Source organism: Haloarcula limicola, from assembly GCF_010119205.1.
Classification (GTDB): Archaea; Halobacteriota; Halobacteria; order Halobacteriales; family Haloarculaceae; genus Haloarcula; species Haloarcula limicola.
Window position 1 is genome coordinate 221,344 of the sequence record NZ_WRXM01000001.1, and the last position, 109,570, is coordinate 330,913.

116 protein-coding genes and 2 tRNA genes (2 of these 118 running past the window's edge) are annotated in these 109,570 nt (G+C 67.3%); 57 read left to right on the top strand and 61 right to left on the bottom strand.

Annotation, left to right across the window (positions count from 1 at the left end; translation table 11 throughout):
- A protein-coding gene (gene purF / locus GO488_RS01195; protein ID WP_162315982.1) for an amidophosphoribosyltransferase crosses the window boundary here: on the top strand, window positions 1-684 show its 3' portion. The gene continues 759 nt to the left of window position 1, outside the view; the window shows 684 of its 1,443 coding nt (coding positions 760-1,443); the start codon falls outside the window, past its left edge; its stop codon occupies window positions 682-684.
- Window positions 685-956: 272 nt separating this feature from the next.
- Here purF and GO488_RS01200 read toward each other — a convergent pair whose 3' ends face one another.
- Window positions 957-1,514: a DUF420 domain-containing protein gene (locus GO488_RS01200; RefSeq protein WP_162315983.1), complete on the bottom strand. Its 558-nt coding sequence runs from the start codon at window positions 1,512-1,514 to the stop codon at window positions 957-959.
- Between the two features lie 195 nt (window positions 1,515-1,709).
- Here GO488_RS01200 and GO488_RS01205 point away from each other — a divergent pair, with 195 nt between their 5' ends.
- Complete coding sequence (locus GO488_RS01205; RefSeq protein WP_162315984.1) at window positions 1,710-2,630, top strand: LTA synthase family protein; 921 nt, start codon at window positions 1,710-1,712, stop codon at window positions 2,628-2,630.
- Here the strand turns inward: GO488_RS01205 and coxB are convergent.
- Window positions 2,618-3,448, bottom strand: a complete 831-nt coding sequence (gene coxB / locus GO488_RS01210; protein ID WP_162315985.1) for a cytochrome c oxidase subunit II — start codon at window positions 3,446-3,448, stop codon at window positions 2,618-2,620. The genes GO488_RS01205 and coxB overlap by 13 nt on opposite strands.
- A 186-nt stretch (window positions 3,449-3,634) precedes the next feature.
- Between coxB and GO488_RS01215 the strand changes: the two genes are divergently transcribed.
- Window positions 3,635-5,911 (top strand): DUF6789 family protein, encoded by a 2,277-nt coding sequence (locus tag GO488_RS01215; RefSeq protein WP_162315986.1) that lies wholly within the window; start codon window positions 3,635-3,637, stop codon window positions 5,909-5,911.
- A 1-nt stretch (window position 5,912) separates the two neighbouring features.
- Window positions 5,913-6,428 (top strand): DUF7979 domain-containing protein, encoded by a 516-nt coding sequence (locus GO488_RS01220; RefSeq protein WP_162315987.1) that lies wholly within the window; start codon window positions 5,913-5,915, stop codon window positions 6,426-6,428.
- Between the two features lie 6 nt (window positions 6,429-6,434).
- On the opposite strand, the gene GO488_RS01225 is transcribed toward GO488_RS01220, so the two are convergent.
- From GO488_RS01225 to GO488_RS01235, 3 genes are all read right to left on the bottom strand, one after another.
- Window positions 6,435-7,253, bottom strand: a complete 819-nt coding sequence (locus GO488_RS01225) for a cytochrome c oxidase subunit 3 (RefSeq protein ID WP_162315988.1) — start codon at window positions 7,251-7,253, stop codon at window positions 6,435-6,437.
- A gap of 295 nt (window positions 7,254-7,548) precedes the next feature.
- Window positions 7,549-9,822, bottom strand: coding sequence for a CDC48 family AAA ATPase (locus tag GO488_RS01230; protein ID WP_162315989.1), 2,274 nt, complete (start codon window positions 9,820-9,822; stop codon window positions 7,549-7,551).
- Window positions 9,822-10,070, bottom strand: coding sequence for a DUF7127 family protein (locus GO488_RS01235; RefSeq protein WP_162315990.1), 249 nt, complete (start codon window positions 10,068-10,070; stop codon window positions 9,822-9,824). The genes GO488_RS01230 and GO488_RS01235 overlap by 1 nt, the downstream gene beginning before the upstream one ends.
- A 148-nt stretch (window positions 10,071-10,218) precedes the next feature.
- Here GO488_RS01235 and GO488_RS01240 point away from each other — a divergent pair, with 148 nt between their 5' ends.
- Window positions 10,219-11,010, top strand: coding sequence for an alpha/beta fold hydrolase (locus tag GO488_RS01240; protein WP_162315991.1), 792 nt, complete (start codon window positions 10,219-10,221; stop codon window positions 11,008-11,010).
- Between the two features lie 25 nt (window positions 11,011-11,035).
- Here the strand turns inward: GO488_RS01240 and GO488_RS01245 are convergent, their stop codons facing one another.
- The gene (locus GO488_RS01245) at window positions 11,036-11,713 is read right to left on the bottom strand and encodes a protein sorting system archaetidylserine synthase (RefSeq protein WP_162315992.1); all 678 of its coding nucleotides are present in this window, start codon (window positions 11,711-11,713) and stop codon (window positions 11,036-11,038) included.
- Between the two features lie 46 nt (window positions 11,714-11,759).
- Entirely contained in the window at window positions 11,760-12,425 is a 666-nt protein-coding gene (locus GO488_RS01250) for a metal-dependent hydrolase (RefSeq protein ID WP_162315993.1), read from the bottom strand.
- A 158-nt stretch (window positions 12,426-12,583) separates the two neighbouring features.
- On the opposite strand from GO488_RS01250, the gene GO488_RS01255 reads away from it, so the two are divergent.
- Entirely contained in the window at window positions 12,584-13,126 is a 543-nt protein-coding gene (locus tag GO488_RS01255; protein ID WP_162315994.1) for a DUF7504 family protein, read from the top strand.
- Window positions 13,127-13,193: 67 nt separating this feature from the next.
- Here GO488_RS01255 and GO488_RS01260 read toward each other — a convergent pair whose 3' ends face one another.
- Entirely contained in the window at window positions 13,194-13,616 is a 423-nt protein-coding gene (locus GO488_RS01260) for an SRPBCC domain-containing protein (RefSeq protein ID WP_162315995.1), read from the bottom strand.
- Window positions 13,617-13,756: 140 nt separating this feature from the next.
- Between GO488_RS01260 and GO488_RS01265 the strand changes: the two genes are divergently transcribed.
- Window positions 13,757-14,062 (top strand): PRC-barrel domain-containing protein, encoded by a 306-nt coding sequence (locus GO488_RS01265; RefSeq protein ID WP_162315996.1) that lies wholly within the window; start codon window positions 13,757-13,759, stop codon window positions 14,060-14,062.
- Here the strand turns inward: GO488_RS01265 and GO488_RS01270 are convergent.
- On the bottom strand, window positions 14,059-15,519 hold the full coding sequence (locus tag GO488_RS01270; RefSeq protein WP_162315997.1) for a DHH family phosphoesterase: 1,461 nt from the start codon (window positions 15,517-15,519) through the stop codon (window positions 14,059-14,061). The two genes, GO488_RS01265 and GO488_RS01270, sit on opposite strands and share 4 nt — an antisense overlap.
- A gap of 155 nt (window positions 15,520-15,674) precedes the next feature.
- Between GO488_RS01270 and GO488_RS01275 the strand changes: the two genes are divergently transcribed.
- Window positions 15,675-15,748, top strand: a tRNA-Lys gene (locus tag GO488_RS01275).
- A gap of 780 nt (window positions 15,749-16,528) precedes the next feature.
- A complete protein-coding gene (locus tag GO488_RS01280) occupies window positions 16,529-16,765 on the top strand; it encodes a hypothetical protein (RefSeq protein ID WP_162315998.1) in 237 nt (78 codons plus the stop codon).
- A 6-nt stretch (window positions 16,766-16,771) separates the two neighbouring features.
- On the opposite strand, the gene GO488_RS01285 is transcribed toward GO488_RS01280, so the two are convergent.
- On the bottom strand, window positions 16,772-17,209 hold the full coding sequence (locus GO488_RS01285; protein ID WP_162315999.1) for a GNAT family N-acetyltransferase: 438 nt from the start codon (window positions 17,207-17,209) through the stop codon (window positions 16,772-16,774).
- 95 nt (window positions 17,210-17,304) lie between these two features.
- Here GO488_RS01285 and GO488_RS01290 point away from each other — a divergent pair, with 95 nt between their 5' ends.
- Window positions 17,305-17,529, top strand: a complete 225-nt coding sequence (locus GO488_RS01290) for a hypothetical protein (RefSeq protein ID WP_162316000.1) — start codon at window positions 17,305-17,307, stop codon at window positions 17,527-17,529.
- Between the two features lie 54 nt (window positions 17,530-17,583).
- Here GO488_RS01290 and guaB read toward each other — a convergent pair whose 3' ends face one another.
- The gene (guaB, locus tag GO488_RS01295) at window positions 17,584-19,068 is read right to left on the bottom strand and encodes an IMP dehydrogenase (RefSeq protein ID WP_162316001.1); all 1,485 of its coding nucleotides are present in this window, start codon (window positions 19,066-19,068) and stop codon (window positions 17,584-17,586) included.
- A 372-nt stretch (window positions 19,069-19,440) separates the two neighbouring features.
- Here guaB and GO488_RS01300 point away from each other — a divergent pair, with 372 nt between their 5' ends.
- The 3 genes from GO488_RS01300 (at window position 19,441) to GO488_RS01310 (ending at window position 20,830) form a co-directional block, all read left to right on the top strand.
- Window positions 19,441-20,328, top strand: coding sequence for a DUF5794 domain-containing protein (locus GO488_RS01300; RefSeq protein ID WP_162316002.1), 888 nt, complete (start codon window positions 19,441-19,443; stop codon window positions 20,326-20,328).
- Between the two features lie 39 nt (window positions 20,329-20,367).
- Window positions 20,368-20,595 carry a DUF5795 family protein gene (locus GO488_RS01305; RefSeq protein ID WP_162316003.1) on the top strand — a complete coding sequence of 76 codons (228 nt, stop codon included), beginning with the start codon at window positions 20,368-20,370 and terminating at the stop codon, window positions 20,593-20,595.
- 54 nt (window positions 20,596-20,649) lie between these two features.
- Window positions 20,650-20,830, top strand: a tRNA-Trp gene (locus GO488_RS01310).
- Between the two features lie 204 nt (window positions 20,831-21,034).
- Here GO488_RS01310 and GO488_RS01315 read toward each other — a convergent pair.
- The 3 genes from GO488_RS01315 to GO488_RS01325 all read right to left on the bottom strand — a co-directional run bounded on the left by GO488_RS01315 (window position 21,035) and on the right by GO488_RS01325 (window position 23,545).
- Window positions 21,035-22,339, bottom strand: coding sequence for a hypothetical protein (locus tag GO488_RS01315; protein ID WP_162316004.1), 1,305 nt, complete (start codon window positions 22,337-22,339; stop codon window positions 21,035-21,037).
- Window positions 22,340-22,565: 226 nt separating this feature from the next.
- On the bottom strand, window positions 22,566-22,988 hold the full coding sequence (locus GO488_RS01320) for an ester cyclase (protein WP_162316005.1): 423 nt from the start codon (window positions 22,986-22,988) through the stop codon (window positions 22,566-22,568).
- Window positions 22,989-23,191: 203 nt separating this feature from the next.
- Window positions 23,192-23,545 carry a hypothetical protein gene (locus tag GO488_RS01325; RefSeq protein ID WP_162316006.1) on the bottom strand — a complete coding sequence of 118 codons (354 nt, stop codon included), beginning with the start codon at window positions 23,543-23,545 and terminating at the stop codon, window positions 23,192-23,194.
- 277 nt (window positions 23,546-23,822) lie between these two features.
- Between GO488_RS01325 and GO488_RS01330 the strand changes: the two genes are divergently transcribed.
- Both GO488_RS01330 and GO488_RS01335 read left to right on the top strand, forming a co-directional pair.
- Window positions 23,823-27,920, top strand: a complete 4,098-nt coding sequence (locus tag GO488_RS01330) for a COG1361 S-layer family protein (RefSeq protein ID WP_162316007.1) — start codon at window positions 23,823-23,825, stop codon at window positions 27,918-27,920.
- 3 nt (window positions 27,921-27,923) lie between these two features.
- Window positions 27,924-30,422, top strand: coding sequence for an efflux RND transporter permease subunit (locus GO488_RS01335; protein WP_162316008.1), 2,499 nt, complete (start codon window positions 27,924-27,926; stop codon window positions 30,420-30,422).
- A gap of 7 nt (window positions 30,423-30,429) precedes the next feature.
- Here the strand turns inward: GO488_RS01335 and GO488_RS01340 are convergent, their stop codons facing one another.
- The 3 genes from GO488_RS01340 to GO488_RS01350 are packed head-to-tail and all read right to left on the bottom strand — an operon-like array spanning window position 30,430 to window position 32,675.
- Window positions 30,430-30,789: a HalOD1 output domain-containing protein gene (locus GO488_RS01340; protein ID WP_162316009.1), complete on the bottom strand. Its 360-nt coding sequence runs from the start codon at window positions 30,787-30,789 to the stop codon at window positions 30,430-30,432.
- Complete coding sequence (locus tag GO488_RS01345; protein ID WP_162316010.1) at window positions 30,786-31,220, bottom strand: DUF7344 domain-containing protein; 435 nt, start codon at window positions 31,218-31,220, stop codon at window positions 30,786-30,788. The genes GO488_RS01340 and GO488_RS01345 overlap by 4 nt, the downstream gene beginning before the upstream one ends.
- Before the next feature lie 48 nt (window positions 31,221-31,268).
- On the bottom strand, window positions 31,269-32,675 hold the full coding sequence (locus GO488_RS01350) for a PAS domain S-box protein (RefSeq protein ID WP_162316011.1): 1,407 nt from the start codon (window positions 32,673-32,675) through the stop codon (window positions 31,269-31,271).
- Window positions 32,676-33,058: 383 nt separating this feature from the next.
- Between GO488_RS01350 and GO488_RS01355 the strand changes: the two genes are divergently transcribed.
- Complete coding sequence (locus tag GO488_RS01355; protein WP_162316012.1) at window positions 33,059-33,592, top strand: hypothetical protein; 534 nt, start codon at window positions 33,059-33,061, stop codon at window positions 33,590-33,592.
- A 51-nt stretch (window positions 33,593-33,643) separates the two neighbouring features.
- On the top strand, window positions 33,644-35,047 hold the full coding sequence (gene dinB, locus GO488_RS01360; protein ID WP_162316013.1) for a DNA polymerase IV: 1,404 nt from the start codon (window positions 33,644-33,646) through the stop codon (window positions 35,045-35,047).
- Between the two features lie 6 nt (window positions 35,048-35,053).
- On the opposite strand, the gene GO488_RS01365 is transcribed toward dinB, so the two are convergent.
- Entirely contained in the window at window positions 35,054-35,401 is a 348-nt protein-coding gene (locus GO488_RS01365; RefSeq protein WP_162316014.1) for a hypothetical protein, read from the bottom strand.
- Window positions 35,402-35,543: 142 nt separating this feature from the next.
- Between GO488_RS01365 and GO488_RS01370 the strand changes: the two genes are divergently transcribed.
- Window positions 35,544-37,364: a helicase HerA domain-containing protein gene (locus tag GO488_RS01370; protein WP_162316015.1), complete on the top strand. Its 1,821-nt coding sequence runs from the start codon at window positions 35,544-35,546 to the stop codon at window positions 37,362-37,364.
- An 18-nt stretch (window positions 37,365-37,382) separates the two neighbouring features.
- On the opposite strand, the gene tpiA is transcribed toward GO488_RS01370, so the two are convergent.
- On the bottom strand, window positions 37,383-38,030 hold the full coding sequence (gene tpiA, locus GO488_RS01375) for a triose-phosphate isomerase (RefSeq protein WP_162316016.1): 648 nt from the start codon (window positions 38,028-38,030) through the stop codon (window positions 37,383-37,385).
- 111 nt (window positions 38,031-38,141) lie between these two features.
- Between tpiA and GO488_RS01380 the strand changes: the two genes are divergently transcribed.
- Window positions 38,142-38,699: a response regulator transcription factor gene (locus GO488_RS01380; protein WP_162316017.1), complete on the top strand. Its 558-nt coding sequence runs from the start codon at window positions 38,142-38,144 to the stop codon at window positions 38,697-38,699.
- Here the strand turns inward: GO488_RS01380 and GO488_RS01385 are convergent.
- The 4 genes from GO488_RS01385 to hisC are packed head-to-tail and all read right to left on the bottom strand — an operon-like array spanning window position 38,696 to window position 41,457.
- Window positions 38,696-39,223: a multiprotein bridging factor aMBF1 gene (locus GO488_RS01385; protein ID WP_162316018.1), complete on the bottom strand. Its 528-nt coding sequence runs from the start codon at window positions 39,221-39,223 to the stop codon at window positions 38,696-38,698. The genes GO488_RS01380 and GO488_RS01385 overlap by 4 nt on opposite strands.
- A 43-nt stretch (window positions 39,224-39,266) precedes the next feature.
- Entirely contained in the window at window positions 39,267-39,875 is a 609-nt protein-coding gene (locus GO488_RS01390) for a CDP-alcohol phosphatidyltransferase family protein (protein ID WP_162316019.1), read from the bottom strand.
- Window positions 39,872-40,378, bottom strand: a complete 507-nt coding sequence (locus GO488_RS01395; RefSeq protein WP_162316020.1) for an adenylate kinase family protein — start codon at window positions 40,376-40,378, stop codon at window positions 39,872-39,874. Before GO488_RS01395 ends, GO488_RS01390 begins: the two co-directional genes overlap by 4 nt.
- Entirely contained in the window at window positions 40,375-41,457 is a 1,083-nt protein-coding gene (gene hisC / locus GO488_RS01400) for a histidinol-phosphate transaminase (protein WP_162316021.1), read from the bottom strand. Before hisC ends, GO488_RS01395 begins: the two co-directional genes overlap by 4 nt.
- A gap of 120 nt (window positions 41,458-41,577) precedes the next feature.
- Here hisC and GO488_RS01405 point away from each other — a divergent pair, with 120 nt between their 5' ends.
- The 3 genes from GO488_RS01405 (at window position 41,578) to GO488_RS01415 (ending at window position 44,867) form a co-directional block, all read left to right on the top strand.
- The gene (locus GO488_RS01405; protein WP_162316022.1) at window positions 41,578-42,273 is read left to right on the top strand and encodes a chemotaxis protein CheC; all 696 of its coding nucleotides are present in this window, start codon (window positions 41,578-41,580) and stop codon (window positions 42,271-42,273) included.
- 58 nt (window positions 42,274-42,331) lie between these two features.
- Window positions 42,332-42,787, top strand: coding sequence for a transporter (locus GO488_RS01410; RefSeq protein ID WP_162316023.1), 456 nt, complete (start codon window positions 42,332-42,334; stop codon window positions 42,785-42,787).
- A gap of 127 nt (window positions 42,788-42,914) precedes the next feature.
- Window positions 42,915-44,867, top strand: coding sequence for a methyl-accepting chemotaxis protein (locus GO488_RS01415; RefSeq protein ID WP_162316024.1), 1,953 nt, complete (start codon window positions 42,915-42,917; stop codon window positions 44,865-44,867).
- 18 nt (window positions 44,868-44,885) lie between these two features.
- On the opposite strand, the gene GO488_RS01420 is transcribed toward GO488_RS01415, so the two are convergent.
- From GO488_RS01420 to GO488_RS01430, 3 genes are all read right to left on the bottom strand, one after another.
- A complete protein-coding gene (locus tag GO488_RS01420) occupies window positions 44,886-46,523 on the bottom strand; it encodes a GMC family oxidoreductase (RefSeq protein WP_162316025.1) in 1,638 nt (545 codons plus the stop codon).
- Between the two features lie 37 nt (window positions 46,524-46,560).
- The gene (locus GO488_RS01425; RefSeq protein WP_162316026.1) at window positions 46,561-47,478 is read right to left on the bottom strand and encodes a hypothetical protein; all 918 of its coding nucleotides are present in this window, start codon (window positions 47,476-47,478) and stop codon (window positions 46,561-46,563) included.
- 342 nt (window positions 47,479-47,820) lie between these two features.
- The gene (locus tag GO488_RS01430; protein WP_162316027.1) at window positions 47,821-48,594 is read right to left on the bottom strand and encodes a fumarylacetoacetate hydrolase family protein; all 774 of its coding nucleotides are present in this window, start codon (window positions 48,592-48,594) and stop codon (window positions 47,821-47,823) included.
- A 163-nt stretch (window positions 48,595-48,757) separates the two neighbouring features.
- Between GO488_RS01430 and GO488_RS01435 the strand changes: the two genes are divergently transcribed.
- The 6 genes from GO488_RS01435 (at window position 48,758) to GO488_RS01460 (ending at window position 54,214) form a co-directional block, all read left to right on the top strand.
- Window positions 48,758-49,492 carry a prephenate dehydrogenase/arogenate dehydrogenase family protein gene (locus GO488_RS01435; RefSeq protein WP_162316028.1) on the top strand — a complete coding sequence of 245 codons (735 nt, stop codon included), beginning with the start codon at window positions 48,758-48,760 and terminating at the stop codon, window positions 49,490-49,492.
- On the top strand, window positions 49,489-50,910 hold the full coding sequence (locus tag GO488_RS01440; protein WP_162316029.1) for a small ribosomal subunit Rsm22 family protein: 1,422 nt from the start codon (window positions 49,489-49,491) through the stop codon (window positions 50,908-50,910). Before GO488_RS01435 ends, GO488_RS01440 begins: the two co-directional genes overlap by 4 nt.
- A gap of 163 nt (window positions 50,911-51,073) precedes the next feature.
- Window positions 51,074-51,871, top strand: coding sequence for a 5'/3'-nucleotidase SurE (surE, locus tag GO488_RS01445; protein ID WP_162316030.1), 798 nt, complete (start codon window positions 51,074-51,076; stop codon window positions 51,869-51,871).
- 32 nt (window positions 51,872-51,903) lie between these two features.
- Window positions 51,904-52,950, top strand: a complete 1,047-nt coding sequence (locus GO488_RS01450; protein WP_162316031.1) for a lysylphosphatidylglycerol synthase transmembrane domain-containing protein — start codon at window positions 51,904-51,906, stop codon at window positions 52,948-52,950.
- Window positions 52,951-53,013: 63 nt separating this feature from the next.
- Window positions 53,014-53,952, top strand: a complete 939-nt coding sequence (locus GO488_RS01455) for a DMT family transporter (protein WP_162316032.1) — start codon at window positions 53,014-53,016, stop codon at window positions 53,950-53,952.
- A 73-nt stretch (window positions 53,953-54,025) separates the two neighbouring features.
- Window positions 54,026-54,214, top strand: a complete 189-nt coding sequence (locus tag GO488_RS01460) for a hypothetical protein (RefSeq protein WP_162316033.1) — start codon at window positions 54,026-54,028, stop codon at window positions 54,212-54,214.
- Here GO488_RS01460 and GO488_RS01465 read toward each other — a convergent pair whose 3' ends face one another.
- Window positions 54,215-55,081, bottom strand: a complete 867-nt coding sequence (locus GO488_RS01465; RefSeq protein WP_162316034.1) for a hypothetical protein — start codon at window positions 55,079-55,081, stop codon at window positions 54,215-54,217.
- A gap of 129 nt (window positions 55,082-55,210) precedes the next feature.
- On the opposite strand from GO488_RS01465, the gene GO488_RS01470 reads away from it, so the two are divergent.
- From GO488_RS01470 to GO488_RS01480, 3 genes are all read left to right on the top strand, one after another.
- Window positions 55,211-55,891, top strand: a complete 681-nt coding sequence (locus GO488_RS01470) for a carbonic anhydrase (RefSeq protein WP_162316035.1) — start codon at window positions 55,211-55,213, stop codon at window positions 55,889-55,891.
- A gap of 109 nt (window positions 55,892-56,000) precedes the next feature.
- Complete coding sequence (locus GO488_RS01475) at window positions 56,001-56,546, top strand: iron transporter (protein ID WP_162316036.1); 546 nt, start codon at window positions 56,001-56,003, stop codon at window positions 56,544-56,546.
- A gap of 333 nt (window positions 56,547-56,879) precedes the next feature.
- Window positions 56,880-58,088: an inorganic phosphate transporter gene (locus GO488_RS01480; protein ID WP_162316037.1), complete on the top strand. Its 1,209-nt coding sequence runs from the start codon at window positions 56,880-56,882 to the stop codon at window positions 58,086-58,088.
- Here GO488_RS01480 and GO488_RS01485 read toward each other — a convergent pair whose 3' ends face one another.
- The gene (locus GO488_RS01485) at window positions 58,089-58,418 is read right to left on the bottom strand and encodes a hypothetical protein (protein WP_162316038.1); all 330 of its coding nucleotides are present in this window, start codon (window positions 58,416-58,418) and stop codon (window positions 58,089-58,091) included.
- 170 nt (window positions 58,419-58,588) lie between these two features.
- On the opposite strand from GO488_RS01485, the gene GO488_RS01490 reads away from it, so the two are divergent.
- The 3 genes from GO488_RS01490 (at window position 58,589) to GO488_RS01500 (ending at window position 60,238) form a co-directional block, all read left to right on the top strand.
- Window positions 58,589-59,407, top strand: coding sequence for a hypothetical protein (locus tag GO488_RS01490; protein WP_162316039.1), 819 nt, complete (start codon window positions 58,589-58,591; stop codon window positions 59,405-59,407).
- A gap of 202 nt (window positions 59,408-59,609) precedes the next feature.
- Window positions 59,610-59,855: an AbrB/MazE/SpoVT family DNA-binding domain-containing protein gene (locus tag GO488_RS01495; protein ID WP_162316040.1), complete on the top strand. Its 246-nt coding sequence runs from the start codon at window positions 59,610-59,612 to the stop codon at window positions 59,853-59,855.
- Entirely contained in the window at window positions 59,852-60,238 is a 387-nt protein-coding gene (locus GO488_RS01500; protein ID WP_162316041.1) for a PIN domain-containing protein, read from the top strand. The genes GO488_RS01495 and GO488_RS01500 overlap by 4 nt, the downstream gene beginning before the upstream one ends.
- Before the next feature lie 148 nt (window positions 60,239-60,386).
- Here the strand turns inward: GO488_RS01500 and GO488_RS01505 are convergent, their stop codons facing one another.
- The 3 genes from GO488_RS01505 to GO488_RS01515 all read right to left on the bottom strand — a co-directional run bounded on the left by GO488_RS01505 (window position 60,387) and on the right by GO488_RS01515 (window position 62,714).
- The gene (locus tag GO488_RS01505; RefSeq protein WP_162316042.1) at window positions 60,387-61,172 is read right to left on the bottom strand and encodes an alpha/beta fold hydrolase; all 786 of its coding nucleotides are present in this window, start codon (window positions 61,170-61,172) and stop codon (window positions 60,387-60,389) included.
- A gap of 373 nt (window positions 61,173-61,545) precedes the next feature.
- Window positions 61,546-61,845 carry a chorismate mutase gene (locus tag GO488_RS01510; RefSeq protein ID WP_162316043.1) on the bottom strand — a complete coding sequence of 100 codons (300 nt, stop codon included), beginning with the start codon at window positions 61,843-61,845 and terminating at the stop codon, window positions 61,546-61,548.
- Window positions 61,842-62,714, bottom strand: coding sequence for a shikimate kinase (locus GO488_RS01515; protein ID WP_162316044.1), 873 nt, complete (start codon window positions 62,712-62,714; stop codon window positions 61,842-61,844). Before GO488_RS01515 ends, GO488_RS01510 begins: the two co-directional genes overlap by 4 nt.
- Window positions 62,715-62,803: 89 nt before the next feature.
- Between GO488_RS01515 and GO488_RS01520 the strand changes: the two genes are divergently transcribed.
- On the top strand, window positions 62,804-63,232 hold the full coding sequence (locus GO488_RS01520; RefSeq protein ID WP_162316045.1) for a DUF5796 family protein: 429 nt from the start codon (window positions 62,804-62,806) through the stop codon (window positions 63,230-63,232).
- A gap of 76 nt (window positions 63,233-63,308) precedes the next feature.
- Here the strand turns inward: GO488_RS01520 and GO488_RS20035 are convergent, their stop codons facing one another.
- Window positions 63,309-63,443, bottom strand: coding sequence for a DUF7128 family protein (locus tag GO488_RS20035; protein WP_268899412.1), 135 nt, complete (start codon window positions 63,441-63,443; stop codon window positions 63,309-63,311).
- A gap of 114 nt (window positions 63,444-63,557) precedes the next feature.
- Here GO488_RS20035 and GO488_RS01525 point away from each other — a divergent pair, with 114 nt between their 5' ends.
- The gene (locus GO488_RS01525; RefSeq protein WP_162316046.1) at window positions 63,558-65,681 is read left to right on the top strand and encodes a CDC48 family AAA ATPase; all 2,124 of its coding nucleotides are present in this window, start codon (window positions 63,558-63,560) and stop codon (window positions 65,679-65,681) included.
- 80 nt (window positions 65,682-65,761) lie between these two features.
- Window positions 65,762-67,297 carry an aldehyde dehydrogenase family protein gene (locus GO488_RS01530; protein ID WP_162316047.1) on the top strand — a complete coding sequence of 512 codons (1,536 nt, stop codon included), beginning with the start codon at window positions 65,762-65,764 and terminating at the stop codon, window positions 67,295-67,297.
- A 189-nt stretch (window positions 67,298-67,486) separates the two neighbouring features.
- Here GO488_RS01530 and GO488_RS01535 read toward each other — a convergent pair whose 3' ends face one another.
- The 5 genes from GO488_RS01535 to GO488_RS01555 form a co-directional block, all read right to left on the bottom strand.
- Window positions 67,487-68,503 carry a DUF4349 domain-containing protein gene (locus GO488_RS01535; protein ID WP_162316048.1) on the bottom strand — a complete coding sequence of 339 codons (1,017 nt, stop codon included), beginning with the start codon at window positions 68,501-68,503 and terminating at the stop codon, window positions 67,487-67,489.
- Window positions 68,504-68,582: 79 nt separating this feature from the next.
- Complete coding sequence (locus GO488_RS01540; RefSeq protein WP_162316049.1) at window positions 68,583-69,401, bottom strand: carbon-nitrogen family hydrolase; 819 nt, start codon at window positions 69,399-69,401, stop codon at window positions 68,583-68,585.
- Complete coding sequence (locus tag GO488_RS01545) at window positions 69,398-69,829, bottom strand: SRPBCC family protein (protein ID WP_162316050.1); 432 nt, start codon at window positions 69,827-69,829, stop codon at window positions 69,398-69,400. The genes GO488_RS01540 and GO488_RS01545 overlap by 4 nt, the downstream gene beginning before the upstream one ends.
- Before the next feature lie 119 nt (window positions 69,830-69,948).
- Window positions 69,949-70,173: a DUF7123 family protein gene (locus GO488_RS01550; RefSeq protein WP_162316051.1), complete on the bottom strand. Its 225-nt coding sequence runs from the start codon at window positions 70,171-70,173 to the stop codon at window positions 69,949-69,951.
- A 50-nt stretch (window positions 70,174-70,223) separates the two neighbouring features.
- Window positions 70,224-70,451, bottom strand: coding sequence for a hypothetical protein (locus GO488_RS01555; protein ID WP_241692874.1), 228 nt, complete (start codon window positions 70,449-70,451; stop codon window positions 70,224-70,226).
- An 87-nt stretch (window positions 70,452-70,538) separates the two neighbouring features.
- Here GO488_RS01555 and GO488_RS01560 point away from each other — a divergent pair, with 87 nt between their 5' ends.
- On the top strand, window positions 70,539-71,774 hold the full coding sequence (locus tag GO488_RS01560) for an LEA/WHy family protein (RefSeq protein WP_241692875.1): 1,236 nt from the start codon (window positions 70,539-70,541) through the stop codon (window positions 71,772-71,774).
- 28 nt (window positions 71,775-71,802) lie between these two features.
- On the opposite strand, the gene GO488_RS01565 is transcribed toward GO488_RS01560, so the two are convergent.
- The 10 genes from GO488_RS01565 to GO488_RS01610 all read right to left on the bottom strand — a co-directional run bounded on the left by GO488_RS01565 (window position 71,803) and on the right by GO488_RS01610 (window position 81,550).
- A complete protein-coding gene (locus GO488_RS01565; protein ID WP_162317511.1) occupies window positions 71,803-73,389 on the bottom strand; it encodes an acetolactate synthase large subunit in 1,587 nt (528 codons plus the stop codon).
- A complete protein-coding gene (locus GO488_RS01570) occupies window positions 73,389-74,750 on the bottom strand; it encodes an NAD-dependent succinate-semialdehyde dehydrogenase (protein ID WP_162316052.1) in 1,362 nt (453 codons plus the stop codon). The genes GO488_RS01565 and GO488_RS01570 overlap by 1 nt, the downstream gene beginning before the upstream one ends.
- Window positions 74,751-74,835: 85 nt before the next feature.
- Window positions 74,836-75,870 (bottom strand): phosphate signaling complex PhoU family protein, encoded by a 1,035-nt coding sequence (locus GO488_RS01575; RefSeq protein WP_162316053.1) that lies wholly within the window; start codon window positions 75,868-75,870, stop codon window positions 74,836-74,838.
- Between the two features lie 104 nt (window positions 75,871-75,974).
- Window positions 75,975-77,048 carry an ATP-NAD kinase family protein gene (locus tag GO488_RS01580; RefSeq protein ID WP_162316054.1) on the bottom strand — a complete coding sequence of 358 codons (1,074 nt, stop codon included), beginning with the start codon at window positions 77,046-77,048 and terminating at the stop codon, window positions 75,975-75,977.
- Between the two features lie 198 nt (window positions 77,049-77,246).
- Window positions 77,247-77,942 (bottom strand): competence/damage-inducible protein A, encoded by a 696-nt coding sequence (locus GO488_RS01585; RefSeq protein ID WP_162316055.1) that lies wholly within the window; start codon window positions 77,940-77,942, stop codon window positions 77,247-77,249.
- A gap of 274 nt (window positions 77,943-78,216) precedes the next feature.
- Window positions 78,217-79,014 carry a DUF5803 family protein gene (locus tag GO488_RS01590; RefSeq protein ID WP_162316056.1) on the bottom strand — a complete coding sequence of 266 codons (798 nt, stop codon included), beginning with the start codon at window positions 79,012-79,014 and terminating at the stop codon, window positions 78,217-78,219.
- A 3-nt stretch (window positions 79,015-79,017) separates the two neighbouring features.
- On the bottom strand, window positions 79,018-79,689 hold the full coding sequence (locus GO488_RS01595; protein WP_162316057.1) for a DUF2110 family protein: 672 nt from the start codon (window positions 79,687-79,689) through the stop codon (window positions 79,018-79,020).
- On the bottom strand, window positions 79,689-80,219 hold the full coding sequence (gene tfe / locus GO488_RS01600; RefSeq protein ID WP_162316058.1) for a transcription factor E: 531 nt from the start codon (window positions 80,217-80,219) through the stop codon (window positions 79,689-79,691). Before tfe ends, GO488_RS01595 begins: the two co-directional genes overlap by 1 nt.
- Window positions 80,220-80,303: 84 nt before the next feature.
- The gene (locus GO488_RS01605) at window positions 80,304-80,852 is read right to left on the bottom strand and encodes a tRNA (cytidine(56)-2'-O)-methyltransferase (RefSeq protein WP_162316059.1); all 549 of its coding nucleotides are present in this window, start codon (window positions 80,850-80,852) and stop codon (window positions 80,304-80,306) included.
- A complete protein-coding gene (locus GO488_RS01610) occupies window positions 80,849-81,550 on the bottom strand; it encodes a DsbA family protein (protein WP_162316060.1) in 702 nt (233 codons plus the stop codon). Before GO488_RS01610 ends, GO488_RS01605 begins: the two co-directional genes overlap by 4 nt.
- Window positions 81,551-81,635: 85 nt before the next feature.
- Between GO488_RS01610 and GO488_RS01615 the strand changes: the two genes are divergently transcribed.
- Together GO488_RS01615 and GO488_RS01620 are read left to right on the top strand one after the other, a co-directional pair.
- Window positions 81,636-82,562, top strand: coding sequence for an NAD-dependent epimerase/dehydratase family protein (locus GO488_RS01615; RefSeq protein ID WP_162316061.1), 927 nt, complete (start codon window positions 81,636-81,638; stop codon window positions 82,560-82,562).
- 61 nt (window positions 82,563-82,623) lie between these two features.
- Entirely contained in the window at window positions 82,624-82,974 is a 351-nt protein-coding gene (locus GO488_RS01620; RefSeq protein ID WP_162316062.1) for a hypothetical protein, read from the top strand.
- 31 nt (window positions 82,975-83,005) lie between these two features.
- On the opposite strand, the gene GO488_RS01625 is transcribed toward GO488_RS01620, so the two are convergent.
- Window positions 83,006-83,461 (bottom strand): YbhB/YbcL family Raf kinase inhibitor-like protein, encoded by a 456-nt coding sequence (locus GO488_RS01625; protein ID WP_162316063.1) that lies wholly within the window; start codon window positions 83,459-83,461, stop codon window positions 83,006-83,008.
- A 75-nt stretch (window positions 83,462-83,536) separates the two neighbouring features.
- Here GO488_RS01625 and GO488_RS01630 point away from each other — a divergent pair, with 75 nt between their 5' ends.
- The 4 genes from GO488_RS01630 to GO488_RS01645 all read left to right on the top strand — a co-directional run bounded on the left by GO488_RS01630 (window position 83,537) and on the right by GO488_RS01645 (window position 86,191).
- Window positions 83,537-84,292, top strand: a complete 756-nt coding sequence (locus GO488_RS01630) for a DUF2797 domain-containing protein (RefSeq protein WP_422111211.1) — start codon at window positions 83,537-83,539, stop codon at window positions 84,290-84,292.
- Window positions 84,293-84,355: 63 nt separating this feature from the next.
- Window positions 84,356-85,372, top strand: a complete 1,017-nt coding sequence (locus GO488_RS01635; RefSeq protein ID WP_162316065.1) for a DUF7490 domain-containing protein — start codon at window positions 84,356-84,358, stop codon at window positions 85,370-85,372.
- Window positions 85,369-85,713, top strand: a complete 345-nt coding sequence (locus GO488_RS01640; protein ID WP_162316066.1) for a DUF8060 family membrane protein — start codon at window positions 85,369-85,371, stop codon at window positions 85,711-85,713. Before GO488_RS01635 ends, GO488_RS01640 begins: the two co-directional genes overlap by 4 nt.
- Window positions 85,714-85,753: 40 nt before the next feature.
- A complete protein-coding gene (locus GO488_RS01645) occupies window positions 85,754-86,191 on the top strand; it encodes a hypothetical protein (protein ID WP_162316067.1) in 438 nt (145 codons plus the stop codon).
- Window positions 86,192-86,291: 100 nt separating this feature from the next.
- On the opposite strand, the gene GO488_RS01650 is transcribed toward GO488_RS01645, so the two are convergent.
- The 6 genes from GO488_RS01650 to GO488_RS01675 form a co-directional block, all read right to left on the bottom strand.
- Window positions 86,292-86,642 carry a helix-turn-helix transcriptional regulator gene (locus GO488_RS01650; RefSeq protein ID WP_162316068.1) on the bottom strand — a complete coding sequence of 117 codons (351 nt, stop codon included), beginning with the start codon at window positions 86,640-86,642 and terminating at the stop codon, window positions 86,292-86,294.
- A gap of 27 nt (window positions 86,643-86,669) precedes the next feature.
- A complete protein-coding gene (locus tag GO488_RS01655) occupies window positions 86,670-87,407 on the bottom strand; it encodes an NRDE family protein (protein WP_162316069.1) in 738 nt (245 codons plus the stop codon).
- Window positions 87,408-87,474: 67 nt separating this feature from the next.
- On the bottom strand, window positions 87,475-88,968 hold the full coding sequence (locus GO488_RS01660) for a class I adenylate-forming enzyme family protein (RefSeq protein ID WP_162316070.1): 1,494 nt from the start codon (window positions 88,966-88,968) through the stop codon (window positions 87,475-87,477).
- Window positions 88,961-89,992: a mandelate racemase/muconate lactonizing enzyme family protein gene (locus GO488_RS01665; RefSeq protein ID WP_162316071.1), complete on the bottom strand. Its 1,032-nt coding sequence runs from the start codon at window positions 89,990-89,992 to the stop codon at window positions 88,961-88,963. Before GO488_RS01665 ends, GO488_RS01660 begins: the two co-directional genes overlap by 8 nt.
- On the bottom strand, window positions 89,989-90,948 hold the full coding sequence (locus GO488_RS01670) for a 1,4-dihydroxy-2-naphthoate polyprenyltransferase (protein ID WP_162316072.1): 960 nt from the start codon (window positions 90,946-90,948) through the stop codon (window positions 89,989-89,991). Before GO488_RS01670 ends, GO488_RS01665 begins: the two co-directional genes overlap by 4 nt.
- Before the next feature lie 360 nt (window positions 90,949-91,308).
- On the bottom strand, window positions 91,309-92,211 hold the full coding sequence (locus tag GO488_RS01675) for a 1,4-dihydroxy-2-naphthoyl-CoA synthase (RefSeq protein ID WP_162316073.1): 903 nt from the start codon (window positions 92,209-92,211) through the stop codon (window positions 91,309-91,311).
- Window positions 92,212-92,293: 82 nt separating this feature from the next.
- Here GO488_RS01675 and GO488_RS01680 point away from each other — a divergent pair, with 82 nt between their 5' ends.
- The 3 genes from GO488_RS01680 to GO488_RS01690 are packed head-to-tail and all read left to right on the top strand — an operon-like array spanning window position 92,294 to window position 94,495.
- Window positions 92,294-92,614, top strand: a complete 321-nt coding sequence (locus GO488_RS01680) for a DUF8066 domain-containing protein (RefSeq protein WP_162316074.1) — start codon at window positions 92,294-92,296, stop codon at window positions 92,612-92,614.
- Between the two features lie 59 nt (window positions 92,615-92,673).
- Complete coding sequence (locus GO488_RS01685) at window positions 92,674-93,669, top strand: J domain-containing protein (protein ID WP_162316075.1); 996 nt, start codon at window positions 92,674-92,676, stop codon at window positions 93,667-93,669.
- A 34-nt stretch (window positions 93,670-93,703) separates the two neighbouring features.
- Window positions 93,704-94,495 carry a S1C family serine protease gene (locus GO488_RS01690; protein ID WP_162316076.1) on the top strand — a complete coding sequence of 264 codons (792 nt, stop codon included), beginning with the start codon at window positions 93,704-93,706 and terminating at the stop codon, window positions 94,493-94,495.
- Here GO488_RS01690 and menD read toward each other — a convergent pair.
- Both menD and GO488_RS01700 read right to left on the bottom strand, forming a co-directional pair.
- The gene (gene menD, locus GO488_RS01695; protein ID WP_162316077.1) at window positions 94,479-96,263 is read right to left on the bottom strand and encodes a 2-succinyl-5-enolpyruvyl-6-hydroxy-3-cyclohexene-1-carboxylic-acid synthase; all 1,785 of its coding nucleotides are present in this window, start codon (window positions 96,261-96,263) and stop codon (window positions 94,479-94,481) included. The two genes, GO488_RS01690 and menD, sit on opposite strands and share 17 nt — an antisense overlap.
- Window positions 96,264-96,266: 3 nt before the next feature.
- Complete coding sequence (locus tag GO488_RS01700; protein ID WP_162316078.1) at window positions 96,267-97,604, bottom strand: isochorismate synthase; 1,338 nt, start codon at window positions 97,602-97,604, stop codon at window positions 96,267-96,269.
- Window positions 97,605-97,817: 213 nt separating this feature from the next.
- Between GO488_RS01700 and GO488_RS01705 the strand changes: the two genes are divergently transcribed.
- Window positions 97,818-98,033: a DUF7120 family protein gene (locus GO488_RS01705; protein ID WP_162316079.1), complete on the top strand. Its 216-nt coding sequence runs from the start codon at window positions 97,818-97,820 to the stop codon at window positions 98,031-98,033.
- Window positions 98,034-98,107: 74 nt separating this feature from the next.
- Window positions 98,108-98,389, top strand: a complete 282-nt coding sequence (locus GO488_RS01710; RefSeq protein WP_162316080.1) for a UPF0058 family protein — start codon at window positions 98,108-98,110, stop codon at window positions 98,387-98,389.
- A 23-nt stretch (window positions 98,390-98,412) separates the two neighbouring features.
- Here the strand turns inward: GO488_RS01710 and GO488_RS01715 are convergent, their stop codons facing one another.
- The 3 genes from GO488_RS01715 to GO488_RS01725 form a co-directional block, all read right to left on the bottom strand.
- On the bottom strand, window positions 98,413-98,925 hold the full coding sequence (locus tag GO488_RS01715) for a winged helix-turn-helix domain-containing protein (RefSeq protein WP_162316081.1): 513 nt from the start codon (window positions 98,923-98,925) through the stop codon (window positions 98,413-98,415).
- A gap of 46 nt (window positions 98,926-98,971) precedes the next feature.
- Window positions 98,972-99,871 carry a ferritin family protein gene (locus GO488_RS01720; RefSeq protein WP_162316082.1) on the bottom strand — a complete coding sequence of 300 codons (900 nt, stop codon included), beginning with the start codon at window positions 99,869-99,871 and terminating at the stop codon, window positions 98,972-98,974.
- Between the two features lie 73 nt (window positions 99,872-99,944).
- The gene (locus GO488_RS01725; RefSeq protein ID WP_162316083.1) at window positions 99,945-100,739 is read right to left on the bottom strand and encodes an enoyl-CoA hydratase/isomerase family protein; all 795 of its coding nucleotides are present in this window, start codon (window positions 100,737-100,739) and stop codon (window positions 99,945-99,947) included.
- 92 nt (window positions 100,740-100,831) lie between these two features.
- Here GO488_RS01725 and GO488_RS01730 point away from each other — a divergent pair, with 92 nt between their 5' ends.
- Together GO488_RS01730 and sod are read left to right on the top strand one after the other, a co-directional pair.
- Window positions 100,832-102,235, top strand: coding sequence for a cryptochrome/photolyase family protein (locus GO488_RS01730; RefSeq protein WP_162316084.1), 1,404 nt, complete (start codon window positions 100,832-100,834; stop codon window positions 102,233-102,235).
- 175 nt (window positions 102,236-102,410) lie between these two features.
- On the top strand, window positions 102,411-103,022 hold the full coding sequence (sod, locus tag GO488_RS01735; RefSeq protein WP_162316085.1) for a superoxide dismutase: 612 nt from the start codon (window positions 102,411-102,413) through the stop codon (window positions 103,020-103,022).
- Window positions 103,023-103,080: 58 nt separating this feature from the next.
- Here the strand turns inward: sod and GO488_RS01740 are convergent, their stop codons facing one another.
- On the bottom strand, window positions 103,081-104,763 hold the full coding sequence (locus GO488_RS01740) for a sensor histidine kinase (protein WP_162316086.1): 1,683 nt from the start codon (window positions 104,761-104,763) through the stop codon (window positions 103,081-103,083).
- A gap of 82 nt (window positions 104,764-104,845) precedes the next feature.
- On the opposite strand from GO488_RS01740, the gene GO488_RS01745 reads away from it, so the two are divergent.
- Together GO488_RS01745 and GO488_RS01750 are read left to right on the top strand one after the other, a co-directional pair.
- A complete protein-coding gene (locus GO488_RS01745; RefSeq protein WP_162316087.1) occupies window positions 104,846-105,115 on the top strand; it encodes a DUF5827 family protein in 270 nt (89 codons plus the stop codon).
- Entirely contained in the window at window positions 105,112-105,927 is an 816-nt protein-coding gene (locus GO488_RS01750; RefSeq protein WP_162316088.1) for an ATPase, read from the top strand. Before GO488_RS01745 ends, GO488_RS01750 begins: the two co-directional genes overlap by 4 nt.
- A gap of 16 nt (window positions 105,928-105,943) precedes the next feature.
- Here the strand turns inward: GO488_RS01750 and GO488_RS01755 are convergent, their stop codons facing one another.
- Complete coding sequence (locus tag GO488_RS01755; RefSeq protein ID WP_162316089.1) at window positions 105,944-106,519, bottom strand: MBL fold metallo-hydrolase; 576 nt, start codon at window positions 106,517-106,519, stop codon at window positions 105,944-105,946.
- Between the two features lie 130 nt (window positions 106,520-106,649).
- Here GO488_RS01755 and GO488_RS01760 point away from each other — a divergent pair, with 130 nt between their 5' ends.
- From GO488_RS01760 to GO488_RS01775, 4 genes are all read left to right on the top strand, one after another.
- The gene (locus tag GO488_RS01760; RefSeq protein ID WP_162316090.1) at window positions 106,650-107,234 is read left to right on the top strand and encodes a HalX domain-containing protein; all 585 of its coding nucleotides are present in this window, start codon (window positions 106,650-106,652) and stop codon (window positions 107,232-107,234) included.
- Between the two features lie 13 nt (window positions 107,235-107,247).
- Window positions 107,248-107,904, top strand: a complete 657-nt coding sequence (locus tag GO488_RS01765; protein ID WP_162316091.1) for an RAD55 family ATPase — start codon at window positions 107,248-107,250, stop codon at window positions 107,902-107,904.
- A 50-nt stretch (window positions 107,905-107,954) separates the two neighbouring features.
- A complete protein-coding gene (gene thyX / locus GO488_RS01770) occupies window positions 107,955-108,695 on the top strand; it encodes an FAD-dependent thymidylate synthase (protein ID WP_162316092.1) in 741 nt (246 codons plus the stop codon).
- 110 nt (window positions 108,696-108,805) lie between these two features.
- Window positions 108,806-109,570, top strand: the 5' portion of a protein-coding gene (locus tag GO488_RS01775) for an ABC transporter substrate-binding protein (protein ID WP_162316093.1). The gene runs 642 nt beyond the window's last position; 765 of the gene's 1,407 nt are visible here — the first part of the coding sequence; its start codon is at window positions 108,806-108,808; its stop codon lies beyond the right edge, outside the window.

Below are 109,570 nucleotides of genomic sequence, written 5' to 3' on the forward strand. Positions count from 1 at the left end.
GACTCGACGATCGACGACAGTCTCGTCTACGAAGTCCGCCGCGAACTGGGCCGCAAGCTCTGGGAAGAGTCGGGCGTCGAATCGGACGTGGTGCTTCCAGTCCCCGACTCCGGGCGCGCGTTCGCCTCCGGCTACGCCGAGGCCGCGCAGGACGACGGTTCGGATATCGAGTTCGCGGAGGGCCTGATGAAGAACCGCTACGTCGGTCGGACGTTCATCATGCCGACGCAGGACGAGCGGGAACGCGCCGTCCGCCTGAAGCTCAACCCGATCAAATCGACCATCGAGGGGAAGACCGTCACCATCATCGACGACTCCATCGTCCGCGGAACGACCTCGACGCAGCTCATCCAGCTGCTGAAAGACGCCGGCGCGGAGGAAGTCAACGTCCGTATCGGCGCGCCACCCATCGTCGCGCCCTGTTACATGGGCATCGACATGGCCTCCCGCGACGAACTCATCGCCGGCAACCAGTCCGTCGAGGAGATCCGCGAGGAGATCGAGGCCGACTCGCTGTCGTATCTCTCGATCGACGCCATCGCCGACACGCTCGAGACCAGTCGGGCAGACCTCTGTCTGGGCTGTGTCACCGGCGAGTACCCGTACGACATCGAGGGCGAGGAGACCGACCGCGACGTCGTCCGTCCCGACATCGGTGGGGAACCGACGCCGGCTGACGATTAGGGTGGTTCGAGCGTAGCGAGAACCTCCTTTCTCACGAGCGGGGAGGAACGACCCGCGAGCAGTAGCGAGGGGCGCGAACAGAGAGGGACCGACGGTCCCTCAGGCAGCCGGGCGGCATCGCCGCCCGACGATGAAAGGAGCGGCCCTCGAAACTGCGAACGGTAAGTGAACCGCGGAGCAGCAGCCAGACAGATCGCTATTCACGGCTCACTACGTTCGCCGTTCGTATCAATCGAGAGCCGCGCTCCGCTCAGTCGCGCGGCCCTCGCCGTTCACCACACCAGATACAGCATCGCGTAGACGACGATGCCGAGCGAGAAGGAGACCAACCAGAGCCCGGCCGCCAGCTTTCCGGCCTTCGGGTGGTTCGTCGCCGGGAGCTCCGCGACCGGATAGCTCGCGGCCAGCAACAGGGTGTAGTACACCATCGGGATGGCGACGATCGCCAGCAGAATGTGGACGGCGAGCAGCGGGAGGTAGACGAACGACTCGACGGCGGCGGGGCCAGCGAAGTCCGTCGGTCCCTCCAGCGTGATGCGGTAGAGGTACAGAATCAAGAAGGCTCCGAACAGGCCGAACGCCGCGACCATCAGGCGGCGGTGGCGCTCGACGTCGCCGTTCCGTATCGCGCGGATACCCGTGACGATGGTCACGATCGCGGCGGCGCTGATAGCGGCGTTGAGATGCGGGATCGCCGCGAGGGCGGACTCCGGAGCGCGCGGGAGGACGCGAGGCGGGATCGCGCCGAGGACGGCCCCGAAGACGAGCGCCAGCGAGACCGCGGTCAGGATGCCCGTCAGCTCGGGGACGCGGTCCCGTGTCCGATTCATATTCCGACGTTGGTGACGCCCGATAATGTGGGTTGTGACACGAGGCGGAGACGCCGAGCACGGCGTCGTATTCGGAATCTTATCGCCGTTCGCTGGCTGCAACGGTCCGAAACGATCGCTCACAAGAGTCGGTAATCCGATATTATGTCTCTGCCGGACTCATTTACAATACTCTATTAGGCCGGACAGTGGTCCGTGCAATCACTACTCAAACGCGGCTACTACGGGTACGTGGGACTCGCGATGTCGGTCCTCTCACGATACCCGCTGGGGACGAACGTCTTCGAGCGCGACTGGGACGCGTTGATAATCCTCGATACCTGTCGGGTGGACGCGCTGCGAGAAGTGGCGTGGGAGTACGACTTCGTCGACGAGGTCGAGTCTATCTGGTCGGTCGGCTCCGCCTCGGCCGAGTGGATGGCCCAGACGTTCACCGAGAAGTACCGCTCGGAGATCGCGGACACGGCGCTCGTCTCGGCGAACGCGTTCACGCAGCGCGTCCTCGCCGAGCGGGAGTTCCCGGAGGACGGCCGGGGCGTCTCGAGCACCGACTGGAAGACGCTCCGCCCGGAAGACTTCCGCTACGTCGATCAGCCGTGGATGTACGCCGATCCGCCCCCGGTCGGTCTGACGCTCCCGCGACCGGTCACCGAGCGGGCGATCGCCGTCGGGCGCGAGATCGATCCCGAGCGGCTCGTCGTCCACTACGAACAGCCCCATCATCCCTTCACCGCACGGGCGATCGCCGAGGGTCGCGAGACGCTCGAACCGTGGGAGGGCGAGCCGTTCGACTACCTCAAGAACGGCGGGGACTTCCAGAAGGTGTGGGACGCGTATCTGGACAACCTCCGCTGGGTCTTAGACGAGGTGGAACTGCTGCTGGAGAACCTCGACGCCGAGACGGTCGTCCTGAGCGCGGACCACGGCAACGCCTACGGCGAGTGGGGGATGTACATGCACCGGTACGCCGTCCCCATCCCCGAGGTCAGGCGGGTGCCGTGGGCGGAGACGACGGCGACCGACGAGCGGACCTTCGAACCGACGCTCTCGCCGCCGAAAGAACGGCGGGACTCCGATACGACGGAGCACCTCCGGCAACTGGGTTATCTGGCGTGAGCCCGCGGCGGAGCGGAGATGCGCGCCGCGTCGGTCCCCGTGGCGGACGTCGCAGTGCCGTTCGCCGACGTCGCGGTGCCGTTACTCGCGGTTCCGTTCGCCGAAGGCGCATTCCGCTGTCGTTGGACCCAGTCGTCGTACTCGGACTGATTGAGAACGATGACGGTCCCGTCCATCCGACTGTGACCCGAGCCGCACAGCTCCGCGCAGTGGAGCCGATAGGACCCCGTCTGCGTGGGTTTGGTCCGCGCGATCGTCGTCTGCCCGGGGAAGATGTCCTGCTTGACGCCGAGCTGTGGAATGTACAGCGAGTGGATGACTCTCGAGGATTCGAGCCTGAACGTCACGTTCTCGTTTTTCGGGAGGACGAGGCGAGACTGCGTGGTGACGTTCGACTCGGGGTAGTGGAACTCCCAGCCCCACTGGTAGGCCAGCACTTCGACTTCCATGCCGTCGGCCGCTTGTCCGCCGGCGTCGGTCGGCCCGGCGGCCGCGGGAGTGATGTAGGGGTTCAACAGGACGAAGAAGGCGGAGACGCCGACGAATATCAGTATCGCGCCGGTCGCGGCGGTCCACGTGATCTCCAGCGCGGGGTCGTCAACGGTCGGTTTCGGCCGGTCGTTGTTCCGGAACCGATAGATCGCGTAGACGAGCGTCAACTCGACGAACAGCGTCAGCGGAAGCGCGACGTACAGCAACTGCTCGTTCAGGTCGTCGATGGCCGCCCGATTGACCGACTGGGCGGCCGCGGGCGAGGAGAAGGCGACGGCTCCGAGAGCGAGGACACACAGCCACGCGACGGCACGACTGAGACGCATTGCACACACCTTACCGCGGGCCACTCAAATAGCTTGGCGACTCCGGGACGGCACCGGAATTCTCCATCGAAAATCGACAGGTTCGCCGCGTCGTCGCGTGGTTTTATGAGCGTGGCACCGTCAGTGTGAACCAATGAGTTGCCCGACCGCGTCGCCGTCGACCGCCCCGTGGCTCCCCGCCGACCGATGCTGAACAGAGCAGTCGTCGAGGGGTCCGCGCTGGCGCTCCTCGCTCTCGGGATATTCGCCCTCTGGTTCAGCGCCCGCCGTAGCGTCCGCCCGGAGAGCGACGGCGGGTACACCACCAGCGAGGAGATCCGCTTCGAGATCGACCGCCTCCAGTCGGGAGTGTACCGCTGGCTGACGACGACGAACCACCGCGACATCGGGATCCTCTACATCGTCTTCGGCACCGTCGCCGCCCTCTGGGGCGGGATGGACGCGATGATGCTCCGCACTGAGCTCGTCACCGCCCAGGCGGACATCTGGACGCCGGAGACCTACAACGCGCTGTTTACGACCCACGGGCTAACGATGCTGATATTCTTCGTCCTGCCCGTCTTCTTCGGCATCGGGAACTACATGCTCCCGCTGCTCATCGGGGCCGACGACATGGCGTTCCCACGCGTGAACGCCATCGGTTTCTGGCTGTTGCCGCCCGCGCTCCTGATGGTGCGGATGGGCCTGCTGGTGCAGGTCGGCGGACAGATTCTCAGCCTGTTCCTGCCACAGGACACCATCCAGTTCTTCCTCACCGTCCGCGAGGTCAGCGTCGGCTGGACGCTCTACGCCCCGCTGTCGGTCCAACAGCCGAACCCGCAGATCGACCTGCTGCTACTCGGCCTGCACCTCTCCGGCATCGCCACGACCGTCGGGGCGATAAACTTCATCGTGACCATCGTCTACGAGCGAACCGAGGACGTCACGTGGGCGAACTTGGACATCTTCTCGTGGAACATGCTCGTCACGAGCGCGCTCGCGCTGTTCGCGTTCCCGCTGCTCGGAAGCGCGCTCGTGATGCTCCTCTTGGACCGGAACCTCGGCACGACGTTCTTCGCCACGGAGGGCGGCGGTCCCATCCTCTGGCAACACCTCTTCTGGTTCTGGGGTCACCCCGAGGTGTACATCCTCTTCTTGCCCGCGGCGGGGCTGATGAGCACGCTCTTGCCGAAGTTCGTCGGTCGGAAGCTGTTCGGCTACCAGTTCATCGTCTACTCGACGATGGGGATGGGCGTGCTCTCCTTCGGCGTCTGGGCTCACCACATGTTCACCTCGGCCGTCGATCCACGGCTCAAGGCGTCGTTCATGGCGATCTCGATCGCCATCGCCGTCCCCAGCGCCATCAAGACGTTCAACTGGATCACGACGATGTGGGACGGCGACATACGCCTCTCAGCGCCGTTCATCCTCTGTGCGGGCAGCATCGGGACGTTCATCATCGGCGGCGTGACGGGCGTCTTCCTCGCGGTCATTCCCATCGACGTCCTCTATCACGGGACCTACTACGTCGTCGGACACTTCCACCTCATCGTCGTCGGCATCATCCCCTTCATGATGATCGCCGCGAGCTACTACTGGTATCCGCTCATCACCGGCCGGTGGTACGATACCCGGATGGCGAAGTTCCAGGCGGCGCTACTCATCTTCGGGTCGTTCGTGACGTTCATGACGCTGCTGGTCATCGGCGGGCTGGGGCTGCCGCGGCGGCAGGCCACTTACCCCGTCGAGTACCAGTTCGCTCAGCAGATCGCGACGGTCGGCGCGTACGTCATCGGCCTGAGCGCGCTGCTGTGGCTCTACAACATGCTGGTCTCCTACTGGAAGGGCGACGTCGTCCAGACGACGGACCCGTGGGACCTGAAAGCGACCAACCAGTTCACCCGGGAGTGGCAGTGGTTCGAAGAGCGGATGATGGAGAAATACGATCTCGAACCGTCCGAACCCGAGAGCACTCGGCGCTCGTACGCGCCGGATATGACGCCCATCGGTCTGCTCGGCGGCGTCGGCACCGTCGCGGAGAACGTCTACCGGAACGCGTGGATGGCGGCCGCCGGCGGTATCGTCGGCACGCTCCTGATGACCGGGGGTCTGGGCACGGCGGCGTACGTCGGCGTGCTCGATCCGGCCTCCTTCAGCGAGATCGCCGAACTCGTCGGTCTCCCGGCGACGCCGCTCATCGGTGCGCTGTTGTTCCTCGTCGGCGGTGCCGTCACGTGGCCGCTGCTCTTTCTGGCGTTCTCGGACTACCTCCCGGGCCGCCTCCTGTTCGAGACGGGGCTGGTCTTCGCGACGCTCATCTCGACCGGGTTCGCCATCGCGTTCTACACCGGCCAGCAGGGGCTGGCCTTTATTGGCTACCTCGGTTTCGTCCTCGTCGCCCACTGGGCGTACGGACTGGGACTGACGGTCACCTTCCAGTACCTCCGGTCGCGCCGGCGGAACGCACACGAGATGGAGGCGTAAGATGGCGGACGAGCAACCCGAGTCGGTCCTGTTCACCTATCTCGCGCCGTTCGTCGGCGTCCTGCTGGTCGCCGTCGGCATCGGTGCGGCGGTACCGGGCGGCTACGCGCTCATCCAGGGCGACATCGCCGGCTGTGGGAACCCGAGCATCGCCGTCGAGAGCCCCGAGGAGACGGCCGGACAGTTCGGCAACGCCACGTCCCCGAACCTGGCCCGGTTCCAGTACGAGGAGCTCTCGTCGGCCGAGCAGACGGCGTTCAGCGAGGCGATCGACGACCCCGTCGGCGAGGCGAAAGTGAAGGGGGAGTTCCCCCACGCCGCCGAGTTCCGCAACGGGTCGATCGTCACCTACGAGGGCGAACAGCACTACGTCACCGTCGTCGCAGAGCACCCGTGTTACGCCGCCGCGCCGCTCCAGTTCCCCCTCGGCGTGTTCGCCATCGCGTTCGGGACGCTCGCGATCCTGTCGCCGCCGCTGTACCGGAAGATGGTCGCGCTGGAAGAACAGGCCGGCTGAGCGGCGCTATATCGACGCGCCGACGTACAGCACGAGGACGAGGAAGATCCAGACGGCGTCGACGAAGTGCCAGTACAGCGACGTCGTCTGGATGGCGGTGTCGCGCTCCGCAGAGTAGTGGCCCTTGAGCGCCCGCCCGAAGGCGATACCGATGAGGAGGACGCCGAGCGCGACGTGGAGGCCGTGCAGTCCAGTCAGGCCGAAGAAGGCGCTTCCGAGAATCCCCGTCGAGAGGGTAAAGCCCTCCGCGACGAGCAGCTCGTAGTACTCGTAGGCCTGCCCGCCGAGGAAGACGACTCCGAGCAGTAGCGTCGCGCCCATGAGCCCGAGAAACCGCCGTCTGTTCCCCGATTCCAGCGCCTCGTGGCCGTAGTGCAGCGTGAAGCTGCTCGCCACCAGCAACGCGGTGTTGATAATGACGAGCGACCCCAGGAGTGACGGGAGGTGCTCGGGCGGCCACGCGCCGACGCGGATGAACGCGTAGTAGACGAACCCCGCCGAGAACGTCGCCACGTCCGAGACCAGAAACAGTATCATCCCCATCCGCAGGACGCCCGAGTCGCCGCCGTGCGAGCGGCGGTAGTCCGCGATGAACGCCTCGTTGGCCCACCCGGCGAGCCCGCCGAGGAGACCGAGCGCGCCGACGGCGACGAGGGCGACCGGGATGACCGACGGCACCAGATTCTGCCCCATGAAGTAGAGACCAGCGCCGAGATACAGCGCGCCGGCCCCGATCGCCGCCGGCAGCGGCCAGCGGCTCTCGTGGGCGTGTTCCTCCTCCTCGTCGCCTGCGTGCTCGCTCGCCACTTCGGTGGCCTCGGCCATGTCACACGCTGGGGGTGCTGTCGTTAAATAACTGGTCGGAACGGGCGCGGGCCGTCGGCGTCGCGGGGTTTTGTCTGTCGGGTGCCGTCAAAAAGTGATGATACGAGAGGACTGCATATCGGCCGGGAGTGGCCTCTGTGCCACGACCCGGGGAAAGGCAGGCCTGCCTGAGAGCATCCGGCGGCGGAGCCGCCGGTTCCCCGGAATCGCCGGCGGCGATTCCGGCCTTTTTAGCGTAGATTTTTGCACGGGGGTTGAGGGCGCAGAGCGCCCGATGCCCCCGTGTAAAAAGGTACTATTGGAACGTCCGGCTGACCTTCTCGTCGTCGCCCAGCGAGGGCTCCGCGGTGTCGAAGCGCTGTTCGATCTCGTCGTAGCGCTCGCGGGTCTCCTCGGTGACGCTGGGGCCGACCTCGTCGAGCGCGTGCTCGAAGTGGTCCATCGTCACGCGGACGTTCGAGACCGAGTCGCCGATGTCCTCGGGGTCGACGTTGTTGATGAACTCGCGGGTCGCGGCCATCGACGCCTCGCGGCAGACCGCCTCGATGTCGGCACCGACGTAGCCCTCGGTCCGGCGGGCGAGGCTGTCGAGGTCGATGCCCTCGGCCAGCGGTTTATCGCGGGTGTGCACGCCGAAGATGGCGCGCCGGGCGGCCTCGTCGGGCACCGGCACGTGGACGTGGCGGTCCAGGCGTCCCGGGCGCAGGAGCGCGTCGTCGATGAGGTCGGGCCGGTTGGTCGTGGCGACCACGACGACGTCCTCCATCTCCTCGATGCCGTCGAGTTCGGTCAGCAGCTGCGAGACGACCCGTTCGCCGACGCCGGAGTCGAACCCGCCGCTCCCGCGCTCACCGGCGATGGAGTCGATCTCGTCGAAGAACACCACCGTCGGGGCGTTCTCGCGGGCCTTGCTGAACACCTCGCGGACGCCCTTCTCGGACTCGCCGACGAACTTGTTCAGCAGTTCCGGCCCCTTCACGGAGATGAAGTTCGACTGGGCCTCGTTGGCGACGGCCTTCGCCAGCAGGGTCTTCCCCGTGCCCGGCGGGCCGTACAGCAGGACGCCCTTCGCGGCTTCGAGGTCCATCGACTCGAACACCTCGGTGTATTCGAGCGGCCACTGGATGGTCTCGCGGAGCCGCTCCTTGGTGTCCTCTAAGCCGCCGACGGAGTCCCACGTGACGTCGGGGACCTCGACGAACACCTCGCGGAGCGCGGAGGGCTCGATGCCCTTCATCGCGTCCCTGAAGTCGTCCTCGGTGACCTCCAGTTTCTCGAGCACCTCGGCGTCGATCTCGTCGGATTCGAGGTCGAGCTCCGGGCGGATGCGCCGGAGCGCGTTCATCGCGCCCTCCTTGGTCAACTGTTCGAGGTCGGCACCGACGAAGCCGTGCGTGCTCTCGGCGTAGCCGTCCAGGTCGATGTCGTCGGCGACGGGCATCCCGCGGGTGTGGACCTGCAGGATCTCTTTGCGTCCTTCCTTGTCCGGGACGCCGATCTCGATCTCGCGGTCGAAGCGGCCCCCGCGGCGCAGCGCGGGGTCGATGGCGTCGACGCGGTTGGTCGCGCCGATGACGATGACCTGGCCGCGCTCTTCGAGGCCGTCCATCAGCGAGAGCAGCTGGGCCACGACGCGCCGTTCCACGTCGCCCTGGGTCTCGCCGCGCTTGGGGGCGATGGAGTCGATCTCGTCGATGAAGACGATGGCCGGGGCCTGCTCCTCGGCCTCCTCGAAGATCTCGCGGAGCTGCTCCTCGCTCTCGCCGTAGTACTTCGACATGATCTCCGGGCCGGAGATGGTCGTGAAGTAGGCGTCTATCTCGTTGGCGACGGCCTTCGCCATGAGGGTCTTCCCCGTGCCCGGCGGGCCGTGCAGGAGGACGCCCTTCGGCGGTTCGATGCCGAGCTGCTGGAACAGCTCGGGGTGGCGCATCGGCAGCTCGATCATCTCGCGGACCTGTTCGAGCTCGTCGTCGAGGCCGCCGATGTCCTCGTAGGCCACGTCGGGCGACTCGCGATCGGACGTGCCCTCCTCGCCGCCGCGGATCTGTTCGGCGGGCTTCTCGCTGACCTGGATATCAGTCGAGTCCGTGACTACGACCGTTCCGGAGGGGTCGGTCTCGGCGATCTTCAGCGGGATCTTCTGGCCCGACATCGACGAGAGCGGGCCGAGCCCGAAGCTCACGGGGACGGTCTGGCCCTGGGTGACGGCCTGCCCGCTGAGGTTGTTCCGGATCATGGGACCGACGTTCCCGCGGACCCGGAGGTTCTGCGGGAGTGCGACGGTGATGGCCGTCGCCGGCTTCACGTCGGCCTTCTCGACGGTGACGCTGTCGTCGATACCGACGCCGGCCTCCTGGCGGAGTTGCCCGTCGATGCGGACGATGCCGTTAGCCTCGTCCTCGGGGTAACCGGGCCAGACGCGCGCGACGGCGCGCTGCCCCTGCTTGCCTTCGAGAACGATGTAGTCGCCGTTCTCGAGGTCCATCTCGCTCATCGCGGCCCGGTCGATGGCCGCGAGTCCGCGCCCTGCGTCCTTCTGCTTGAGTGGTTTGACGGTGAGTTTCATCAGATATCACTCTCCTCGTCCGACACTTCGATAGTGAGGACGCCGTTGTTGATAAACGCTCGTGCCTCGGCGGCCTCGGGGAGTTCCCGCTCGTACTGCTCGTCGTCGCGGACGACGATGACCGTGCCGTCGACGACGTCCACGCTGGCGTCGTCGGCGGCTCCCACGTCCGCCGCGAGCACGACGCCGTCTTCGTACTCGAACCGGCGGAGGGGCGTCTCGTCGAACAACTGCTGTTCTGAATTCATCCTAACCCTGAGTAAGTTAGATAACTATATAAACTTATCGCCGACATTCGCTATACGGAAGCCCTCCATAGAAATAGATGCTTGAATGCGGTTCACACTGAGTTCGTGTCCTGCGTTCTTTTATCTGTCGGGCACGTTCGCACGGCGTATGAAAACGGTCGCCCACGATGGACGGACGACGGCGTATCGGGTAGTCGAGGGCGAGGGATCGGGACACACCGCTCTCTACGTCCACGGTAGCGGCGGGACTCACCGGGTATGGGCCAATCAGTACGCGCCAGACGGTCCCGTCCGTCCGGCCGCCGCGATCGACCTGAGCGGGCACGGGGAGTCCGAGGACGTGGAGACGCCGCCGGGGACAGACACTTTGACCGCGTACGCGAGCGATGTCGTCGCCGTCGCCCGGGAAGTGGACGCGAACGTCCTCGTCGGCAACTCGTTGGGCGGGGCCGTCGCCCAGTGGGTGGCGCTGGAGACCGACTGGCGACCTGACGCGCTCGTGTTAGCGGGCTCGGGACCGTCACTCCCGGTCTACGACGCGCTCAGGGAGTGGCTGGACGGCGACTTCGACCGGGCCGTCGAGTTCCTCCACGGCCGGGACCGACTCTTCCACTCAACGGACGAGACGCTCCTCTCCCGGTCGCGAGAACAGATGCGAGCGGTCGGCCGGGCCGTCACGCGTCGGGACTTCCTGACGTGCCACGAGTTCGACGTCACCGACCGCCTCGGCGGGATCGACGCGCCGACGCTCGCGCTGTGCGGCGAACACGACAAACTCACGCCGCGGGACTACCACGAGCTGCTGGCCGCCGAGATCCCGGGCGGGGAGTTCGCGGTCGTCCCCGACGCCGCGCACCTCGCCATGCTCGAACGGCCGGCGGTCTTCAACGAGGCCGTCGCCGACTTCCTGCGGTCCCGTCCGGGTGTCGGCGAGGACTGACCCGTCTCGGCCGCTCGGGACTTCATCAGTAGTACCGCGGCGAGAACGCGAAGAACAGCAGGGCGATACCGAGCATGATGCGCGGGCCGGCCCGTCCGAACGCCGTCGGCGCGACGACAGAGAGGAACAGCACCACGCCCATCGGCACGACCGTCTTCACCCCGGGTTTGGGGTAGTCGAACGGCGCGACCTGCGCGACCGCCAGGACGGTGACCGCCGCGGCGAGTAGCACGGGGCTCGTGATACCGGCGAGATAGGCGGTGGCCAGAACGATCGCGCCGAGCGAGTTCGGCATTCCCGGTCGCTCGTTAGGCCCGTCGAAGTACGTCGAGTAGAAGGCCGTGCGGACGATGGAGAGGACTGCGTAGAGCGATGCGACCACCGAGACGGCGACGAACGTCAGCGGGTCCGCGCCCGTGATATTTCCGAACCGGCCGGTCAGCAGGACGTAGACGAACAGGCTCGGCGTGACGCCGAAGGAGACGACGTCCGTGATGGAGTCGAGCAGCGGCCCGACCTCGGAGCTGTCGCCGTTCCGGGCGACGATACCGTCCAACGCGTCGACGATGACCGAGAGCAGGAGGAGGCGAGCGGCGAGATGGAGGTCGGTGAAGGCGACGGCCCCGGCGACGAACCCGACGACGGCGTTGACCAGCGTCACGCCGTCGGCGACACTGAGTCGGCGCTGTACCTCGAATCCCATGCCTGCCCGGTCGGACACCGCCTACATGAAAGAGTCGAAACGAAGTTCACTCCTCGGGGAGGTCGTAGCCGACGACGAAGCGGGCGGCCGTCGCCAGCGTCCCAGTGACGAGGACGTACAGCTGCCAGCCGCCGCGGACGACGGGGAAGATCCGGTCCACGTTCTCCGGCTCCGCCCGTCCGGGATTGGGGTCGACGCCGGTGTCCATCTGGACGGTGCTCGTGTTGCCGATCGACTTCAACGAGGGACTGCTCCCGCCGCCGGAATTGGGTTTCCACTCCACGAACGTCTGGACGATGCCGCGCCGGGTCGAGAGTTCGAGTCGCCCCCTGAACACGTAGAACTCGTCGTGGATCGGCCAGAGGAGGTTCGCACCGCCGGTGACGGTGTCGAAGAGGACGTGGCCGACGGCGTAGACGACGATGCAGAACCACGCGACGCGGACGCCGTAGGCCCCCCACCGCGTACGCACGTACGATTCGTCTCGCCAGTAGAGGTCGGCCGCGAGGACGAGCGCGAGTATCGCGGGGATGACGAGGTTCGTCGTCGCGGTCCGATGGCCCGCTCGCGAGAACAGCGCGATGAACGCGTCGATGTCGGGAATCGTCACGACGACGAGCGAGAGGAGGAGCGACCGCCTATCGAACGCCGCGCCGAGCAGCGTCGCCGCCAGCAGACCGACGAACGCGTAGTGGACGACCAGCGATGGCATACGTTCACTGTTGTCACGACGGTGATGAGCGTTGCGGCGCTCCGGACGGAATAGATTTATGATGGCTCTGTGAGAGCGCTCGAACGGGTACGCACATATGGGTGTAGGGGGTATCCCGGGGACTCGTCAGTCACCCGGCCGGAGCGGGTGGTATCGCCGTGCGTAGCGACGAGGACGCCGTCGGCGTCGCCGACGGGCTCGGGCTGGAGACGGGCCAACAGGCGCTGTTATCGATCGACTCGATGCAGTCGCCGCTCAGAGAGTTGCCGCCGAGTGCCTACGCCAACCTGCTGGTCGTCGCATCGACGACACCGGCGACCGTCGCCGGCGAACTGTCGGCGGCGGGAGCCGACTTACGCACCGTGGGTCAGATCCCGATCTCGGGGTCGGAGTCGAACTACGACGGGCCGATGTGGACCTGTGACCCGCTCGTCCCCGACGACCTGACCGGGTTGAGCATGCGTCTCTCTCGCGGTCTCGACGCGCTGGGTGCGGGACGCGGCTGGGTGCTCTTCGAGAACCTCAACGTCTTCCTGCTGTACGCCAGCGAGGACCGCGTCGTCCGCTTCCTCGACCACGCCGCGACGCTGGCCCGCGAGCGCGACATCCGCGGCGTGTACGCGCTCGTCAGGGACGCCGTCGACGACGAGACGTACGCCCGACTCAGGCGGACGGTCGACGTCGAGCGAGACTGCCGTTGACTGCTGAGTGATGACACTCGTCGATCGTCTCGCGGCCGTTCCGAGTCGTTCGAATCACCGTTCTCGGTTACTGCAGTTCGGTCGCGCGCCGACGGAGACCGACGTTCATCTGCTCGAACCCGCGAACCAGTCGCCGGTCGAACCGGTCCGCGAGACGGGCCGCGAGGGGACCGTCGACGGTCTCTCGCTGGACGAACCGACAGCCGCCGGCCGTCGGTTCGAGCGGGAACCGGTGCTCGGCGTCGACGCCGAACAGCGTCGACCGCCAGCTGAGCTCTCGCCGCGGGTCGACGACCGTGATCTCCGGAGCGAACGACACCGTCGGCAGTCCCGGGACCGAGAGCCTCGCGTCGACCGTTTCGCCGACGGCGAACTCGCCGCGAACCGACAGCAGCGTGTTCCAGCGGCGATACGCGGAGACGTCGGTCAGCACCTCCCAGACCGTGGCTGGTGTCGCGGGAACGTCGATACCGGCCGCGATCTCCGTCATACCCACTCTTAGCGACGGTCCGGTGAAAAGCCTCTCGCGTCTTTCGGATAGTGGGGCTAACGCGACCGATCGGAGACGCTCCGCAGCGGGCGACTCGGTGCCTGAAAACAATTAAGACCCGCCCGCTCCAGCACAGGCGTATGGATAAGGAGAGCATCCCACAGGAGATAACCACGCTCGTCGGGCGCGAGGTTTACTCGAACAACGGGGTCTTCGTCGGCGAAGTCGAGGACCTCCGGTTGGACCTCGACCGACACGAGATCACGGGGCTGGCGCTGTACCAGCTGAACACCGAGCTGTTCGACGCCGAGACCCAGTCCGCCCGCGGCGTCATCGTCCCCTACCGCTGGGTGCAGGCCGTCGGCGACGTCATCATCATCAACGACGTCGTCGAACGCCTCCACCAGCCCGAGACCGAGGAAGACGAAGAAGAGGTCGCCGCCTAACTCCCGTTCGTTCCCTCGCTGCTCGAACTATCGACGCCCATCGCCTCGAACAGTTTTCGCTTGACCGCCTCTTCCGTGAGGTCGAGTAGCGTATCGCGATTGTCGTCGTTCGTCTCCAGCCCCGTGAAGATACCGAGCGGAATCTCGACGCTCGCGTCCGTCGAGTGACCCGCCGTCTCGCCCATCTCGCCGAAGGCGTCGGCGAGGACTTTCCCGATGTTCATGCGGATGTCCTTCGACCGAGCCGCCAAGTAGATGGTGTCGTCGGCGATGGCGAAGACGGCCGTAGTCGTGATGCCTTCGAGGTTGAGCAGATGTTGTGCGGCCTGCGAGAGCGCGTCGCGGTCACGGATGAACCCGGCGTTCGAGACGAGGTGACTGCCCTGCACCTCGCGGTTCCGGATGGCCTCGGCGAGGACGTCGAGCGTCTCCGGGCTCATCGACGGCGACTCGACCTGCTCGAGCGTGTCGTGGTCCGCGAACGGATAGAGGTACGCCGCGGCGGTCAGGTCCGCCGGCGTCGTGTCGCGCTTGAAGTCCAGCGTCTCGGCGCGAATGCCGTACAGGAGGGCGGTGGCGACGGTCTGATCCAGCGTGAGGTCGAGTTCCTGAATGTACTTCGTCAGGATGGTCGAGGTGGCCGAGACGTTCGGCCGGATGTCCGAGAACGTGGCGTCGTGTTCGTCTTCGTGCTCGTAGTGGTCGATGATGACGTCGACGCTGTCGACGTCCGGTTCGCCACCCTTCGCCACGTCGACCAGCGCGAACGTGTCGTAGTCGGCCAAGTCGACGGACTCCCGAGAGGCGAGTTCGATACCGAGCAAGTTGACGAACGCCCGGTTCTCCTGATGGCCGATCTCCCCCTCGTAGATGATGTCCGCCTCGACCTCGCGGCTCTCCGCGATGGCTCGAAGCGCCGCGGCCGACGCGATGGAGTCCGGGTCGGGCGAGCGGTGGATGAGGATCGCCATCCGGTCTTCGGTGGCGTCGATGACGTCGCTCAGCTGCGACGCCTTGAACTCCAACTCGCCGGTTTCGAGCGCACGGAGCGCCGAGTCGGCGATGACCGTCGAGGGGTTGATGACCACGTCGGCACCCAACTCGGTGAGTTCGTCGCCCGAGACCGGGTCGTCGGCGCGGGCGACGATGAACTGCTCGCCGTCGGCGCTCCGGATGTTCTCGACGGCCTCGGCGTTGGCGTCGACGTCCGAGGACATGATGAGGACGACGTCGCGGTCGCGCAGCGTCTCGACGACGTCGGGCTCGCGGATGTCGGCCTGCTGGGCGTTGAGGTCCTGGTCGCGCAGCGCCTCTACCCGGCCGTCGTCGGCGTCGAGGATGAGGACGTCCTTCCCCTCGTCGACGAGTTCCTCCGCCACGGCGTGGCCGACGCTCCCACACCCCAGGATGGCGTACGTAGACATCGAGGCCATCGTAATGCCGCTGGCTGCACTCATTGGCTCTTGATGTGGCCGGGACACACTTATATCACACCGTCTCTGCCACCGGTGGCCGCAGACCCGGAACGCCGCTCGCAGACCGATCGAGCCGCCGGTGTCCCCCGATTCGAAAGGAAACGTATTTACAAAGCCCCCCGCAACCTGTGTGTGCAGGGCCGGTAGCTCAGTCTGGCAGAGCGACGGCCTCTTAAGCCGTCGGTCGAGGGTTCAAATCCCTTCCGGCCCGCTTTTGCTCCGAACAGTTCGTGAGGAGCGACGCGGCCACGGAGGGTTTGAAACAAGTCAGTCGCGCACAGCGAACGGCGAAGCCGTGAGTGAGCACGTCTGATAGTGGTTCAAATCCCTTCCGGCCCGTATTCTTGCGCCGCGAACAAATGCGTGAGCGGTGCGAATTCGACGGTGAAGGGATTTAAATCAGGGAACAGCTCTGCTGTGACCGTGGTTCAAATCCCTTCCGGCCCGCTTCTGCTCCGAACAGTTCGTGAGGAGCGACGCGGCTACGGAGGTTTGAACGAGAGTACGAAGGACGTGCAGGCAATTCAAATCCCGAAAGACGCCGTCGGCGTCTTTCGACCCTCGCGAACGCTACGCGTTTGCTCAGCCCCTTCCGGCCCGCTCCCCTACGTCGATTCTACGGTTGGCCTGTTTATCCAGTGACAGCAATCGCAAGCAGGGAACTCATGCGAACTCGGGGGCAAAATCGCCGTATGGGAAGCTATCCACGATCCGCGCGAAGTGCCCAGATGAAGTGCATATCCTGCAACGCGCCGGTAGTCCAGCGAGTGGACGACCGATACGTCTGCGTCGACTGCGGCGAATCGCCGATCTCGACAGACGAGGTCGCGTAACTGTCGCCATCGAGTAGCGATACGGAGTCGAGCGTAAACAGAGCCGGTGCTTTCCGCGAACAGAGGTCCACGTTGTCGCTCGCTAACGGGCGTTCCAGACCGAGTGCGACGGTTCCGCCACCCGAAGAGATTTATCCCTCTCCCGAGAGTCCCGAAATATGACGCTGCCCCTCCTCCAGATGCCGGGCGCGCCGGAACTGATAATCATTCTGCTGATCTTCGTCGTCGGGCTGGTGATTCTCGTCGGCGCGACCTACTGGGTGTACAACGACGCGCAGAGCCGTGGGAACGACAACGCGGCCCTCTGGGCCGTCCTGACCGCGCTGGGGTTCTTTATCGGGCTCGTCCCCGGTCTCCTCGTCATCGTCATCTATCTCGTTGTCGGCCGCGAATAGCTCCGCTCAGTCGAGGGGTTTCACCATCTCGACGTGCGGAATCCCCGCTTCTTCGAACTCCTCACCGACGGCTTCGTAGCCGAGGCGCTCGTAGAACCCTCGAACCTGCGTCTGCCCGTGCAGTTTAGCCTCGGTCGCGCCGCGGTCCCCGGCCACCGTCTCGACGGCGTCCATGACGCGAACGCCCAGCCCCTCGCCGCGGTAGTCGGCGAGGACGGCGACCCGCTCGACTTTCGCAGTCGCCTCTCCGACGAGTCGGAGGCGGGCGGTCGCCACCGGTTCGTCACCGTCCGTCAGCAGGACGTGCGTGGCGACGCCGTCCTTGTCGTCCATCTCCTCGGCCTCGGAGACGCCCTGTTCCTCGATGAAGACGGTGCGGCGAACCGACCGCGCCCGGTCGCCGAGCGCGCCGTCGGAACCGACGTAACAGTCGTACGCAGTCATGGCCGACGGTAACCGGCCGGCCGCGGAGTATCTTGCGCTCGACGGGGACGACGCGCCGAAAACGCCTATGTGTTGGCGGGACAACGTGCGTCCGTATGTCCCACGAGTACGCCAGCGACCACGAACACGACGTGTCCGTCGAGTACCTCTACCCCGCGGATTCGGACGTACTGGACATCTACGAGCGCGACGACCGTCTCTACGTCGAGGTGGCGACGGTCTGTCCGGAGTGCAGCGAGACGCTGGCGCTGACCGCGCCCGTCGAGTCGATCTCTGAGGTGGACGTAGACCTGCCGCTGGACGAGGAGTACTACGACTGAACGATTCGAGAACGATTCGAGCGGGCGAGGTGAACCGCCGGAAGGCGAGTCCGGTTAGCTCTCGGGGCTGTAGTTGGGCGCTTCGTCCGTGATCATCACGTCGTGGGGATGGCTCTCCTGCTGGCCCGCCGCGGAGACCCGGACGAACTCGGAGCGCTCCTTGAACTCCGGAATCGTCTCGGCACCGACGTAGCCCATGCCGGACTGCATCCCGCCGACGAGCTGGTGGAGCTCGGATTCGAGCGACCCCTTGTACGGCGTCGCGGCCTCGACGCCCTCGGGGACGTACTCCTCGTTCTCGTCGTCCTCCTTGAGGTAGCGCTCGCCGCCGCCCTCGTTCATCGCGCCGACGCTGCCCATCCCGCGGTACTGCTTGTACTTTTTGCCGTTCATCGTGATGACGCGGCCCGGAGCCTCGTCCGTGCCGGCGAAGTACGACCCGAGCATCACCGCGTCGGCACCGGCGGCGATAGCCTTGATGGCGTCGCCGGAGTAGCGGATGCCGCCGTCGGCGATGACCGGCACGTCCCGCTCGCTGGCCACGTCGGCGACCTGTGCGACCGCGGAGATCTGGGGCATCCCGGAGCCGGTGACGACGCGAGTCGTACAGATCGAGCCGGGGCCGATGCCGACCTTGACGCCGTCGGCGAAGTCGACGACGGCCTCCGCGGCCTCGCGGGTGCCGATGTTGCCGACGACGACGTCGGCGTCGACTTCGGCCTTTATCTCGCGGGCGCTGTCGATGACGTTGGCGTTGTGCGCGTGAGCGCAGTCGATGAAGAGGATGTCCGCACCGGCCTCGTCGGCGATCTGAGCGCGGTCGACCTCGAACGGGCCGACGGCGGCCCCGGCACGGAGTTTGCCGTCGTCGTCGCGGGCGGCCTCGTCGTACTCGCGGCGCTGGAGGACGCCCTTCATCGTCACGAGCCCGACGAGTCGGTTGTCGTCGTCGACGATGGGGACGCGCTCGATCTTGTGGTCGTACATCAGCTCGAGCGCCTCGCGGGGGCTCACGTCCTCGGGGGCGGTGATGACCTCGTCGGTCATGGCCTCGGTGACCGCGTCGGACTCACCGACTTCGAGATACGGGCGGATGTCGGTCCCGGAGATGACGCCGAGCACTTCGCCGTTCGCTTCGTCGACGACGGGCGCGCCGGAGACGCCCGCTCGCTCCATCATCTCGTCGACCTCTCGCACCGTCTGCTCGGGGCTGGCGGTGACGACGTCGCGGATGATGAGCTCGTCGGCGCGCTTGACGCGTTCGATCTCGGCGGCCATCTCGTCCGCGTCCATGTTGCGGTGGAGGACGCCGAGGCCGCCCTGTCGGGCCATGGCGATCGCCATGTCGCTCTCGGTGACGGTGTCCATCGCCGCCGTCAGTACTGGAACGTTGAGCTGCACGCTCTTCGAGACCCGTGTCGCGGTGTCGGCCTCGTCGGGCTCGACGCGGGACTCCTTCGGTCGCAGCAGTACGTCGTCGAAGGTCAGCGCCTCCGGAACGCGGAGTTTCTCTGAGAAAGGCTCGGAATCGTTCGCCATGTAAATCGTCCAGTACGGCCGGCCAAAAACGTTGCGAGACTCGACAGGAGTGGGGTTCGCTGACACACGAGGGTGTTCAGCAAACCCCTCCGAATCGATACAGTTGTCCAGTTCGATGTGCCTGTTTCGCACGTTTCACGGGGTGTGGGGGCGGTTCTCACACAACGTTTAATACTCTACTGAAAGATAGTTATATACATGCGTCCCTTCGAATCCACCTCTGTGGCCACCGACCGGCAAGCGCTGTGCTCGACGGCGGCTGAGAATACATTTCGGGGTGGGTTCGGCAAGCAGAAACGGTGTGTCCGCGGCTCTCGGGACGACGCGGGAGACACCCACCGGGTACCGGGATATCCCCGACTCGCCCACTAGATGAGCAGCTCCAGACACCCGGTCGCCCTCGACATCGAGCGGCGGGTCGGTCGCGGCGGCCGACTGCTGGCGACCGTCATGGCCCTGCCGTTAGTCGACGGGATCTTCCCGGTGCTCGTCCTCGCGGGCGCGCTCTCGACGTGGACCGGCATGCTCGAAGTCGGCCTGCTGGTGTTCGGCGGGTCGGCGATGGTCGCCGTCGTGCTGGCCGAGATGGAGGGCGGCCCCCGCGAACAGGCCCGAGCGGTGCTCCTCATCGGGGCCGTCCTCGTGCCGCTCGCGGTCGTCGAAGCGGCCATCGCACCGACGATCGCCGGCGTCGTCCAGCTCCCCGTCTTCCAGCGGTTCGCCGGCATCGTCATCCTCGCCATCGCCGCCCAGACCGCGAGCGCTCGGATCGGCGAGATACTGCCGCGACCGGCGGTCATCGTCGGTCTCGGCCTGCTCGCCAGCGTCGACCCGTCCGGCGCGACGCTGGTCGTCGAGGCCAACCCGGAGACGCTCGCCCGGGCCGCGGCCACCGCCGGCGTCGGCGTCGGGTTCGCGCTCCTCGTCGCGCTGGCCAGTCCGTGGCTCCGCAACGCCGTCGACATCGACCGCTTCCGCTTCGGGAGCGCCGTCGCGCTCGGCATCCTCGCGCTCTCCGTGCTCGGACTGGTCCCCACGGAGGCGCCGGTCGCGCTCGCGGCGCTGGCCGTCACGGGCCTCCTCTCGTTCGACCCGGACAACGCCCGCGAGCGCCACAGCGAGTACCGCCCCGACGCGGTGGACCTGACCGCCGCCTTCGCCGACGGCGGCGCCTCGCAGGGCGTCGCCGCCGACGAACAGACCGACGAGGGCGAGACCGTCGAGTACGACGCCAATCAGGAGCGCGCCCCGTGGCTCTGAACGGGAAGGCTTAGGCCTCTCACGCTCGGCGGGTTCGACATGGCCGACAACCGCGTCGTGCAAGGGCGAATGCAGACTCCCGAGAGCCTCGCCGAACTCGTCGAGGGAGAGAGTGTCATGGACGCCGAACCGATCGAGGACGCCGACCGCGAGTGCCCGGAGTGCGGCGGCAACGTCCTCGAAGTGGGCTACATGCCTTCTGCGATGGAGTTCGTCACGGGCTACAAGTGCCAGGACTGCGACTGGTCCGAGGTCGACCGCGACTGACCGCCGTCTGCCAATCGAAATCCCTTTAGTGCAACTGCTCAAACGACGGAGTGCGGGGTCGTGGCCTAGTCCGGGAAGGCGGCTGACTCCAGAGGCCACGCGCCTGGGACGAAACTCCAAGGGCTGATATACTGAGCGGCCGGCTGATCACCGGTTCGCGACGATGACCCTCTGGAGTTCCGAGGCGCAGGACGGAGATATCAGCCGATCGGGGGTTCAAATCCCTCCGACCCCACTATCTCTGCGCGCTCACACTTCGTGAGCGCGCTGTATCGTTGTCGAGGAGGGATTTGAACCACGCGAGACGAACGAAGTGAGTCTCGCAGTCGGGTGAATAATCCCTCCGACCCATTGCTCGCATCCGACGTCCGAAACAGCACCGAGAGCGATTCTACCGACTGATTAGTTCCGCCGGGCTCTCGCTAGCGAAGCCGAGCGATCAAGACTCCTGATCGTCGGTCTCGTCCGGGAGAACGTCCACGATATCGCCGTCGACGTCTTCGTCGAGATCTCCGTCCGAATCCGCATATCCGTAAGCTAATCCGGCCGCACCACCGAGGAGGCCGGCTTGCTGTGGGTCGTCGAACTCGCCCGTCTGATTGGCATATCGCGTCGCCATCTTCTGGCCCTCGATCACGGCCTCGATATCGACTTCCGAGAGCCACTTCGCGTACGCTTCGTCGAGTTCGCCGTGGTCCATCTGGCTCAGATATTCGGCCATGCCCAGCGTGGCACCGGCCCCATGGCTACCGGCACCTGGCGTGGACGCGAGCTGCGAGCTCCGGTCCTTTGCGTTCACGGCGAGCTGTAACGGCTCGATTCTGGCCGCCAGCGAGCGGGGATTCGCGCTGGCGTACGCACCAGTCGCCGCGCCGCCGGCCAGAAGCGCGGCGATCCCGGCGGTCGTAGAGAAGGGGGCCGATACCGCCGCGGTGCCGAACCCGAGCACGGCCCCTAACGAGTACTTCCCCACGTCCTTCGGGTCGGCGTTGCTCGCGGTACGGGCCAGCCGCTGCCGAAGGCCCGCTACGTCGACTGACGGCTTGGCTAGCTGCGTCGTGGACTCGGACTCCGAGATCCCCGGCTGGGAATCCCCGATCCCCGGCATCGCGGCTATCTGTCGCCCCAGGTCGGCCATCGAATCGGATTCGGCGACGGCCTGGTCGAAGTGAGTCTCTTCGGACCGTTTCCCGAACAGTGCCGCGACGGCATACAGCGCGGATTCCGCGTCGTCCGCGTCGGCGATCTCCGCGTCGATCTCGTCGTGGAACTTCGCGGCACTCGACTCCTCGGAGTCCACGCTCTCGTTCAAATCCCCGGCGATACGAGCGGCCGTCTCGAACGACTCCCGGTCGGTATCCAGAGCGAACTCGTACTGATACCCCTGTAGATCCGTAACGACGAGTTTGTCCGACCGCCAACTGGAGGAGCTATCGACTCCGACAGTCTCGACGAAGGGGACCTCGACGAGTTGCGACTCCTCGTCGCGCGGAAAGACGGCGAGGACTCGTTCGTCGGTGATGAGGAGATGTCCCGAATCCAGTATTCCTGCCGAGATATTCCACGACGAGTCCGCTGTCTCTACGGTACACTTCTTGACCTCGCAGATGAACTCGGGCCGTTCGCTCCGTCTCAGATAGCCTCCCAGGGGTCTGTCGTAGGACTCGTGTTTCGAGCGGAGGTTGTGAAAGGAGACGCTCTCGTGCCGGGCGTTCGTCGCTATTTCAGAGAAATGTCTACCCATCTCGTGGTCGTCAACGCCCTCGGCCGATGCGACTTCTTCCGGTGAGGGTGACCCACATTCGGGACAGTAGCGAGCATGTGGAACGGTCTGTTTACAGTCCCTACATAGGTAGCCGGGCATAGGGAGAAAACGGCATCAGCCCACTTGTGACTTCCTCCCCGAAATGACGCGGACCCGAGAGCGGACTGAGCGACGCTCGGAAAAAATGGGTTCGCAGACGGCGTCGTTATCCGTCCGCGAGGTCGAGTTGCTCGAACATCTCTCGAACGTCGAAGTACACTCGGTGTTCCTGAATCTCGCCGTCGGCGAGCCGGACCGTATCCATCCCGTGGAGTTCCATCGCGTTACCGGTCGGGGGGAACTCCCCGAACTGTCCCTCGTGTGTCCCCGTGACCGTCCACTCGGCCATGACGGTGTCGCCGCTCGCGAGCATCTCGTCGATCGTCACGTGGAAGTCCGGGAAGCCCTCGTGGAGCTCCCGGAGATACGCTTCGAGCCCGTCACGGCCTTCGACGACAGTCGGATAACTGGGGTCGTGGACCGTGATCGACTCCGAGACCACTTCGGGAATCTTCCCGTACTGCTTCTCGTTCCAGAGCTCCTGATAGTCCTGCATGAGCCCTTCGACGTCTGGTGTGGCTGTTGCCATACGTGTTCTCCCTGGCGAACGTTCGTCCCGATACTCTCCCGTCGCTCGGCGCGTCAGAACGTTCGTCCGGAACTTCGGACGCGGGCGTGTTAATAGTTAACACTACACATTGAACTCGTTCGGCAGCCTCCGTCGGCCGCGCAGTCGTCGGGAGGACAGGATCGCAAGGGTGCTGAGAGGGGAAAAGCGGACAGCGCCGACGCCTACAGCCGCTGATCGAACTGCTGTTGGAACTTCGAACGGAGTTCAGTCTCGGACGAGTGGTCGTCGTGGTCGGCGAGCGCGTCGACTATCTCGGACGCTTCGGGTCGGGAGAACTCGATTTCGTGGTCGTCGTCGCTATCGAAGACGTCGATGAACGCGTCGTCGAGAGTGTGCTCGTCGCTGTCGAAGTGCTCGTCCTTGAACCCGAACTCGCGCTGGAGGAACTCCTTGACGTTGAGTGCGCGTCGCTCGTCGCGTCCGGACTCCGCCACTCGGTGCTCGGAGAGCGCGTTGATCACTTCTCTGCCTTCGCTCTCCGTGAGTTCGATCGTTTCGGTCTCTGTGTCGCTCATGGTGCCTTCAGCGAGCTAGACTGGGTTCGGGGAAAAACGCGCTGTGCTTGCATGTCCCACGGGCGGCGCAGTGACCGCCGGTCCGTCGCTCGGTAATCCCGGATTACGCGAGCGGCCGGATACCGGGCGGTCGGGGGTTAGCGCGACGCTATCGTGATAGAGTCTGCCATACAAAGTGGTTCTCGCGGGAGGTTGTCGCGTAGATGGCGCACAGCAGCGGACGCCGAGAGCGGCCGACGTTCCCGCGAGAGACGCGCGATAGGTCCGTCGACGGCCGATGAACCGCGCTCTCGCCGTCGTGATCGTGCTGGTAGCTACCGCACCGATAGCGACGGCCACCGGCGGCTCGCTCGCAGCGACGACGGACTCGGGTGCTATGGACGGTGGCGATACAGACGACGGAACGGACGGCGGTAGCGGTGATGGCGAGACGACGCAGTCCGAGTCGTCGGGAAGCCGGGGGGTTCGACTCGTGGACGTCGACGAGGACCTCCGGATCAACGAGTCGGGGACCGTCTCGGTCAAACTGGAGAACGAAGACCTCGGGGACCTCTCGGACGCGACGGTCGTGCTGCGCTCTGCGAACCCCGAGATCCGCGTCGGAAGCGGACGCAACGGCAGTCGGTTCGTCAGCGACTGGGAGGAGGGCGAACGAAAGCGCGTGAAATTTGCCGTCACGCCCACCGCGGACGCCAGCCGACAGCGCTATCCCCTCACGGTCGTCGTCCGCTATCCGGACGCCGAGGGGAACACTATCCAGTCGGCACCGCTCTCCTTCGGCGTGAAGCCCGAGCGGGAACAGGGGTTCCACGTCGACGACGTCGACGGGTCGCTCCGGGCGGGCGACGACGGCGAGATCGACGTGACCGTCGAGAACGACGGCCCCCGAGACGTCGAGCAGGCGGTGCTGGTCGTCCGCGAGACCGCCGACGGCGTGACGCCGCTGAAGTCCGAGGTCGCCCTCGGCGAGTTCGAGAAGGACGACTCGCGAACCGTCACCCTCCCGTTCCGGGTCAATCGGACCGCGAAGCCGACGACGCGGCAGTTCGAGTTCGTCCTCCGGTACACGACCAAAGACGGGGAGCGACGGGCGAGCGGTCCGCTGTTCGCCGACGTCAAGATACGGGATCGAGAGGACGTCATCGACGTCGCGGACGTGGACTCCGACGCGCAGGTCGGCGCGCGCGGCACCGTGGCCGTCACACTCGAAAACGAGGGTGACGAGGACCTAGCGGACGCCCGCGTGACCTTCTCCTCGCTCGACGCCGGGTTCCGCTTCGGCGACGCGCGGAACACGACGCGGTTCGTCGGCGAGTGGGAGGCCGGCGAAGAGGAGACGTTCGACCTCCCGACGCGGTTCTCGAACGACTCGGCGACCGACGAGTACCCCGTGTCGGTGACGACCCGCTACACCGACGAGGACGGAGACACCCGGGTCGCGGACGACGTGCAGTTCGGCGTCGAACCGGACGACGAGCAGTCCTTCGACCTCGACGACGTCTCCGGGGACCTCCGGGTGGGCGACGACGGGACGATCGAGGGGACCGTGACGAACGACGGTCCGAGAGACGTCTCGGACGCGGTGTTGGTGTACCGCTCCGATATCGAGGGCGTGACGCCGCGCCAGCGCGAGGTCCCTCTCCGCGACCTCGACGAGGACGAAGATGTCGACTTCGAACTGCCGTTCCGAGTCGACGACACCGCGGAACCGACCGACCGGCAGTTCGAGTTCGCCGTCCGCTACACGAACCGCGAAGGGGAACGGCGGACGAGCGACCCGCTGTTCGCGACGGTGCGGATACGCGAGGAAGTCGACGTGATCGAGGTGGTCGAAGTCGACTCGGCCTCGCAGGTCGGCGACCGCGGGACGGCGAGCGTGACGCTCGTCAACGACGGCGAGGAGACCCTGCGGGACGCCCGGGTGACCTTCTCCTCGCTCGACCGTTCGCTTCGCTTCGGTAACGCCTCGAACACGTCGCGATTCGTCGCCCGGTGGGAACCCGGCGAGGAGCGGACGTTCGACCTGGCGACGCGGCTCCCGGCGGAGGCCGCGACCGGCGAGTATCCGGTCTCGGTGACGACGCGTTACACCGACGAGGACGGCGACGAGCAGGTCGCGGACGACGTGCAGTTCGGGGTCACGCCCGACGCCGAACAGGGGTTCGACATCGACGATCCCGAGGGCCAGTTGCGGGTCGGACGCGACGGTACCATCTCCGGCGTCGTCGAGAACGAGGGGCCGCAGGACGCCGAATCGGCGGTTCTCAGAGTGATTCCACCCGGCGACAATTTCGTCGCGCTCGAATCGGGGTACGTGCTGGGAAGCTTCGATAGCGGCGAGAACGCGACCTTCGAGTTCCCGATTCGCGTCCGCGACGCGGCGCGACCGGGCCGCAAGCAGTTCGAGTTCGTCGTCGAGTACCGCAACGACGAGGGCGACGTACTGGAGAGCCGGCGGTTGGCGGCGCGCTATCGCGTCGAGGGCGCGGCCGACCAGTTCCGCGTGACGAACGCCGAGAGCGACGTGCAGGTCGGTGAGGAGGGAACCGTCGCGCTCAGGCTGCGTTACACGGGTGAGGAGGAACTCACCGACGCGGTGGTCCAGTTACAGTCGGTGAGCGGCGACCTGACCGTGGGGGCGGGCGGCGGGGTCAACGGGAGTCGCGCGGTCGGCCAGTGGGACCCCGGCGAACGACGAACTGTCCGGTTCCAGGTGGCCGCGCCGAACGACACGGCCCCGCAGGACTACCCGTTCGACGTGCGAGTCACCTACGAGGACGAGGACGGCGACCGGCAGCGCTCGGCGGCGATCTCCCTCGCCATCAGGCCCGCCCCGGAACAGGCGTTCTCGGTCGGCGGCGTCAGCGGCGCGCTCGAAGTCGGGGCGGAGAGCGACCTCACCGGCCGGGTCGTGAACGACGGGCCGCGCGACGTCGAGAGCGTCGTCGTCGAGATCCGCTCGACGAGCGACTCGCTCGAACCGCAGGAGACGGAGTACGCCGTCGGAAACCTCTCCGCTGGCGAGTCCTCGCAGTTCCGGTTGCCCGTCGTCGTCCCGGAGGGCGCGGCGGCCATCCCGAAGCAGGCCCAGTTCGTCGTGCGCTACACGACCCCCGGCGGCGACCGGCGCGCGACCGACCCGCTCTCCTCGACGCTGTCGGTCGCGGGCGAGACCGATACGGTCCGCGTCGTCGATCTGAACGAGACGGTCCGGGCGGGCGAGGACGGCAACGTGACGGTGACGCTCGAAAACGCCGGTGAGGAGACCATACGGCAGGTCAGCGTCTCGCTGCGCTCACAGAGCGGCGAGCTACGGGTTCAGGAGTCGGCGAACGCGTCGCGGTTCGTCGACGAGCTAGCGCCCGACGAGCGCCGGACGGTCTCGTATCAAGTGACGGCTCCCGAAGACGGGGGCGGCCAGCGCTACCCGCTCCGGCTCCGAGCCACCTACGAGGACGAGACGGGCGACAGCCAACCGGCCGAGAGCACGCTTCTCGGCGTGACGGCCGCGCCCGAACAGACGTTCGCCGTCGGGAACGTCTCGGGGACGCTCCGGGTCGGGTCGGAGGGGACGCTCCTGGCGACGGTCACCAACCGCGGCCCGACGACGGTCACCGACGCCGTCGTTCTCCTCTCCGCGGGGAGCGAGAACGTCGTGATTCGGGAGAACGAGTCGCCCGTGGGCCGCCTCGCGCCCGAGGAGACGGCCGCCGTCTCGTTCCCCGTCGAGGTACTGGACGAGACCGAACCCGGCGACCGCCGGGTCTCCTTCGTCGTCGAGTACCGGAACCGCGACCGCGAGAACCGCGAGAGCGACTCGCTGCCCGGCGTCGTCGACGTCGACGACCGCCGCCCGGTGTTCGAAGTCACCACCGAGAACGCCTCTATCGAGGCCGGCGACACCGAACTGGTGACGCTCAACGTCACGAACAACGCCGACGTCACGCTCACCAACGTCGACGCCCGCGTGTTCGTCGACGACCCGCTGAGCACCGACGACGAGCAGGCGTTCGTCGACCGCCTCGAACCGAACGAGACCGTCCGGTTGACGTTTGCGATAAGCGCGACCGAGAGCGCGACGCTGAAGGACTACCCGCTGCTCGTGGACTTCCAGTACGACGAGCCCGACGAGGAGACGAAGCTCTCGGACACCTATCGGGTCGCCGTCGGCATCGTCGAACCCGTCGACGACGGGCTCCCGTGGCTCCTCCTGTTGGCCGTCCTCCTCGTCCTCCTCGTCGTCGCGGCGGTGCTTTACCGCCGCCGGCGTTCGGCAGACGAGGGGAGCGCGGTCGGGGCCGACGGATCGGCCGGGACCGACGAGACGGACGACGGACCCACGACTGATACCGACTCCGAGACGACTGGGGGATGACTCGTGGCGTCGCTGGATAGCGCTCTGAGTCGCGTCAACGACGTCGTGGTCGGGCGACCGGTAACCGTCGTCGTCGCGTTCCTCCTCGTGACGGGGCTGTTCGCCCCGGGGCTGACGACCATCTCGACCGAGGCCGGGACCGAGCAGTTCACGCAGGACAGCCCCGCCCAGACGGCGTTCGACCGGGTGAACGAGGACTTCGGTCCGACGTTCGCGTTCGACGGCGGGACCACGCAGCTGATCCACCGCGGGCGGAACGTCCTCTCGAAACCCGAACTCCTGCGAATGTTGCGGATCTTGGAGCGCCTCGAATCGCGCGAGGACCTCCGAGTCGCCTCGACAAACAGCGCGGCCGGGGCCGTCGCCCGGACGCTGGACCCGTCGGCGACGACGTCCGACGAACAGATCCGGGCCGTCGAGTCGGCCTCGCCGGGGGAGATCGACCGCGCGGTGGGCGAGGCCGCCGAGGGGCCGGGCTTCCGGAGCCTCCTGAGCGAGGACTTCAACGAGGAATCTGCCCGGGCATCGGCGACGATAACCGTCGTCCAGCACCGCATCCCCGGCGGCGTCGACGAGGCCGCGGGAATGGGCGGGGACAGCCCGCTGACGCCGATTCAACAGCGCATTCAGCGGATGGTCCAACCGGCGGGCGGAGACGTCGTCGTCTTCGGGTCGGGGCTCGTCGCGGCGGAGTTCTCGACCATCATCTTCGACTCGCTGTTCATCGTGGTCCCCGCCGCCGTCGCGCTCATCTTCGTCTTCCTCGTCTACGCCTACCGCAACCCCGTCGACCTCGTTCTCGGCGTCCTCTCGCTGGTCATGACCATCGTCTGGACGCTCGGCTTCCTGGGGCTCGCGGGGATTCCGTTCACCCAGTTGCTCATCGCGATCCCCCCGCTGTTGCTCGCGGTGGGCATCGATTTCGGCTTACACGCCATCAACCGCTACCGCGAGGAACGCGCCGAGGGGTTCGACATCCGGGAGTCGATGGCCGTGGCGAACCGGCAGTTGCTGGTCGCGTTCTTCATCGTCACCGGGACGACGGTCATCGGGTTCAGCGCGAACACGGTCAGCGACCTCGGGCCGATCCGGGACTTCGGGATCATCGCGGCCGTCGGCATCGTCTTCACGTTCCTCATCTTCGGCGTGTTCCTCCCGGCGGCGAAGGTGGCGGTGGACGAGCTGTTCGACTCGCTGGGCGTCCCGATGCCGTTCCAGCGACCGCTCGGCCGCGAGGAGACGCTGCTCGGACGAGTCCTCCCGGCCGGGGTCGCCGTCGCGCGCCGGGCACCGGCCGCGTTTCTCGTCGTCGTCCTCCTGGGGTCCGCGTGGGCGGGCTACTACGGCACCGGCGTCGATACGGCGTTCTCGCAGGACGACTTCCTCCCGCCGGAGGACAACCCGGACTACCTCGAAGAGCTGCCCGAGCCGTTCCGCCCGGGCGAGTACACCGTCACGGAGCGGACGAACTTCCTCGAGGAGAACTTCGCCTCGGCGCAGGACGACACCGTCGTGGTCTACCTCAGGCGACCGATGCGTCAGGACGACGCGCTGGAGGCCATCCGACGGGCGGGGCTGGACCCGCCGTCGTCGTTCGCCGCGGAGAACCGGCGGGCCGAGGCCGAGAGCGTCATCGACGTGATCCGGTCGCACGCGAACGAGTCGGCGTCGTTCGCCCGCCTGCTCCGCCGGAGCGACGTGGACGGCGACGGCGTCCCCGACGACAATCTCGAAGCGATCTTCGACGCGCTGCTGTCCTCGTCGGCCCGCGAGCGGACGCTCCGCTACGTCACCGAGGACCTCCGAGCCACGCGCGTCGTCTACACGACCGAGAGCGACGCCGAGCAGGCGGCCGTCACGCGCGACGCGCGGACCGTCGCCGACCGCTATCGGTACGACGCCACCGCGACCGGGGCCGTCGTCGTCTTTCAGGACGTCGCCGACGCGATCCTCCTGTCGTCGGTCCGGAGCCTCCTCGTCGCGCTGGCCGCGACGGCCGGCTTCCTCGTCGCGATCTACTACGCGCTCGTCGGTCGGCCGTCGCTCGGCGTCGTCAACCTCGTCCCGATCCTCGTCACGATCGCCCTGCTCGCGGGGACGATGCGGTACTTCGGGCTCCCGTTCAACGCGCTCACCGCGACCATCCTCTCCATCTCGCTGGGGCTCGGCATCGACTACTCGGCGCACTTCGTCCACCGGTTCGTCGACGAGTACGACGCACGGGTCGACGACGAGAGCGGATTCGACTCCTGGGGACGAGGAGCCGACGACCGCTCCGACGCGGTCGTCTCGGCGCTCCGGGCCACCGTCACCGGCACCGGCGGCGCGCTCACCGGCAGCATGCTCACCACGGTCAGTGGGACCGGCGTCCTCGTACTCGCCATCACACCCGTTCTCGGACAGTTCGGCGTGCTCACGGCGCTCTCGATCCTCTACTCGTATCTCACGGCGATGGTCGTCACGCCGAGCGCCGTCGTGCTCTGGGCGCGGTACGTCGGCTGAGCCGCCGTCAGGTCGCGGCCTCGTCGACGCGTTCGTACACTTGAATCCACCCGTCGCTCGCGACAGTGACGAGGTTGTCGGTGTAGCGGAACTCGACGGTGCCGGCCCCCTGTCGAGCCCCCGTTTCGCCCTCGGGGCCGAAAAGCGTCTCTTCGAGCGCGGCGGCGTCGATACAGTCGTACAGCGGCGGCGACTTGAGGTCGCTCGGCGCGACGTTTCTGGCGTCCGCGACGGCGAAGACGATCGCCGTGGTCAGGTCGCCGTCGCGCTCGGCCTCGTAGCGGTACTGCGTCTTCTGTCGCCACTTCTCGGGGTCTTCAGTCGGGTCAGACCCAGGTAGCGTCCCGTTATCTCTCTTCTGCGTCATGCATCTTCCCCCCTGGCGTGGGCCTCTTGGTTCGCGTCGAGGGAGGCGCCCATTCCCTCCAGGGCCGACAGTACCTGCTTCGCGTTCGTCGCGACAGAAATCCTCTCGCCGGCCTCGTCGAACGTGACGATATTGTCTTCGACCAGTTTCGGAACGTGGGCGTGATACAGCGAGACGTAAACCCGCTCTCGTTGCCGCTCGGTGACGTCGCCGGTCCGTGCGTCCTGCTCCCACGCGGCGATCTTGGTGGCGAGGTCGCTGAGCGACCACTCGGCGTCTTCGAGGAGCGTATAGCAGAGGTATCGACGACGCGGATGGGCCAACGCCTTGTAGACGTGATCTAGCTCTAGGATCTTCGGCGACGGGATCTCGCTCAACGACACTCCGGCAGGCGCTTCGGAGGCCGTGTTATCCGTGTGCTCGTCGGCCATACCAATGTATCGCTCGGATCGATGATAAGAGTTCGCCCGGCACACCGGTCACGACCGGAACTCGACGCCGCCGAACTCGAAGCGCGCGCCGCCCGCCTCGCTCTCGCTTATCTCGAAGGTCCAGCCGTGCGTGGTCGCCACCTGCCCGACGATGGTCAGCCCGAACCCGGTCGTCCCGCCGGTCGAGTAACCGGCTTCGAGCACCTGCTCTCGCTCTGCTTCCGGGATGCCGACGCCGTCGTCCTCGACGAAGAACCCGTCGGCCGTCCGTCCCGTCCTGACGGTCACGTCGTCGCCGGCGTGGGCCGCCACGTTCCGGTAGAGGTTGGCGAACAGCTCCTTCAGCCGCGGCTCGCTCGCGACGATACGCGCGTCTCCGAGCTCGTTTTCGAGCGAGGCGTTCTCGGTCGCCGTATTCGCCCACGTCTCGTCGGCGAGCGCCGAGAGCGAGACGGTGTCGTCCGTCTCGACCTCCTCCATGTGCGCCAGCGTGAGGAGGTCGGAGACAATGTCCTTCATCCGGTCGGTGGCCGCCTCGATCTCGTCGAAGTACTCCTCGTCGCCGGTCTTCCGAGCCTCCTCCGTGTAGAGTTCGACGATGTTGATCGGGTTTCTGAGGTCGTGGGACACCATGCTCGCGAACTGATCGAGGCGCTCGTTCTCGCGTTCGAGCGCCGCCTCGCGCTCCTTCCGCTCGGTGACGTCCTCGACGGCGCAGACGAACCCGTCGTTCGTGATCGGCGAGACGGTGACGTGAAGCGTCATCTCGGTGCCGTCCGGTTCGGTGACCGTCGTCTCCGTCTCCCACTGGTCCATCGGGGGCTCGAACTCCGGTTCGACGTGCGCGGTCACCTCCTCCGGGATGACGCAGTCCCACTCGTTGCCCAGGAGCTCGTTCTGGTCGTAGCCGAACAGGTTCGCGAACGCCTCGTTGACGTAGTTGAACTCGAAATCGCGCGTCACGAGCGCGATCCCCTCGTCCGTGATCTCGATCGCCTTGAACCCGCGGTGGATCTCCTTCTCGGCGCGGCGGTTCTCGACGGCCTGTCTGATGTGTCTCGCGAGGACGGCGAATCGAATGTCGTCGCTGCCCTTCTGGAGGTAGTTCGTCGCGCCGGCCGAGAGCGCGTCGGACGCCACGTCCTCGCTCCCGGTCCCGGTGAAGACGATGAATGGGAGGTTGTGGTCGTCGTCGCGGACGATCCGCAGGAGGTCGATACCGGTCCGGTCCCGGAGTTCGTAGTCGCTGACGATACAGTCGATATCGGTCCCCTCGTCGGCGTAGCGGTCGAGCGCGGCGTCGACCGAATCGACGGAGACGATCTCGGTGATATTCGGCTCGCGGCCCAGCTTCAGCTCCGTGGCTCGCCGGAACTGCTCGTCGTCGTCGACGTGGAGGACAACGATGTCGGAAGCGAGCGTCCGGTCCGGAGAAACTGGCTCTACGCTGTCCATCCTGTCACTCGGCGTACCCAAGAGCGGTCGGCAGTTAACTGTAGTGATTTCTGTGATATTTCACCCGGTTCTGTCGGCGACCGCCTGAAAGTAGCGGCGTCGCTCGTCGTTCCGCCGAATCGGCGACTCCCGGTACGAGCGGTTCGGATTCGCCCGTCGGTTCGTCGGTACTCGACCGAGGCGTGTCACTCGGCGTGAACAAGATTGAAGTAGGACCGTGTTCAATGGTAGCATGGAGCCACCGACGCTCCCGGCGGGAACGACCGCCGTCGCCACAGGATTGGTATCGGTGGCCGAGTGTACGTCGGCGGGACGGCGAACTCGCCGACGTATCCGTTTCGTTCTGCGACAGTCTTTCGGTGAGAGGCGTCGTTCCCCTAGCCATGAGTGTGCTGGCCGCCGTCATCAGAGCGGGCGAGACGCCGCCGATCGGCGCGGGGATGGTCCCGCGGGCCGAGGCGCACCTCTACGCCGACGGACTCTCCCGGCTGGTGGCGTTCCGTGTGACCGACGGACCGGCGTTCGAACGGATCGACGGCGCGTACGCGCCCGATCTCGCCGACCACCCGTCGTATCCGGTCACCGATCTCTTGCTCGCGGTCCCGGTACTGCGGTCGCTCTCGTCGGTCGGACAGCGACTCGACGCGCTCTCGACGAAGGCCGAGGCGAACTACGGTCGCGATTTCACCGCGATGGTGTTCACGACGGCCGTCGAGTGGGGCAGCGACGGCTACGGCCGCCTGTTCGAGGCGCGGAGTCAACTGGAGGCCCACCCGTTCGACGGCGAGATAACCGCGACGCTGACGCCGGCGGCGACGGACGAACAGGCCCGCGCGCTCCGAGCGAATCTGGCGCGCATCGACGGCCCGACCAGGGTGTATGCGCAGTCCGACGAAGCGACCGACGAACAGCGGTAGCGCGCCGGTCCCGCCGGAGGGGTTTTCACCACGGACGCGTAGCCCCTTGATATGGACGCCGCGCGGCTCCCCGGGACCAGTCAGCCGGCGCAGGTGGTCGCCCACGTCGACATGGACTGCTTCTACGCGGCGTGCGAGCGGCGGCGGGAACCCGCCCTCGAAGGCGAACCCCTCGTCGTCGGGATGGGGTACGAGGGCGGCGAGACCCACGGGGCCGTCGCCACGGCGAGCTACGAGGCCCGCGAGTTCGGCGTCGAGTCGGCGATGGCCATCTCCGAGGCGCTCGAACGGCTCCCGCGGAAGGTCGAGGCGGTCGACGACCCCGACCGCTCCGTCGAGGAGGCGGGGCACTATCGCCCGGTCGACCTCGACTACTACGAGGCCGTCGCCGGCGAGGTCAAGGAGATCATCCGCGACGCGGCCGACGTAGTCCGCGAGGTGAGCATCGACGAGGCCTACCTCGACGTCACCGAGACGGTGACGTGGGACGACGCCGAGGCGTGGGCCGCCGACCTGAAGGCGACCATCGAATCCGAGGTGGACGTGGTGGCGAGCGTCGGGCTCGCGCCCACGCTGAGCGCCGCGAAAGTGGCGAGCGACCGCGAGAAACCCGACGGGTTGGTCGTCGTCCGCCCCGGCGAGGTCCGGGAGTTCTTCGCCGACCTCCCAGTCGAGGAGGTCCACGGCGTCGGGCCGGTCACCGCCCGCGAACTCGCCGATTTGGACATCGAGACGGCGGGGGACCTCGCCGACGCGGACCCGGGGGCGCTCGACGACCGCTTCGGCGAGCGCGGCCGGGAGATCCGCCGCTACGCCCGCGGCGAGGACACCCGCGCCGTCACGCCCAAGGGCGACCCCAAGAGCCTCTCGCGCGAGTCCGCCTTCACCGAGGCCGTCGAGGACCCGGCGGAGAAACGGCGGAAGGTCGAGACGCTCGCGGCGGCGGTCGCCGACCGCGCACACCGGAAGGAGGTCCGCTATCAGACCATCGGCATCAAGGTCGTCGAACCGCCCTACGAGATACACACGCGCGCCCGGTCGCTGCCCGGTCCCGTCGCGGACGCCGACCTCGTCGAGTCGGTGGCGCTGGACCTCCTCTCGGAGTTCGCGGACGCCGCCGTCCGGAAGGTCGGCGTGCGCGTCTCCAACCTGGACTTCTCGGCCGGCGAACAGGCCAGCCTCACCGGCTTCGAGGGCGACGACTCGGCTACCGAGGAGCGGGCAGCGAGCGGTCAGACGGCGGCTGAGCGGACGGAAAACGGGCGGACGCGGCGCGACGCCGCCGTCGCGTCGTCCCCGACCGAGACGACGGACGGTCAGATAGCGCTGACCGATTTCGAGAGCGGCGAGGCGGGGACCGAAGGCGCGAACGGCGAGCCGAGCGGCGAGACAGCCGAAGGCGACGCCGATGCGGCCACCGCCGAGGGACAGGCGTCGCTGGGCGACTTCGAGTGAGCCGACTCAGGAGACGCCGTTCTCCAGGTTCTCCAGCAACTTCCCGACGAACAGTCCCGCCCGCGGCGAGATGGTGTCTTCTTCGGGGACCGTCGTCGGGTGAGCCGCGAGCGTCGCCACGAACCGCTCGCCGTGGGTCATCGCGTTGAGCATGTCGACGACGTCCACGACCAGCCCCTCGTCGTCGACGTTCATCTCCGGGCGTCGCGCCTTCTCGGCGTCGGAGTAGGAAATCGTCCACGCCGGCCCGCCGACGGCGTCGACGACGGCCGAGAGCGGCGCGATCTCGATAGGCCCGTCGGCGCTCCCGACGTAGACCGTCCCGTCCTCGACGAAAGTGTCGTAGCGACTCATGGGTCTCGTGCCGATTCGAGTACTACGAGACGAGCCAGCGCAATAGCCCTTGCTCACGTATCAGCCGAGAAATAGTTCTATTTTCTTACATTCGTCTGACGGAGAGTTATGGGACGCGACGTGGTGGGTCCGGCACGAACGCATGGCAGAGACTGAACGAATCACCGTCGCGGACACGAGTTCCGGACCCGGTGGGGGCGAGGAACCGGGACAGTCCGTCGACATCCCGGTCGTCGAGCTGCTGACGGGCCGGGGATTCATCACCGGTAAATCGGGGTCGGGGAAGTCAAACACCGCGAGCGTCGTCGCCGAGAAGTTGCTCGACAACGGCTTCGGCCTGCTCATCGTCGACATCGACGGCGAGTACTACGGCCTGAAAGAGGAGTACGAGATCCTCCACGTCGGCGGCGACGAGGAGTGCGACATCCAGGTGACGGAGGAGCACGCGGGCAAGATCGCCTCGCTCGCGCTCGAACAGAACGTCCCCATCATCCTCGATGTATCCTCGTTCTTAGACGAACAGGAGGCCGAGGACCTGCTGACGCAGGTCTCGAAGCAGCTGTTCGCCAAGGCGAAGAAGCAGAAACAGCCGTTCCTGATGCTCGTCGAGGAGTGCCACGAGTGGATCCCCGAGAAGGGGGGGATGGGCGAAGTCGGGCGGATGCTCATCAAGATCGGTAAGCGCGGACGGAAACACGGCCTGGGCATCGTCGGCATCAGCCAGCGCCCGGCCGACGTCAAGAAGGACTACATCACCCAGTGCGACTGGCTGGTGTGGCACCGGCTGACGTGGAACAACGACACGAAGGTCGTCGGGCGCATCCTCGACAACAACTACGCCGACGCCGTCGAGGACTTGGACGACGGCGAGGCGTTCATGATGACCGACTGGGCTGAGCAGGTTCGTCGAGTGCAGTTCCACCGCAAGAAGACGTTCGACGCCGGCGCGACGCCGGGTCTAGACGACTTCGAGCGCCCCGAACTCAAGTCCGTCAGCGACGATCTGGTCTCGGAGCTGGAGACGATAAGCGAGGAGAAACAGGCCACGGAGAGCCGCATCAAGGAGCTCCGCGAGGAACTCGACAAGAAGAACTCCCGCATCGCCGAGCTGGAGACGGAGCTGCAGGACGCCCGCGACCTCCAGCGGATGGCCAAGCAGTTCACGAACGCGCTGGTGGGCCACGTCGAGGGGACCAATCCGGGCCGCACCGCACAGGAAGAGATGCGCCGGCAACACGCCAGTCTGAACTCCTTCGCCGAGAACGGCGACGGGAGCGAACCGAGCGAGGCGGACGCGACGACGGACGACTCGGCGTCGGAGGGGACCGCCGACGCCACCTCCGGCGGCGGATTCGGCGACGCCTTCAGCGCGTTCGCGGCCGACGGGGTCGCGATGAACGGCGGGAGCGACGACGCGACGGCCGTCGAAGCGAACGGCGCGACCGCGAACGGCACGTCGGCCGGCGACGCGACAGCCGACGGATCGGAAGCGGGCGCGAACGGCGAGACCGGCGCCGGGACGACGAGCAACGACGCGGAGACGGCCGACGACGCGGCGCTCGCGGCGGCCATCGCCGCGGTGGAGGACGACACCGACGCCGATGCGGACGCGACGGGGGAGACAGAGGCCGACGACGCGGTCGTCGGCGAGATACTCGCCGACATCGAGGGACTGGAGGACAAGACCCGGCGGATGCTCGCCTACTACATGGAACAGGGGCCGGGGACGCCGCTCAACGCCCACTTCTCGGCGGGCGGGTCGGGCGACCGCACGTCGGCGTACGCCCGGAACCGCGTCCTCAGACTCCAGGGCCTCGTCGAGCACGTCGGCCGCGGGAAGTACGGCTACCGCCTCCGCGACCTCGTCCGCGAGGAGAGCGACGCGACGCTCGACGAGGAGACGGTCGAGGCGTACGCCTCGCGCATCGAACGGGCGGCTATCGAGGCGCACGTCGAGGAGTAGTCCGCAGTTCTTCTCCGTTCAGTTCAGCGGTTCGACGAGGTCTTCGAGCGCCGCCCGCGGGTCGTCGGCCTTCGCCACGCCGCTTGCGAGCAGGACGCCCGTCGCGCCGAGGTCGCTGGCGGAGACGAGGTCCTCGCCCGAGGAGATGCCGGCCCCACAGAGCACGTCCACGTCGCCGTCGACGCGAGCGGCGGCGTCGACGGCACCCGTGACGACGTCCGGGTCGGCCTGACTGACCGGCGTGCCGGTGCCGATGAGCTCCGGCGGTTCGACGGCGACGGCGTCCGGGCCCAGCGCCGCGGCCGCGCCGATCTGGTCGGGGTTGTTCGCGCAGACGATGGTCTCCAGGTCGGCCCGGTCGGCGGCGTCCAGCGACGCGTCGATGTCGGCGAGTTTCAGGCGGTTCTCCGAGTGGTTCAGGAGCGTCCCGACCGCGCCGGCGTCGGCGACGGCCTCGGCGAGCGTGCTCCCGGTGTGGCTGCCGTGCTCGTTCGGGCTGACGTGCTGTGCCCACGTCTCGACGCCGGTGTCGGCGACGGCGTCGATGTGGGCCGCCTGCGGCGCGACGGCGATGCGGACGTCGGAGTCGTCGCTCACGTCCGCCGCGGCGGTCGCTACCTCTATCGGGTCGCACGGATACGCCTTCAGGTTGACGAGTACGAACATGTCCCATCAACCGAAGGCCGCCGGGAAATAGGTTGCGAGCGAGCGCTCGGCGCGCCGGCGGCCGACGGTGACATTAAGACGCTGGACGGAATACACCTTCAGAGATACCCCGTGACCTCCGCGGACGACCCGACGACGGTACTCGTCGTCGAAGACGAACGACATCTCGCAGACCTCTATACGGACTATCTGGACGACAGCTACGAGGTGAAGACGGCCTACAGCGGCGAAGAGGGAATAGCGATGCTCTCGGACGACGTGGATATCGTCCTCTTGGACCGGCGGATGCCGGTCGTCTCCGGGAACGAAGTCCTCGCCGAGATCGAAGAACGGGGGCTCCCGTGCCGCGTGGCGATGGTGACGGCGGTCGACCCCGACTTCGACATCTTGGAGATGCGCGTCGACGACTACCTCGTGAAGCCGGTGACCCGCGAGGACCTCTTCTCGGTCGTCGAGCGGCTCCGAAAGATAGCGTCGTACAGCGACAACCTGCAGGAACTCACGACGCGAAAGCTGAAGCGAAACGTCCTCCGGGTCGAAAAGACGCAGACCGAACTCGACGAGAGCGAGCGGTATCAGCGGCTACAGACCGAGATCGGGGAGATCGAAGAACGCGTCGACGAACTCTCGGCGGAGTTGGACGTCGAAGAGAGAGACCTGCGCCTCTAGTCCTTCCGTTCGACCACGTCGCCGAGCGTGTAGCTGCCCTCGCTGCTGCCGCCCGACCACTCGGTCTCCTCGTCGCCGCCACCGGCGCTCAGGTCGATACCGAGCGACCGTTCGAGTTTCTTGCGCACGTCGTCGCTGGGCAGGGAGTTGCCCTGTTCGAGCTTGCGAATGAGGCTCGCCTTCTCGTTGAGCTGCTGGGCCAGCTCCTGCTGGCTGAGTCCCTTCGACTCGCGGGCAGTCCGTATCTGGTCGTCGAAGTCCTGGGCGATCTCGTCCATCTCGTCGAACATGTCCCGGCGGCGCGAGGAGCCGCCCGACGACGAACTGGACGGCGAAGAGGAGGAAGACGACCCGCTGGACCCGCTCGACGACGTCGAGTACTTCGTCGACGCGGACGACGACTCCTGGGTCTTCACCTCGGTCCCGAAGTCGGTGCACTCGTCGCAGACGTCGAGTTCGGCCCCCTCGATTTTGACGCGGTTAGGAGACGAGACCTCCTTTCCGCACATCTCGCACTGAACCATACGGCGGGGTTGGAGGTGCCACGGTATAAATGGTGCGCTGGCCCTAGTTCAGGGCCTGCATCGAGTAGTAGAAGCGCTGGGCAGCGGTGAGGTGGCCGACGACGGCGAAGACGACGAGCAGCCACCCGACCAGCGAGAACGGGCCGAGCGGCAGCGTGACGAACGCGGCCACGCCCGTCGTGATACCTACGAGGGCAAGTCTGTCGGCGCGACCGAGTAACCCGCCGTAGACCCGGTCGAGGCCGACGGCCTGCGCCTGCGTGCCGAGATAGGAGGTCATCAGGACGCCGGTTACTGCGGCGATGCCGAGCGCCCATCGGCCGATGCCCGCGGCGAGGCCGACGATGATGACGATATCGGCGTAGCGGTCGAGGACGTGGTCCAAGAGGTCGCCGCCCGACGACGCGACGTTCATCTCGCGAGCGAGCGCGCCGTCGACGAGGTCCAGCCACCCGTTCAGGAAGACGAGGACGGCCCCGACGAGGTAGCGGAACGGGTCGGCCGCGGCGACGCCGTAGACGATACCGGCGGCCACGGCCAGCAGGAACGCGATGACGCTGACGCCGTTGGGCGAGAGGCCGACGGTCCGTGCGGCCCCGACGAACGGCCCGAGCGCGCGGTCGGCGACCGACCGGAATTTATCGAGCGTCATAGCCAATCGACGTACGAGACGGTTCCTGCGCTCGGTTCGCGGTCGTCGGCGAGGACGGCCTCGATCTCGGCCGCCACCGACTCGGGATCGCGCTCTGTCGTGTCGATCTCGTAGACGCTCTCCGTTCCGTGGCGGTGGACGGCCTCCGAGAGAATCACGTCGAGGGCTTCTGACTCGGCGTTCTCGCTGGCCTTCGAGTCGGAATCGCCGCGCTCTCGAAGGCGGGAAACGACGGTGTCGGGGTGGGCGCGCAAGACGACCACGCGGTCGGCGTCGAAGTTGTGCGCGAGGTGGGACTCGAAGAGCACGTCCTCTCGCCCGTCGAGCCACTCGCTCACGGCGTCCATGTCGGCGACGAGGCTGCCGCGCTCCTCGTCCATCTCGGTCGAGAACTCCTCGTCCTTGATGACGTCGTTGAGGTGGAGCACGTCGAGGTCCGTCTCTACTCGCCCGGTCGCCGTGGTCTTGCCCGTCCCGGGCGTCCCGGTCACCGCGACTCTCACGACTCGACCACCTCGATGACGTCGTTCAGGACCGAGACGGCGTGTTCGGTGTCCTCCTCGGTCCCGCAGGTGATGCGGATGCACTCGGGGAGGCCGAACGACGAGCAGTCCCGGACGATGACGCCCTCCTCCTGGGCGGCCTCGGCGACGGCGGAAGCGTCTTCGACCTCCGCGAGGACGAAGTTGCCCGTGCTCTCCCAAGTGTCGGCAGCCAGGTTATCGTAGATGTACTCCCGCGCCCACGCCGCCGTCTCGACGGAGCGCTCGACGTGTTCGTCGTCGGAGAGCGCTGCGAGCCCGGCACGACAGGCCAGTTCGCTCGCCGAGAAGGGGGTGTTGATGCGGGCGTAGGCGTCGGCCCACGCCTCGGGGACGAGCGCGTAGCCGAGCCGGACGCCGGCCAGTCCGTACGCCTTCGAGAAGGTCCGCAGGAGCGCCACGTCGTCGCGGTCGGCCAGCAGCGAGCGCTTGCTCGGCGAGTCGCTGAACTCGCCGTAGGCCTCGTCGACGAGGACGAGCGTCTGCTCGTCGGTCCCTTCGGCGATCTCCCGGACGGCCTCGGTGGTGAACTCCGCGCCGGTCGGGTTGTGCGGGCTCGTGAGGTAGACGATCCGCTCGCCGGCGTAGGCGGAGAGGACGACGTCGGCGGTCTGGGCGAAGTCGTCGCTCTTCGAGAGTTCGTACTCGCTGACCTCGCCGTGATGGTAGCGGGCGCTCATCGCGTAGTAGGCGAAGCCCGGTTCCGGCACCAGCACCTCGTCGCCGGGTTCGAGCATGGCGCGGGCGAGGCAGTCGAGCGCGCCGTCGCCGCCGTTGCTCAGCCAGACCTGTTCCGACGTGACGTCCCACTTCTCGGCGAGCGCTTCGACGAGGTCGGCGTGGGACGATTTGGGATACGAGTGCATCCGCCCGGCGGAATCGCGGATGGCCTCGACCGCCCGCGGGCTGGGGCCGAACATGTTCTCGTTCGACGCGAGCTTCACCATCTCCTCGGGGTCGAGACCGAGTTCCCGAGCGACTTCCTCGATGCCGCGACCCGCCCGGTAGACGGTGTGTGCGGAGAGGTCCCGTGGTTCCATGGATGTGCCAAGCGGGTGGGGCGGCTTAAGCGTGCTCACATCTACGCTCGCTTCGCGGGGTTCTGTTCATCGCCGAACCGACCGAAAACGGTAACAGCCGACGGGCCGTGGGTCGGAGGTATGCCGCTCCTCATCGACGTGCGGAAACTGACACTTATCACCGAACTCATCCAGGACGGTGCCGAGGAGGTCGCGGGGTCGCTGGGGGCGCTCGCGGGGGTCGACGCCGCCGTGGAGATCAAGAGCATCTCGTTCGTCCAGCCCGACGACATCGCCACGGAGATGGGCGGCGGCGAGATCTACGGCGCTCGCATCCGGCTGACGGAGCCGCCCTACGGCGTCTTCCTGATGACGTTCTCGACGGCGACGGCCGCCGAGATCGCGCGGTTGATGACCGGGACCGAAGTCGACGGGGAGTTCACGCAGCTGCAGGCGTCGGCGCTTCAGGAGATGTGTAACATCCTCACCTCGGGGTTCATCGACGGCATCGCGAACACGCTGGAGACGACCATCGACATGGGGACGCCGACGGTCGAGCGGGCGCAGGCGACGGCCGTCGCCGACGCGGCGTTCTCGCACGTGCGCCGGGACTCGTTGACGATCGTGTTGGACTCGCTCGTCGACATCGAGGAGACGGACGTGGCGTTCTCGCTCCGCATCTTTCTCGTCCCCGACCCGGGGTCGTTCGTCCACCTCATCGACCAGTTGGACCGCGACACAGAGAGCGGGAAACCCGCTCGCGCCGAGGACAGCGCGGGCGAGGCGGGAGGGACCGACGACGTGCAGGCCTTCGAGGACGCCTTCGACGGCGCGTGAGCGAGTCGCGGCCTGCCGATTTCCGGACGTTCAAGGGGATACCGCCTCACCGCCGAGTATGACCGCCGTCGATGCCGCGATGTACGCGACGCATCTCGTGTTCGCCGGGCTGTGGGCGGGAAGCGTCCTGTTCACCACCTACGCCGTCCTTCCGACGGCGATGAACGGCGACGCCAGACCCGCCCCTCTCTCGGCGATGACCGGGAAACTCCAGACCGTCTCGCGGGCGAGTGCCCTCCTGTTGCTGCTGACCGGTGGCTACCTCGCTCAGGCCAACTACACCGTCGGGTCGCTGACCGGGTCGGGCCGGGGCCATCTGGTCATCGCGATGGTCGTCCTCTGGTTCACGCTCGCGGCCCTCGTGGAAGTGGGGTCGGCGAAACTCTCCGACGGCTTCGACCGGCAGAAGGTCCGCGAACCGGCCCGCGAGGCCCGACCGTTCCTGTTGGGCGCGTCGCTGGTCGCGGTGTTGCTCCTCGTCGACGCCGGTGCGATTCTCGGTCTCTACTACTGACCGGATCCGGTAGGAGCGGCCGTCGAACCGCTTTCGACCCGCAGACCTGTCTCACGAACGACGGTGGCGTTACTAACCGTGATATTGGGGGAGCAACAGTTTTCCCGGATATGTCCTCTGACAACGTATGAGCGAAACAGCGAGTCCTGGCTCGGACAGGCTCGGAACGGAGAGATTAGCGCAGAAGATTCGCGAGTTCGTCCGATATATCCCGGCGGGCGATACGATTCCCGACGAGACGTGGCAGAGGCGACACCGAAACATCCTCCTGGTCGTCCTCGCGCACGTCCCGTTTCTCCTGCTGCTCGGTCTGTACGACGGCACCGAGTCGCTGGTGACCGGGGCGACGATTCCGGAGGTCCCGGTGACGACCCTCGCGTTCGAACTCGGAATCGTCGCCACTCTCGTCGGTCTCGCGGCGCTCCCGCGGTTCGGCCGGCGCGTCCGCACCGCGCTCGCGTCCACGTCGCTCCTGTCCTGTTCGGTCGTCCTCGTCCACCTCTCGGGCGGATTCATCGAGGCGCACTTTCACTTCTTCGTCGGGATGGCGGTCATCGCCGTCTACGAGGACTGGGTGCCGTTCGCGCTCGGGATCGCCTACGTCGTCCTCGGCCACGGCGTCTTCGGCATGATAAATCCCGAGCGCGTCTACAACCACCCGGCGGCGATCGAACACCCGTGGGTGTGGGGGCTCGTCCACGGCGTGTTCGTCCTCGGACTGGCCGCGGCGCTGATGACGCACTGGTACTCGACCGAGCGCTCCCGCGAGGAGACCGAGCAGAAACTGCGGGAGGTCCGAGCGAAGACCGAAGAGGTCGAGAACCTCGAAGCCAAGCGCGAGGAGATAGCGGCCGAGAAGGCCGAAGCCGAGGAGCTGAAAGCCGAGGCCGAAGCTCGGCAGGCCGAGGTCGAAGACCTCGTCACGCACCTCGAAGCGAAAGCCGACGCCTACAGCGACGGGATGGCGAAGGCGGCAGACGGAGACTTGACCGTTCGACTGGACCCCGATAGCGAGAGCGAAGCCATGACCCAGATCGGGGCGTCGTTCAACGAGATGTTGGACGAGACCGCCTCGGCGATGCGGGAGATCCAGTCGTTCGCGGAGACGGTGAAGACGGCGAGCGAGGAGGCCGACGCCGGGACGGCCGAGGCCAGAACGGCCAGCGAGGAGGTGGGACGCTCCATCCAGGAGATCTCCGACGGGACGGCCGACCAGCGCGAGCGCCTCGAACGGGTCTCCGGCGAGATGACCGAACTGTCGGCGACGGTCGAGGAGGTCGCCGCCTCCGCCGAGACGGTCGCCCAGCGGTCCCGTGAGACGACCGAGATCGCCGAGGACGGCGAGCGGACGGCGACCGACGCGATAGCCGACGCGAGAGACGTGCAGGCGGCTATCGACGCCACCGTGGACGACGTCGAGACGCTCGACGAGCAGATGGCCGAGATCGGCGAGATCATCGAACTCATCAGCGACATCGCCGAGCAGACGAACATGCTCGCGCTCAACGCGAACATCGAGGCCGCGCGCGCCGGTGACGGCGGCGGCGGTGACGGGTTCGCCGTCGTCGCCGACGAGGTGAAGCAGTTGGCCGAGGAGACGCGGGACTCGGCGACCGAGATCGAGCGACGCATCGAGCAGACCCAGTCCCAGACGACCGCGACCGTCGAGCGGGCGCGGGCGGCCGAACGCGACATGGCCGAGAGCGTCGAGGCGGTCGAGGACGTCGTCGACGCCTTCGAGCGGGTCGCGGAGAACGCCGACGACACCGACGGCGGTATCCAGGAGATACGCGACACGACGGAGGAACAGGCCGCGAGCACCGAGGAGGCGGCGTCGATGGTCGAGGAAGTCACCGACAGCAGTCGGTCGACGGCGAGGGAGGCGGAGACCGCCTCAGCGGCCGCGGAGGAACAGGCCGCATCCATGTCGCAGGTCAGCGCGAACGTCGAGTCGCTCAGCGACCAGGCGGACCGACTCCGCTCGCTGCTGGCGACGTTCGAGGTGGGGACCGGGTCACAGATGCGGTCGGCGGGCGGAGACCGGGCGACCGTGCTGGAAGACGGTGGGCAACCGGAGTAAGCGCTCGCTCAGAACCGCTCACAGCCGCTCGTCGACGTGGTCGGCGCACTTCAGCGCGAGCGCCGCGATGGTCAGCGTCGGGTTCATCGACCCCGCCGTGATGAACACCGACGACGAGGCTATCGAGAGGTTCGCCACGTCGTAGGTCCGCAACTGCGGGTTCACGACGCTCTCCTCGGGGTCGGTGCCCATCCGCGTCGTCCCCATATGATGGTACGCCGGGCCGGACCCGCCGCTCTCCGGGCCGGCGGTCCAACTGATATCGACGCCCAGCTCCGAGAGGACGGCGTGCTGGATGTCGTTCGTTCGGGCCATCGTCCGCTTCGCGCGCGGCCCCCACGACCACTGGATGTCGGGGACGGGGTTGCCGTGGTCGTCGGTGGTCGAAGTGTCGAGCGTCACTCGGTTCTCCCTTCTGGGCGGCTGACCGACGAGGCCGCCCATCGCGATGCTGTTGCCGTACGCTTCGCGCAGGTCGCCCAGTAGCTCGTCGCCCCAGTCGTCGGCCGAGAGCGCCAGTTCGACGGGCGACGGGCCAGCGTAGTTCAGGAACTCCAGTTTGATCGGCGAGAACGGCTCGTCGCTGGCCGGCACGACCGTCTCGCCGTCGCCGACTCGTTCGACGGCCCGTCCGGGGTCGTCGTAGAACTGGTGGCACTCGCTGGTGATGAAGCCGACGTGGTTCTGTCTCGTGCGCTCGTCGAGCGTCCCGCCCGCACCGGCGAAGAGGTGGTCCATGAAGTACCGGCCGACCGCTCCCGAGGAGTTGGCGAGACCGTCGGGGTGGTCCTCGGAGCGCGAGAGGAGCAACAGGCGCGGGATCTCGACGCCGCCGGCCGCGAGGACGAACTCCCGCGCTTCCTGCCGGCGTTCGGTGCCGTCCGGCGTCGCGTAGACGGCCGCGGTGACCCGGCCCTCGCCGTCGGTTTCGAGGCGCTGGACCGGTACGCGGTCGAGCACCGTCGCGCCCGCTTCCTCCGCGTCCTCGATATGGACGCTCGCGTCGTACTTCGCCCCGGAGGGACACACCGGCTGGCAGGTGCCGTAGCCGACGCAGGGACCGCGGCCGTCGTAGGACTCGGAGTTGCGGGCGTTGGGGACGCCGTGCATCGTGATACCGAGGGACTCGCAGGCCTCGGCGAACAGCGAGTCGCTGTAGGAGGGAGGGAAGCCCGCCATCGGATACGGTTCCTCTCGCGGCGGCGCGAACGGGTTGTCCGCGTCGCCCGCGACGCCCATCGCCTTCTCCGCCTCGGCGTAGTACGGCCGCAGGTCCTCGTAGCCGATGGGCCACGCCGGATCGCCGTTGCCGTGGCTCCCCTCGAAATCCGACGGGTGTAGTCGCATCACCATCCCCTGCCAGTGGAGCGTGGACCCGCCGACGCCCTTCACCCGCGAGACGTTGAGCGGGTAGTACCGCTCGCCGCTGGCCGAGAAGGCGTCGCGCTGGCCGCCCATCTCCCACACCGACCCCCGATGAGCCGGACGGATAGACTCCTCCATCCGTTCCTGCCGGTCCGAAAAGTCGAACCGCGGCCCGGCTTCTAAGACGACTACGTCGTAGCCGTCGCTGGCGAGACGGCTGGCGACGAGCGCACCCGCCGGCCCGGCACCGACGACGCAGACGTCGGCTCGGCGAGTCGGCTCTCTGTCCATCTCGGCGGTGATTAGGCGAGCCTAAACTTATGCGTTGTTATCGTGACTCGGGCGCTGTGCGTAACAGCACCACCTGTAGTTCGTCTTCCGATTGCGGACTCGACGTGCCGCTGATGACGTAGCCGCCGTCGTCCAAGCCGACGATAGCCTCCGTGCGGTTGATCCAGTCGCCGGTGAGATACTGCGCTGACCACCGCCGCTCTCCGTCGGCGTCGAGCCGCACGGCCTGATACTCGTCACTCCGGCCGACAACCGCGATTCCCCCGTCCGCCGCTTCGACGATGCCTCGACAGACACTCCTAGGCGTGAACCGCGTCTCCCACAGTTTGTCGCCGCCGCCGTCGGTTCGGACGACTCGCGTCTGCTGGTCGTCGTCAGACGTTTCTCGCACGTAGCCGACCGTCGCGTAACCGCCGTCGCGCGTCTGCGTCACCGAGTAGAAGTCGTCTCGGTCGTGCCCGCCGAACCCGCTTACCCACTCGATGCGGCCGTCCGCGGCCCACTTCGTCAGCCGCCCGTGCATGACCGAGGCGAACCCGCCGTCTTCCGTCGCCACGATGTCCTGTGCCGAACGTCGCTCGAACCACTCTCTGTTCCCGTCGGGGCCCGCTTTGAACACCATCGACCCCGCGCCGACGAGGCCCCCGTCCGGTAACTGAACGACCGAGGAGAGCCAGTCGCCATCCCTCCCGGGCGTGTGGGTCCGCGTCGGTTCACCGTTCGAATCGAGCCTGAGCAACTTCGGTTCCCCGTCGGTTCCCAATGGCGACTCACAGACGACGTAGCCGTCGTCGACGACGTGAATCCCGGTGAACCGACGCGCCGCGTAGGTGCGACTCCACTCTTCGGACCCGCTCGCATCGACTTTGACCACCCACGGAAACGACGAGTCGACGCACCCGGACGTCCGCGCGTGTCCCACGAGCACGTATCCGCCGTCGTCGGTTCGCGCCATGTCCTCGTTTCGAACGTCGTCGGTTTCGCCGTAATACCGGACCCACCGCGTATCCGGTGGGTCGTGAGGATGTGCCGTCGCGGTACGAGCGGCGGTCCCACGGCCGAGTGCGATGCCCGCAAACACAGACGCGCCGAACGTTCGAAGCACCGTTCGACGGTTCGGCGTCTCGGTCTCTGTCGAGTCCACGGAGGCGGCATTTCGAAAGCGAGTAGGGAGCATCACGTCGGTTCTGTCACTTGGCGTATTGTTTGTAAGTGGCAGATATACGCCGCTAAGCTCTCCTTATCGAACGCCGTGAGAACGGCACCGAGCAGCCGGACGCGGTGTCCGTCGGTCGAATCAGGGAATCTTCACGGAATGTTTCAGCGTGCCGATGCCCTCGACCTCGATCTCCACCTCGTCGCCGTCTTCGAGCGGGCCGACGCCCTCCGGCGTCCCGGTGGCGATGACGTCGCCGGGTTCGAGCGTCATGTATTCGGTGATCTCGGCGATGAGCTCCTCGACGGAGAAGATGAGGTGGTCGCGCGAGGAGGACTGCCTGGTCTCGCCGTTGACGCGGCACTCGATGCTGGCGTCGTCGGGGACGTGCTCCGGCGTGGCGACGAGCGGGCCGATGGGACAGGCGTTGTCGAAGGCCTTCCCGCGGACCCAGTTCTGCTCCTTTTCCTGGTCGTCGCGGTTCGAGATGTCGTTGAGGCAGGTGTAGCCCGCGACGACGTCCATCGCCCCGGACTCGCTGACGTTCTTGCACTGCTCGCCGATGACGACGGCGAGTTCCGCCTCGTGGTCGATGCGGTCCTTGCCTGACGGCATCGTGAGGTTCTTGCCGTGCGAGGCGACGGCGTTGGGCCCCTTCAGGAACAGCAACGGCCGGTCCGGCAGGTCGTTGCCCATCTCGTCGGCGTGGTCGGCGTAGTTGCGGCCGACGCAGACGATCTTGGTCGGTTCACACGGCGGGAGGATGTCCACCTCTTCGGGCGAGTAGCTCTCGTCGCCGAAGGCGATACGGCCGTACGGCCCGGCGGCCGCGGTGACCTTGGGCTCCCCGTCCTCGACGGTCCAGCGACCGCCCCGGACGTTCCCCGCGGAGTCGCGGAATCGAACGCGCTTCATGGAAACGACGACTCGGGGCCGACGGATAAGCGTTTAGGAGGCCGTGGCCTGGCCGCCGTCGCCCGTTACGACCATCGTCTATCTCTCCATCGGCAGTCGTTCAAAACCGGGTCGCGACGGGTGACCGAACGCCTTTTGAGACGGGACGGGCTACGCTCGTCGCATGAACGTCCTCGTCGTCGGTGCCGGGTCGATGGGGGAGTGGTTCGCCCGGACGATGCGGGACCACACCGACGCGACGCTCGCCTTCACGGACACCGACAGCGACGCCGCTCGACGGGCGGCCGAGGCGGTCGGTGGCCGGGCGGTCCCGACCGACACCGACGGCCCCTTCGACGTGATCTGTATCGCCGTGCCGATGCCGGTCGCCGAGGTCGCCATCGAGGAGTACGCCCCCCGTGCGACCGAGGCTATCGTCGACGTGACCGGGAGCATGGCCGCCCCGCTCTCGGCGATGGCAGCCGCCGCCCCGGAGACGCAGCGAGCGAGCCTCCACCCGCTGTTCGCGCCGGAGAACGCGCCGGGCAACGTCGCCGTCGTCACGGACGCGGGCGGCGACGCCGTCGACGTCGTGGTCGGCGCGCTCGCCGCGGCCGGCAACGACACGTTCGAGACGACCCCCGAGGAACACGACGAGGCGATGGAGACGGTGCAGGCGGGGGCACACGCCGCCGTCCTCGCCTACGCGCTCGCGGCCGCCGACGTCCCCGAGCGATTCCACACGCCCGTCTCGGCGGGCATGGCTGACCTCGTCGAGCAGGTCACCGGCGGCGACGCCCACGTCTACGCCGACATCCAGGAGACCTTCGAGGGGGCCGACCGCGTCGCCGAGGCCGCCCGTCGCCTCGCCGACGCCGACCGCGACGGTTTCGCCGAACTCTACGAGACCCTATCATGAACCCCGAGACGCGCCGACAGATACGCGAGAACGCCAAGTACCTCCGGAACGTCCGGCCGCTGGACCCCGAGGAGATCTTCGAGTACGTAGAGGGCCAGCCACACCCGGCGGTCGTCAAACAGGTCCTTCGAGAGGAGGCGGTGGACCTCGCCATCGTCGAAGAGGACGACGGCACGTTCGTCCCGGCCCCCGAGGGGCCGCTCTCCCCGTCGGGACCGTTCCACGGCGTCGAGCGGTTTCCCGAGGCGTACGAACGGCGCGTCGAGGAACTACTGGCGAATGCCTACGGCGACGACTGGGCGCGCGGCGAGAGCGGCGACCGGCTCCGCGAGCGCATCCGCGAGGTCAAGGAGCGCTACCTCGACCGCGCCGCCGTCGAGTACGACGACCTGACGGCCCACGGCTACGCGCTCTACCATCTGCCCGACTACTATGCCGTCGCGCAGTACGTCCTCTGGGACCTGCTGGCCGAGGGCCTGCTCCCGTCGCAGCTCCGCGTGCTCGACGTGGGCGCTGGTGTCGGCGGCCCGGCGCTCGGCCTCCTCGACCTGTTGCCCGAGGAGGCCCTCGTGGAGTACCACGCCGTCGAACCGAGCGCCGCGGCCGACGTGCTCGAAACGCTCCTCTCAGACGCCGGGCAGAACGTCGACGTTACCGTCCACCGCGAGACGGCGGAGGCGTTCGATATCGACGCGGAGACGGGCGAGGACCCGTTCGACCTCGTGCTGTTCGGCAACGTCCTCAACGAACTGGCCGACCCCGACGCCGTGGTCGAACGGTACTTCGACGCGCTCGCCGAGGACGGGACGATAGCGGCGCTGGAACCGGCCGACCGGAACACCGCGACGGGACTGCGCGAGATCGAGCGGGCCGTCGCCGACGACGGTCCGGCGACGGTGTACGCGCCGACGGTCCGTCTCTGGCCCCACCAATCGCCCGAGGGCGAGTGCTGGTCGTTCGACCGCGAGCCCGACATCGAGGTGCCGCCGATGCAGAAGCGGCTCGACGACGCCGCGGGCGGCACCGGCGAGTTCGTCAACGTCGACGTACAGTTCGCCTACAGCGTTCTCCGGAAGGACGACCGGCGGGCCATCGAACTGACGCCCGACCGAGGCACGCACGCGCCGATGTCTGACGCCGAGAGCTACGTCACCGGCCGGGTGAACCTACTGGGCATCAAGCTCAGCCGCGACCTCTCGGAGGGGGATTCGAACCCGCTGTACCTGCTGGGCGACGGCAGTCAGGAGGTCGACCACTTCGCCGTCGTCACCGAGCCGTCGCTGCTGAACGACGACCTGCGCGAGGCCGACTACGGCGACCTGCTCTCCTTCCAGAACGCGCTCGTCCTCTGGAACGACGACGAGGAGGCGTACAACGTCGTCGTGGACGGAGAGACGACGGTGGATCGAGCGAGATAGCGAGGGGCGCGAGCGAAGTGAGCGGCCCTCGGAAACGCGAACGGCGAGCGGAGTGAGCCGTGAGCAGTAGCGAGGGAAGCGCGGTTCGGAGTGAGCGAAGCGAGCGAGAATCACGAGCGCGATTAGGCACGGGGTTTTTCTCGCAGACCGCCCCAGACGCCGTATGGACGAGCCGACCATCCTGCTGACGAACGACGACGGCATCGAGAGCGCCGGACTGCGGGCCGTCTACGACGGGCTCGACGCGGTCGGCGACGTGACGGTGGTCGCGCCGGCGGACGACCAGAGCGCCGTCGGCCGCGCCATCTCCCACGAGGTCTCGGTCCGAGAGCACGAACTGGGATACGTCGTCGAGGGGACGCCGACGGACTGCGTCGTCGCCGGGCTGGAGGCGCTGGTGCCCGAGACGGATCTCGTGGTCGCCGGCTGCAACCGCGGCGCGAACCTCGGGGCGTACGTCCTCGGGCGCTCGGGGACCGTCAGCGCCGCCGTCGAGGCGACGTTCTTCGAGGTGCCGGCCATCGCCGTCTCGATGTACATTCCGGTGCGCGACGACACCGCCTTCGCCGACATCGAGGCCGACGGCGACAGCTACGCCGAGGCCGTCCGCGCGACGGCGTATCTCGCCGACCACGCCTTCGAGGCGGGCGTCTTCGAGCAGTGTGACTACCTCAACGTCAACGCGCCCGTCGCCGAGTGGGGGCCGGCCGAGATCGAGGTGACGCAACCCTCGCGGGTGTACGAGATGGGGGCCGTCCGCGACGGTGACGCCGTCACGCTCCACGACCGCATCTGGGAGCGCATGGCCGAGGGCGACATCCCCGATCCGGAGGGAAGCGACCGCCGGGCCGTCGTCGACGGGAAGGTCAGCGTCTCGCCGCTGACCGCGCCCCACACCACCGAACACCACGAAGCCCTCGACGCCCTCGCCGAGACGTACGACCCCGCCGCCGGCCCGTAGATTGATACCCGACGACGGCCCAACACGACCCAATGGCGACGACGGCAACGGCACGGGAGAGCTCCTACCGCCTACTCGTGGGCGCGCTCGCCGCCGTCCTCCTGCTCTCGGTGCTGTTCCTCTCCGTCGACACCGATCGGATGCTCTCGGCGCTCGCCGCGGCCGACCGCGCCTCCGCCGCCCTCGCGGCCGTCACGGCGGTCGGCGCACAGCTGTGCTGGGGGATGGCGACGGCGACGATCCTGCGCGGCACCGACGACTCGCTCTCCAGACGGCTCGTACAGCTCTGTTACCTGTCGGGGACGTTCGGCAAACTGGTGCTTCCGCTGGGGAACGCCGGCGGGTCGGCCATCATCGCTTACGTCCTCTCGGAGAACAGCGACGGACGCTTCCGCGACCTGTTCGGCGCGGTCGCGGCCAGCGAACTCTTGATCTTCGCCGGCTCGCTGGGCGGGACGGCGATCGGACTGTCGGCGCTGCTCCTCGACCCGCCGGTCGCGTTCGGCGGCCCCTTCCTCTTCGGTCTGTTGACGGTCGTCGTCCTCGCGTCGCTGGTCGGCGGAACCGTCGTCGTCTACCACCGACAGCGGGTCGCGGGGCTCGTCGAGCGCGTCGCCGCCGTCGTCAGGGGGACCGCCGGCCGTGTCTCCACGCGCGTCGCCGGGGCGCTCGAACCCGAGCGAGTCGCCGACGGCGTCGCCACCTTCCTCGATCGGTTCGGGACCGCCACGAGCGACTCCCGTCGCCTCGCCGCGGCGAGCGCGTTCGCGCTCTTCGGTTGGCTCGCGTTCTCGTCGTCGCTCCTGTTCGGGCTCGCGGCCGTCGAAGTCTCCGTCTCGATCGGACTCGCGCTCTTCCTCGTCCCCGCGGCCGGCGTCCTCGCGTTCCTACCGACGCCGGGCGGGCTGGGGACCACGGAAGTCGGGCTCACCGGGGCGCTCGTCGTCGTCGGCGTCCCGCCGGAACTGGCCGCGGCCGGCGTCGTCGTCTTCCGACTCGCGACCTACTGGCTCGTCGTCGCCGTCGGCGGGGCGGCCTCGCTGTATCTCTCGGCCACGGTCTGGCGGGCGCTGGAGTGACCGCGACCCGTCGCCGACGCTCCCGATGGTCACCGTTATCCACCTCCCGCGGCATCGTCGGATATGAGCGACCGTCGGTCGGCCACGCTGTTCGTCCTGCTGGCAGCCCTCTGGGGAACGTCGTTCATGGCGATCAAAGCGGGTCTCGACGCGTTCCCGCCGGTGCTGTTCGCGGCGATCCGGTACGATGTCGCCGGCGCGCTGATGCTCGCCTACGCCGCGGCGACGAGCGACTACTGGCTCCCCCGAACCCGCGCGGACTGGCTCACGCTGCTCGTCGAGGGGACGCTCATCATCGCGCTGTACAACGCCTTCCTGTTCGTCGGCGAGACCGGCGTCACGAGCGGCGTCGCCGCTATCCTGGTCGGGATGAGCCCAATCCTCTCGACGGTGTTCTCCCGACTGTTCCTCCCCGACGAGCGGCTGTCGCTGCTCGGGACGGTCGGCCTCGCGCTCGGCTTCGTCGGCGTCGTCCTCGTCGCTCGCCCAGATCGGTCAGATCTGCTCGGGTCCGAGGCCATCGCGCCGACGTTCGTCCTGCTCGCGGCGGCGTCCGTCGCGCTCGGCAGCGTCCTCGTCCAGCGCCTCGACGGCGGGATCTCCTCGGAGGGGATGGTCGCGTGGTCGAACGCCTTCGGTGCGGTCTTGCTCCACGCCATCAGTCTCTCCCTCCCCGGCGAGTCGCTCGCGCAGGCCGAGTTCTCCGCCGTCGGCGTCGCCGCGCTCCTGTATCTCGCGGTGTTCGCGAGCGCCGTCGGCTACGTCATCTACTTCGACCTGCTGGCCAGCCTCGGCGCTATCGAGATCAACCTCGTCTCCTACGCCGCCCCGATATTCGCGGCGATCGCGGGCTGGCTGGCGCTGGAGGAGACGCTCGCGCCGTTCGACGTCGCCGGCTTCCTCGTCATCTTCCTCGGGTTCGTCCTGCTCAAACGGCGGGCGCTCGCGGCGGAGCTCTCGCCGGTGTTCGCCCGCCTCGACGGCCTGCTCCCCGGCCGCTGACGGCGAGTCGGGGAACTCCACCGACCGGCCACGTCGGCGAACGTATTTGCCGGTTCACCCCGAAACGCTCCGCATGGAACCGACCGTGCGTTACTTGGTTCGTCTCGTCGTCCTCTTTCTGCTCGCCGGCGCGCTGCTCGGGGCTGGGATCTGGGCGTACTGGGGACTCGGACTGGTCGTCGGTCTCGCGGCCATCGCGGCGAGCGTCGCGCTGGTCTCCTACGCCGGCTACGACACCTATCGGCTCGCGGCCGCGGCCTGATCAGAACAGGCCGGTGACGAATCCCAGTCCCATTCCGACGAGGACGACGGCCGAGAAGACCGGCAGATAGCCCGTGTAGGATTCGACCGTCTCCTCGAAGTGCTCGTAGCCCGCGAGCAACAGCAGCGTCAGACCGACGATGCCGACGATGACGGTGAGCGCGTACGCGCTCATCAGTTCGAGGCAGTGCGTCGACCCGGCACACAGCGCGATGATCTCGAACTCCTCCTCGTGGGCGAACCCGAGGAGGAAGGCGAACCACGCGATGCCGAGCATCCCCCGGTCGGTGGCGTCGTCGAGTTCGCCGTGTGAGTGGGAGTGGCCGCCCGCGAACGGGAGGTATCCCTTCAGACGGGCAAAGAAGCCGTCCGGGGAGTGGTCGTGGTGGTCGTGTCCGTCGCTGTGGGTGTGCTGAGCGTGAGCGTCGCTGTGGCCGCGATGGTCGTGTCCGTGGTCGTCACTCTGTTCGTGGTCGTGATGATCGTGACCGTCGCCGTGGTCGTCCGACTCGTGCCCGTGAGAGTGGCCGTGCGTGTATTCCCTGATACCGAGCGCGATCAGGAGAACGCCGGCGACGATGCTCACCGGGCCGCCGATCTCCACGCCGGGGGCCAGCGTCAGCGGTTCGTTGACCTGCGTCAACTCGAAGTAGGACTTGGCGTAGAAGAACACGGCGACCATGGCGATGCTGCTGACGAGGTGGCCGACGCCGATGAGGAGGCTCGCGGCGAACCCGTACAGCCACTTGTTCGACTGGTCGAGAGCGTAGGAGGCCGCGACGGGCCAGCCGTGACCCGGTTCGACGCCGTGGACTGCGCCCAGTGCCACCGCGCCGAGAAGCAACCCGAGGGCGTCGCCGTGCAACATCAGTGTCCCTGCATTCTCGGGCGTATTCTTAGGGGTTGTTAATACTCGGTGGGGGGTTCCCTCATATTCGTCCAGGCGGCCCGATCACATTCGGTAAGAAATTTCTTGCTCGGCCGTGCACTGCCCGCTATGCACGAGACGGTCATCGACCTGCTCGCACAGAACGAGAACCACGCCGAGGAGTTCGACTCCCGATTCGACGACGTCCAGGACGGGCAGGCCCCCGACGCCGTCACGGTCTGTTGTTCGGATTCTCGCGTTCTGCAGGACCACATCTGGGGCAACGAGGATCCCGGGCACATCTTCACCTGCGGGAACATCGGCAACCGCGTCGTCCAGCGGACCGAGGCGGGGGAAGTGGTCTCGGGCGACGTGCTCTACCCGCTGGTCCATACCGGCACCGAGACGGCCATCGTCGTCGGGCACACCAGCTGCGGCGCGGTGACGGCCACCTACGACGCCCTGACCGACGGCGTCTCGGACGCTCCGGGCATCGAACACTGCATCGATATCCTCGCGCCCCATCTGGAACCGGGCGTCGAATCGCTCCCCGACGACCTCGACCGGGCGGACGCGATCAACCACCTCGTCGAGTACAACGTCGACCGGCAGGTCGAACTCCTCCGCGAGAGCGACGACGTGCCCGACTCTGTGGACGTCGTCGGCGTCGTCTACGACTTCCAGGACGTCTACGGCGGCCGCCGCGGCGAGGTCCACGTCGTCAACGTCGCCGGCGAGACCGACGTCGAGACGCTCCGGGAGGACCACGACGAGATCGCCGAGCGAATCGACCGACTCTGGGAGTACTGACGGGGTCGATCCTGTCGGTCGGACGCGCAGCGGCGCTACGGTCGACAAACCCGGTAAAATGCATTTGCAAGTACGCTCGTTAGGGGTTTCAGCCCCATACACCGGCCCGATGCCCGATAACCCGCAGAAACAGCCGAGCGACGAGGTGGACCGCAATCAGATCCAGCAGTCGAAGACCGAGGGCGCGGCCTACCAGACCTCGGTGGCGTACATGGCGAACACCGTCGCCAACGACGGCGGCAAGAAAGAGGCCGGCGAGTACGTAATCGGCTACGCTCAGGAAGAGGCCGAAGGGATGTACGAACTCGTCGAGGAGGGCGAGTTCGAGTTCGTCGAACCCGACGACGAGAACTGTCACCTCGAAGTCGTCGTCGCCGACGCCGGCGACGAGCGGTTCGTCCCGTACTGCGACGTGAGCGCGACGCTCGAACGCCACGGCGAGGAGTACGGTCCCTTCGACCTCTCCTTCCTCTGGCACCCCGGCGTCTACCACTACGGGTCGAACGTCGAGGTCCCCGGAAGCGGGACGTACGACCTCCACGTCACCGTCGAACCGCCGGAGTTCCACCGCCACGACGAGCAGAACGGCGACCGCTACGGCGAGACGGCAGAGGTCACCTTCGAGGAGATCGGCGTCGAGGCCGGCCAGGACTGACGGCAGTCACAGTCACCGTCGTCCTCTGGCGGTTACCGAAGCCGGGCACCGCCTCACCGACGATATTTTGCCGGCGTCCTTCGAACTCTCCGAGAAGAGGGGAGGACGACCTCTCGGACGCGGAGCCGTCGACCGCCCCTTCTGTCAGCGGTAGCGAAACGCTCAAGCAGCGCGGTAACGGACCGAACGAGAACCCGAGCAGAGCCGTTGATTTCCGAGGTGGTCGTGCCGCCGGGAACAGACGGACGCATTCGACAGAGCTACCCGTGTCTGTTCGAAGATATGCCGTATCGGAGCCTCACCGGGTACCAACACGACTGAACCCGAATATCTATGTCATCAGTGATCGGAATCGTCGCCGTCGCCCTCGTTGCATCGCTCTTCATGTCGTTTACCGTCGGGGCGAACAGTAACTCCGCGCCGATCGCGCCGGCTGTCGGGGCGAACGCGCTATCTACCTTACGGGGGGCGCTCCTGGTCGGAATCGTCGCCGGCCTCGGCGCTGTCGCACAGGGCGGCAGTATCTCGGAAACTATCGGCCACGGGCTGGTGACCGGCGTGACGATCACCCCGTTGGCCGCGACCGCGACGCTCCTCACGGCAGCCACGCTCATCACCATCGGAAACTCTCGCGGCTATCCCATCCCCTCCGCGTTCACGGTGACCGGTGCGGCGATCGGTGCAGGTGTCGCTCTGGGCGGCGGCTTCGCGGTCGTAACGTACGCCAAGATTCTGGGGTTTTGGTTCGCGATACCAGTCGTCGAGGGCGTCCTCGCGTACGGACTCGCCTGGCTGTTGCTGAACGAGAGGGTCTCGGAGACGCTGAGTATCCCGCTGCTCGCCGGCGGCGTCGGCTACGCGCTCGCCAACATCCAGCTATCGTTTCTCCCGGCACCGCAGAGCACGCAAGGGTCGATCGCCGGCGTCGTCACCCGCCAATTCGATGTCGCGTCGACTGGGGTCGGCGAAGCCGGAGTCGTACTCGTCGGAGGTGTGATCGGTCTTCTAACGATCGCGGTGGTCTACTGGCAACTTCGGCGCGATGTCACGACCGGGATCAATCGGATGCTGGTCGCGCTTGCCCTCGTCGTCGTGTTCACCAGCGGCGGGTCCCAGGTCGGGCTCGCCACCGGGCCGCTGGAATCCGTGTTCGAATCGTCGCTCGGTCTGCCCTCACTATACCTGCTCGGGCTCGGGGGCTTCGGAATCCTCCTCGGTGGCTGGTTCCGGTCGCCGCGCCTCATTCAGGCCGTGGCCCGCGAGTACGCCTCGCTCGGTCCGAAGCGCTCGATAGCCGCATTCATCCCCGCGTTTCTCGTCGCTCAGGCTGCGATCACGCTCGGCTATCCCATCTCGTTCAACAAGGTGATGATCTCCAGTATCGTCGGGGCCGGACTGGTCGGCGGGTCGTCGAACTCGGGCGGCGTGTCCACCGCGAAGACCGGATACACGGTCGGGGCGTGGATCGTCTCGATGGTCGGCGGCGGCGCGATCAGCTTCGCGCTCTATCACGCGCTCGCGGCCGTCCCGGGACTGGGATAGTCAGACGCTCTGAAGCGTGACGAGGTCTTCGACCGCCGCGCTTCGCTTCATCTCGTCCCACGTCTCGAAGTCGGTCGTCCGAGCCACGAACGCGTTACGTTCGTCCGCCGAGAGCCGTTGGACGCCCTCGATGGTGTCCTGGTTACACGGGCAGGCCACACAGAACCCGTCGACCGAACTGAACTGCGTGCGGCGACGCATGAACGTCTCCGAGGCGACTCGCTCGCGAGAGCCGGAAATCCACGTCTCCAGTGTGAACGCCCGTTCGATTGCCCTCCTGAGGGCGGTGTGCAGTGAGTCGTGGGTCTTGACCCCCGAGTCAAGAACCATATCTCGTGCATGTGTCCCAAGCCACGTAAGCGTCAGGGGTGGACGGCTTCGAGACTCCGGCCGTAGAGACTAGTCGGCTGGCTCGCGTCGTTTCGGCCCACACACGCACTAAGACTGCCTGCCCCATATTTAACTGTCTGAAAATGGACATATCTCGCGTACTTTCCGAAATGAAGAGAAACCAAGTGGTGATAGTGGCAGCGCTGGCCGTCGTCATCGGTCTCGGTGTCGGTGGCGTCGCCGGGACCCCAGCGAGCGACTCGTCCGGCGGAGTGGCGGTCGTCGATCAGTCGACGGAGAATATCTGCGACGTCGAGGACTTCAGGGAGAGTAGTACCATCGACGACGGCCACATAACCGGGGACTGTGAGGTAACCGCCGGAGTGGTGAAGGTGACGAACGAATCCACCGTCGGTACCCTGCGCGTCGGAACAGGGACGGCTGTCGTGGTCACGGACGGATCCGCGGTCGAAGATCTCGTCCGCGGGACCGATACAGACGTGACGGTCCGGGACCGATCCAGCGTCACGTTATCCGGAGAGCGCACCGCTACCGAGAGGACCGACACGCGAGCGGAAGACGTCGTCGTGGATTCGTCCGTCCGAGTTGCCGACGGGTCCACGCTCCAGGTCTGCGACCGGGAGGACTTCGCCGAGGACATCACCCGGTCGGTTCGCGGCGGCGGGTCCACGCAGCGCTGTACGGTCAGCGTCGTCGAAAGCTCGAACGTGACGGTCGTTGACGGCTCCGCTATCGAGATCTGTGATCAAGAGGACTTCGCTGAAGACATCGAGGCCCCGGTCAGGAACAGCGGTATCACCCAGAACTGTACGTTCAGCGCCTCCGAGGAATCGAACGTGACGGTCACTGACGGCTCCAGGATCCGAGGTACGAATAGTACCAGGGGATTATATACGAACGCGGATGCGGACGCCGGATCCCGCGACCGTCCGAGCCGAACCGTTCAGAGAGATGCCGACATGAATTAGGCGGAACCGCGCTCGGAGGTTTTCGGACGCAATCCGATATCGCGAAACCGTATCGATAACGCTCGGACTACCGACTCTAGCGCTGCTCGACCTTATTCAGCTCGACAAAATCCACTATGGATCGGCTCGAAACCATCTGTGGAATGGTACAGAAAACTATCTAGTGGTAAGATTCTTATTCTATTCCACCATAGTCCACTCTATGTCAGCGGAGACGGACCGTCAGGGTCGGCTGTACATTCCCAAGGAGGTACGGGAGAAGTACGGCGAGAGGTATCACATCGTGACCTACGAGGACAGGATCGAACTCATCCCAGTCTCGGACGACCCGCTCGCCGCCGTCCGTGAGGCGGCAGGTGGTCTCCGTGATGCGTCCGTCGAGGAGATCCGTGAGGACATCGAAGCGGAAGCCAAAGCTAAGGCCCGAGAGAAGGACACCGATAGATGACGGTGTACGTCGAGACGGACTTCCTGCTCGCACTCGCCAAGGATTCCGACTGGTTGCAGAGTTCGGCGGAGGAGGCACTCGACGAGTACGAGGTCGAAACGTCGGCGTTCTCGTATCTCGAACTCGTCCTCGCCCGAGAACGCTACGAGTTCGACTACGTGCCGTTAGTGGCGAACCTGCTCGAACTCGTCCCCGTGCGAGACGAGGAGGAGAAGCAGGTGGTTCTGAAGGCCGTCAACTACTACGACGAGGGGATGACGCCGTTCGACGCGTTCCATGCGGCGACTGCGGAGACGCGGGGAATGGACGTACTCTCGTCGGAGAGAGACTACGAGGATATCGAAGTATCGAGAGTGTCGCTGGAACCGAGCGACGAGGAGTAATCTCGACGCCTCAACGGTTCTCGCGCTGCTCCACCTTGTTCAGTTCAATAACTCACGTAACACGGTCGCGTGTACTTTTCCGGTATCCAAGTATCCCTTCTGTGGTAGTTGGTGATCGTTCATCTCTCTCGCGTCCGAACAGTTGTGTTCACTCGTCGTTCGCAGTGCTCGTAAGGATTAGTTCGGTCGCCTCGTCGGGAGCGTCCCAATGAGGGTAATGCCCACTGTCCTCGAACCAGTACAACTGAGCGTTGGGGAACCTGTCCAGCGCGCGTTTTGCCTGCCTGGGCAGGGTAACTCGATCCTTGCGACCCCATCCGATTACGACCGATCCCGGTGTGGAGTCCGTCCCCGGTTGGCTCGGGCCGAACGCCAACCGACGAAGTAGTTCGTCAAACGACGGGGAGTCGGCGAAGGTCCGCATCTCCTCTCGTGTGACCTCGGCGGAGAGGTCCCAGGGCCGTGCCGAGAGTTGAATCAGGAGCATGGTCCGACCGACGGCGCTCCCCATCAGCCGGTCCATCACGGGTTGGAGGAGGCGAACGAGACGTATCGAGGGGGCGAGCGTCGCGTAGAAGAAGTACCGCTCCCACCCCTTCCAGAACCCACCGGGATCGAGTGCAACGGTTGTGCCGACCTCCCCGCGGCGCGCGAGTTCGAGGACGAGTCGCGCTCCCATCGAGTTGCCGACCACGTCGACGCCGGCGAGGTCGTTCGCATCGAGAAACGACGTGACGGCATCGGCAAGGGTGTCGATGGATACTTCACCGGAGAGCGCCGGCGTCTCCCCGTGACCCGGGAGGTCCACTGCGACGACTTCCCGTTCGGCGGCCAACCCGTCGAGGATGGGGGTCCACGTCCGCCAACTCCCGCCCAGTCCGTGGATCAAGAGTAACGGTTCACCGGACCCGCGACGGACGTGATTCATCTCCATACACTACTGGGGGGGCTCCAGGGTTGTATCAGTTCGTGTACGAAATCGAAACTCGTCGTCGCGGGCCGCTCGCGGTTGTCCACGAACAGCGATCCTGCGTCAGGGGATGTTGGCCACTGAACGACATCTGATTGAACGGAATACGGTCGCAATCCGACCGTCGTGTCGAGGCCCATCGGCAGAGACTCGATACCGCTGGCGTTCCTGACTCGTGAGTCGCCAGTCGAGCCCCGCCAGTCGATGAGTCAGGCAGTCGACCGACCGACGGTTGCGTCGGGGCCCAGCAGGAGGGTCCCGTCCAGTGACTCGAGGCCGATGTTGTACTCGTTAGCTCCGTAGATACAGGTGCGTAAACGGGACGTCCGGGTCCCTACTACCTGCTTTCCCGCTGCTTTACCTTGTTCAGCTCGATGAGCAGGCGGAACATCGCCTTCACGAGGTTGGCGTCGACGTCGAACCGCTCGGCGTTCTCGCCGGCGCGGTCCATGACGGCCTGTTCCTGTTCCTCGTCGGTCGTCGGCAGGTCCCTCTCGGCTTTGACCTGCGCGATGGTATCGGCCACGTAGGTCCGCTGAGCGATCTTCTCGACGATCTCGCGGTCGATGGTGCGGATTTCCTCGCGCAGTTCATCCAGGGACATCTCCTCGGGGTTCGGTGGCTCGTTTTCGCTCATACTGTTTGGGTTCCCTCGGTCTGCGTGGTGGTCAGCAGGGTCGTACCGGGTCGCTCGTCCCAGCGTTCCTTGACGGTTTCGAGTGCCGAGCGGTCGCCGACGGCGGTGAAAGAGGGACCGGTTCCCGACAGCGAGACGCCGCCGACGTCGGCCATCGACTCGACGACGGGCTCGGCGTCGAACCCGAGCGCCGCACAGAAGGCCAGTCCGTTGACCGTCATCGCTCGCTGGTAGTCGCCATCGAGCGCGAGGTCCTCGACGAGGCGGGCCATCGGCGCGATTTTGCGGCAGCGCTCTACGTCGGCGTCGGCCGAGAACGCCCGTTCGGGCGGCGACCAGACCAGCACGTCCCAGTCGACTTCCTCGCGGGAGAGCACCTCGTCGCTGTCGTTGTCGGTGACGGTGACGCCGCCGAGCATGGACGCCGAGGCGTCGTCGAACGCGCCCGTGGCGGTGACGCCGACGTCGCGGGCCGCCATCACGCCCAGTCGGGCCATGTCCGCTCTGGTCATCCGGTCGGTGGCGTCGAGCGCGTCGAGCGTCGCCATCACGGCGGCGTTGGCCGCCGCGCTGGAACTCTTCAGCCCGGCGGCCATCGGCACGTCGCTCTCGGTGCGGACGTGACCGCCGACGACGGGCGGCGTGCCGACCGCGTCGCCGTGGGCGTCGACGACGTACTCGACGCAGCGTTCGATCAGCCGGGTGTCGCCGTCCGGCGCGCCGGCTATCTCGCCGGTGAATCCCTCGCTCTCGGTCGAGAGCGACACCGTCGCCGTCGTGTACTCGTCGATCGCGAACGCCGACCCGCGGCCGGTGGCGAGCGCGTTCAGGACCGTTCCAGCGGCCGGTGCTGCTGCCGTGCCTTCCATCGCTCGTCTCTCCCGGCGCGGACTATTTACCAACTGCGGAAGCGGTCGTACAACGCGTCGTTTTTCCCCCAGCGGCTGGAAATTCGGCTATGAGCCACCGGTCCGACATCGCCCCCGATACCCTCTCCATCGAACTCACCGAGGACGGCATCGCCGTCGAGTACCTCGACGGCAGGAAGGCCTTCTATCGCGGCGTTCCCGCGAAGGCCGAGGGGAGCGTCCGAACCGCGCCGGGCAAAGACACCCACGTCCTCATCACCGACGAGACGGAGACCTCCGGCATCCTCGTCTACGTCAACGACCTGCGGACCCACGACGACATCATCGAATCCAGCGGCGTCGGCCGCGTCCTCCTTGACGACGGGGACGAAGACGAGCTGTTCCCCGGCGTAACGGTGCGCGATAGGGAGATGCGCGTCGAAGTGGACGTGGACTTCGACGTGGCCGACGGTCGGGTGTTCGTCTTTGAGGAGGACGAGATGGGCGAGCGGAGTTACGAGGTCGTCGCCGAGACGTAGCGCGCGAGCCCGCGGTTCGGAACGGCTAGGCCGCTCTCTCCGGGCTTCCACAGGGCGGCCGCAGAACGCGCGAGAGCTACTGGATGTACGAGGGGTCCTCGTCGTCGCAGTTCGATTCGTGCTGGCGTGCGTCGTTCTCGTCGTCGAACATCAGCCCGCACGTCTCGCACTTGTACCAGGTCATCTCGTCGCGTTCGGTAGAGACCACCATGTGAGCCTCTCCGACGGCCGGGCGTAAATTGTTTTCCCGCGAGACGGCACCGGGGCTCGCACCGGCGTGCGCACACCCGGCAGTCTCAAGGGGGCCGGACGGCTAGCCGACGGCATGAGCGGCTCTAGCGAGACGGGGATCGAACTCGCGGTCGAGGGGGCGCACAAGCGCGACGCCGGGCGCGGCATCGCGCGCCTCCCCGAGTCCGTGCGGAGCGAACTCGGCGTCCTGAGCGGGTCGCCGGTCGTCGTCGAGGGCGACCGGATGACCGTCGTGAAGGTCTGGCCGGGCGACGAGGAGGGCGCGACGGTCCGCATCGACTCCGATACGCGGGCCAACGCCGGCGTCAACATCGGCGACACGGTGACCGTCAGAGCGGGGTCGGTCACGGAGGCGACGGAGATAACCATTCAGCCGATGGCTCCGCTGCCGGGTGCCGAGGAGTACGAGCGCATGGTCCGGACGCGGCTCGTCGATCAGATGGTGCAGGCCGACGAGCGGACCCACATCGACGGGCTGGGCACGTTCCTCGTCCGGGCGACGAGTCCGGACGGTCCGGTACGGGTCACCGACGGGACGAACGTGACGCTCCTGCCGCCGAGCGACGAGAGCGGGAGCGGAGAGTCGAAATCCGGAGCGGCGGGTCCGAACGAGCAGACGAACGCACAGATAGCCAACCCTGACACCGACGTCAGCTACGAGGACATCGGCGGACTGGACGAGGAGTTAGACCGCATCCGCGAGATGATCGAGATGCCCCTCTCCGAGCCCGAGGAGTTCCGGAAACTGGGCATCGACCCGCCGAGCGGCGTCCTCATGCACGGGCCGCCGGGGACCGGGAAGACGCTCATCGCCCGCGCCGTCGCCAACGAGGTCGACGCCTACTTCGACACCATCTCCGGGCCGGAGATCGTCTCGAAGTACAAGGGCGAGAGCGAGGAGCGACTGCGGGAGGCCTTCGAGAGAGCCGAGGAGAACGCCCCGTCCATCCTCTTCGTCGACGAGATAGACTCCATCGCGGGCTCTCGAGACGAGGACGCCGACATGGAGAACCGCGTGGTCGCGCAGCTACTGACGCTGATGGACGGCCTCGAAGACCGGGGCCGCGTCGTCGTCATCGGCGCGACCAACCGCGTCGACGCCGTCGACCCGGCGCTCCGCCGCGGCGGCCGCTTCGACCGCGAGATCGAGATCGGCGTCCCCGACGAGGGCGGCCGCCGCGAGATTCTGGACGTTCACACGCGGGACATGCCTATTCACGAGGACGTGGACTTAGACCGCATCGCCGCCCAGACCCACGGCTTCGTCGGGGCCGACCTCGCGTCGCTGACCACCGAGGCGGCGATGGCGGCACTCAGAGCGGAGCGCGAGGATAGCGAGGTCCGCGGCGAGGACTTCGACGAGGCGCTGGCGACCGTCGAACCCAGCGCGATGCGGGAGTACGTCGCCGAGTCGCCGGCGGTCTCCTTCGACGACGTGGGCGGTCTCCCCGAAGTGAAGCAGACGCTGACCGAGGCCATCGAGTGGCCCCTGGAGTACGGCGACCTGTTCTCGGCGACGAAGACCGACCCGCCCAGCGGCATCCTCATGTACGGCCCGCCGGGGACCGGGAAGACGCTGCTGGCCCGCGCTATTGCCGGCGAGAGCGACGTGAACTTCATCCACGTCGCCGGGCCGGAGATCATGGACCGCTACGTCGGCGAGAGCGAGGAGGCGGTCCGGGAACTGTTCGAACGCGCCCGACAGACCGCGCCGAGCATCATCTTCCTGGACGAGATCGACGCCATCGCCAGCCACCGCGGACAGGGCAACGAGGTGACCGAGCGCGTCGTCTCCCAACTGCTGGCGGAACTGGACGGCATCACCGAGAACCCGAACCTCGTGGTGCTCGCGGCGACCAACCGCCGGGACATGATCGACGACGCCCTCCTGCGGCCGGGCCGCCTCGAACAGCACGTCGAGGTGCCGAATCCGGACCACGACGCCCGCGAGGCGATTCTTGCGGTCCACACCGAGGGCAAACCCGTCGCCGAGGACGTCTCGCTGTCGGACCTCGCGGCCGAGACGGAGGGATTCTCGGGGGCGGAACTCGAGGCCGTCGTCCGCGAGGCGTCGATGCTCGCCATCCGCGAGGCCGCCGAGGAGATGGGGCCGGCCGAGGCCAGCGAGCGCGCCGACGAGGTGACCATTGGGGCCGAGCACTTCGAACGCGCGCTGGAACGGGAGCGCGAGCGCTGACCGACGACGGCAGCCCCGTCTCGGGGTAAGTGGGGTGTGTTGACGCATGACTTTTCACAGCCGCCGGCGTACTGCCTGATATGCGCGACGACCAGACCGAACCGCTCCGGCACTACGTCGACGGCGAGTGGCGAAGCGGGCACGGGACAGAGACCTTCGAGACGGTGAACCCCGCGACGCGGGAGACGCTGCGGACGGTCCACCGCGGGACGGAAGACGACGTGAGCGACGCCGTCTCGGCCGCCGAATCGGCCGCCGAGGAGTGGCGCGCCCTCTCGTACATCGACCGGGCGGAGTACCTCTGGGACGTGTATCACGAACTCCGCGACCGAACCGACGAACTCGGCGAAGTCGTCACGAGGGAGTGCGGGAAGGAGATCTCCGAGGGTCGCGCGGACGTGGTCGAGGCGGCCCACATGGTGGAAGTCGCCGCCGGCAACGCCCGCCACCCGCACGGCGACGTGGTCCCCTCCGAGATCGCGAGCAAGGACGCCTACATGCGCCGCAGTCCGAAGGGCGTCGTCGGCTGTATCACGCCGTGGAATTTCCCGGTCGCCATCCCCTACTGGCACATGGCGGTCACGCTGGTCGAGGGCAACACCGTCGTCTGGAAACCCGCCGAACAGACGCCGTGGTGCGGCCAGATCGTCGCCGAGATGTTCGAGGACGCGGGGATACCCGACGGCGTGTTCAACCTCGTGCAGGGCTACGGCGAGGCCGGCAACGCCATCGTCGAGGACGACCGGGTCGACACCGTCCTCTTTACCGGGAGCGCCGAGGTCGGTCACAGGGTCGACGAGAAGATCGGGGGCCGCGCGGGCCGCAACGCCTGCTGTGAGATGGGCGGGAAGAACAGCGTCGTCGTCGCCGACGCCGCCGACATGGACATCGCGCTCCACTCGACCATCATGTCCTCATTCAAGACGACGGGCCAGCGCTGCGTCTCCTCGGAACGCCTCGTCGTCCACAGCGACGTCTACGAGGAGTTCAAGCGGAAGTTCGTGGACCTCGCCGAGGACGTGACCGTCGGCGACCCGCTCTCCGAGGACACCTTCATGGGGCCGCTGGCCGACGAGGACCAGATCGCGAAGTTCCAGCGATACAACGACATGGTTCGGGAATCGGACGACGCGACGGTGCTCGTCGACCGGGCGGAACTCGACGCCGACGAGATTCCCGAGGGACACGAGGACGGCTTCTGGGTCGGCCCGTTCGTCTACGAGGTCGACGTCGACACCGACCTCGACCCCTTCCGCGAGGAGGTGTTCGGGCCGCACGTCGCCCTCGTGGAGTACGACGGGGGCATCGAGCGCGGCGTCGAGATACAGAACGACACGGAGTACGGGCTGGCGGGCGCTATCGTCTCCGAGGACTATCGGCAGATAAACTACTACCGCGACCACGCGGAGATCGGCCTCGCCTACGGCAACCTCCCGTGCATCGGCGCGGAGGTCCAGTTACCGTTCGGCGGCGTCAAGAAGTCCGGGAGCGGCCCGCCCCACGCCCGCGAAGTCATCGAGGCCGTCACCGAACGGACGGCGTGGACGCTCAACAACTCGAAGGAGATCGAGATGGCACAGGGGCTCTCGGCGGAGATAAAGACGGACGAAAGGTGACGAGAGAGGTTGGCGGGTGTGCCGTCGTCGGTGTGGCCGGAAAGGCTGTCCGGACAGCCTTCGGCGGACGAGCGACGCCGTGTGGCCGAGCAGCGAGACGGGCTGTAGCGCTGGCATCGACGTGAAAAGCGCCTTGCCAGCGAGATATCGTTACGGACCCAACGGTAAAAAGCACCCGGTGTCGGCCGACTAGCGGTCCTCGTTCTCGTCTGTCATGGTGGTCTCGGTACTGCTGTCGTCCGTCTCGCTGTCGTCCACGCCGCTATCATCCGTCTCGCTGTCATCGCCGCCGCGGAGCCCGCCAACTGACGGAATCTCCCGACCGCCGAGCAGACGGCGGAGTCCGAGCACCGGCACCGCCAAGACCCCGAGCCACGGCGCGACCGCCGCGAGCGTCACCAGCGTCGCCCGGCCGAAGACGTAGACGTCCTGCACCGACCCCAAGAACACGGCCACGAGCGACTGCTCGTGGTACTGGGTCCGTATCTGCGTGACCCCCGGCTCCGGTTCTTCGAGTTCGACCCGGAGCGTCGAGTACGCCACCCGCTGTTCGAGCGAGCGCTTCTGCGCTTCCAGCCGCTCGATCTCGCCCTGCACACTGGAGAGTTCCTCCTCGATGCGGAGCAGTTCCTCCGTGTCGTTGGCCCGGTCGTAGAACGCCCGGAGGCGAGCGCGGCGCTGTTTCAGGTTCTCCAGCCGCGCTTCGAGGTCGACCAGTTGATCGGTGACATCCTTCGTCGTCGTCTCCTCGGTCACGACGGTGCCCTCCGAGCCGACGGCCTCCTGCATCGCCCGGTAGCGCTCGCTCGGGACTCTGAGGACGACGTAGCCGGAGACCCATTTCGCCTCGCCGTTGCGGTGGAGGCGCTGGTTCGAATCGCTGACGTAGCCGCCGTACTCCCGGGCCTGCGACGCGATGGCGCTGCGCCGCTGCGAGAAGTTGTCCACCTCGACGACCATCCGCCCGGTCCTGATTATCGCGCGCTGCTGGGCTGCGGCGTTCGCCTGGATTTCGCCGTTCGTGCTAGCGTCGGCGTTCTGCTGGCCGCCGCCAGCGGACCCGGCGTCGCCACCGGAACCGCCCCCGTCACCACCGCCGCCGGCCAGTTGCGCACCGTCGCCGCCGGCCGAGTTACCGCCGAGGCCGGCACAGCCGGCGAGCAGCAGCGTCGCCGCGACCGCGAGGACCACTATCTTTCTCGACATGACGGCTAGCAGTGCTCGTCCGCCGAGTATAGTGTCGCCGATGGCTCAAAACGCGTTTTTTGTGAAAGAGCGGCTGAACCTATCGCGACGCCGTCCGGCGGTCGGCCAGCGCCGGGAACTCCTCGCGGACCCGCTCGACCTGTTCGGGCTCTATCTCGGCGGTCACCAGCGCCGCGTCGTCGCCCGAACTGGCGAGCGTCGTCCCCCACGGGTCGTACACCGTCGAGCGACCGAGCAGTTCGTCCCCGTCGAACGTGCCGACGCCGTTGGCCGCCGCGACGTACAGCAGGTTCTCGACGGCGCGAGTCCGGGGGAAGAGCTCCCAGTGCTCGACGCGGGGGTAGGGCCACGCGCTCGGGACCAGCGCCAGCGTCACGCCGTCGTCGACGAGACGCCGGTACAGCTCCGGGAACCGAAGGTCGTAGCAGGTCGTTATCCCGACAGTGAACCCCTCGAACTCGACGGTCGGGAGGTTCTCGCCCGGTTCCAGCAGATCCTGTTCGGCCGACCCGTAGCCGAAGAGGTGGTGTTTCCGGTACACCGCTCGTCGCTCCCCGTCGCGGTCGAAGAAGACGGCGGTGTTCGCCAGGCCCTCCTCGGCCGGGACGGCGAGGCCGTCGGCCGCGCTGGTCGCTAAGTCTTCGACGACGCTCCCCGCGAGGACGGCGACGCCGTGCTCAACGGCTGCTTCGCGGACTGCCGAGAGCGTCTCGCCGTCGAGCGCCTCGGCGTTCCGGGCGTAGCTATCGAACGCGAAGTAGCCGACGTTGAATAGCTCGGGCAGGACGACGAGGTCGGCGTCCCGTTCGGCAGCGCGTCCGATAGCTTCGACGGCGCGCTCGACGTTCTCGGCCACTTTCGCCGGTTCGATCTCGAGTTGGGCGAGCGCGAGCTTCATGCCTCGACTTCCAGTTCATCCCGCAGCGCCTGTTCGAGGTTCCGCATCTCGTCGTCCAGATTCCGCTTGAAGAACCGCTCGACGCCGGGGAGCTTCCCGTCGACGATGAACCGGTTGGTGAGGCGGGTGCCGCCCTCGTCTGTCGGTTCGAGTTCGTGTTCGCCCTGGACCTTCATCACCTTCGACCGGCCGACGAAGCGGACGAACTCCGGCTCGCGCCGCTCGACGTCCTCCGTCTCGACCCGAATGGTCCGGTCGACGAACGGAATGGGGAGCGAGAGGAACCACGTCGACTCCGTCTCGCTCTCCACCTCCCAGTCCTCGACGACGCTGATCGGGCGCGCTCGCTGCTCCGGGTCGGCGATAAAGTCCCAGACGCGCTCGGGCGATGCCGACACTGTCATCGACCGCTCTACCCGGACAGTCATGGAAGACTCTCAGGGGTCCGGACGAATGAATCCACCGACTATAGTAACAATTGAAACGACCTCAACGCCGGCCGAACGACGGCAGTTCGGGCGGGTGAGCCGGGTTTTCCGCGGCTACGTTAGCTCGGTGTGACGCGCCACGTCGTCGACTTCGACCGCCCCCACTTCTCGATGTCGACCTCGTCGGCCTCCTCGGCCAATCGGGGCAAGCGAGCGCCCACCTGTTTGGCCGAGAGACCGAGGTGTGAGGCGATGTTCTTCGCGCGGAAGTAACTGTCTCCGCGCGAGACGCTGTCCCGGAGGTAGTCCAGAATGCGTCGGTCTTCCTCGCTGAAATCGGCCATACCCGCGTTACGTGCCGAGCGTTCTTAATCGTTCCTTTCGGACACCGGTCTCAGCCGTCGTAGGCGTGGATCGCGACCAGCGCCAGTCCCGCCGCGAGCATGGCGACGCCGAAGGCGACGCCGCTGTTTGCGAGCAGTCCCGCCGTCTCTCCGCCCTGTGCGTGTACGATGGCGTAGTTGTAGCTGTAGAGCGCCGTCATCACCGCCGCGCCGACGGCGACGAGTCCGAGCACTAGTCCGAGACCGACGCCCATGTCCGACTTCGTCTGCGTAGCCATGTCAGTGCGTATCGCTGTGGCGCACTTAGTTCATTCGGGGTGCGGTAGACACAGCACATATAGTGTCCGACGAGAGAGACCTGTGTGATGGCAGGATTCGGACTATTGAAGATCGCCGCTGCCGTTTTCGTGGTACTCGGCCTGAGCGTGGGGGGCGCGTTCGCGCTCGGCGTCGTCGGGACGCCGACGGTCGAATCCGTCGAGAACCACTTTAGCGGCATTTCGAACGAGACGACGGGGGTACAGACGACCATGCGATTGCACAACCCGAACCCCGATTTCCTCGGGAGTCTGCTCGGCAGCACGTCCGTCGACTACATCGTGGCGATGAACGACGTGCGGATGGCCTCGGGCAACAAGAGCGGTCTGGCACTGGAACAGGGGAACACGAGCCTCGACTTCTCGACGCGGATGCGAAACGGGCAGATTCCGCCGTGGTGGCACACCCACATCGAGAACGGCGAGCGGACGCGGGTGACCATCGACGCCGACGTCTCCTCGTCGCTCGTCGGCGGTCGCTCCATCTCGGTCCAGCAGGACAAAGAGATAGAGACGGACATCATCGGGCAGTTCAACTCGACGGAGACCCGACCGATAGAGTCCGAACGGGCGCTCCTCTCGAACCCGCTGCTCTACGTCAACGAGACCCGGGGACAGTGGGACCAGGAGAACCTCACGGCGGCGGAGACGCCGATGAAGCTCGACTTCACGGTGTTCAATCCCAAGCCCTACCCCTACACTGTCACGAAGATCGGCTACGAGATCACGATGAACGACGTCACCGTCGGCGAGGGCGAGACCGACCGCGGCTACACCATCGGCCCGGGTCAGACGGAGACGCTCGGGACGACCACGGCCATCCAGAACGAAAACCTGGACGAGTGGTGGGTCACCCACCTCGAACGCAACCAGGTGACCGATCTCTACATCGACTTCTACCTCGTCGTCGAGGCCGGCGGCGAGCGGTTCCGCATCGACCTGCGCGCTATCGACTACTCGAAGACTATCGAGACGGACATCTTCGACAACAAGGAGCAGTATCCGACCGGCACGAACGCGAGCGCCGACGGCGGCGCGGACGCCGGTACCGACGACGGAACTGATGCGGGAACGCCGACGCCGACCGAGACGGCGACGGACTCCGACGGCGGCCTGTTCGGCGACGGCGAAACGGCGACGCAGACGCCGGGTGGGGAGACGCAAACCGACGCTGAGACGTCGACGGAGTCGGCCTCTCCAGCCAATCCGACGAAGACGCCGAGACCGCCCTCGACGGGCGTGACGACCGAGACCGACGACGGGCTGCTCGCGCTCGGTCGCTGACGGCCGCTCCGGCCCAGCAGCGACCGTCTCAGTTCGTCCCTTCGACCGGCACTTCGATGAGCGCCATGTCGCCGCCGACGGCCTCGTCGAGTGCGGCTTCGAGTTCCTCGGCCGAATCGGCTCGGTAGCCGTCGATGCCGAAGCTCTCGGCGAACGTGACGAGGTCGGGCGTGGTGAGTTGCGTCCCGAAGGACTCGCCGGTGTGGTCCGATTGCTTCCGCGAGATGAGTCCGTAGTCGTCGTCGCGGAAGACGACGATGGTGTACGAACAGCCCAGTCTGGTCGCGGTCTCGATCTCGGCGGCGTTCATCAGGAACCCGCCGTCGCCCGTCCCGACGACGACGTTCGAGCCGACCGCGAGGTCCGCGGCCAGTCCGCCGGGGACGCCGATCCCCATCGACGCCAGGCCGTTCGAGATGATGCAGGTGTTGGGTTCGTAGGTCGGGAAGTTCTGGGCGATGGCCATCTTGTGGTTCCCGACGTCGGAGATGAGCACGTCGTCGTCGGCCATCGCCTCGCGCAGCATCGGGACCACGCTCTCGACGGCGAAGGGCGCTTCCGCGGCCGGTTCGCGGTCGATGTCCTCGACGATGTGGTCGCGGTGATCCGCGTACCACTCCGTGTCGAACTCGGGGTCGTTCACCTCGCACCACTCGGTAAGTTCTCGAAGCGTCTCGCCGATGTCGGCGACGACCTCCACCTGCGGGTTGTAGGCCTCGTACACTTCGGCGGGTTGGCTGTCGACGTGGACGATGGGACTGCCGTGGTCCCACCCAGCGGGGTCGTGTTCGGCGATGTCGTAGCCGACGGTGAGGACGAGGTCCGCCTCCGCGAGCGCGCTCGCTGCCTCGCCGTGTGCCCCCGAGTCCAGCGTCAGCAGCGAGCGCTCGTCGGCGTCCGATACCGCGCCCTTGCCCATGTACGTCGAGACGGTCGGCATGTCCGTCGCCTCGACGAGCGCGCACAGCTGCGAGGAGGCCCGCGTGCGCACCGCGCCGTTGCCGGCGATGGCGATAGGCTTGTCCGCCGTTTCGAGGAGCGACTTCACGCGGTCGAGCGCCTCCCGGTCCGGCGAACCGACCCGGACCCGGTCGCGGGTCGGCATCGGCTCGACCTCGGCGTCCTCGGCGGCCACGTCCTCGGGGAGTTCGAGGTGCGTCGCGCCGGGCTTCTCGTGTTCGGCCACCTTGAACGCCTTCCGGACCGACTCGTGGATGATGTCGGGGTCGTTGAGCTGGGCGTTCCACTTCGTGATGGGGGCGAACAGGTCGATGACGTCGAGGGCCTGGTGGCTCTCCTTGTGGAGGCGTTCGAGGCTCCCCTGTGCGGTGATCGCGACCAGCGGACTCTTATCGAGGTGGGCGTCGGCGACGCCGGTGAGGAGGTTCGTCGCGCCGGGGCCGAGCGTCGAGAGGCAGACCCCGGCGTCGCCGGTCAGTCGGCCGTGGACGTCGGCCATGAACGCCGCGCCCTGCTCGTGGCGCACCGGGACGAACGTCACCTCGGAGTCCCGGATCGAGAACAGGAGGTCCTCCATCTCCTCGCCCGGCAGGCCGAAGACGTGGTCGACGCCCTCGCGTTCGAGAGACGCGACCAGCAGGTCCGAGGCCTGCATCATTCGACCCACACCGTCTTGCGGTTCACGAACTCGCGCATCCCGGCACCCGAGAGCTCGCGGCCGTAGCCCGATTCCTTGATGCCGCCGAAGGGAACGCGGGGGTCCGATTTCACGAGCTGGTTGACGTAGACGCAGCCGGCGTCGATCCGCCCGGCGAGGCGTTCGCCGCGTTCTCTGTCCTCGCTCCAGACGCTCGCGCCCAGCCCGAACTGCGTGTCGTTGGCCTTCCGAATCGCCTCTTCCTCGTCTTCGACTTCGTACACTGGTGCGGCCGGGCCGAACACCTCTTCGCTGTCGACGGGGCAGCCCTCGGGGACGTTAGCGAGGACCGTGGGCGGGTAGTACGCGCCCTCCCGGTCCAGCGGTTCGCCGCCGGTCAGCAGGTCCGCGCCGGCGTCGACGCTGTCCTCGACCTGTTCGTGCAGGTCTTCGAGCAGGCTCTCTCTCGCCTGCGGGCCGATCTCCGTCTCCTCGTCGGTCGGATCGCCGACCGTGTACGACTCCATCTGCTCGACGAACTTCTCCTCGAACTCGTCGTAGACGTCGGTGTGGACGATGAAGCGCTTCGCCGCGATGCAGGACTGGCCGCCGTTCTGGACGCGCGCCCACGCGCCGGTCTCGGCGGCCGCCTCCACGTCGGCGTCGTCGAGGACGACGTACGGGTCGCTCCCGCCCAGTTCCAGCACCGTCTTCTTCAGGTTCTCGCCCGCGGTCGCGGCTACGGACCGGCCCGCGGGGCCGCTCCCGGTCAGGGTCGCCGCCTTCACTCGCTCGTCTTCGAGGATACCCTCGACCTGGTCTGAGGAGACCAGCAGCGACTGGAACGCGCCCTCGGGATAGCCCGCTTCGCGGAACACCTCCTCGATGGCCTCCGAACAACCGGGGACGTTCGAGGCGTGTTTCAGCAGGCCGACGTTGCCGGCGGTGACGTACGGCGCGGCGAACCGAAAGACCTGCCAGAACGGGAAGTTCCACGGCATGACCGCCAGCACCGGTCCGAGCGGCTCGTAGACCGTCTTGACCGACGACCCGGCCGGGCTCGGATGACCCTTCTCGTCCAGATACTCGCTGGCGTGTTCGGAATAGTGCTCACAGACCCACGCGCACTTCTCGACCTCCGACTTCGCCTGCGTGATGGGTTTGCCCATCTCCTCGGTCATCGTCTCGGCGTAGCGCTGCTCGTTCTCGCGGAGGACCTCGGCCGCGTTCGAAAGCAGGTCCGTCCGCTCCTGGAGCGGGCGGTCACGCCACGAGTCGAACGTCTCGACCGCGGTCTCGAGGGCGGCCTCCACGTCGTCCTGGCCGTCCTCCTCGTACGAGTCGACCCGCTCGCCGGTCGCCGGATTAGTGACCTCCATGACACGCCGAATTCGCCGTCCAGACGGTTAAGTGTGCGAGAAGATTGGAGCGTTGCCGGGAGCGAACCGAAACGCCGGCGACGGCTCACCGGATGGTCGTGTGTTCGGACTCCTCGTCGAGCGCGAGGTTCGTGGCTATCTCGGCGTTCCTGACCGCGTATTCGGCGGTCTGCTGGAGGCTGACGAGCACCTCGCGGACCTGCAGCAGGCTCTCGTTGTCCATCTCCGGGAGGTCGCCGAGGATGTCGTGTTCCTTGTCGCCGATCTCGGAGTAGGTCTCGCGCACCCGGATCGCGGTGTCGTAGTCGCGCTCGACGGCGGCCTGCACCGCGAGGCCGGTTATCTCGTTGACCTCGTCGGTGAAGTCGCGGATGCGACGCATCGTCGAGCTCTCGACGTCCAGCGAGTGGTCGGTGGTCTCCAGGGCGATCTCGGCGATGTCCTCGGCGTTGTCGGCGGTGAGTTCGAGGTTCTTCGCGATGGAGCGGTAGCCGATGAGCGGGAAGCCGTCCTCGAGTCCCACCGCCCGCGCGAGGTTGGGGTTCTGATAGGCGGTGAAGATGAGGCGCAGGAGGAGGACGAAGATCTTGTTCGCCTGTCGCTCCCGGTTGAGCGCCCGCTGGGCGAGGTCGGGGTTACCGTGAGCCAGCGCCTTGATCGCCTCGTTTCGCATGGTCGAGCCGGTCGACTCCAGCCGTTCGAGGAGGTTGTCGAGCGTGAAGTCCTCGGGGTCGACCGAACACCGGATCGTGATGCGGTTCGGCGTCTCCTCGATGACGCCCAGTCCCATGAGCTGGGTCTCGGCGTTGTAGACGGCGTTGATGTGGGCGGATTCGAGCGTCTCCCCCTCCGGCGCCTCGACGTGGATGATGCGCCGGCCGAGCACGTACTGGGCGACGATCGCCCGCTCGACGGCGTCGGCAGAGAGGTTCTCGGCGTGGATTATCGCCTCCGACTCCTCCGTTTGGACGGATTCGGGGAGAACGGTCAGCGTTCCTTTCCCGCCCATCCGAAGCGACACTTCGTCTCCTTTCTCGACGTTGTGCTCGCCGGCCCACTCCGACGGTAGCGTCATCGCGAGCGTCGACGGACCCAGCCGCTGCACTTTCCGCGTTTCCATATGGCCTTTGTTATTCGCGGTAGACCTTAATCTTCACTATACGCCACTTAATATGCTCGAACGAATACAATCAATAGTCGTGTAGGTCTATTTTTCCACGCTCGTCACGCCAGCACCTCGACGAGACGCCGTTCGAATCGGCCGACGCGGACCTTGAGCCAGCCGGCCAGCTCGGCGTCGAGGGCCGCGTCGCCGGTGTCGACTCGCAGCGTCCCGATCTCGTCGAGCTTCCGGCGGGAGGCGACGACCTCGATCTCGCACCGGCGAATCACCTCGGGCGAGAGCTGTTGATTTCCGCGGCCGAAGACGAACCCCTGCCCGCCGATGGGCGAGACGACGATCACGTTCTCCTCGCCCAGCGCGTCGAGGATGTCCGACTCGGCGGCGTCCCTCGCGAGGAGTTCGCCGTCCCGCCAGACGTCCACGCCGAGGGTCGTCCCCTCGAAACCCAGTCGCTCCTTTATCGCGCCGACGGTACTGCCCGGACCGAGGACGTAGGTGACGCCGGGGCGGACGCCCTCCGCGATACCTTCCGCCAACGTCTCGACGGTGCCGCCGCCGAGCTGTTTCGCCGACTGGCGCTGGTCGGCCACCGGCACCGTCGCCACGGCGCGGAGTTCGGTGACGACCTCGCCGCCCCTGAAGGCGTCCTCATCGATGTCGTTGACTTCCGCGGGCTCCGTCTCGGTGAACGTCGCGGCGATGCGACCGGCCGCCCGCGGCGAGACGCCGAACACCGAGGAGTAGACCTTCACGCCCGCCGGGACGCCGAGCATCGGCGTCTCGTCGTCTAACTCGTCGAGCGTCTCGGCCACGTCGACGGCCGTCCCGTCGCCGCCGACGAAGAGGATCGCGTCCGCGTCGCCCTCGACGAACGCCCGCACCGCCGCTCGCGTGTCCGCCGGCGTCGTCGTGCCGGGGTCCGCGGGGTGGCCGACCACCGTCGGGTCGAATCCCGCCTCGCGGGCCTCAGTTGCACCCATCGGGTCGCCGTAGGTCAGTAGCTCTACGTCGGTCCCCACCTCGGCCAACGAGGTGAGCGCTTCGCGCGCCCGCTCCGGCGCGCGCGGTTCCGCGCCGCGGTCGCGCGCCTCGGCGACCTTCCCGTCGGTTCCCTTCAGCCCTACGCGGCCGCCCATGCCGGCGATGGGATTGACCACGACGCCGATCCGTCGCATTGGCGGGCCTACGACACCCGGCGGCAAAAGACGCCCGGGAACGTGCCTTTCAAGCCACCGCCCACAGAAGGCACCGATATGATCTCACTCCTGCAAACGGGCGTCCAGACCGGCGTCATCAGCGCCGCCGGCGCGGTGTTGACCATCGGCGGGCTGCTCCTCACCGCGGCCTGGTACCGCTACCTCGTCCGCTGAAAATCACTCTTCCTCCGGCTGCTCGACCCGCTCGCCCAGCCACGCGGCCGCGTCCTCGACGGCCGACTCGTCGGTCCCCTCGAAGCGGACCGTCACGTACTCGCCGGGGTAGCTCCCGACCTTGACGGCGAACTTTCCCCGCACCTCGTCGATCCGGGAGAGCAGCGCGCTCTCGGGTTCCGCGGCGTCGACGGTGCGGACGTACCGTTGCTGGCCGCTGAACTCGTCGGCGACCTCCTCGAACATCCGCTTCATCTCGTCGGGAACGCCCGGTAGGACGTAGCAGTTCTCGACGACACAGCCCGGCGCGACGCCGTCGTGATTCGGCAGGACGCGACTGCCCTCGGGCACCTCTCCGGTCCCGTCGGCCAGGTCCTCTCGCGTGTAGCCGCCGTTCTCCGCCAGCCACGCGAGCGCCTCCTCGCTCTCGACGACCTCCCGGCCGAACGCCGCCGCGACGCCCTCGATGGTCACGTCGTCGTGGGTCGGGCCGAGGCCGCCGGTGACGATGACGGCGTCGTAGTCGGCGTGGTACTCGTTGACGACCCGGGCGATGTCGGCGGTCCGGTCGGGGACGACGGTCGTCCGCTCGACGGTGACGCCGCGCTCGGCTAACTGCCGGCCCAGCCACGCGGCGTTCGTGTTGACCGTCTCCCCGGCGAGCAGTTCGTCCCCGACCGTGACCACCGCGACGCGCATACGGCGGGGTAGGGCGCGCCGACACAAATACTGTCGGTCAGCGTTTGGATCTATTTTATCTGAGAGATGTTCCCCGGAAACCGTGACTCGAACACCCAGAAAGCCCCGACGCGCTCGACTCGGTGCGGCCGCTGCGCGCCTCGCCTCGCTGACGCTCGGCTTCGGTGCTTGTCGGTCCGCGCCAGCGTCGAGCGCGTCGCCCCTTTCAGTCCCACCCCGTAGTTGACCGACCAACCGACGCGGGTGGGGACTGAAAGGGGCCGTCTATCGGTAGCTAGCGCATGCCCGGCGGCGGGCCGTCGTCGCCGATGTCGTCGTCGGTCTCCTCCTCCTCCAAGTCGATGCCGGCTTCCTTCCGGCGGCGTCTGGCCGACTGCACCTGCCGGTAGTAGTACAGCGTGCCGATGCTGCCGAGGACGACGGCGACGACGAAGAGGCCGCCGAAGATGTAGAGGTCGCGCTGGAGGTAGTAGCGGACCCGCAACTGCTGGGCCGAGACGCCGTCGGGCCAGCTGACGGTCATGCGGTCGGTGGCCTCGTCGACGCTCGTCTCGTAGCCGCCGGGGTTCACCTGCGAGAGCAGCGGCACGCCGACGCGACCGTTCGGCGGCAGCGTCACCGCATAGGTGGCTCCCCGGAGGTGGGTCGGCGTCCCGTAGGCCTTCCCGCTACGGGGGGCGGTGTAGGCGACCTGTCCGGTGACGTTACCCTCGCCCGGGAAGTTGATGGTCGTCTGGCTCCGGCTCTGCGTCGCGTTCATCGAGGAGTTCGCCGGCGTGACGACGGTGCCGTTCTCGTATCGGAACTTGAGCGCGCTGATGGGGACGCTCTGTTCCCTGCCGAGGCCGTCGCGGTCGTACACCGCGAGGGTCTCGTTGTTCCGGACGGCGTAGACCGCCTCGTACGACGACTTGTTCAGAGTGACGCTCACGTCGGCCTGCGCGTCCCAGTCGTAGCTTGCGTTCTGGTTCAACTGATCCGGCGAGACTTCGCCGCCGCCGAACAGCCCGGCACAGCCGGAGAGTCCGACGAGGGCGAGAACGGCGACGAGAGCGAGGTGGCGACGGTGCATGTATCAGGGGACGACGGCGAGCAGTTCCGAGGGCATGAAGCGCCCGATGTCCGACAGCAGGCCCGGCGCGTCGGTATCGGGGTTGCAGACGATGCTCTGTTCGAGGAGACCGATGCGCTCGACGGTGACGATGTCCTGTGCGTGCCCGGCCCGGTTGACCGTCGCGCGGGCCTCCGATCGGGTGACGCTGTTGGCGTTGACGCGGGCGTTGCCCCGGGTCCAGTCGTAGAGGCGGTCAACCTCCTCGTCGGCGAGCCGCGGGTCGTCGCCGGCGACGAATCGGAGCGGCATGTGCTGAACCAACCCGAAGCGCTTGCGGATCTGTTCGGGCGAGCCCTGCCCGAGGTCCAGGTTCTCGGCGGGAATCCGAACCGTCTGGCCGAATCCGACGTCCAAGACGAACCCATCGTCGTCCCACGAGTCGAGCGTACCGACGTACGTCTCGCCGGCCTCGTGAGTGGTGACGACCTCGCCGAACTCCTCGCGGAGCAGGTTCCGGGCGACGGTGGCGTCGGGACCGTCGACAGTGACCGTCGGGAAGTCGTCCTTCCGGTGGCCGACGTCGAACTCCACGTCGAGTTCGCCGAGTTCGTTCGCGACCAGCGACCGCAGTCCGTCGAGCGCACGGTCACGGGCGTCGCCCGTGACGTACACTTTGGTGCCGAGGACGACCATCAGGCCTGTGCGTCCACGTCGACGTTCAGTTCGTCGCGGAGCTCCTCGATGCGGTCCTCCATGGCGGTGACGAGACGGGTGTTCTCCATGGTCTCGACCTGGTTGCCACACTGGGGGCACTCGAAGCCGAATTCCATGGCCTCGCCGAACTCGAAGCGGATGCCGCAGTTCTCACAGAGGTAGAACTCGTTGTTGCGCTCGTACTCGCGGCGCTCTTCGAGCCCGTCGAGTAAGCGGTACAGCTCCTCTTCGAGCTGCTCGGGGATCTTCTCGTACTCGAACGTCCAGAGGTAGGTGAGCCACCCCGAGTCCTCGTCCCGGAGTCGGCGATACGACGCCAGATCGTTCTCGTAGAGAATGAAGAGCGCGCGGCGCACGTCGTTGAGTTCGAGTCCGAGTTCCTCGGCCAGTTCCTCGTCGGTCACTTCGCCGTCCGGCGGCGCGGCGGCGACCGGCATCCCCTTCGGTCCGACTAGCTCGTGGAGGTATTTCTGTATGACCGGATCCTCCAGGAGTTCCTCAAAAGCCATTGGCTGAGGTTCGGGCCGTGAAGCGTTTAAACCCACCGGACCCGGCCGATGCTCGGGACGCGGTCGTCGAAGCCGCGCCGCGGACTACTCCGTCCGCTCGTCGGGGTCGACGACCCGCTTGCCGGTCTCCATCGGCACGACGACGCGGTCGGGGTCCTCCCACTCGCGGTCGAGCTCTCGGCCCTCGAACAGCCGGTCGAGGAAGACGGCCAGCGACGCCACTTCGGAGTGGGGCTGGTTCGTCACGCCGACGTTGAAGTCGGCCCGCTCGTACACCTCGAAGGGGACCTTCTCCGCGCCGACGACGAGCAGGAGGGGGCCGTCGGCGTGTGCGTCGCGGATCTCCCCCTCCACGTCCTGAATCGGCTCGCCGTACATCGTCAGGTGGACGACGGTCCCCTCGAAGTTACGGATGAACCCCTTCGGCTCAGCGGTCGTCTCGACGGCCATCGGGCCGCCGAAGCGCTCGGTGATGTCGACGATGGTGTCCGTCCGGTCCCGCGCGGACCCGGCCATCACGATCCGGTCCGCACCCAGAGCTCTCGCGGTGAGACCGACGTGGGTGGTCATCCGCTCGTCCCGGCCCGGTCGATGACCGAGCCGGAGGACCGTCACGTCGTGGTCGCCTTTCATCCGTTCAGCGCGCTCTCGATGGCGTCACGGACCGGCGCGTAGGCGATCTCGTTCTCCCACGCCACCTCGTTCCCGTCGACGATCACCGCCGGCGTCCCTCGGAGTCCCTTGTCGATGGCCGCTTGCCTGCTGGCCTTGATGGTGGGGTCGTACGTCCGGTTCGTCGCGGCCTGCCTGACGGCGTCGCCGCCCGCGTCGAGCCCGTCGGTGAGCTCGGCGTAGACGTCCGGGCCGAGGCGACGCTGGTTCTCGTAGAGGCGCTTCGAGTAGGTGAAGTACGCCTCGTCGCCGGCTTCCACCTGCACCGCGCGGGCGGCGTTGGCGGCCTGCCACGTCACCTGACTGTCCATCACGGGGAAGTCGTGGAACTCGTAGCGGATCGACCCGCTGTCGAGGTAGTCGGACTTCACCTTCGGATACACCGTCGTGGAGTACGTCTGACAGTGTGGGCAGGCGTAGTCCTCCCAGGCCGTGACGGTCACGTCGGCGTCCGGGTCGCCGGCGACCGGCGCGGGGAGGAGGTCGCCGGCGGCCGTCCCCGTCCCGTCGGTCGAGCCGGTTCCGCCGGAGCTCCCGTCGCTGCCGTCGGCACTCCCCTCACCGGTTGGTCCGGTCGAGCCGAGTCCGGAACAGCCCGTGAGACCTCCCGCGAGGGCGACGCTGCTTGCGAGGAATCCGCGGCGACTGAGGCGCGTCATACCCTCCTTTCACGACGCGAGCTATAAAACGACGTTGGCATCCCCGTACCGGAACGCTATTTGGCGGTCCCGCGACAGTGCGCGTATGGAACTCGAAGGGAAGCGAATCGTCGTCACGGGCGGTGCCGGCTTCATCGGCAGTCACCTCGTGGAGCGACTCGTCGACGACAACGACGTCGTCGTCGCCGACGACTGTTCGGGCGGGAACCGCGAGTGGGTCCACGACGAGGCGTCCGTCGTCGAGGGCGATCTGACCGACCCCACCGTCGTCGAGGACGCGGTCACCGCCGAGACGGACCTCGTCGTCCACCTCGCGGCCTCGAAGCTCGTCGACACCGACGCGCCGCGGCGGCAGTTCGAGGACAACAGCACGATCACGTACAACCTCCTCGAACGGATGGACGACGCGGGCGTCGACAACCTCGTGTTTACGTCGTCTTCGACGGTATACGGCGAGGCTCCGCGACCCACGCCCGAGGACTACGCCCCGCTCGAACCGATCAGCGTCTACGGCGCGACGAAACTCGCCGAGGAGTCCCTGATATCGACGTACGCACACAGCCACGACCTCCAGTCGTGGGTGTTCCGCTTCGCCAACATCGTCGGGCCGCGACTGCGCGGGGCGGTGATCCCGGACTTCGTCGAGAAACTGCGCGAGAACCCCGACTCGCTCACGATCCTCGGCGACGGTCGCCAGCAGAAGTCCTACATGCACGTCTCGGAGTGCGTCGAGGCGATGGAGTACGCCGTCGCCCACGCGGACGCCGACCACAACGTGTTCAACCTCGGCACGCGCACGACCACCTCCGTCGACCGCATCGCCGACATCGTCGCCGACGAGATGGGAATCGATCCCGAGTACGAGTACACCGGCGGCGACCGCGGCTGGACCGGCGACGTCCCGCGGATGCGCCTCTCTATCGACAAGCTCGCGGCGCTGGGCTGGGAGCCCGACCAGTCGAGCGACGACGCGGTTCGCCAGTCGGCGCGGGAACTCATCGCGGAACTCTGAACGGCGGAGCCAACCCTCGCAAGGGCGATACTTTTCTATCTCGCTTCGTAGGCAGGTACGTATGCCCGCTCCGTGGCCGTCGGACTTCGATAGTGCGTCGGTCGTTTGCGCCCTCCTCACGCTTCTCAGCGCTGCGCTCGTCGGGCGAGCCGTCCGCGCGGGAGACGACCTGGTCGCGGTCTCCCTACTGGGCGTGCAGACGCTGTATCTGTTCGGCGCGGCCGTTCCTCGAATTCACGAGCGCGTCCCCCACTACAGGCGAAGCGGCGCGATACTGCTCGGCGGGTTCGGTGGCGTCGCTCTCCTCGCCGGTTCCTCGTCGGACCTCCCGACCCTGTACGTCTGTCTCGGGATCTGCGCGGCCGTCGACCTCTACGTGGAGCGACGGAGCACCGCTCTCCGAGGCGAGTGACGACGGGGAGTCCCGTCCGACCGCCGCGCGCCTACGGCGAGAACGTCCCGGTCAGCTCCGCCTTGCCGACGACGTGCCCCTCGGCGGCGTCGTAGAGCTGTTCCTTATTCGCCCCTCGCGGGAGCGCGACCGTGGTATCGAGCGCGTACAGGAGGAACCGATAGGTGTGCTCGCGGTCGGGCGGGTTCGGTCCGCCCCAGCCGACCTCCCCGAAGTCGTTCTGGCCCTCGGTCGCCCCGTCGGGCGTCCTGCCCGCCGCGAGCTCGCGCGTGCCCGCCGGGATGTTCCAGACGAGCCAGTGGTCCCACACCTTCCCCGCCGGTTCCTTCGCGTCGGGGTCGTCGACGATCAAGACGAGCGACTCGGCCGTCGCCGGGGCGTTCTGTATCCGCAGCGGCGGGCTGACGTTTCCCGCCGCGTAGCCGTGTTCCTCGGGGATGCGCGCTCCGTCGTCGAACGCCGGGCTCGTGAGTTCGAGGTCCGCCATGCCTAGACAGTACTTCCCAACGTGCAAAAGCCTCGTCCCGGTAGCCATTTGCCCGTCGGTCGCCAACCCGCTTCCGTGCAGGTCGTCGGGTACCGCTCGCGCGTCGAAGACCACGCTGGCCTCCTGCTAGCCGAGGAGGGGAGCGTCAGCCTCGAACGGCTGAACCCGGGGACCGAGCTCTCGTACTCGCTGGGCGAGCGCCACTGCGCCGGCGAGGTCGACGGCGAGGTCCATCATGCCTGCGAGAACCCGTCCGCCCCATACTGCCCGGAACACACGAGCAGGTGGCCCTGCGCGCGCTGTACCGGCGAGTGTGACAAACCCATCGAGGCCTGCGACGAGAAGCACGCCGTCTATCTGGCCGCCTTCGCTCCCGACACCGTCAAGGTGGGCGTCACCCGCTCTTGGCGGCTGGAGACCCGCCTCCGCGAACAGGGCGCGGACCGTGCGGCCCACCTCCGAACCGTCGCTGACGGCCGCATCGCCCGGCAGATCGAGGCCGACATCGCCGGGGAACTCGGCGACCGAGTCCGCGTCCCGACGAAGATCGCCGGCTTCGACGAGTCGGTCGACGACGCGTTCTGGGAGGGTCTGCTTGCCGAGTACGACCCGCTCTCGACCTACGAGTTCGACTACGGGCTCTCGCTGGCGAAGCGCCCGATGGCCGAGACGCTCGCCACCGGCACCGTCCGGGGCACCAAGGGTCGGGTCGCCGTCATCGACAACAACGGTAGCACGTACGCCGTCGATCTGCGACAGCTCGTCGGCTACGAGCTCACCGACGGCGGCACCGACCGGGACCTCCAGTCGAGCCTCGGCGCGTTCGGATAGATTCAATTAACACCGGTCACGTCGTGCACAAAACATTTATCGGAGGGTATCGCGCTCATACCCGTGCGACGCGATGTACTACTCGCCGGTGCCATCGCCCTCCTCACGCTGACGATGGTCGCCGGCGCGACGGCGGTCCCTGGCGTCCTCTCGGAGCCGACCGAGGACGTCCGTCCGAGCCACCTCGACCTCCGCGAGTCCTACGTCGACGCCCGCGACGTCACGGGTGAGACAGTGACGCTTTCGCTCACTTCCTCGCTCGAACACCGAGGCGGGGCGGCCGAGAACGTCACCGTCGTGACGCGAGCGATCGACGCCGACACCGGACTGGTAGCGACGACCGAACGGCAGGCGCTCGGCGACGTGACCGGCGAACGGGACGTCTCGTTCACCCGGAACCTCACCGTCGAGCGCGACGGCGACTACCGCATCGAGACGGCGGTGGCAGAAGACGGCCGGCGCGTCTCCGTCCAGCGGCGGACGGTCCGGAACGTGGACGCGCTGACGCCGGCGTACGCCCGCTCGATGGTGGCGTTTCACCGGTTCGAGAACGCGAACGCGCCGCTCCGCGCGATCTCCTACCGCATCGTCGACGTGGCGGACGGCGAGACGACGCTGAACGTGACGGCGTATCTCACCAACAGCGGCGACGACCCGGCCGGCGGCCTCTCGCTCCGAGTGCGCGCGAGGCAGGCCGACTCGAACGTCGTCGCCGACGAGTCGACGCTCCGAGTGGGTCAGATTCGCCCCGGGCGGACACGGACGGTCAGCACCGCGTTGGCCGTTCCCGACGGCTACAACTACTGGCTGGACGGCATCCTCCGGTCCGACGGCGTCATCGTCGCCACGGAGAGCGCGCCCGCGAACCTCGATCCGGAGGAGACGCTGACGGCGAACGAGACGCGGCGCGACGTCGGCTTCGATTCCGGCGACTTCGAGGAGGAGTCGGCCGAGGACGGCGGGATGAGTGAGCGAGAAGAGGCGTCGACTGCTGGCGGGAGCGGTCCCGGTTTCACCGCTCTCGCGGCGCTCGTCGCACTCGCCGCCGCGACGCTCGGACTCGCACGGAGGCACGCATGACCGAGGACACACCCACTGATTCGACCGTATCGACCAACCAGAGGCAAGACGACGCCGACGACACCCGCCCGCCCGAGGCCGATCGACCGTCGAGCGACGCGATCGACGCGGACGGCACCGACGCCGGTCGCTCCGCCGTCGAGTACCTCGAATGGGGTGCGCTGACGGTCCTCGCCCTCGTCGCGCTGGTGGCCACGTTCCGGCTTTACTTCTCCGTGTCGGCGGCCGTCGACACGTTCGTCACCCGCCGATACCGGCCGCTGTTCATGGCGGGGTTCAACCTCGTCGTCCTGCTCTCGTGTGGCATCGGCATCTCGGCCGTCGCGCGCCGGCTCTCCTGACACGACAATCCTTTTCAGCGACCCAGCCGAACCCGGAGGTATGGCAGACGAACCAGAGAACGCCGACGACGCGCCCGAATCGAGCGACGACGGTGACGAGGAGAAATCCTTCCGCGAGCGGGTCGAAGAGATCCGCCAGCAGCGCGCCGAGGAGCGCGAAGAGGGCGAAGAAGGAGAGATGAGCCGCGAGGAGCGCATGGAAGAGATGATGGGCGGCGGTGGCGGTCCCGGCGGCATGGGCGGCGGTGGCGGCAACCCGTTCGCGCAGATGATGGGCGGCATGATGGGCGGCGGCGGCCCCGGCGGCGCGGGTCCCGGCGGCATGGGCGGCGGCCCCGGCGGCCAACCCGGACCCGGCCGCGAGGCCGAGGGCGGCAGCGACAACGAGGAACTCACCCGCGAGATGCGAAAGCTCCGCGACGAGGTCCACGACGTGCGACGCTCGCTCGACCGCATCGCCGACGCGCTCGAAGACTGACGTCTCGGGGTTTCCGTCTCCGGTTCTCCGTTTTATCGACGCCGCAGCGGCGGCTGTGCGGTCTGTGGACGGCGAAACGAGTCGCCCTCTGCCCGCTGTCTCAGCCCTGGTAGGCGAGGTTCATGACCCACTGCGAGAAGGTGTCGTCGTGCGGGTCGACCTCCTCGTCGCCGATGAACGGCGAGAGCATGTCGCCGGCCATCAGAAGCGAGAAGTCGAGGTCGCGGGCGGCGGGCGTGAGGTAGTACGTGTTGTGCCCCTCGTAGATGGTCTCCTCGCGCTGGATGAGACCCTTCTCGAAGAGGGACTCGACGATGCGACTGCCCTTCCGGGAGGAGACGTCCAGGTCCTTCCAGAAGTCGCTCTGGTGGACGCCGCCGGACTCGCGGATGAGTTCAAGCCCGGCCAGTTCGTCCTCGGAGAGGTCCGCCTCCGACGCTGCAGAACTCATGTGTAGTGTATACTGACGGTCGGCCGCTTAAATCTGACCTTCGACGGGGCGATACGCCGTTCGGCAGGGCGGCCCGTCCGCGAAGTCGTATCGCGGGTGCTCGCCGAGTGAAACGAGCGACGACGACCGCGTCCCGAAGCCGTCGCCGTGGACGCAGACGCCGTACTCGTGGTCGCCGATGGTCTCGCCCGCGCGATCCAGCCACGCGTCGACCGTCTCGCCGGGTTCGGCCTGCAGGTGGTCCCGGAGCCGGTCGGCGTTGGCGGCCTGCTCCTCCCCGGCGTCGGCCCGGCCGCTCGGAATCCGATAGTCGCCGTCCGCGCCGACGTTGACGACGACGTGGACGCCGGGGTTCAGATTCCGGACAGCGAGCTGGCCGTCCCACTCGAAGAGCAGCGCCGCGTTCTCGTCGGCCAAGAGGAGGTTGAACCCCTCGTACTCGGCTTCGCGGAGCGCCCCCTCGACGGCGCGGGCGGCGTCCTCGGCGGTCTCGTGGCCCAGACAGTCACGGACGAGGAGCCCTCGGGAGCGCTCGCCGGCGAGGTCGGCGTCCACCCAGCGGTTCGTGAGCGCCACGAGGAGGCCGTGTTCGTTGTAGCCCTCCCAAGTGCCGCTCGCCTCCTCGTCGGCGGGCGCGACGACGCGGGACCCCCAGTGACGCGGCGCGGGCGGTTCCGACGGGCGGTCGACGCGCTCGTCGCGGTTGGCGGCGAACGCGACCGGCGCGTCTTCGAAGACCTGCCACGCGAGGACGATAGTGCACACGCCCTCGTGTAGGCGCTACGGGTAGAAAACCGCTTGGCCGCGGGGATCGTTCCGGTCTCCTCGGTCGTCACTCCTGCAACTGCGCGGCGACGGCGTCCCTATCGACCGTCCCCGACGGGGTCCGCGGGAGCGCCTCGGTCCGTCGGATCGTCTTCGGGACCTCGTACGGCGCGAGTTCGGCCCGGCAGTGGTCCCGAACCGCCTCCAATTCGGCGTCGCCGACGACGAGCGCCGCGACTTGCTGGCCCCACTCCTCGTCGGGTAGGCCGACGACGGCGGCGTCCGCGACGCCCGGGCAGCCGCGGATCGCCGCCGCGACCGCGCCCGCGTCCACGTTCTCGCCGCCGGTGACGATGCGGTCGTCCGCACGTCCGACCACCCAGAGGCGGCCGTCTTCGTCGCGATAGCCGAGGTCGCCGGTGTGAAAGCCGTGCGGGCCGAACGCCGCCGCGGTCGCCTCGTCGGCTAAGTACCCCGGCGTCACCGTCGGGCCGGAGACCACGAGTTCGCCGCGCTCGCCCGGTCCGACCGGGCCGTCCTCGCCGAGGACCGTCACGTCGGTACAGACGAGCGGTTGCCCGACCGTGTCCGGATACTCGAAGGCCGTCTCCGGCCGTGCGGTGGAGATCTGCGAGGCCGTCTCGGTCATCCCGTAGGTGGGACAGACCGGAATCCCGCGCTCTCGGCAGCGCTCGACGAGCGAGCGCGGCGTCGGCCCGCCGCCGAGCAGGACGAACCGAAGCGAGAGGTCGGGCGTCCACCCGGACTCGACGAGCCGTTTGAGCATCGTCGGGACGAGCGAGACGCCTGTGATCTCCTCCTCGGCGAGAACGCGGGCGGTCCCTTCGGGGTCGAACTCCCGCTGGACGGCGACGGCCGCCCCGTAGAGGACACAGCGGACGAACGGGGCGATCCCTCCCATGTGGTAGGTCGGGAGACAGACCAGCCAGCGGTCGCCCGGCGAGACGCCGAGCCGGAACGCCGAGGCCGTCGCGCTGGCGACGAGGTTGCCGACTGTCAGGCGGACTCCCTTCGGGTCGCTGGTCGTCCCCGAGGTGAACAGCACGAGCTGCGTCGCGTCGCGGTCCAGCTCGACCGGCTCGACGGTCCTGCCGGCCTCGACCGCTTTGTCGGAGAGCAAGCGCCCGACGCCGCTGTCGTCGGGAGCGTCGACCGAGACGACCGGACAGTCCGCTATCTCGGCCGCGAGTTTCTCGGTGTCCCGTTCGCAGACGAGAACGTCGGCGTCGAGCGCCTCCAACTGCGTTCCGAGCGTCTCGACGTCGAGTTCGACGTTCAGCGGGGCGAGCGTCAGTCCGCGGCGCATCGCCCCGAACAGGAGGCGACCGACCGCCGGCCGGGTGTCCAGCAGCGTCGCGACGCGGCGGTTCGGCGTGTCCAGCGCCTCGAACGCGGCCGCGACCTCGTCGACGGCGGCGTCCAGTTCGCGGTAGGTCGCGGTCTCGCCCTCGTCGGCGTCGACGACGGCGGTCCGCTCGGGCGTCGTCTCGGCCCGATGGGTCAGCAGGTCCCGCGTCGGCCACTCCATCGGCTCACGCATCGGTTCGCACCTCCGAAGGGTCGACGCCGAGACCAGCGGATCGGGGAACGGAAATCTGCCCGTCCGAGACGGTCGCCGGGTCTGCCGCGAGGTCGCGGGCGAGTCGGTCGCCCGTCGCCAGTCCGCAGGCCGCCACGTCGGGAATCGCCGCGGCGACGTGGACCGCGGCGAGGCGAGCGACGACGGCGTCGATGGTGGTCGTCACGACCGGCTCGATACCCCGCTCGCGGGCCTGCATCGCCAGCGTGTAGGCGTCGCCCGGCCCGCCCAGTACCATCGGTTTCAGAATCAACACGTCCGCCGCGTCGGCGTCGAAGACGGCCCCAGCGCGTTTCTGAGCGAGCGACTCGTCGAGGGCGACGCCGACGCTCCCGCCGCGGAGGTCCGCGTGGCCGGCGAGGTCGTCGGCCGCGAGCGGCTGTTCGACGTATTCGACTCCGAGCGACGCGAAGCGATCGAACGCGGATTCGGCCTCCGAGCGGGTCCACGCGCCGTTGGCGTCGGCCCTGAGCGTCACGTCCTCGCCGATTCCCTCTCTGACCGCTCGGACGCGCTCGACGTCTTCCTCGACCGAGCGCCCGCCGACTTTCAGCTTACAGCACCCGAAGCCCGACTCGACCGCTTCGGCTGCGGCCGCGACGGTCTCCTCGGCCGTCCCGTCGCCGACGGTGGCGTTGGCCGGGATCGACCGACAGCGGCGGTCGGCGTCGAACCACCGATAGAGGGGAAGACCGTCGGCTCGCGCGTCGGCGTCCAGCATCGCGGTGGCGGCCCCGTGGCGGGCCGCTGGCACTTCGGCGGCGTCGAGTTCGCGCAGCGCACCGGAGTCAGCCACCGAGGCGGTATCGAGCGCTGTCCGGCAGTCGTCCAGCGACTCCGTCCAGCCGGGCAGCGGCGTCGCCTCGCCGACGCCGGTCTCGCCGCGGTGGTCGCTCCGAACCACGAATCCCCTGCGCTCGTCGATGGTCCCGCCGGCGGTTTCGAGCGGCGACGCCAGCGGGAGCGAGAACGGTTCGACAGTCATAGGAATCGAGGGAGGGCGAGGCCGGCGGCGAACAGCAGCGAGTGGACGAACAGCGTCTGGCCGACGCGTTCCAGCGCCGGGTTCAGCGCCTCGCCGTCGGTGTGGGTCAGCACCGTCTTCGTCACCGATGCGGCAAGCGGGAGCGAGAGGAGCGGCGCGAGCGCCCAGAGTCCGTACTCGGGGTCGAGCGCGAACAGGATCGGCACGACGTAGGCCATGCCCACGACGGCGAGAAATTCGACGCGGCTCCAGCCGTAGCCGAGATAGACGGCCAGCGTCTTCTTTCCGGTGGCCATGTCCGTCTCGCGGTCGCGGACGTTGTTGACGACGAGGATGGCCGTCGAGAGGCCGGCGGCGGGGAGGCTCGCAGTTATCGCCGCGGCGGTGACGCTGCCCGCGGGGAGGCCCATCGGGAACGTCCCGACGGCGGGCATGCTCGCGACCGCCTGCACGTAGTAGGTCCCCGTCACTGCGACCAGCCCGAAGTAGACGAAGACGAACAGGTCGCCCAGTCCCCGGTAGCCGTAGGGGAAGGGGCCGCCGGTGTAGAGGACGCCGGCAGCGATGCCCGAGAGACCGACGACGACGATGGGTAACCCGCCGATGGCGACGAGGTAGACGCCGACGACGACGGCCAGCGCGTAGGTGAGGATCATCGCTCGCTTGACCGCGTCGGGTTCGATGAGGCCGCCGGCGGTCACGCGCGTAAAGCCCTCGCGGTCGTCGGTGTCCGCGCCCTTCACCGCGTCGTAGTAGTCGTTGGCGAAGTTCGTCCCGATCTGGATGAGCAGCGCCCCGATCAGCGCCGCGAGCGCCGGAATCGGGGCGAACACGTCCGCGTGGACGGCCACCCCCATACCGACGACGACCGGCGCGGCCCCCGCGGGGAGCGTCTGTGGCCGGGCCGCCATGAGCCACGCTTTCCGCTTCGAGACGTCTGCCGTCGCTGCACTCATTGGGCGGAACTCGGGACGCTACCCCCAAAGCGACTGTGGTTCGGTGGGCGGGACGCCGGGCGGTCGGGCACCGCCACGCTCGAAGACGGCACGGAGAACTAGAGGACCCTCGCGCTCGGGAAACAGGATCTGAGAGCGTCCCTGTTGCGGTAGCGGTGCGGTAAGCGGTCGACAGTCAGCGGTCGCGGTAGTTGCGACCGACTCGTACCGGAATCGCCTCCGGCGATTCCGGCCTTTTTCATCGACGTTCGTCAGAGCTCTGCTCTGACGCAGCCCATCAGAAATCTTCGATTTCTGAGGACGTTTTTGGGCGGGGGTTGAGGGCGCGAAGCGCCCGATGCCCCCGTCGAAAAAGGTCGTTTAGTAGTGCCACGGGGTGTCGTCGAAGTCCGGCTCTCGCCCCTCGTTGAAGGCGTCGCGGCCCTCCTGGGCCTCGTCGGTCATGTAGGCGAGCCGGGTCGCCTCGCCGGCGAAGACCTGCTGGCCGACCATGCCGTCGGAATCCAGGTTGAAGGCGTACTTCAGCATCCGCATCGCCGTCGGCGACTTCTCGTTCATGCGCTCGGCCCACTCGATGGCGGTGGCCTCTAACTCCTCGTGCGGGACGGCCTCGTTGACCATGCCCATCTCGGCGGCTTCCTCGGCGTCGTAGGTCTTCCCGAGGAAGAACACCTCGCGGGCCTTCTTCTGGCCGACCTGTCGGGCGAGATACGCCGAGCCGAACCCGCCGTCGAAGGAGCCGACGTCGGGGTCGGTCTGGAGGAACTTCGCGTGCTCCTCGCTGGCGATGGTGAGGTCACAGACGACGTGCAGCGAGTGGCCGCCGCCGACGGCCCAGCCGGGGACGACGGCGACGACGGGTTTCGGGATGTGGCGGATCTGGCGCTGGACCTCCAGAATGTGGAGGCGACCGACGTTCTCGGGGGCGTCGGAGTCACCGATAGCAGCGTCGTCGTCGTACTCGTAGCCGCTCTCGCCGCGAATGCTCTGGTCGCCGCCGGAACAGAACGCCCATCCGTCGTCCTTGGGGGAGGGGCCGTTACCGGTGATGAGGACACAGCCCACGTCGGTGAGGCGCTTCGCGTGATCCAGCGCCTCGGAGAGTTCGTCCACTGTCTCCGGGCGGAAGGCGTTGCGCTTCTCGGGGCGGTCGAAGCCGATGCGGACCGCGCCCGTCTCCGTCGAGCGGTGGTAGGTGATGTCGGTGAAGTCGAAGCGCTCGACGGGTTCCCAGCGGTCGGGATCGAATAGCTCTGAGACCATACCGAGCATGATGGTGCGCCCCGCAAAAAGATTCGCCGTACGGCGAACGTTTTTATAGGTGGTTAGAGCACGAGGAGAACGCATGCCCTCCGAAACGAACGACCGAACGCTCAAGATCGGACTCGCGGCGCTCTCGGTGCTGGTCCTCGCGTACAGCCTCGTGATACAAGCGGAGATTCTCTTCGGGTTACTCCTCGTCTTCGCGATCTGGAGCGTCTACCTGTTCTACCGACTGGTTCTCGTCCTCGCGCGCATCGCGAGCGCGCTGGAGCAACTGGCTCGGCAACGCGTCGAGGACCCCGCGACTACCCGAACTACCGGGACGACTGAAGCGGAAGCGACCGAGGCGACGGCGACCGGCCGGTCGACGGACGCCCGGCGAGAGCCGGATCGAGAGTTCTGATAATCGGGGAGGTGGATTTTTACGCGGCTGTTTCGGAGTGGATGGCACACCAGCCCTCCATGAGCGAGACGTTCTACGAGGTACTCGGCGTCGCCGAGGACGCGACGACCGACGAGATCGAATCGGCCTATCGGGAGCGCCTGAAGGAGACCCATCCCGACGTGAGCGACGACGCCGACGCTCGCGTCGCGACCCGCAGGCTCGTCGAAGCCCGCGACGTCCTCGCCGACGAGGCGGAGCGAGCGCGATACGACAGGGTCGGCCACGCCGCTTACGTCGGCGACGGGCCCGAGCCGGGCGGTAGCGACGTCGCTAGAGCGGCGCGGAACGCCGGCTACGGAGGGGGAAGCGAACAGTCGAACCGGGGGGCATCGAACACGGGCGACGCCGACCGTTCGGTCGACGAGACCGACGGGCGCGCTCGACGGCGGAGCGGCGACCGGACGCGACGCGAGCGGCGGGCGAGCGAACGCGTCCGCGAGGAGAGGGCCGAGCGAGAGACCGTCGCGGGGGCCGCGAGCCGAACCGAGGTTACGGCGGAGACGGGGACAGCGGGAGCGGGCACGACGGAGACGTCTGCTACTGCGACGACGACGAGCGGGACGGCGACAGACGGGACCGATACGGGCGCTACGGCCGCGGGAGCCGCCGGGGACCGCGATGGCGGCGTGTGGAACGCCTCCGCGGGATACACCGTTAGGGAGAGCGTCGAGGTCAGCCAGCGCCGCGTCCGTCTCTTTCCGACCGGGAGCGAACTGACGATGCTCGGGCTCATGGCCGTCCTCTACCCCGCGCTACTGTTCACCACGGTGATGCCGGGCTTTCCGCTCTACGTCAACGCCATCGTCGGCGCGTGCGGACTGCTGGTTGTCGGCTACCTCCAGTCGATGCCGCGCGTCGCGCTGCTCGTCTTCGGCGGCTGGAGCCTCGTCACGCCGCTGGCGCTGCTCGCGCTCGACGTCGGCTTCCTCTCCATCGTCGGGATCGTCGCGCTCTGTGGGACGTGGCTGCCCTTCGGATTCTCGGTGCTGACGTTCTCCGTCCTGCGGTTGTGATAACCCCTATACGTTCGGGCCACCTCGATGCGGTATGGCCCGGTCACGCCGCTCGGTCCTCGCGTCGCTCGCCGCCGCGGCCGGACTCTCCGGTTGCTCCGGCGTCGTCGAACGACTCCCGGACGACGGCTCCGCGCTCGAAGAGCGAGTTCGAACGGCGGCGGAGGCGGCCGGCGATCAGGTCGACGGGAGAGACCCGCCGACCGAACCGTTCGACGAGGCGACGAGGGAACGGGCGTCCGAGACCGGACGGCAGATTCGCGATTCGGTCGTCGTCCTGGAGACCGACCGCCGGCGCGGGACGGGATGGGCGGTCGGCGACGGACAGATCGTCACGAACGCTCACGTCGTACTGGGCGCGCCGTCGATGTCCGTCGAGACGTTCGACGAGACGACCGGCACCGCGGAGCGAGTCGGCTACTACGAGGACATGCGGCCCGACCTCGCGCTCCTCGAAACCGACGTGTCGGTCCCGACGCTCTCGCTCGGCGACTCGGCCGACCTCGAGTACGGCGACCCGCTGATCACGGTCGGCCACCCGGGGCGACTCGGGAAGTGGCTCATCACGCTCGGGCGCTTCTATCGGCGACCCCGCGGCATCGACTGGCTGCTCTCGACGGTGCCGGTCCAGCAGGGCAACAGCGGCGGCCCGCTCGTCACCCTCGACGGGGACGTCGTCGGCGTCGTCTCGGGGAGCACGACCGGCGGCGACCGACCGGACTTCAGCAAGAACGACACGGCCTTCACCGAACTCCCGGAGACCGAGGGCGAGACGACGGCGGTCCCGGAGGGGACCCTCGAAGAGTCGCTCAGCGAGTGGCGATAGCCCGGCGGCTGCGCTCGGTCAGCTCCTCGCGCCGGTCGTGGCTCTCCCCGGAATCGAACTGGATCTCGATGACTTGCGTGCCCGCGCTATCGACCGACTTCTCGAACGCTTCTTCGAACGCCGCTCGGTCCCCGACGCGGCGGAACTCCAGTCCGTAGAGATCGCCCGTCGGGCCGAAGTCCAGCCCGTGTGGCGTCCGGAACTGCGACTCGAAGGTGTCGTGCTCCGCGATAGGTAAGATACCGAAGATGCCGCCGCCGTCGTTGTTCACGAGGACGATGGTCGCGTCGACGCCACAGCGACCCAGCGCGAGCAGCCCGTTCATGTCGTGGTAGTACGCGAGGTCGCCGGTCACCAGCACTAGCGGGTCGTCCGTCGCGCTGCCAGCGCCGAGCGCCGTCGACGTGATGCCGTCGATCCCGCTGGCTCCGCGGTTGCCCAGCACGGTGAGATTCGCGGTTCGAGGGCGGCCGAAGCGGTCCAGGTCGCGGACGGGCATGCTGTTGGAGACGAACAGCGTCGTCGGGTCGGGCGCGAGCCGGGCCGCGTCGGCCAGCACGCCGCCCTCCCAGTAGCGTTCGCCGGGCGCGAGCGCGTCCTCGACCGCGTTCCAGTGAGCGCGCTCCGCGGCGGCGAACCGCCTCCGCCACGACGCCTCGCCGCGGGCCGTCACGCGTTCCGCGAGAGCGCTCGCGGTGGCGTTCGGGTCCGCGACCAGCAGGTCCGAGGCGGTGAACTCCGCTTCGGTCCACCCGCCCGCCGGGTCGACGACGAACTGGCGGCAGTCCGAGTCCCGGAGGGAGTGCCGGAGCGGCTTGGACGTGGGCGACGCGCCGAAGCGCAACACTACGTCGGGGTCGGCCCACGACGCGACGGCGTCGGACCCGAGGTAGGCGTCGTAGCCGCCACAGACCGGCGCGTCGAGGCGGTCGACGTGCGGGCCGAACCGGAGGTCAGACAGCGGGTCCGCGAGGACCGGGAAGCCGGTGGCTGCCGCGAGCTTTTCGAGCGCTTCGGGCGCGAGGCCGTCGTCGGCCGGACCGGCGACGAGGAGCCCCCGGTCGGCGGCCTCGACGGCGCGAGCGACGCGGACGACCTCGTCGGCCGGCAGTTCGGGTCGCCCCTGCTCGGTCCGGACGAACGGGCCGTCCCGACCCTCCGCGGCCGATCGGTCGCCGTCGGCCCAGTCGTCGGGTACGCCCTCCGGGTCGTCGTCGGGAACCGGCGTCGGTTCGAGCGGTTTGCGAAAGCGGCAGTTGAGGTGGACCGGGCCGGGAGTACTGCCGGTCGCCGCGGCGAGCGACCGAGCGGCGGTGGTTCGCAGCATCCTGACCTTTCGGGGTTCGGCCTCGGGCTCGGGCATGTCCCGGTACCAGCGGACCGCGTCGCCGTACAGCTTCTCCTGGTCGACGGTCTGGTTCGCGCCGCTATCCGTGAGTTCCGGCGGCCGATCGGCCGTGAGCAAGAGCATCGGCACGCCGGACTGATCGGCTTCGATCACCGCCGGGTGGAAGTTCGCGGCGGCGGTTCCGGAGGTACAGACCAGCGGCGTCGGCTTTCCCGTCCGGCGCGCGCGACCGAGCGCGAAGAACGCCGCGGAGCGCTCGTCGAGGTGCGAGAACGTCCGTATCTCGGGGTGTTCGGCGAAGGCGACCGTCAGCGGCGTCGAGCGGCTGCCCGGCGAGAGACAGACCGCGTCGACGCCGCCGGCGGCGAGTTCCTCCGCGAGCGTCTCGGCCCACAGCGTGTTGACGTTCGGATACCCCATCTGTCACTCCAGTTCGTCCAGCATCGGACGGTACTTGAGCTGCACTTCGTCCCACTCCCTGTCGGGGTCGCTGTCGGCGACGATGCCGGCCCCGGCGAACAGCGTGGCCGTTCGGTCGCGGGCGACCGCCGAGCGGATTCCGACGGCGAACGTCCCGTTGCCGGCGGCGTCGACCCAGCCGACGGGCGCGGCGTACCACCCGCGGTCGAAGGCCTCCGTCTCGCGGATGGTCCGCAGGGCCTCGTCCGGCGGTAAGCCGCCGACCGCCGGCGTCGGGTGGAGGGCTTCGACCAGCGAGAGGACGTGTTCGTCTTCTTCGAGCTCGGCGGTGATCGACGTTCTGAGGTGCTGGACCGTCGCCAGTCGACGGACGGTCCGCTCGCCGATGCGCACCGAGGAGGCGAACGGCTCCAGCTGGTCGCGGATGGCGTCGGCGACGAGCTGGTGCTCGTGGACGTCCTTCTCGCTGTCGAGCAGCTCCGCGGCCAGCCACTCGTCTTCGGCGGGGGTGTCACCGCGGCCGGTCGACCCGGCCAGCGCCTCGGTCCTGACAGTTCGGCCCCGGAGCGAGACGAGTCGCTCCGGCGTCGCGCCGAAGAACGTCCCGTCGCCGGGCGGCGCGAACATGAACCGGTAGCAGTCGGGGTACGTCTCGGCCAGCCGGTCGAGGACGGCCGGGACCGATAGCGCTCCGCGCAGGCTCACGCGCAGCGCCTGCGCGAGGACGACCTTCTGGAGGCGGCCGCTGTCGACTCGCTCCAGCGCGTTGCCTACCTGCTCGCGCCAGACGGCCTGCGAGGGGGTTCGTTCGCGGGCGTCCACGCCCGGCGGGTCGGCCCGGGGCGACGCGGCGCCGTCGGCCAGCCGGTCGTGCCACGTCTCGAGCAGTCGGTCGGCGTCGGCCTCGGCCGACGAGCCGGTCCCCGTCGTCGTGAGCCACGTCTCGCCGTCGCGCTCGGTCACTTGCACTTCGGGGAGGAAGAACGCGGCTCCGGGAAAGCCGTCCCACGGGGAGTCGTCGCCGTCGCGGTCGCCCTCGTGGAAGGCGAAGCCGCCGAACAGGCGGGGGCGCGCGGCGCTCGGGAGCTCCGCCGAGACCTCACAGCGGTCGAAGAGCCCCTCGGCGGCCGTCTGCACGTCGGCGAAGCGCGAGGACCCGCCGGCGGTCACGAGGGCGGCGGCACCGCTCGCGGCGACCGTCTCCGAACCGGTGGCCCACGCGAACGTCGGACGCGTCTCGGCGTCGAGAACAGCTCGGGTCGCCCCGCGCTCGACTCGACGACCGCGCGTGACGACCGCCGTCTCGCCCACCGTCCGCTCGTCACCACGCAGTGGTTCCATCACGTCGGTCTTAGGATGCCGTCCCTTTGAGCCTGACTATACCCGAAACCGGCGGTGCCCCACCGCTCGCTGACCCGCCGCTGGTTCGCGATATGGGAACTGAATATAAGATTTCGAAAACCAAATCATTCTGGAACGGAGTAATAATTGTCCAATACCGTAACGACCCCCGTCAGGTTTAAATATGCCTTCCCCAAAGGTGGCAACGTTGCGATGCCAAAGGTAGAGATCAACGTCCCGGAACATCTAGAGATGCAGATCGCTCAGCTGGTCGAGCGAGGCGAGTTCCTCAACCGCGAGGAAGCCATCGAAGACCTCCTCTCCACCGGGCTGAAAGCGTACAAGACGTCCGGCCCGCAGGACGAGGACGAGGAACCCGGATTCGAGGAAGACGGGATGATGGGTCACGACGACGAGTACGTCTTCTGATCGGCGGACCGTGCCAGTCTGGTACCCTCTCCCAAGCAATTCTTATACGAGTCCCGTCGAATACACATCACAATATGCACAAAGACGAGCTACTGGAGCTTCACGAGCAGATGGTGACGATCATGGAGTTCTTCCGCGACGAGATGGACAGCGTCGACCCGTCGCTGTTCGACCCCTACGACGAGCTCGACGTCCGCCCCTCGGACGTACACAAGTCCAAGAGCGAGCACAAACACGCCGTCTTCGTCCTCGGCAACGCGCTGGCGACGGCGATGAGCGAGGACGAGTTCTCCGACGCCGGGCGAGTCGGCAAGCGGATGAAGGAACTGGCCGAGGACGCCGAGCGGAAACTCTGAGCCGGACTCTCTGTCTCTCTTCTCTACTCTTCGTGTAGCGCGGTGAACATCTCCGGGTCGGTCTGGAACTTCAGAACGTTGTGGACGACGGAGTTGCGCACGTTCTGGACGACGTCGCCGTGGTTCTTGTAGAACTCGTGGATCCACCGGGACTCGGCGGTGCGGGTGGGGAACATCATCACCGATTTCCACTGGTACTCCCCGTCGGAGAGGAAGTAGATGAGCGTGTGCTCGTCGTCGCGGATCGCGACCATCGCGTCGTGCCACGCGTCGGCGAAGTGCTCGGGGTTGAACTTGAACTCGAAGAGCGCGAAGTTGAACAGCGACTCGTTGGGGATGATGGCCTCCCGGAAGACGTCCTCCTCGCGCATCTTCCGGATGGACTCGCTGACGGTGACGTGCGAGACGTCGATGTCGTACTTCGTCTCGAGGATGTCCGCGAGCTCGCGCGAGGACCGCTGGGGTTCGGCGGCGAGTTCCCGCAGTATGTGAACGTCCCGCTCTTTGAACTCCCAGTCCGGAGTCTCGGCTACCATACGGACACTCGACTATCCGCGGATTTGACAGTTGTGGCTCGCACGGTCAGCTCTCCAGCGCGACCAGCGTCTCTACGTCCGGGAGGGAGGCGGATTCGTCGGTTATCTGCTCCATCCGCTCGGTGTGCTTCTCGGCGGCGTACGTCTGGAGGTCGGCGGCCGATGGACCCGGCGTCTCGCGGCTCGAACCCGCGCTGACGCCGTCGGTGGTCGTCCGCTGGACCAGCGGCAGGAGCTCGTTGACCGTGTCGTGCAGCAGCTGCGGGTCGACGCCGTCGGCGACCAGCTCCTTCAACTGCGACATCCCGAAGCCGACGTGTCGGCCCTCGTCGCTCCGGATGGCCCGAATCCCCTCGGTGAATCCCGGCAGCGTCGGGAGGTCGGACTCGCCGGGACCGAAACTCCGTTGCAGCCCCCAGTAGGCCGTCTGTGCGAGAATGCCTTCGATGGTCAAGTGGTAATGGCAGTAGGCGACGGCGCGATTCTCCGGCGTATCCGCCTCCAGCAGGCGGTGCATCGCCTCGTCGGTGCGGGCGAGCAGTTCGTCGTAGGCCGCGTTGATCCAGCGGTCCTCGGTCGGCGAGGTGGGGTCGAGGCCGCGCGCCTCCTCGACGGGGTTGACGACTTCGCGCCAGTAGCGCTCGAAGAAGTCGAGGTGACGGGCCTCCTCGTACAGCTGCGTCGAGAGGTACGCCTGCGACTCGGCGTCCGAGAGCGCGACGGCCAGCGGCGCGAGGTCTTCGGTCACCGCTCGCTCGCCCGCGCCGAACTTCGCTACCGTCGCTCGGAAGTTTTCGAACGTCTTCGGGTGGGCGTCGACCAGCGGGTCGCGGTCCCGCGCGATATCGACGTCGGCCGGGTCCCAGTGGCGTTCGACTGCGTTGCGGTAGTACCGAAACGACCGGTCGTCGCGATTCACCGCCAACCGGAACGTGTCGTCGGACATACGCGCCTCGTCAACCCCATAGTAGAAAAGGGTTGACGATACGAGCCGGTGTCGCCCGACCGCTTTCGCTCGCTCAACGTCCCTCGAATTCGGGGTCGCGCTGTTCCATGAACGCCGTCGCGCCCTCCTCGTGATCGTCAGTCGTGAAGGCGAGGCCCTGCGCGGTCGCCTCGCGGTCGAGCGCCTGTTCGAAGGTCCCCTCGGAGCCCCGGTCCAGCAGTCGCTTGGCCTGCGTGAGCGCGACGGTCGGTCCCTCGGCGATGGTCGTCACGAGGTTCTCGACGCCCTCCTCGAAGGAGCCTTCCTCGAACAGGCGCGTGAAGATTCCGAGTTCGCGGGCGGCGTCGGCGTCCAGCAGTTCGCCGGTGAAGACGAGTTCCTTGGCCTTGTTCGGGCCGACGACGCGCGGCAGCGAGTAGGAGACGCCGGAGTCGATGGCGAGCCCGACCTGTCGGAAGCCGAAGCCGATCTTCGCCTCCGGGCTCGCCAGTTGGAGGTCACATGCCAGCGCCAGCCCCGCGCCGGCCCCGAACGTCGGCCCGTCGATCTTCGCCACGACCGGGAGACGGCAGTCGTAGACGGACTCCACCGCGGCGTTGATGGCCGAGACGACCAGTTCGGCGCGGTCGGCCGGCGGCTGGTCCTCGGCGACGCCCTCGATCATCGCGCCGATGTCGCCGCCGGCACAGAAGGCGGGACCGGCCCCCTCGACGACGACGCAGCGGGCGTCGCTGTCGGCGATGGTCTCGAAGCGGTCGGTGAGTTCGCGGGCGGTGTCGACCGCCAGCGCGTTCCGCACGTCCGGTCGGTTGAGCGTCACGGTGGCGACGTCGCCTGTGATGTCGAGCACCACGTCGTCGGCAGACATGTCGCGGACCACCGGGGCCACCGGAATAACTCTGCCGCCGGGCCAAACCGTGTTGGGTGCGCCTTTTTGCGTGACACGCCCCATCCGTTCGTATGCGCCTCCACTGGCATCGTCGGGACCTGCGAGCGGCGGACAACGCCGGTCTCGCGCGGGCGAGCGCGAACGACCCCGTCGTCCCGGCGTTCGTCTTCGATACCGCCGTCCTCGACCACGCCGCCCCGCCCCGCGTCGCGTTTATGCTCGACGCGCTCGACGCCCTCCGCTCGTGGTACCGCGACCGCGGGAGCGACCTCGTCGTCGCTCACGGCGACCCCCGGGAGGTCCTACCCGACCTCGCCGACGAGTACGGCGCGGACGTGGTGACGTGGGGAAAGGATTACTCCGGCCTCGCGCGCGAACGCGACGCTGACGTTCGGCAGGCTCTCGACGCCGCCGACGTGGCCCGCGAGGCGGTCCAAGACGCCGTCCTCCACGAGCCCGGCGAGATAACGACCAACGACGGCGAGCCCTACAGCGTCTTCACCTACTTCGGTCGGAAGTGGCACGACCGCGAGAAGGACGCCCCCTACGACGTCCCCGAGCGCGACGCGCTGGCCGACGCCGGGGGCGACGACCTGCCGACGCTCGACGAGTTGGGATTCGACGAACCCGAAGCGGACGTTCCTCCCGCTGGGACCGACCACGCCCGCGATCTGCTCGACTCCTTCCTCGAAGACGACGTCTACCGCTACGAGGAGCGTCGGGACTACCCGGCCGACGACTGCACGTCGCGGCTCTCGGCCCACCTCAAGTTCGGCACCATCGGTATCCGCGAGGTGTACGACGCCACCGCCGAGGCCCGGAGCGCGACGGAACCGGGCAGCGACCGGGATTCCTCCGTCGAGGAGTTCCAGTCCCAGCTCGCCTGGCGCGAGTTCTACACGCAGGTCCTCTTCGCGAACCCGAACGTCGTCACGGAGAACTACAAGGAGTACGAGACGGAGATCCGGTGGAACACCGACGAGGAGGGGTTACAGGCGTGGAAGGACGGCGAGACGGGCTATCCCATCGTCGACGCCGGGATGCGGCAACTCCGCGAGGAGGCGTTCGTGCACAACCGCCTCCGGATGATCGTCGCCTCCTTCCTCACGAAGGACCTGCTCGTCGACTGGCGAGCGGGCTACGACTGGTTCCGGGAGAAACTGGTCGACCACGACACGGGCAACGACAACGGCGGCTGGCAGTGGGCGGCCTCGACGGGCACCGACGCCCAGCCGTACTTTCGCGTCTTCAACCCGATGACGCAGGGCGAGCGCTACGACCCCGACGCCGAGTACATCAAGCGCTACGTCCCGGAACTGCGAGACGCCGGCGCGGAGATCATCCACAACTGGCACGAGGCGTCGCCGACCCAGCGTCAGAATGCGGCCCCCGACTATCCCGAACCGATCGTAGACCACAGCCAGCGTCGGGAGGAAGCTATCGAAATGTTCGAGCGAGCGAGGGGTGACGAGTGAGCGAAGCGAACGAGTCGGTTCTCGGCGGAACGACGAACGTAGTGACCCGCGAGCGATGAGGGACTGAACGAGCGCGAAACGGCGTACTGTCCCGCGCTCTATGCCGTGTGATACCATACGCTTCCTAAACGTTTAACAGTCGTCCGCGCGACGGTTTCTGTGGAGGAGATTTCATATGTCAGAACACTCCGAACCGGAGCTACCACCGCTCCCGTACGACTACGACGCGCTGGAGCCTCACATCTCCGAGCAGGTGCTCACGTGGCACCACGACACCCACCATCAGGGCTACGTAAACGGGCTGGAATCGGCCGAGGAGACGCTGGCCGACAACCGCGAGTCGGGTGACTACTCCTCGACGGGCGGTGCGCTGGCGAACGTGACCCACAACGGCTGTGGTCACTATCTCCACACGCTGTTCTGGAACAACATGGCCCCCAACGGCGGCGGCGAACCCGAAGGCGACCTCCGCGACCGCATCGAGGAGGACTTCGGTTCCTACGACGGCTGGAAGGGCGAGTTCGAGGCCGCCGCGAAGGCCGCCGGCGGCTGGGCGCTCTTGGTCTACGATCCCGTTGCCAAGCAACTCCGCAACGTCAAGGTCGACAAGCACGACCAGGGCGCGCTCTGGGGCGCACATCCCGTTCTGGCCCTCGACGTCTGGGAGCACTCGTACTACTACGACTACGGTCCGGACCGCGGCTCGTTCATCGACGCCTTCTTCGAGGTCGTCGACTGGGACGAGGTCGCAGACGAGTACCAGACCGCGGTCGGTCACTTCGAGTAACGGCTCCTCACCGCGATATTTTTTCGAGACCCACCGTCGAGCGCCAGCAGTGAGTCGCTCAGTTGCGAGACCGCTCTTCGACGGCCGCGTTCGCCGCGCCGTCTGTCTTCGTCTCAACGCCCGTGATCGCGAGTCGCGCACCACCGGCGTCGCTCTCGGTTATCGTCGCGTGCCAGCCGTGGGCCTCGGCGACGTGTTCGATAATCGCGAGCCCGAGTCCCGTCCCCTCCTCGCTCGTCGTGAACCCGTGTTCGAAGACGCTCTCGCGCTCCGCTTCGGGGATCCCCTCTCCGTCGTCGGCGACGTAAAATCCGTCATCGTCGGCCGTGATGGTCATCGTCACGCCGTCGCCGCCGTGCTCTACGCCGTTCCGGAACGCGTTCTCGAGCAGTTGCAACAGCTGCTCTTCGTTGCCGACGACGGCGCGGTCGGTATCGACTCGTAGCGTCGCGCCGCGGGTCTCGACGTGTCCCCAGGCCTTCTGTGCGACCGCCGCCAGCGATATCGTCGCTTCGTCGGTGACCGACCCGCCGCGGGCGAGGGTCAGCATCTCGCCGATGAGTTGGTCCATTCGCCCGAGCGAGCGTTCGAGCCTGTCGAAGTGCTGTGGACTGCCGGTCTCACGCGCGAGTTCCAGGCTTCCGTCCGCGACGTTCAACGGGTTTCTGAGGTCGTGAGAGACGACGGACGCGAACCGGTCTAACTGTTGATTACGGTGTTCGAGTTGGCGCTCGCGCGTCTTCTGTTCGGTCATCTCGTGGACGAGAATCAGCCGCCCGATACGGTGGTCCCTGTCGTCGTACAGCGGCGTCACGTGCACGTCGAAGTAGCGGTCGCCTCGGTCGATTTCCGTCCGCGTCTCCGAGGAGACCTCGAGGACGGCGGTATCGCGCAGCGCCGGCCAGTCCGCGAAGGCGTCCGCGACGGGCTCGTTCACGACCCCATCCCCATCCAGTAACTGCCGTCCCGCGTCGTTGACCTCGGTGAGTCGGCCCTCGCCGTCGATGACGAAGACGGCGCTGTTCAGCGACTCGACGACTTTCTGATGGGCGATCGGGGAGATATCGAGGAAACCGGCCCGCAGGACGGCCCACGAGAGCGCGGCACCGGTCGCGGCGAACGTCACGGGCGTCGTGTCGACCCCGACGTCGCCGAACAGATAGAGCGCGTTACCCGTCCACGGGACGGCGATCGCGGCGAGCAGGCCGTACACCTGCTTCCGATACAGCTCTCCCGACGAGAGCGCGAACTGGGCGATCAGGACCGAGGAGACGGCCACGAGCAGATACGAGTACGCGACGTGCGCCCAGAACACGTCGCCGGAGACGACGACCCACCCGAGCATCTCGGCCGTGGACCGTCCCTCGACCGTATAGAGCAGTTCCGGAGCGACCGCTGCGACGGCGAGCAACAGCGCGGGCTCGACGGCGAGCAACGCGTAGGTTCGCCACCCGAGCCACTTCTCGTGGCCCGTGTATTCGAGCGCGAAGACGAACAGACCGGCCACCGTGACGACGATGCCGACGTACCATGCACGCGACCAGAACAGCGCCCACCAGGTCCCTCGTGACAGCACGGCGGCGGCGGCACAGCCACACCAGATCGTCTGTCCGATCAACAGAACTGACAGCGGCTTAGCACCGACCCGGTCTCGACGGTCCCACGCGTACATCGCCAGCGCGGCGACGAACACCCCCGAGGCCACTAGCACGAACGCGTAGCCGACGAAGACCGAAACCATCCATCTATCACCTAGCGTAGGGGAACAAAGTTGTTACGGCGGCTTCGAGGGATTTACCCAAGGCCTCTGCGTACCCGGGGTAATGCCAGTCGAGAAGCGCGAATTCGACGACATCCTCTCCTTCGAGTTGCACGAACCGGCAGACATCCTCGACCCGGAGAAACTGTACACCATCCCCGAGATCGCCCGGCTCCTGCAGGGGCTCCCGGTCGACGCCGAGTTGAGCGAGTTCAACGAGTCCGTCTTCGTCGACTGGGCCATCCCGTGGATGATCTTCAACCAGGACTCGCTGGTCTTCGCGGAACCGGACGCCGAGGACGTGGTCGGGCTGTACGGGCTCGACGACGAATGAACCTGCTCGTCGCTGGCGGCGATCGGGTCGACGCCGGCAAGACGACGTTCTCCGTCGGCCTGCTGGCACACACCGGCGCGCGCGGATTCAAGCCGCGGGCCGGCAACAACTACTGGTTCGACCACGACGACTTCCTGTACGCCACCGAGGAGGGCCGCCTCTTCGGAAAGGACGCCAAGCGCCTGGCGGCGGCATCGCCGGGCGAGGTCCGACCGGAGGCCATCAATCCGATTCACCGCCTCTGGCATCCCTCGCCCGGCCCCAGCACCGGACTGCTCGGGAAGGACGACCAGCAGTTCGTCGTCGACAGGGTCGGAACCGACGGCGACGGCGAGTTCGTCGTCAACGGCACCGTCGACGTTCCCGACGCCGTCGCCGAGCGCCTCCCGCTCGACGCCGCCCCGCGGGTCACGTCGGTTCCGGACTTCAACGACCTCATGGGCGTGATGCACGCCGAGGCGCTGGAATCGCTCGCCGAGGACATCGCCGCGACCGAGCGAAGCGTCGTGGAGTCCTACGGCGACGTGGCGCGCCCGCTCGACGGGTTCGTCCCGGACGCCGTCGCCGTCGTCGAACCCGGCCGGGCGCGCTTCTACGACGGCGACCGCTACGCCAAAGCCTGCGAGATAGCCACGGGCGGCCCCGGCGACGGCCAGTTAGAGGAGCGCGTCGAGAAGGTCGTCGACCTCATCGACCGGAAGGGGGCGGTCAGGCTGCCGGCGCTCGACGGCGAGACGCGATCGGACCCCGAGGCCGTCGCCGAGGCCTACGACCACGCCTACGACGCGCTCCTGGCGACGGCGTTCGAGTGAGACGCTCGACGAGCCTTCAGAACCGAGCGGCCTGCCACGCCAGTTCGATGTCGTGGTACGCGTTATCGGTGACGCTCGGGCCGTGACCGGTGTGCATCTCGCCGAGATTCTCGTCCACGGTATCGAGGACGCGGTCGATGCTCTCGACCAGCTGGTCGCGGTTACCCTCTTCGAGGTCGGTGCGTCCGAAGCTCCCGTTGGCGAAGATCAGATCGCCCGCGAACAGCACGCTCGCAGCGGACGAGTGGAAACAGAGGTGGTCGTTCTTGTGTCCGGGCGTGTGCAGCGCCTCGTACTCGTGGTCGCCCAACTGGACCGTCTCTCCGTCGGCGACGGCTCGCGTGACGCCGTCCTGTTCGGTATCGTACCCCCAGACGTCGACGTCGAACGCGGAGACGACGTCGCCGAGGTTGCCGACGTGGTCGTAGTGGGTGTGCGTCAGCACGACCGCATCGAGCCCGTCGGCGTGGTCTTCGACGGCCGAGACGACGTCGAACTCGTTGCCCACATCTACGAGCACCGTTCGGTCGCCCGTCACCAGAAACGCGTTGCTCGTGAACGACTGGACGCCCCGAGCGAGGTTTCGTATCATGTTCTCCCGTTCGCCGGGGGGTCCAATGTGGCTGTCGCTCCGGGCCGGTAACCGGACCTTTCGTGCCCGCTACGGCCGACACCCACAGGGCTATGTAGGTGGATATAGAAACGAGGACAGTAAGAACAGCATGTCTGAATCGGACCCGCCCGTCGTGTTGATCGTCGAAGACGAACCGGATGTCGCCGAGACGTACAAGCTCTGGCTAGAGGGCGAATACGAGGTCCGGATGGCCCAGAACGGGGACGAGGGACTCGAACTGCTCGACGGGTCCGTCGACGTCGTCCTCTTGGACCGGATGATGCCCGGTCTCTCGGGCGACGAGGTCCTGAGTCGGATCCGCGAGCGGGAGCTCGACTGCCGCGTGGCGATGGTGACCGCCGTCGAGCCCGATTTCGACATCTTGGAGATGGGGTTCGACGCCTACCTCTCGAAGCCGATCCGGAGCGAGCAGCTCCACGAGACGGTGACGAACCTCTTGGACCGGTCGGAGTACGACTCGATGCTCCAGGAGTACTACGCGCTCGTCGAGAAGCGAGCGACGCTGGAGGCGACCAAGTCGGGGGCCGAACTCGCCGAGAACGACCAGTACGAAGAGCTAGACGACGAGATCGAAGAGATGCGAGATGGCCTCTCGGATACGCTCGGTGGCATCGAGGACGACGACGACTTCATCGCGACGCTACGTGGACTGAGCAATGGCGAAGAAAACTGAGGGGGTGAATGATATGTACGATCTCTCATCGGTTGTCGAATTCGACGCGCTTCGGGAGGTACGGCCCGGGTCGAGTATCCTCATTTCCGGTCCCGCGATGACCGGGAAGGAGCGACTCGCCTACGACATTCTGGCGGACGGGGCACGCAACGGCGACGGTGCCGTCGTCGTGACGACGAGCGACAAGGCGGAGGACGTCGTCACCGATTTCCGCGAGCTCGTCCCGGAACTGAACGACTCGCAGCTCGGTGTCATCGACTGCCGCGGCGAGGGCAGTTCCGGCGGCTCCTTCGAGGGCGCGTACGTCCATCAGGTGTCCTCGCCCAGCGACCTCACGGGCATCGGGATCGGCATCACGAAGGCGCTCGAAGGCCTCCACAACTCGGGGCGCGAGCGGGGCCGGCTAGCGCTCGTCTCGCTGTCGACGATGCTCACCTACACGGACAAGAAGACGGTGTTCAAGTTCTGTCACGTCCTCTCCTCGCGGCTGGACGCGGCCGACTACATCGGCGTCTTCACCATCGACTCGGGGGCCCACGACGAGCAGACGATTCAGGTCATCAAGCAGGCGTTCGACGGGCTCATCGAGGTCCGCGACGCCGACGGCGGCGGCCGCGAATCGCGCGTGCTCGGTCTCTCGGGCGAACCGACCGACTGGAAGCGACTCTAAGGCCGGCCGCGGGGAGGAAGAATTTTGCCCCTCGGGCGTTCCCACCCCGTATGGAAGTCACGCTGCTAGAGGCCACCGACGACCCGGAGGACCTCGTCTGTAAGGCGGCCCGTAACGACTACAGCGACGAGTTCGTCGGCGGCCAGTCGCTCGAAGCGACGATGGAGACGGTCGAGGGCGATTCGCTCGAAGCCAAGAAGGAGACGCTCATCGGCCACTTACTGGAGCACGGTCACTTCGGCCCGTTCGAACACCCGCAGATCACGTTCGCCGTCGAGGGCGTCTCGCGGTCGTGTATGGCACAGATTACTCGCCACCGACACGTCTCCTTCGACGTGCAGTCGATGCGGTACGTCTCCTTCGACGAGGTGGACCCCGACGACGTCCGGGCGGGCGAGATGGTCGTCGTCCCGCCGTCGGCGACGGACCCCGACTGGGTCGGCCGAAATCAGAAGGGCGACGCCGACGAGGACGACATCGAGAGACGCGAGGAGATATTCCGCGACACCGTCGCCGACGCCGTCGAGTCCTACCAGGAACTGCTGGACCTCGGCATGCCGCCGGAGGACGCCCGGTTCGTCCTCCCCATCGGGACGAAAGTCAACATGGTCATGTCGATGAACGTCCGCATGCTGATGCACGTCGCGGACATGCGGGCGGCCGCCGACGCCCAGTGGGAGATCAGGACCATGACCGAGGAACTCCTCGACATCGCGGCCGACTGGTGTCCCATCACGTTCGACCACTACGAGCGCGAGATGAAGAACCGGAAGAACCGACTCGCCCCCTGACACGTCGACCCGCTGACGAACCGTTCGCCGTCACAGCGACCAATACGCCGCCGTACGGCACCCGCAGACGGGCAACCTATATTTACTAGTGGGTACAAGTTCGGTCAGACATGAGTCGTGATAACAGTAGACGGACGTTCCTCAAGCGCACCGGCGCGCTCGGCACGCTGGGCATCGCCGGCCTCGCCGGGTGTTCGACCGAACCGAGCGACGGCGGAGACGGCGGCGACGGCGGCGACGGCGGTGACGGCGGCGACGGCGGTGACGGCGGAACCGGCGACGGCGGAAGCACCGGAACCGGCACCGAGGGCGGCGACGGCGGCGCCAGTGACTCGCCCGACGTGTTGATGATCGTCGGCTATCCACAGAGCGGCGTCCAGTTGTTCAAGGACTACTACTCCGACTACGGCGACGACACCGTCGACATCCTGGTGACCGACGGGTTACAGGACGGCAGCCTCCCGGGCGACGTCGGCAACGACATGTCGAACGTCCAGGGGACCGCCCCGTCGGCGTCGGGGCCAGGCGTCGAGACGTTCACGAACCTGTTCCTAGAGGAGTTCGACTACGAGCAGGCGGGCGTGTTCACCTCGCAGGCCTACGACGCCAGCGCGGTCCAGATCCTGGCGAACCTCATGGCCGGCGCGAACGACGGGGCGGCGATCCGCGACCACATGCGCGTCGTCGCCAACCCCGGCGGGACGACCTACACCCCGTCGGAATTGCCCGACGCCGCGGCGGCGGCAGCCGCCGGCGAGAACATCGAGTACGCGGGGGCCTCCAGCAACGTCAACTTCGACGAAGCGGGCGACATCACCTCCGCGCAGTACCAGGTGTTCGGCTTCACGCAATCGGGCGTCGAGACGCGGGACACC

Bases quoted from the DNA above. Each gene is read 5' to 3' on its own strand.
- GO488_RS01200 (WP_162315983.1), bottom strand. From the start codon at position 1,514: ATGAATCGGACACGGGACCGCGTCCCCGAGCTGACGGGCATCCTGACC.
- coxB (WP_162315985.1), bottom strand. From the start codon at position 3,448: ATGCGTCTCAGTCGTGCCGTCGCGTGGCTGTGTGTCCTCGCTCTCGGA.
- GO488_RS01215 (WP_162315986.1), top strand. From the start codon at position 3,635: ATGCTGAACAGAGCAGTCGTCGAGGGGTCCGCGCTGGCGCTCCTCGCT.
- GO488_RS01220 (WP_162315987.1), top strand. From the start codon at position 5,913: ATGGCGGACGAGCAACCCGAGTCGGTCCTGTTCACCTATCTCGCGCCG.
- GO488_RS01225 (WP_162315988.1), bottom strand. From the start codon at position 7,253: ATGGCCGAGGCCACCGAAGTGGCGAGCGAGCACGCAGGCGACGAGGAG.
- GO488_RS01230 (WP_162315989.1), bottom strand. From the start codon at position 9,822: ATGAAACTCACCGTCAAACCACTCAAGCAGAAGGACGCAGGGCGCGGA.
- GO488_RS01235 (WP_162315990.1), bottom strand. From the start codon at position 10,070: ATGAATTCAGAACAGCAGTTGTTCGACGAGACGCCCCTCCGCCGGTTC.
- GO488_RS01240 (WP_162315991.1), top strand. From the start codon at position 10,219: ATGAAAACGGTCGCCCACGATGGACGGACGACGGCGTATCGGGTAGTC.
- GO488_RS01245 (WP_162315992.1), bottom strand. From the start codon at position 11,713: ATGGGATTCGAGGTACAGCGCCGACTCAGTGTCGCCGACGGCGTGACG.
- GO488_RS01250 (WP_162315993.1), bottom strand. From the start codon at position 12,425: ATGCCATCGCTGGTCGTCCACTACGCGTTCGTCGGTCTGCTGGCGGCG.
- GO488_RS01260 (WP_162315995.1), bottom strand. From the start codon at position 13,616: ATGACGGAGATCGCGGCCGGTATCGACGTTCCCGCGACACCAGCCACG.
- GO488_RS01265 (WP_162315996.1), top strand. From the start codon at position 13,757: ATGGATAAGGAGAGCATCCCACAGGAGATAACCACGCTCGTCGGGCGC.
- GO488_RS01270 (WP_162315997.1), bottom strand. From the start codon at position 15,519: ATGAGTGCAGCCAGCGGCATTACGATGGCCTCGATGTCTACGTACGCC.
- GO488_RS01280 (WP_162315998.1), top strand. From the start codon at position 16,529: ATGACGCTGCCCCTCCTCCAGATGCCGGGCGCGCCGGAACTGATAATC.
- GO488_RS01285 (WP_162315999.1), bottom strand. From the start codon at position 17,209: ATGACTGCGTACGACTGTTACGTCGGTTCCGACGGCGCGCTCGGCGAC.
- GO488_RS01290 (WP_162316000.1), top strand. From the start codon at position 17,305: ATGTCCCACGAGTACGCCAGCGACCACGAACACGACGTGTCCGTCGAG.
- guaB (WP_162316001.1), bottom strand. From the start codon at position 19,068: ATGGCGAACGATTCCGAGCCTTTCTCAGAGAAACTCCGCGTTCCGGAG.
- GO488_RS01300 (WP_162316002.1), top strand. From the start codon at position 19,441: ATGAGCAGCTCCAGACACCCGGTCGCCCTCGACATCGAGCGGCGGGTC.
- GO488_RS01305 (WP_162316003.1), top strand. From the start codon at position 20,368: ATGGCCGACAACCGCGTCGTGCAAGGGCGAATGCAGACTCCCGAGAGC.
- GO488_RS01315 (WP_162316004.1), bottom strand. From the start codon at position 22,339: ATGGGTAGACATTTCTCTGAAATAGCGACGAACGCCCGGCACGAGAGC.
- GO488_RS01320 (WP_162316005.1), bottom strand. From the start codon at position 22,988: ATGGCAACAGCCACACCAGACGTCGAAGGGCTCATGCAGGACTATCAG.
- GO488_RS01325 (WP_162316006.1), bottom strand. From the start codon at position 23,545: ATGAGCGACACAGAGACCGAAACGATCGAACTCACGGAGAGCGAAGGC.
- GO488_RS01330 (WP_162316007.1), top strand. From the start codon at position 23,823: ATGAACCGCGCTCTCGCCGTCGTGATCGTGCTGGTAGCTACCGCACCG.
- GO488_RS01340 (WP_162316009.1), bottom strand. From the start codon at position 30,789: ATGACGCAGAAGAGAGATAACGGGACGCTACCTGGGTCTGACCCGACT.
- GO488_RS01345 (WP_162316010.1), bottom strand. From the start codon at position 31,220: ATGGCCGACGAGCACACGGATAACACGGCCTCCGAAGCGCCTGCCGGA.
- GO488_RS01350 (WP_162316011.1), bottom strand. From the start codon at position 32,675: ATGGACAGCGTAGAGCCAGTTTCTCCGGACCGGACGCTCGCTTCCGAC.
- GO488_RS01355 (WP_162316012.1), top strand. From the start codon at position 33,059: ATGAGTGTGCTGGCCGCCGTCATCAGAGCGGGCGAGACGCCGCCGATC.
- dinB (WP_162316013.1), top strand. From the start codon at position 33,644: ATGGACGCCGCGCGGCTCCCCGGGACCAGTCAGCCGGCGCAGGTGGTC.
- GO488_RS01365 (WP_162316014.1), bottom strand. From the start codon at position 35,401: ATGAGTCGCTACGACACTTTCGTCGAGGACGGGACGGTCTACGTCGGG.
- GO488_RS01370 (WP_162316015.1), top strand. From the start codon at position 35,544: ATGGCAGAGACTGAACGAATCACCGTCGCGGACACGAGTTCCGGACCC.
- tpiA (WP_162316016.1), bottom strand. From the start codon at position 38,030: ATGTTCGTACTCGTCAACCTGAAGGCGTATCCGTGCGACCCGATAGAG.
- GO488_RS01385 (WP_162316018.1), bottom strand. From the start codon at position 39,223: ATGGTTCAGTGCGAGATGTGCGGAAAGGAGGTCTCGTCTCCTAACCGC.
- GO488_RS01390 (WP_162316019.1), bottom strand. From the start codon at position 39,875: ATGACGCTCGATAAATTCCGGTCGGTCGCCGACCGCGCGCTCGGGCCG.
- hisC (WP_162316021.1), bottom strand. From the start codon at position 41,457: ATGGAACCACGGGACCTCTCCGCACACACCGTCTACCGGGCGGGTCGC.
- GO488_RS01405 (WP_162316022.1), top strand. From the start codon at position 41,578: ATGCCGCTCCTCATCGACGTGCGGAAACTGACACTTATCACCGAACTC.
- GO488_RS01410 (WP_162316023.1), top strand. From the start codon at position 42,332: ATGACCGCCGTCGATGCCGCGATGTACGCGACGCATCTCGTGTTCGCC.
- GO488_RS01415 (WP_162316024.1), top strand. From the start codon at position 42,915: ATGAGCGAAACAGCGAGTCCTGGCTCGGACAGGCTCGGAACGGAGAGA.
- GO488_RS01420 (WP_162316025.1), bottom strand. From the start codon at position 46,523: ATGGACAGAGAGCCGACTCGCCGAGCCGACGTCTGCGTCGTCGGTGCC.
- GO488_RS01425 (WP_162316026.1), bottom strand. From the start codon at position 47,478: ATGGCGCGAACCGACGACGGCGGATACGTGCTCGTGGGACACGCGCGG.
- GO488_RS01430 (WP_162316027.1), bottom strand. From the start codon at position 48,594: ATGAAGCGCGTTCGATTCCGCGACTCCGCGGGGAACGTCCGGGGCGGT.
- GO488_RS01435 (WP_162316028.1), top strand. From the start codon at position 48,758: ATGAACGTCCTCGTCGTCGGTGCCGGGTCGATGGGGGAGTGGTTCGCC.
- GO488_RS01440 (WP_162316029.1), top strand. From the start codon at position 49,489: ATGAACCCCGAGACGCGCCGACAGATACGCGAGAACGCCAAGTACCTC.
- surE (WP_162316030.1), top strand. From the start codon at position 51,074: ATGGACGAGCCGACCATCCTGCTGACGAACGACGACGGCATCGAGAGC.
- GO488_RS01450 (WP_162316031.1), top strand. From the start codon at position 51,904: ATGGCGACGACGGCAACGGCACGGGAGAGCTCCTACCGCCTACTCGTG.
- GO488_RS01455 (WP_162316032.1), top strand. From the start codon at position 53,014: ATGAGCGACCGTCGGTCGGCCACGCTGTTCGTCCTGCTGGCAGCCCTC.
- GO488_RS01460 (WP_162316033.1), top strand. From the start codon at position 54,026: ATGGAACCGACCGTGCGTTACTTGGTTCGTCTCGTCGTCCTCTTTCTG.
- GO488_RS01465 (WP_162316034.1), bottom strand. From the start codon at position 55,081: ATGTTGCACGGCGACGCCCTCGGGTTGCTTCTCGGCGCGGTGGCACTG.
- GO488_RS01470 (WP_162316035.1), top strand. From the start codon at position 55,211: ATGCACGAGACGGTCATCGACCTGCTCGCACAGAACGAGAACCACGCC.
- GO488_RS01475 (WP_162316036.1), top strand. From the start codon at position 56,001: ATGCCCGATAACCCGCAGAAACAGCCGAGCGACGAGGTGGACCGCAAT.
- GO488_RS01480 (WP_162316037.1), top strand. From the start codon at position 56,880: ATGTCATCAGTGATCGGAATCGTCGCCGTCGCCCTCGTTGCATCGCTC.
- GO488_RS01485 (WP_162316038.1), bottom strand. From the start codon at position 58,418: ATGGTTCTTGACTCGGGGGTCAAGACCCACGACTCACTGCACACCGCC.
- GO488_RS01490 (WP_162316039.1), top strand. From the start codon at position 58,589: ATGAAGAGAAACCAAGTGGTGATAGTGGCAGCGCTGGCCGTCGTCATC.
- GO488_RS01495 (WP_162316040.1), top strand. From the start codon at position 59,610: ATGTCAGCGGAGACGGACCGTCAGGGTCGGCTGTACATTCCCAAGGAG.
- GO488_RS01500 (WP_162316041.1), top strand. From the start codon at position 59,852: ATGACGGTGTACGTCGAGACGGACTTCCTGCTCGCACTCGCCAAGGAT.
- GO488_RS01505 (WP_162316042.1), bottom strand. From the start codon at position 61,172: ATGGAGATGAATCACGTCCGTCGCGGGTCCGGTGAACCGTTACTCTTG.
- GO488_RS01510 (WP_162316043.1), bottom strand. From the start codon at position 61,845: ATGAGCGAAAACGAGCCACCGAACCCCGAGGAGATGTCCCTGGATGAA.
- GO488_RS01515 (WP_162316044.1), bottom strand. From the start codon at position 62,714: ATGGAAGGCACGGCAGCAGCACCGGCCGCTGGAACGGTCCTGAACGCG.
- GO488_RS01520 (WP_162316045.1), top strand. From the start codon at position 62,804: ATGAGCCACCGGTCCGACATCGCCCCCGATACCCTCTCCATCGAACTC.
- GO488_RS20035 (WP_268899412.1), bottom strand. From the start codon at position 63,443: ATGGTGGTCTCTACCGAACGCGACGAGATGACCTGGTACAAGTGCGAG.
- GO488_RS01525 (WP_162316046.1), top strand. From the start codon at position 63,558: ATGAGCGGCTCTAGCGAGACGGGGATCGAACTCGCGGTCGAGGGGGCG.
- GO488_RS01530 (WP_162316047.1), top strand. From the start codon at position 65,762: ATGCGCGACGACCAGACCGAACCGCTCCGGCACTACGTCGACGGCGAG.
- GO488_RS01535 (WP_162316048.1), bottom strand. From the start codon at position 68,503: ATGTCGAGAAAGATAGTGGTCCTCGCGGTCGCGGCGACGCTGCTGCTC.
- GO488_RS01540 (WP_162316049.1), bottom strand. From the start codon at position 69,401: ATGAAGCTCGCGCTCGCCCAACTCGAGATCGAACCGGCGAAAGTGGCC.
- GO488_RS01545 (WP_162316050.1), bottom strand. From the start codon at position 69,829: ATGACTGTCCGGGTAGAGCGGTCGATGACAGTGTCGGCATCGCCCGAG.
- GO488_RS01550 (WP_162316051.1), bottom strand. From the start codon at position 70,173: ATGGCCGATTTCAGCGAGGAAGACCGACGCATTCTGGACTACCTCCGG.
- GO488_RS01555 (WP_241692874.1), bottom strand. From the start codon at position 70,451: ATGGCTACGCAGACGAAGTCGGACATGGGCGTCGGTCTCGGACTAGTG.
- GO488_RS01560 (WP_241692875.1), top strand. From the start codon at position 70,539: ATGGCAGGATTCGGACTATTGAAGATCGCCGCTGCCGTTTTCGTGGTA.
- GO488_RS01565 (WP_162317511.1), bottom strand. From the start codon at position 73,389: ATGCAGGCCTCGGACCTGCTGGTCGCGTCTCTCGAACGCGAGGGCGTC.
- GO488_RS01570 (WP_162316052.1), bottom strand. From the start codon at position 74,750: ATGGAGGTCACTAATCCGGCGACCGGCGAGCGGGTCGACTCGTACGAG.
- GO488_RS01575 (WP_162316053.1), bottom strand. From the start codon at position 75,870: ATGGAAACGCGGAAAGTGCAGCGGCTGGGTCCGTCGACGCTCGCGATG.
- GO488_RS01580 (WP_162316054.1), bottom strand. From the start codon at position 77,048: ATGCGACGGATCGGCGTCGTGGTCAATCCCATCGCCGGCATGGGCGGC.
- GO488_RS01585 (WP_162316055.1), bottom strand. From the start codon at position 77,942: ATGCGCGTCGCGGTGGTCACGGTCGGGGACGAACTGCTCGCCGGGGAG.
- GO488_RS01590 (WP_162316056.1), bottom strand. From the start codon at position 79,014: ATGCACCGTCGCCACCTCGCTCTCGTCGCCGTTCTCGCCCTCGTCGGA.
- GO488_RS01595 (WP_162316057.1), bottom strand. From the start codon at position 79,689: ATGGTCGTCCTCGGCACCAAAGTGTACGTCACGGGCGACGCCCGTGAC.
- tfe (WP_162316058.1), bottom strand. From the start codon at position 80,219: ATGGCTTTTGAGGAACTCCTGGAGGATCCGGTCATACAGAAATACCTC.
- GO488_RS01605 (WP_162316059.1), bottom strand. From the start codon at position 80,852: ATGAAAGGCGACCACGACGTGACGGTCCTCCGGCTCGGTCATCGACCG.
- GO488_RS01610 (WP_162316060.1), bottom strand. From the start codon at position 81,550: ATGACGCGCCTCAGTCGCCGCGGATTCCTCGCAAGCAGCGTCGCCCTC.
- GO488_RS01615 (WP_162316061.1), top strand. From the start codon at position 81,636: ATGGAACTCGAAGGGAAGCGAATCGTCGTCACGGGCGGTGCCGGCTTC.
- GO488_RS01620 (WP_162316062.1), top strand. From the start codon at position 82,624: ATGCCCGCTCCGTGGCCGTCGGACTTCGATAGTGCGTCGGTCGTTTGC.
- GO488_RS01625 (WP_162316063.1), bottom strand. From the start codon at position 83,461: ATGGCGGACCTCGAACTCACGAGCCCGGCGTTCGACGACGGAGCGCGC.
- GO488_RS01640 (WP_162316066.1), top strand. From the start codon at position 85,369: ATGACCGAGGACACACCCACTGATTCGACCGTATCGACCAACCAGAGG.
- GO488_RS01645 (WP_162316067.1), top strand. From the start codon at position 85,754: ATGGCAGACGAACCAGAGAACGCCGACGACGCGCCCGAATCGAGCGAC.
- GO488_RS01650 (WP_162316068.1), bottom strand. From the start codon at position 86,642: ATGAGTTCTGCAGCGTCGGAGGCGGACCTCTCCGAGGACGAACTGGCC.
- GO488_RS01660 (WP_162316070.1), bottom strand. From the start codon at position 88,968: ATGCGTGAGCCGATGGAGTGGCCGACGCGGGACCTGCTGACCCATCGG.
- GO488_RS01665 (WP_162316071.1), bottom strand. From the start codon at position 89,992: ATGACTGTCGAACCGTTCTCGCTCCCGCTGGCGTCGCCGCTCGAAACC.
- GO488_RS01670 (WP_162316072.1), bottom strand. From the start codon at position 90,948: ATGAGTGCAGCGACGGCAGACGTCTCGAAGCGGAAAGCGTGGCTCATG.
- GO488_RS01675 (WP_162316073.1), bottom strand. From the start codon at position 92,211: ATGGTCTCAGAGCTATTCGATCCCGACCGCTGGGAACCCGTCGAGCGC.
- GO488_RS01680 (WP_162316074.1), top strand. From the start codon at position 92,294: ATGCCCTCCGAAACGAACGACCGAACGCTCAAGATCGGACTCGCGGCG.
- GO488_RS01685 (WP_162316075.1), top strand. From the start codon at position 92,674: ATGAGCGAGACGTTCTACGAGGTACTCGGCGTCGCCGAGGACGCGACG.
- GO488_RS01690 (WP_162316076.1), top strand. From the start codon at position 93,704: ATGGCCCGGTCACGCCGCTCGGTCCTCGCGTCGCTCGCCGCCGCGGCC.
- menD (WP_162316077.1), bottom strand. From the start codon at position 96,263: ATGGGGTATCCGAACGTCAACACGCTGTGGGCCGAGACGCTCGCGGAG.
- GO488_RS01700 (WP_162316078.1), bottom strand. From the start codon at position 97,604: ATGGAACCACTGCGTGGTGACGAGCGGACGGTGGGCGAGACGGCGGTC.
- GO488_RS01705 (WP_162316079.1), top strand. From the start codon at position 97,818: ATGCCAAAGGTAGAGATCAACGTCCCGGAACATCTAGAGATGCAGATC.
- GO488_RS01710 (WP_162316080.1), top strand. From the start codon at position 98,108: ATGCACAAAGACGAGCTACTGGAGCTTCACGAGCAGATGGTGACGATC.
- GO488_RS01715 (WP_162316081.1), bottom strand. From the start codon at position 98,925: ATGGTAGCCGAGACTCCGGACTGGGAGTTCAAAGAGCGGGACGTTCAC.
- GO488_RS01720 (WP_162316082.1), bottom strand. From the start codon at position 99,871: ATGTCCGACGACACGTTCCGGTTGGCGGTGAATCGCGACGACCGGTCG.
- GO488_RS01725 (WP_162316083.1), bottom strand. From the start codon at position 100,739: ATGTCTGCCGACGACGTGGTGCTCGACATCACAGGCGACGTCGCCACC.
- GO488_RS01730 (WP_162316084.1), top strand. From the start codon at position 100,832: ATGCGCCTCCACTGGCATCGTCGGGACCTGCGAGCGGCGGACAACGCC.
- sod (WP_162316085.1), top strand. From the start codon at position 102,411: ATGTCAGAACACTCCGAACCGGAGCTACCACCGCTCCCGTACGACTAC.
- GO488_RS01740 (WP_162316086.1), bottom strand. From the start codon at position 104,763: ATGGTTTCGGTCTTCGTCGGCTACGCGTTCGTGCTAGTGGCCTCGGGG.
- GO488_RS01745 (WP_162316087.1), top strand. From the start codon at position 104,846: ATGCCAGTCGAGAAGCGCGAATTCGACGACATCCTCTCCTTCGAGTTG.
- GO488_RS01750 (WP_162316088.1), top strand. From the start codon at position 105,112: ATGAACCTGCTCGTCGCTGGCGGCGATCGGGTCGACGCCGGCAAGACG.
- GO488_RS01755 (WP_162316089.1), bottom strand. From the start codon at position 106,519: ATGATACGAAACCTCGCTCGGGGCGTCCAGTCGTTCACGAGCAACGCG.
- GO488_RS01760 (WP_162316090.1), top strand. From the start codon at position 106,650: ATGTCTGAATCGGACCCGCCCGTCGTGTTGATCGTCGAAGACGAACCG.
- GO488_RS01765 (WP_162316091.1), top strand. From the start codon at position 107,248: ATGTACGATCTCTCATCGGTTGTCGAATTCGACGCGCTTCGGGAGGTA.
- thyX (WP_162316092.1), top strand. From the start codon at position 107,955: ATGGAAGTCACGCTGCTAGAGGCCACCGACGACCCGGAGGACCTCGTC.